This is a genomic window from Mesorhizobium sp. B4-1-3 (assembly GCF_006439355.1).
Lineage (GTDB): Bacteria > Pseudomonadota > Alphaproteobacteria > Rhizobiales > Rhizobiaceae > Mesorhizobium.
The window spans coordinates 57,306-171,964 of record NZ_VFTG01000007.1 but is presented as its reverse complement, the minus strand read 5'-3'; the positions used below and the strand labels follow the sequence as shown (position 1 = coordinate 171,964).

Sequence of the window (114,659 nt, the reverse complement as noted above, 5' to 3'; positions counted from 1 at the left end):
CTGGTTTCTCCCTGGCTTGGAGATTGGCATCTCGCGCACCGTCAGCTCTTCGATGCCGCCGAATTCCTCAAGCCGATAAGTCCGCATCGCTGCCCTCGAAATATGTAGACCGATTTACATATTATGTAGACCGATTGTCATATTTGGGGCAAGCCCTATAATGCGCACTCCTGACAGAGGTTGACATTGAGGTTGATGTGGCGACGGACACACGCACCCGTATGATTGAGGCGACGGCGCTGCTCATCCGTCAGCGTGGCTATCATGGCACGTCGCTGAACGACATTTTGAGCGCCAGTGGCGCACCGCGCGGCTCGCTCTATTTCCATTTCCCGGGTGGCAAAGACCAGTTGGTTGTCGAGGTGACGCGCGCCAGCGTCGCCGACGTGACGGAGCGGCTGGGCGCGGCGCTCTCGGAGGAAAGCGACCCTGCCGTTGCCGTTCACCACATCTACCAGTCGGTCGCGCGCATGCTGGAGGAGAACGAATTCTCGCTCGGCTGCCCGGTGGCGCCCGTCGTGCTCGACGCGCCGAACAACGTTCCGGAGCTGGCTGAAATCTGCAGCTCGGCCTTCGAGCAGTGGATCGGATTGCTACGCCAGGCTTTCGTCAGGGCAGGGGTGCCGGAGCGGCGCGCGCAGGCGCTGGCGCTGCTGGTCGAATCCTCGCTCGAAGGCTTAATGGTGATCGCCCGCGCCACCCGCGACCGAACGCCGGTCGGCGTTGTCGCCGATGAGGTGGCGGCACTTGTCGAGCAGGCCGTGCTCGCCGGCAGGGTGGCGCGGCAAGCGGAGAGCGCCGCGTAGCGCTGGTCCTCAATGCGAAACAAAAAGGGCGCCGATCGGCGCCCTTTCCATATGCCTTTGGCCAGGTTGGCTTGGATTAGAAGTCCATGCCGCCGCTCAAGCCCGCTTGCGGGCTTGAGCAATGTTAGTTGATGGGCGCGTTTTATGGACTTTTAGAAGTCCATGCCGCCCATGCCGCCCATGCCGCCGCCGCCCATGCCGCCAGGCATGCCGCCGCCAGCCGACTCCTTCTTCGGAGCTTCGGCGATCATGGCTTCGGTGGTGACGAGCAGGCCGGCGACCGAGGCCGCGTCCTGGAGAGCCGTGCGCACGACCTTGACCGGGTCGACGATGCCCATGGCGATCATGTCGCCATATTCGCCGGTCTGGGCATTGTAGCCGAAGGTCGCGCCCTTGTTGTCGAGGATCTTGCCAGCGACGATCGAGGCTTCCGCACCGGCGTTGGCCGCGATCTGGCGGGCCGGAGCCTGCAGCGCGCGACGCACGATGTTGATGCCGGCGGCCTGATCGGAGTTGGCGCCGGTGGCCTTGAGGTTGCCCGAAGCGCGCAGGAGCGCAACGCCGCCGCCGGCGACGATGCCTTCTTCCACGGCCGCGCGGGTCGCGTTCAGGGCGTCATCGACGCGGTCCTTCTTTTCCTTGACTTCCACCTCGGTCGCACCGCCGACGCGGATCACGGCAACGCCGCCGGCGAGCTTCGCCAGACGTTCCTGCAGCTTCTCCTTGTCGTAGTCCGAGGTGGTCTCCTCGATCTGCTGCTTGATCTGGGCGACGCGGCCCTGGATCTCGGCCTTCTTGCCGGCGCCGTCGACGATGGTGGTGTTCTCCTTGGAGATCGACACCTTCTTGGCGCGGCCGAGCATGTTGAGGCCGACATTCTCGAGCTTGATGCCGAGGTCTTCCGAGATGACCTGGCCACCGGTGAGGATGGCGATGTCTTCCAGCATGGCCTTGCGGCGGTCACCGAAGCCCGGCGCCTTGACGGCGGCGATCTTCAGGCCACCGCGCAGCTTGTTGACGACCAGCGTGGCCAGGGCCTCGCCTTCGACGTCTTCCGAGATGATGAGCAGCGGCTTCGAGGTCTGGACGACGGCTTCCAGGACCGGCAGCATGGCCTGCAGGTTGGACAGCTTCTTCTCGTGCAGCAGGATGTAGGCGTCCTCGAGATCGGCGACCATCTTGTCGGCGTTGGTGACGAAGTAGGGCGACAGGTAGCCGCGGTCGAACTGCATGCCTTCGACGACTTCCAGTTCGGTCTCGGCGGTCTTGGCCTCCTCGACGGTGATGACGCCTTCGTTGCCGACCTTCTGCATCGCTTCCGCGATCATCTTGCCGACCGACTCGTCGCCATTGGCCGAGATCGTGCCGACCTGGGCGACTTCCTCGGAAGTCTTGATCTTCTTGGCGGCCTTGCCGAGTGCCGTGACGACTTCGGTGACGGCGAGGTCGATGCCGCGCTTCAGGTCCATCGGGTTCATGCCGGCGGCGACCGCCTTATGGCCTTCCTGGACGATCGACTGCGCCAGAACCGTTGCGGTCGTGGTGCCGTCGCCGGCGATGTCGTTGGTCTTCGAAGCGACTTCGCGGACCATCTGCGCGCCCATGTTCTCGAACTTGTCCTCAAGCTCGATTTCCTTGGCGACAGTGACGCCGTCCTTGGTGATGCGCGGGGCGCCGAACGACTTGTCGATAACGACATTGCGGCCCTTGGGACCGAGGGTGACCTTCACCGCGTCGGCGAGGATGTTGACACCGCGCAGCATGCGCTCACGGGCATCGCGGGAGAATTTTACGTCTTTTGCAGCCATGTTTTAGCTCCTGGCAGGGGCTCGGGAAGAGCCCGAAGATGAAGATTCAAGTGAGGCCGATGATCAGCCGATGATGCCCATGATGTCGGATTCCTTCATGATCAGAAGGTCTTCGCCATTGAGCTTGACTTCAGTGCCCGACCACTTGCCGAACAGGATGCGGTCGCCGGCCTTGACGTCCAGCGGGACGAGCTTGCCGCTTTCGTCGCGGGCACCCGAGCCGACGGCGATGATCTCGCCTTCCTGCGGCTTCTCCTTCGCCGTGTCCGGGATGATGATCCCGCCGGCGGTCTTGGATTCGGATTCGACCCGGCGAACGACCACGCGGTCATGAAGCGGGCGGAACTTGGACTTTGCCATGTTGTCTTCCTCGATGAGAACGGTGAGAACTGTTCCTCCATCCGGCGGGAGCCGGATATCAGTTAGCACTCACTAGAGACGAGTGCTAACGTGGCGCTGAAATATGCTGGCGGGATGTGAGAGTCAAGGCGCGCGCGATGGGGCGGCGGCGCGAAATTTTTCTCGCATCATTTCCCGGTTGGGAATGCGCCGGTCGGGGTGGGGATCGGCGAGGCCCGTCACCCTTGGTTCCGTGGCGATTGCAGCACCAGCAGCGGGCATCGCTCGGCGAGCGGATAGGAGCCGCTCGGCACGACGCGCATCTCGCCGAACCAGCCTCTCGCCTCGTCGACCAGCATGGCCAGTGTGGCAAAGCAATAGGTCGTGTCGGAACCTGCATAGACATCGATTGTGTTGATGGAGGCCATGCTCCATCCGGTCGCCGCGGCAAGCGCTGCGCGATCCGGAAAGGTCTTGTCGAAAGTGTCGCGGATTGCCTGCACTTTAATGGCGCGATCGCGGTCGTTCGTCGCGCATGCCATCGCCATGCGCCATTTGAGCGCGTGGAAATTCCCGATCTCGCCTGCCAAGGCCTGGGCCTTGATGCCCGGCAAATCCTCGAAGCTTTCGGGGCCGGCGAAAACACGGATCGCCGCCTGTCCTCCCGGCTTCAGCACCCTGGCGAGCTCGCCGAGAAGGCCATGGCGGACGCGTGCGGAATCGACCACCGTCAAGCAGCCGTCGCCGATGACGGCGTCGACACTGGCGCGGCTGAGCGGAAGGTTCAGCCAATTCCCGACTATCGCTCGTCGGCGGGCGCTGTCGCCCGGCCATATGCCGCGAACCATCGCGGCGGAGCCATCAACCGCCAGCATGGTCCTGCCGAGATCGGCCAGCTCCGGAGTGACGCCCAGCAGGAGGACATCCGCTTCGGCCGGATCGAGCTCGCGCTCGAAAATGGACACTGTCTCAGGCGTCGGCCGCAGCGGCGCTTCCAGCAACTTCCAGTGGCGATGATAGTTATCCCAATGATTTGTCATGCACATTTATCGAAGGAAGGTCTGGCCGCGACCGCGCCAAGCAGCTTGACATCAGTGTGTCCTGATATGAGTGGGTAGTGTAAGTGGATAGGGAAGCCAAGGGGGATAAATTTGGCACGCGTGGTCGTCATTACGCACGAGTATGACCGGTTCCTCAGTAAGCGTGACCTCCTGTTGCGCAGGAAAAGTCCTTACCTGCTTTTCGATATCCTGGGAGAATTGAAAAGACGCGGCCATTCGATTCGAATTCAGCAGGGGCTGTCAATGAGTTATGACGCCGACATTGCGGTTCTGCATGTCGATGCGACGACCGCCTCCGCCGACTATATTGACTATGCGCGGAGCTTCCCGTTTTGCCTCAATATCGGGGCGGCTGACATTTCGAAACGGCGCGTCAGCGGCGCGCTGGTCACCAGCGGCGAGACTTGGGAGGGCCCCGTCATCGTCAAGAGCAATCTCAACAATCAAGGCATTCCGGAGGCGCTGCTGAACCGGCGGGCGATGCGGGCGGGCAAGCCGCCGCCTTTTCCGAACATGCCGATCCTGCAGGGTTATGACGTCTATGAATCCCTGGGGGAGGTCCCGGAACGGGTCTTCCAGCGCGACGACCTAGTCTTGGAAAAATTCGTTCCGGAAAGGGACCGCGATGGTTTCGCGGCGCGCTTCTGGGTGTTTTGCGGAGAGCGCGAGCGTTGCACCCGATACGTATCGCCAAACAGCTTGGTCAAGGCATCGGAAACCATCCGGCGCGAGCCTGTGCCTGTTCCTGACGAAATGCGCGAACGGCGACGCGAACTCGGCTTCGACTACGGCAAGTTCGATTTCGTCATGCATGAGGGCAGGGCAATCCTCCTCGATGCCAACAAGACGCCGGGACGCCCGAAAAACCTGGTGAGGATGTTCGCGGCCGGCGCCTCTCATCTGGCCGACGGCTTCGAGGACCTGATGCGACATGCGTTAGGGCGGTCCAGCTCTCGTTGAGCCGCCCTGACTGCCGGTTTCACGGGACCGAGGAAGCGCTGCGCGCTTCCTCGGTTGTCCACGCGGGGCTCAGATATTCATGCCGCCCGACACTTCGATCCGCTGGGCGTTGACCCAGCGATTGTCGTCGGAGAGCAGCGAGGCGATCATCGGCCCGATATCGTCGGCGACGCCGGCGCGGCCGAGCGCGGTGACGCCGGCCACCATGCGGTTGATCTCGGCATTGTCGCGCACATGGCCGCCGTTGAAGTCGGTGGCGATCGCGCCGGGCGCCACGGTGTTGGCGGTAATGCCGCGCTGCCCGAGCTCCTTGGCGAGGTAGCGCGTGAAGACTTCGATGCCGCCCTTCATCATTGCATAGGCCGACGAGCCGGGAGCGGCGAAGCGGGCGAGCCCGCTCGAGATGTTGATGATGCGGCCGCCATCGTTGATCAGCGGCAGCAGCGCCTGGGTAAGGAAGAACACGCCCTTCAGATGGATGTTCATCAGCGTGTCGAATTCCTCTTCCGTCGTCTCGGCGATCATCTTGCGCAGGCCGGTGCCAGCATTGTTGACGAGAAAGTCGAAGCGGTCGCGCTGCCAGGTCTCGCAAAGCGTCTTTTTCAGCGATTCAACGAAAGCCGGGAAGCTGGCGACGGCGCCGGCGTCGAGCTCAAGCGCCGCTGCTCGACCGCCGGCAGCCTCGATCTCGGCGATTGCGGTCTTCGCCTCGTCGGCGCGCGAGCGATAGGTGACGATGACGTCGACGCCCCTCCGGGCGAGGTGGACCGCGGTGTTGCGGCCGAGGCCGCGGCTGCCGCCGGTGATGAGAGCGATCGGACGAGTGGTCATGGCGAAATCTCCTTCTTTTGGATGGAGATGCATATACTCGCCTGCCTGGTCGATATAATCGGGCATGAATTGCCAACACTATTCAGTCCGTGCGAACAATCGGCCATGGACCGGTTCGACAGCATGCGGCTCTTCACTCGCGTTGTGGAACGGCGCAGCTTCACCGCGGCCGCCGCCGATCTCGGCCTGCCGCGCTCCAGCGCCACAGCGGCGATCAAGCAGCTCGAGGAGCGGCTCGGCGTGCAATTGCTCCGCCGCACAACGCGCCACGTCACCACGACGCTGGACGGCGAGGCCTATTACCAGCGCTGCATCGGCATCCTCGCCGACATCGAGGATGCCGAGGGCGGCTTCGGCGCGCATGAGGTGCGCGGACGCCTGAGCATCGACATCAACGGCAACATGGCCCGCACCTTCGTCATTCCGGAACTGCCGGCGCTGCTCGCCCGCTATCCCGGGCTTAGCGTGCATATCGGCGAGGGCGACCGCTTCGTCGACCTTGTGCGCGAAGGCGTTGATTGCGTGGTCCGCGCGGGCACGCTGCCCGACAGCGACATGATCGCGCGCCGCATCGGCATGGCGCGCGAGGCGACGGTTGCCAGCGTCGCCTATGTCGAGCGCCACGGCCTGCCGCGCACCCTGGACGAACTTGCCGGGCACGTCATGATCGGCTTCGTCTCGTCCCGCACCGGCCACGTGATGCCGCTGGAGTTCACCGTCGATGGCAAGATCCGCGAGATCGTCCTGCCGTCGCGCGTCACCGTCTCCAATTCCGACACCGCCGCCACGCTGGTGCGCCAGGGTTTTGGCCTCTACCAGGCGCCGCGCCGCCGCTTCGCCGCCGACATCGATGCCGGCCGGCTGGTCGAGGTGCTGCCCGGCAATCCTCCGACGCCGACGCCGATCTCGGTGCTCTATCCGCCGAGCCGCCAGCTTTCGCCAAGGGTGAGAGTGTTTGTGGATTGGCTGGTGGAGATTCTGGGGCCGAAGCTGGAAGCGGGCTGAGGCAGCCAGGCGCGGCGAGGGGGCGCGCCCCGAGGTATGGGGTCGGCTACAAAAACAGCCGCAACTGCGTGTGGATGATCGACCGATAATCCTCGATCGTCCTCCGTCCCTCCGCCTCGTCCTGTGTCAGCGCCAGCCGCACGACACCGCCGGCAAGCTGGAAGATCAGGAACACGACGCGCCCGAACGCCTCGCGCCGCCCCGCTTCAAGCATCGGCGCGACGTGATCGCAGAACATCTTGGCCTGCTGCCGCGTTTCTGCAATGTCGAGATGCTGCAGCGCCTTGTCGGCCTGGATGGCATTGTGTAGATCCTGGATGGCCGGGTCCGCCGCGACGCGGGCGTGATAGTCGTCGAGCAGGCGGTCGGCCGCCGCAGTAACGTCGTCCAGGCTCCCGATTCCGGCGATGATCGCGCCGAACCTTGCACGGCTTTCCTCTGAAAAACGCTCGTAGAGCATCGCCAGGATCGCCGATTTACTCGGGAAGTAGTGATAGACGGTGGCGATCGGCCCGCCGGCCAGCGCGCCGACTTCCTTCATCGTTACCGCGTCGATGCCTTTCTCACCGATCAGGCGCATGGTCGTGGCGAGGATCGCGTCGATGCGCTCGCGGCTGCGCTCCTGTTTGGGCCTGCGCCGCGGTTCGGTCGCTTTTCGCTTTATCTGCGTCATGCGCCAAATCTCTCACGAGAGTGCGAATTCGCGGTTGACAAGAAACATGATCAAGTATCAGTTTTGCTAAATGCTGACAACTTGTCAGTTTTTCGATCGAGCTGCAAGGGAGGGCGCCTCGTGACCGCATCGCAAGCCGTGCAGGCGGAAAATGGCGATTGGCTTGTCGGCAATCCGACCGGCCTGCAACTGGCCTCGGCGCTTTGGATCGGCTCGGTCGGCCTGCTCATCCTCGGATTGCAGCCGGTGTTGCTCGGCGCGCTTTACAGCGAAGGTCACGTCACCGGCGACGAGCTTGCGCTGGTCGCCACCGCCGAGATGATCGCGATTGCTATCGGTTCCGCGATCGTGGCCATGCTGCTGCCCGCCAGGAACATGCGCTGGAAGAGCGCGGCACTGCTCGTGCTTTTGGCGCTCGCCAATGCCTGGACCGCTTATGCCGGCAGTCCCAATGCGCTGATCGTCGCGCGCACGCTGGCGGGCCTCGCGGAGGGCGGGCTTGTCGCCATCGCGACGGAGCTGATTGCCCGCTCGCGCCGGGCCGAGCGCATCGGCGGCTATTTCGTCACGCTGCAGACTTTGGCGCAATGCGCGCTGGCGCTGATCCTTGCACTCTATGCGGTGCCGAAAGCCGGCTCGGCCGGCGGCTTCATCGCGCTCGGCATCGTGTGCCTGCTGTCGCTGGCCGTTGCCTGGACCGTGCCGGACGACTATGCCGACCTGCCCAAGGAAGAGCAGTTCGCCAACGTCGCGACTGTGCCCGCGATCACCGCGCTTTTGTCGATCTTCTGTTATTTCATGTTCTTCGGCGCAGTCTGGGCTTTCCTCGAGCCTATCGGCGCGCAGTTCGGTATCGACGGCCGCACCGTCGGCCTGCTGGTGTCGGCAAGCCTCGCCGCGCAGGTGATCGGCGCCATGACCGCGACGGTCTTCGAGGCGCACATCGACTACCGTTTTGCCATTACTGTCATCGGGATTGTCGCGGCGGTCAGCTCGGTGCTGCTGGCGTCCGGCCCGGGCCTTTCGGTGTTCTGGATGGTGGCGCTGGTGATGGGCTTCATCCTTCTCTTCATCGTGCCTTATCAGATCCGCATGGCAATCACCGCCGACGAGACGCGAACGGCAGTGCTCCTGGTGCCGGCCGCCCAGCTCCTCGGCCTCGCCATCGGCCCGATCGCCGCCTCGCTGCTGATCGATGGCGCGAACTTCCGGCCGGTGCCGGAATTCGCCGCCGCGACCGCTTTGGCGAGCGTGCTTTTGCTCGGCGTCTTCGTGCTGGTCGCGCGCCGCCTCGGCCAGGCCTGAGCCGGAGGATCAATATGCCAAACGCCTGGAGCAACTGGTCCGGCTTCGTCACGGCTTCCCCGAAGCAGATCGCGACACCGGCCGATGCCGGCGAACTCGCCGAGCTGGTGCGCGCGGTGCCAGGACCGCTGCGCGTTGCCGGCGCCGGCCATTCCTTCACGCCGCTGGTGCAGTCCGAAGGCACCATCGTCTCGCTGGAGAAGATCGAAGGGCTGGTCCTGCATCATGCCGCGAACAACCGGGCGCGGGTGAGGGCGGGAACTAGGCTCGGCGCCCTGATGCGTATCCTGCAGGACATCGGCCAGGGCCTGCCCAACATGGGCGACATCGACAAGCAGGCGATCGGCGGCGCGCTCGGCACGGCAACGCATGGCTCCGGCCCGACGCTCGGCGCCTATCACACGCAGATCGAGGCGGTGCAACTCGTCGATGGGCAGGGCAAGCTGCGCCAATACAGCCGGGCCGACGACCAGGATATGATCCACGCCACCGGCGTCGCGCTTGGCGCCTTCGGCATCCTCACCGAAGTGACGATGAATAACATCGCGACCTACCGGCTGCGCCGCCGCAAATGGGTGCTGCCGATCGGCGACATGCTTAAGGACTTCGAGACGATGATGGCCGCGCATCGCTCGGCCGAGTTCTACTACATCCCTTTCGCAGGCTATGCGCAGTTCATCGCCAGCGACCTGAGCGATGCGCAGCCGACGCAGCGGCCGACCGAGGACGACGAGGAAGGGCTGGCGACGCTGCGCAAGCTGCGCACGGCGCTGCGCTGGCTGCCGTCGCTGCGCCGCGCGCTGATCAAGGGCGCGGTGAAGAAAGTGCCTGCGGAAGACTATGTGCAGGACTGGCTCAACGTCTATGCCAGCGACCGTCGCACCAAATTCAACGAGATGGAGTATCACCTGCCTTACGAGGAAGGGCCGAAGGCGTTGGCCGAGATCATCGCGCTGACGGAGAAGCACTTTCCGGAAGTCTATTTCCCGATGGAAGTGCGTTCGGTGGCGCCCGACGAGTTCTGGCTTTCGCCTTTCTACAACAGGCTGACCTGCTCGATCGCCATCCACCACGATGCGGCGAACGATCCGCTGCCCTTCATGCGCGCCGCCGAACCGATCTTCTTGAAGTATGGCGGCAGGCCGCATTGGGGCAAGATGCACAGCCTGAAGGCGGCGGATTTCAAGAAGCTTTATCCGCGCTGGGACGACGCGCTTGCCGTGCGGCTCGACATCGATCCGGACAACCGTTTCGTGTCGCCCTATATGGCCGGCCTGTTCGGCATTCAGCGATGAGCGCCTATTTCGCTGCCCTTGCCGACGCGTTGAGGGCCGCCGAGATTTTCCGGCCCTGCCTTGTCCTGGATCGCGAGCGGTTGGACGGCAACATCGCGCTGGTGAAGGAGAGGCTGGCGCCGGGCCTTGCCGCACGGCTGGTCGACAAGTCGCTGGCTTGCATGCCGCTGCTCTCGCATATCGCGCGAGCGCTCGAAACCAACCGCTTCATGACCTTCCATCCGCCGGTGACGCAGGCTGTGCTCGACGCGTTTCCCGAGGGCGATCTGCTCTATGGCAAGCCGATGCCGGTGGACGCCGCCAGGGCCGCGCTGACCAGAGGCGGTGCCGGCTGGTGGTCGCGCGTCTGCTGGTTGATCGACACGCCGGAGCGGCTGGCCGACTATGGCGCCTTGGCCGCCGCGCTCGACACCGAATTGCGCTTCGTCTTCGAGGTCGATGTCGGCCTGCATCGCGGAGGCTTTCGTGACCCCGCCGAAATCAGGGCACTGACGATACCGGAACGCCTCCACTGCGAAGGCATCATGGCCTATGAGGCGCATGCGCCGGAGATCCCGGGCCTGTTCGGCGGCACGGCCAAGGCGCTGAAGCAGGCCTCCGCCAAGGCCGCGGAGTTCGCCGCCGCCGTCGATCCGGGCCGGCGCCGCATCCTCAACATCGGCGGCTCCAAGACGGCGCTGCTGCATGGCGGCGGCGTCGCCAACGAAGTGTCGATCGGCTCGGCCTTCGTGCTGCCCAAGGATTTCGACACGCCCGGCCTAGCGGGCTTCCAGCCGGCAGCCTTCATCGCAACCCCGATCCTCAAGGCGCTCGATCCGATGCTGCCCGGTCCGCCGGCGGTCTCGAAGGCGCTGCAGGCGCTTGGCCTTTTCCCGCGCAAAGGCTGCTATCTTTACGGCGGCAAGTGGATGGCCGAGCCGGTGTTTCCCGAAGGCATGAAGCCGAACGGCCTGATCGGGCTCTCTTCCAACCAGCAGTTCATGGGCCTGCCGGCGGGCGCGGATGTGAAGCCCCGCGACTATGCCTTTTTGCGGCCGACGCAGAGCGAGGCGGTGCTGCAGCATTTCGGTGCGATCGCGGTGTTCGCCGGCGGGCGCATCGTGGAGTTCTGGCCGGTGCTGCCGATGGGATAGGCGCCGACGACAGGGGGTCGTCATTCCGGGGTCTGCGCTTCGCGTCGCTCCTTGCTCAGCCCTGGAACGACGAAGCTGTGACAACCAATTTATTGACTCAGTCAACTAAATGATTGATCCTGTCCAGGACAGGAGGACTTCCCATGACCATCCACGACCACCCCGGCAAGGAGCGCATCGATGCGGTCCGCGCCTTCAACCGCTTCTACACTCGCCAGATCGGCCTCCTCGACGAGGGCCTCTTGAAGAGCCCGTTCTCGCTGACCGAGGCGCGGGTGCTGTACGAGCTTGCCCATCGCGACGGGCTCGTCGCCAGCGACCTGGTGCGCGATCTCGGCCTCGACCCCGGCTATGTCAGCCGGCTCTTGAAGAACTTCGAGAAGCGCGGCCTGGTCGAGCGCGAGGCAAGCGAGGCGGACGCGCGCCGCGCTTCGATCGCGCTGACGCCGGCCGGCAGGGAAGCCTTCGCGCCGCTCAACCAGGATTCGCACGACCAGGTGCGCGTATTGCTCGATCGCCTGGCGCCGGCCGACCAGGACCGACTGGTCAAGGCCATGCGCACGGTGCAGGACCTGCTCGGCGACAGGCCCGAACCCAAGGTATCCTATATCCTGCGGCCGCTGCAGGTTGGCGACATCGGCTGGATCACGCACCGCCAGGGCCTTATCTACGCGCAGGACTATGGCTGGGACGAAACGTACGAGGCGCTGGTCGCCGAGATTCTGGGTGAGTTCGTCAAGAATTTCGTCCCGCAATGGGAGCGCAGCTGGATCGCCGAGCGCGAAGGCGAGGTGGTCGGCTCGGTCCTCGTCATGCGCAAATCGCCCAAGGTCGCGAAGCTCAGGCTGCTCTATGTCGAACCGTCGGCGCGCGGCCTCGGCATCGGCCGGCGGCTGGTCGACGAATGCATCACCTTCACGCGCGCCAAGGGCTACAAGACGCTGACGCTGTGGACCAACGACATCCTTGGCGCGGCCCGCCGCATCTACCAGGAAGCGGGTTTCAAGCTGGTCGACGAGGAACGCCATCATTCCTTCGGCAAGGACTTGGTTGGGCAGACCTGGAATTTGGAGCTGTAGTTCTTTACCTTCTCGCACGGGAGAGAGCCGTCTCAGCCCTTCACCGGCACCCAGATCTCCAACCCGCCATTGCCGGTATATCCGTCGAATTCGGGCCCGTAGCGCTCGAATTCCGGCGCGTCGGCGATCTCATGGCCCGAACTCGGCAGCCAGCTGTTCCAGATCGTGTTGATGGTTCGGCGGATGGTCGAGATGTGCTCGCGATGCGAGAACACCGCATATTTCTGCGCCGGTACCCGCACGCGTTGGAAATCCTTCGGCAGGTCGGAGAAGTCCTTTTACCTCGACGCCGACGACATAGTCGAAATTGCCGGCATCGTCGCCATTCGTGCACACGCCGAAGAAGACGCCGGGCACTTCGCCCGGAATGTTGCCGATATAGGGGGCGAAGCGCTGCCACTGCATGGGAATGCCGGCGCTGGTTTCGCAGCTGTAGCGCTCGCCGAGGCCGGCGATGAGGAAGGGGCGGCTGGTCTCGAAGCGCGGCGGCTCGAGTGTGGTGAGAAGCGAACTATCCATCAGAATGGGCTCCACGAGGTCGAGGTTTCGGGTCGAGCCTTGCGCGCGCACCAGTTCCGGCGTGGTGCCGAATTGATCGCGAAAAGCCCGCGTGAATGCCTCGTGCGAGCCGTAGCCGGCATCGAGCGCGATCGAAAGGATGTCGGGCGCGCCGCCGGCCAGCTTGCGCGCCGCTTCGCTCAAGCGGCGCGCCCGCATGTAACCCATGACCGACCGTCCCGTAGCCGCGCCGAACGCCCGCGTCACATGGAAGCGCGACACGCCGCTCCTTTGCGCTATATCGTCGAGGCTGATGTCTTCGGGCAGGTGGCTTTCGACAAACCACAGCGCTTTCTCGGTCGGGTTCATGGCTCCTCGCATTTGGCGGGCCGACCCTAGCCGCCACGCCAACAGCCAGTTTGATCGAAATTGCGCTTCAGGCGAAGTCGAACGGCGTCGACAAGTCAACGCCGTACACATTGGACCGACAGCTTCATCGATCGCTAACCGTTCGAGGCGTTGCGTTGGCTCCCATGGCGATTTGCCGGCTTCTGGCGCAAAGCATCCTCTTGAATAGTAAGCACGCTTATTATATATATCGCTCATGGTTTCAGATGGTATCGATAGATTGGGGTTTTTGATCCACGACGTGCAGCGCCTGATGCGCAAGCGTTTCGAGGCGCGCGCCAGTGGATTGGGCCTTTCATCGGCGCAGTGGCGGCTGCTCGTCCGCGTTGCCAAGGAAGCGGGCGTCGCGCAGGCTCGGCTTGCCGAGCTCCTCGAAATCGAGCCGATCAGCGTCTCTCGCCTGGTCGACCGCATGGAGGAGGGCGGCTGGATCGAGCGTCGCCAGGATGCGACCGATCGGCGCGTGCGCATGATCTTCCCGACCGAGAAGGCGAACGCAGCCTATGCCGACGTCAAGAGCCTGGCCGGCGAGGTCTATGAGGAATCCTTGACTGGCGTGTCGGCGGAAGAGCGCCGCGTCCTGATCCGCGCACTGGACACCATCGTGCAGAATCTGACGGACGGCGAGACCTCGTCCCTGGAAAAGATCAAGAATAGAGAAGGCGCAGCAGCATGAACGCGGCAGCCAAGAGAGAAGACGACAACGTCACCAAGCTTACGCCGGCGCAGCCGGTCGGTAATGCGCCGGCGCAGCCGGTCGCAGAAGCCCCGGCAAAGCCGGCGACCGCTCCGGTCTCGGCCGCTCCTGAGCCGCGGCCCGGCCCGGTCGCGCCCAAGAAGAAGCGCCGCCTCGGCCGCTTCCTGTTGATGGTTGCGCTGCCGCTGGCACTGCTTGCCGGCGGCGCGTATGTTTGGGTGACGGGCGGCCGCTATCAGGAAACCGAGAACGCCAACCTGCAGCAGGCCAGGATTTCGGTCGCTTCCGACACGGCGGGCCGTATCGTCCAGGTCGGCATCGCCGACAACCAGCTGGTCAAGCAGGGCGACCTGCTCTTCGTCATCGATCCCGAGCCTTACAGGATCGCGCTCGCCCAGGCCGATGCGGCGGTCGCCGCCGCGCGCCTCAATGTCGAGCAGCTGCGCGCCGCCTACAGCCAGGCGATGGCGCAGGAGAGGTCCGCCTCGAGCGAGGTCGAATACGCGCAGTCGCAATATAACCGCGCCGCCGATCTTGCGCAGAAGGGCATCAACGCCAAGTCCTCGCTCGATCAGGCCCGCAACGACCTCGACAAGGCCAAGCAGCAACTGGCCGTCGCGGAGCAGGGCATCGTCAGCGCCAAGGCGGCGCTGGGCGGCAATCCGGACATCGAGACCGACAAGCATCCGACCGTGATGGCGGCGCTCGCCGCTCGCGACAAGGCCGCCTACGACCTGGCGCAAACCACTGTGAAGGCGCCGGCGGACGGCGTCATCTACCAGGCGGCCTCCTTCAAGGTCGGCCAGTATGTTTCGGTCGGCACGCCGCTCTTCGCGCTTGTCGAGACCGGCGACACCTGGATCGACGCCAATTTCAAGGAGACCCAGCTCACCAATATGAAGCCGGGTCAGAAGGCCGAGATCGTCGTCGACACCTATCCGGGCCGCACCTTCGAGGCGACCGTCAAGGCGATCGGCGCCGGCACGGGCGCGGAGTTCTCGCTGCTGCCCGCGCAAAACGCCACCGGCAACTGGGTCAAGGTCACGCAGCGCATTCCCGTGCGCCTGGAGTTGACCGATCCCGATGCCAAGATGGCGCTGCGCACCGGCATGAGCGCGACCGTCACCGTCGACACCGGCGTGGCGCGCGGCCTGCCGTCGATCTTCGGCCATGCCACGGCAGGAGAGCACGCGCAGTAACGACACGCCCCCGTGAATCGAGGGCGGAGCAGGGGATTGGTCTGATGGGAGGAGTGAGAAGGATAAGCGTTTGAGATCAGCCGCCTGGCGGCGCGATCAAAACCGAAACCTTCGACACGGACCCGTCGGTCCTCAGGTTTCCGGGCGGCAGGCATCCGCTCCAACAGAGGCTTTCGGTCGATGTAACCCCCACATCGACAGTCGCGTCCCACCGCGATGAGGGTCTCTCAACGGAAGGCTTGCCGCCCGGAAGCCAAGTGTACACGTTTTTGTTACCTGCTGGAAGTTCAGCATCATGAGCACGCCCGAACCCTTCAAGGAAGTGCCGCATCGCGGACTGATCACGGTCGCACTGATGCTGGCGACGATCATGCAGGCGCTCGACACCACGATCGCCAATGTCGCGCTGCCGACCATGACCGGCGACCTCGGCGCGTCGCCCGACAACATCAATTGGGTGCTGACCTCCTATATCGTGGCCGCAGCGATCATGACGCCGGTCACCGGCTGGCTTGCCGACCGGCTCGGCCGCAAGGAATTGTTCCTTGCTTCGGTCGTCGGTTTCACCATCTTCTCGATGCTCTGCGGCCTGGCCTGGAGCCTCGAGACGATGGTGCTGTTCCGCCTGTTGCAGGGGGTGTTCGGCGCCGCCATCGTGCCGCTGTCGCAGACTTTCCTGCTCGACATCAACCCGAAGGAGCGTCATGGCCAGGCGATGGCTATCTGGGGCGCCGGCATCATGCTGGGGCCGATCCTTGGCCCGACGCTCGGCGGCTGGCTGACCGAAAACTTCAACTGGCGCTGGGTATTCTTCATCAACCTGCCGGTCGGCATTCTGGCCTTCATCGGCATGGCCGCTTATCTTCCCGTTATCGCCAAGCGCATTCGCGGCTTCGACTTCTTTGGCTTCGCCATGCTGTCGCTCGGCGTCGGCGCGCTGCAGCTTCTGCTCGATCGCGGCGGCGAGGTCGATTGGTTCAACTCGGCCGAGATCTGGATCGAGCTCGGCTTGTCGATCACCGGCTTCTGGGTGTTCATCATTCATACGGTGACCGCAGAACATCCGTTCATCGACCCAAAGATATTCCTCGACCGCAATTTCGTGACCGGCCTGGGCTTCATCTTCGTCATGGGCGTGCTGATCCTGGCCTCGATGTCGCTGTTGCCGCCGATGCTGGCCAACATCTTCGGCTACCCGACAGTGACCATCGGGGTCGTGCTGGGGCCGCGCGGCATCGGCACGATGATCTCGATGCTGGTCGTGGGCCGCATCATGCACAAGATCGACGCCAGGATCCTCGTCGCCATCGGCTTCCTGCTTACTGCGCAGTCGCTCTACACCATGGCAAGCTTCACGCCGCAGATGGACAATTGGCTGATCCTCACCTCTGGCGTCATCCAGGGCCTCGGCATGGGCATGGTCTTCGTGCCGCTGTCGACGGTCGCCTTCGCCACGCTCGACGTCCGCTACCGCACCGATGCCACCTCGCTGTTCAGCTTGGTACGCAACCTGGGCTCGTCTATCGGCGTGTCAGTGGTCGCGGCGCTGATGGTGCGCAACACGCAGATCAACCACACCGAGCTTTCGGCCTTCATCAACCCGTACAATCCGAACCTGTGGGCGGCGTCTCCGGCCGCCGCCGCCGGCGACCCGGCGGCGCTTTCGCAGGTCGACCTGGCCGTCAACGCCCAGGCGATGATGATCTCCTACATCAACGACTTCAAAATCCTGATGGTGATGACGCTGGCCGCGATCCCGTTCGTCATCCTGCTGCGCAAGCCCAAGGCGGCGCCGGCGGGCGGGGCGCCCGCAGTCCATATGGACTAGGACCGCCACGCCGGTTGGTCCTAGATCATAGCCTGGACAGGCTGCATCGTTCCGGCATTGAGCGGTTGGATGAACTCGATGCAGACATTTCCCGTATTCGATCTCGGACAATTCGAGACCGCGAGCGCCGCGCGGAAGAAGGCGCTCGGCCGCGAGGTCGACCACATCTGTCGCAGCACCGGTTTCCTGGCGGTCAAGAACCACGGTGTTCCGCAAGCTGTGATCGACGCCGCCTGGTCGAAAGCGAAAGCGTTCTTCGACCTGCCGCCCGCGGAAAAGCAGCGCTCGAAGGCGCCCTACAAGGGTTACCCCTACGGATATCTCGGCCCCGAGCTTGAGGCGCTGGCAAAATCCCACAACGTCGACACGCCGCCGGACTTGAAGGAGAGCTTCAACGGCGGCCCCCTCCGCGTGCCGCCGGGCATCAAGGACCCGGAGGCCCTGGCCTTCTGCTACGCCGAGACGATCTGGCCCGCCGAGCCCGAGGGCTTCGTCGAAGCCTGGAAGGCCTATTACGCGGCTCTCGAGGACTTGGCGCTGCGCATCATGCGGGTCTTCGCCACCGCGCTTGATTTGCCGGAAACCTATTTCGACGCTTTCCTCGATGCGCCGATCAGCGCGCTGAGAGCGCTGAACTATCCCGAGCAACATGTTGCGCCGAAGCCCGGCCAGATCCGCGCCGGTGCCCATACCGACTATGGCAGCCTGACCATCCTCCTGCCGCAGCCAGGGTCGCGCGGGCTGCAGATCGTCACGCCGAGCGGCGAATGGGCCGAGGTGCCGCCGATCCCCGGCGCCTTCGTCATCAATATCGGCGACCTGATGGCGCGCTGGACCAACGATCGTTGGGTGTCCACCGTGCATCGCGTCGTCAACCCACCGGCGGAAGAGGGAGGCAAGGATCGCCGGCAATCCATGGCCTTCTTCCACCAGCCGAACTGGGACGCCGAGATCACGGTTCTGGGCGCATGCCTGAGGGAGGGCGAGACGCCGAAATACGAGCCGGTGCGCTCCGGCCCTTATCTGATGGGCAAGTTCAAGGCGACGACGAAATAGGGTGGGCCGACGCCTTATCGGCCCAGCACCAGCGCCCAGTAGCGCAAGGCGGGATCGCGGCCGTCGCGCATATAAGCCAGTCCGAAGCGGCTGAAGTCCGGGTCGAGCATGTTGCGGCGGTGGCCGTCCGAATGCATCCAGATGTCGAACAGTTTTTGCTGGTCGAAGCGGCCCTCGGCGATGTTCTCGGCCGCGGCACCCCGCACGCCATTGTCCTTCATGCGCGAAGCGAAATCCTTGCCCCAGCCGGTGGTGTGGCTCATGCGCTCACGCGAGGCCATGTAGCCGGCCTGCTGCAGCGCCGCCTGTTCGAGCTGCGGGTCCGGCGCCAGCGCCGGCAGCCCGGCCGAGGCACGGATACCGGCCAGCGTCGCTGTGGCGGAGGAAGAGACCCCGGCACCTTCGCCCGTCGGCACCGTGACGGTGCCGCAGGCGGCGATGCCGGCAAGCGCTGCGAGGCCGGCGGCCTTGAGTAGCGAACGGCGGTTGAGGTCGGGGAGGGCGGTGATCGAGATGCTCATCCGGCCCTCTGATACCGTTGATCGTGGCTTTTGCCGGGCAGGAGATGAAGGGCAAGGGATGAAAATCGCGTGAAGCGGCGACTTTTCTCGGAAGATCGGCTATCATGCGGCCGTTCTTGAAGTGGCAGCCACGGGCGGCCACCGCAGGCGGTGACCGACCCGCGTTGATCTGGCGCATGATTGCTTGACGAGAACCTTCTGGTTTTCGGGCTCATGCGCTGACAAACGGAGGACGGTTATGACCGGTTTTCATGTCATGGCGGACGCGTATGGGATGCATGTGCAGCCTACGGTGCGCCGCATCTCCACCTCGGATATCTGGGACGCGCTGAAGCTCGGCGCGGAGGATTTCTGGGCCAAGCCCTCGCACTACGTTTTCCTGTGCCTGATCTATCCGATCGTTGGCCTCATCCTGACACAATGGACATCCGGCTCGAACGCCATCCAACTGGTCTATCCGCTGATGTCGGGTTTCGCGCTGATCGGCCCGTTCGCGGCCATAGGCCTCTATGAAATCAGCCGCCGGCGCGAGCTCGGCATGAACAGCCATTGGCGGCATGCGCTCGATGTTCGCCATTCGCCGGCGCTGCCGTCGATCGCGGTCATCGGCATCCTGCTTTTCGCGCTGTTCCTTTTGTGGCTGTTCACCGCGCAATCGCTCTACACCAGCCTGTTCGGTGCCGAGCCGCCCGCTTCGGTCGGCGCTTTCGTGCGCGACGTGCTGACGACTGGCAAGGGCTGGACGCTGATCCTCGTCGGCAACGCCATCGGCTTCGTTTTCGCCGTCGTCGTTTTGGCCACCACCGTCATTGCCTTCCCGCTGTTGCTCGACCGCGACGTCGGCGCCGTCTCGGCGATCGAGACCTCGGCCCGCGCGGTGATGACCAATCCGCTGACGATGGCGCTCTGGGGCCTGACCGTCGCCGTGTTGCTGGTGATCGGCTCGATCCCGCTTTTTGCCGGGCTTGCCGTCGTCATGCCGATCCTCGGCCACGCGACCTGGCACCTCTATCGCAAGGTGGTCGAGCCGGAGCAGATGCGGCCGGTGCGCCGGCCCATGTAGCGGTCAACGTTGCGCTTCGGTTGCCATTTTCAAGGCGAGAGCCGTCAGCACCGTGCCCATCATCCAGCGCTGGACGACCAGCCAGAACGGCCGTCCGGCAAGGAAAGCCGCGATGGTGCCGGCGGTCACCGCGATGATGGCGTTGACGGTGAGGCTGATCGAGATCTGCGTCACGCCGAGCACCAGAAGCTGCGACAGGACATGGCCCTTGGCCGGATTGATGAATTGGGGCAAGAGCGACAGATAGAGCACGGCCACCTTCGGAGCGAGCGCGAGATCAGGTAGATCATGTTCGGGCCTGGCGTGAGCACCATGCCGAGGCAGATCAGCGCGAAGGTGAGATGGTTGGCGGCGTCGGGCATGGAATGGCTCCAGAAGGTGCCCGAGATGTGCGCCGCTTCGCGGGCACTCGCAAGGGCTTGGCGCTAATGCCCGTTACGCCAGCGCAAGGCGAGCTTACCCGACAACCCGCAAATTCGACAACTCGTTGGCAATCTCCTTGAAATTGTCCGAGAGCGTCGCGCCAGTGGCGTTCCAGAACAGCTTGGCCGGCTTGCTGGGATCGGTCGGATCCTTGCGGAAGCGGGAATCGGAAGAGCAGGCCTTCAGAGCGGCCATCGCCTTCTGGTCGCTTGAGCTGGTCGACGACATGTCGAGCGCGACCGTCATCACCATGATCTTGCCGGCCTTGGCGTTGTCGCACAGCTTCGCCATCTGCTCGTTCATCGCGGCGGTGTAGTTGCTCGACGAATAGTTGAATTGGCCGATGGCGCTCGACGTGCCACCGAACAGGCGGGTGACCGAAGTGCCGTTATAGCCGACGCCGGTATAGCCATAGGCGGCATAGGTCGACTTGTTGCCGGCCGGGTCGGGGTTGACCGTCGAATAAGTATTCTCGCCGTCGGTGAGCACGATGACGACCTTGTCGTTGCCGCGCTCGGTTTCCGGCCGGCCCTCGGTGAAGGGCGGGGCGCTGGAGACGGTGCGCCAGCCCCAGGCCATGCCTTCGGGCACGTTGGTGTTGCCGTTGGGCTGCATCAGATCGATCGCCGCCTTGATGGCGGCCAGCCCGTCTGTGTTTGTGACGTCGGTGAGCGGCGTGATCGGCGTGGTGGTGCAGCTGTAGTTCGGGCCGGCGCCCTTCGACAGTACCGGCGCATTGATCGGCCGGGGCATGAAATACTTGGCCATGTTCGACTGCCTGGCCTTGCCGGTGGTGCTCGACGGGTCGTCGTTCCACCAGCTGTTGGCCGCGCCGTAGGTTACCGGCCTCGGCTCATCCGGGTCCTGCGTCACGTACCAGTGGTTGCCGGGTTCGTCCGGAGCGAACATCGGCACGAACATCGTCGCGGGGTCTCCGACGCCAATGCCGGTGTTGTTAGGGCCGCCGGATGCCGGCGTGTCGTCGACATTGTAAGGATAAGGCCGGACCTCGACGCAGCCCTGCCAACTGGCGAACGGCCCGTAAGTGTCGACATAGTCATATTCGTCGTGGCTGTGCTTGCACGTGTGGTTGTCGCGATATTCGTCGCAGACGACGCGCTTGCTGCCAGCGATACGTTCGTGGCTGGTGACGACCTTCATGTCCCGATAGAGCTCGAAGCGGGTCAATATCTGGCCTTCCTCCGTGCCCCAGCCGGTACCCTTTTTATACCACATCCCGTTGGTTTTCTGGGCGTATTTGTCCGGCGCATTCAGCGTCGACCAGTCGAAATTCTCATTGGCGACCGGCGACAGCCCGTAGGTGTCCATCCACGCTGCGTTGTCGTTGTTCGGCCCGACATTAACCGAGGCCGCGAACGGCACGAGGCTGAACTGGACCGGCTTGTCGATCTGCTTGATCTGCGAGGCTTGCTGCGCCAGCGTGTCGACGAGCTGCTTGGCGGCCTGCTTGAGCAGGTCGATGCGCTTCTGTCCCGTGCCTGTGCCAGGCGTTGTCATCGAGCCCGAATTGTCGAGCACCATCGCCACTTCCAGCGTGTTCTTCAACCGCACCTGGGAACACATCTCGATCTGGATCGGCTTATGCGCGTCGACGTCGGATGCGCCATTGAGCAACGCTGCGGCAGGATAGAAATAGGGGTGATAGGTGAGCGTCGCGCAAAGCTTCATCAGGCCGCCGCCGGTCTGGCTGCTCGGCAGCGTGACATCGAGCGAAAGGTTGCCGGGGTCGATGCCATTGAGGTTGGAATTGAAGAAGCCGGCCGCGTAGATCCTGATCTGGTCGTCGGTCGCACCTTGCGAAAGCCGCGTCGCAGCGGCGAAGTTGGCGGCGTCGAGCGCATTCAGCACCATCTGCTTTTCGCGGTTGAGCTCGCCGAAGTCGACACCTACGGCAACTGCGCCCATCAATGGCACCATGGCGACTGCCGTCATGAGCGCATAGTTGCCGCGGCGGTCACGGCGAAATTGATGCCAGAATTTGCGCATTGCAGTTGAAGCGGCCCCCGCCGGCGGATTCTCTATGGGCCAGAGTTCCACAAAACGCTGAAGGACGGGTTTGGCAAACCGGTCGATTGCTTAACGGCGGCTTCACCAGTCGCTAACCAAGCCAGTTGCCATGGCATGCCCACGATGAAAACGCCCGCCTTGCGGGCGGGCGCCATTGATCATTTGTCCGAGCAGATCAACTGACGATGCGCAGGTTCGACAGCTCGTTGCCGATATCCTTGAAGTCCTTGGACAGCGTGTCGCCGGTCGAATTCCAGAACAGTTTCTTCGGTGTCTTGCCGGTCGGGTCGGCTGGATCCTTGGCGTAGCGCGAATCCGACGAGCAGGTCTTCAGGGTGGCCATCTGCGCCGCTTCGGCGGCGTTGCTGGAATCGAGGTCGAGCGCGATTGTCATGACGATGATGTTGGCGGCCTTGGCGTTGTTGCAGAGCGTTGCAAACTGCTGGCTCATTGCTGCGGTGTAGTTCGTTTCCGTGTAGGTCGTCTTGCTGACGCTTGCATCGGTGTTCATATACATCCGGGTGATGCCGGTGCCGTTGTAGTTGACGCCCGTATAGCCATAGGCGGAATAGCTTGACCTATTCAGGGGATAGTCGTTGGCGCGGAAGAAGCCGGGCGTGTAATAGGTGTTGGCGCCGTCGGTAAGCACGATCAAGACCTTGTCGTTGCCTTTTTCCGTTTCGGGTCGGCCACCTGTAAAGGGAGCTGTGCTGGAAAGGGTTCTCCAGCCCCAGGCCATGCCTTCGGGCACGTTAGTGGCGCCGACCGCCACCATGGCGTCGATGGCATTTTTGACAGTGGTCAAGCCCGTAGCGTTAGAGACGTCCGTGAGCGGGGTGATCGCTGTTGTGGTGCAGCTGTAGTTCGGTCCGCCGTCGATTGGCGCAGGCAAGGGAGCTTTGTTGAGCGGGGCCGGGACGAAGTACTTCGCCATGTTCTTCTGCCGGGCCAATTGTGTGGCTTGGCCGGTGGAGGTGGTCGCATCGTTGTCATCCCACCAGCTGTTGACCATGCCGAACGTTTTTACCGAACCGTTTGAAAGCGTCCATTTGTTGCCAGGCTCATCCGGTGCGAACATCGGCACGAACATCGTGGCCGGTGTTGCAGACGTGGCGGGGGCATCGTTGACGTTGTAAGGATAAGGTCGCGCCTCGACACAGCCTCCCCAACTCGCGACTTTGCCATAGACGGGTGTCGTGCAGTTCCCGCTCGAATCCCTTGAATTGCATACGGTTACGCGCGTCATTTGATCGAATACTGAAAAGCGCGTCAACGGTAGACCTTGCTGTGCGCCCCACTGCGAACCGCGCGCGTACCAAACGTTGCCGACCTGCTCCGCCCACCTGTTGGCATTGAGCTCCTTGGTCATGCTCGCCCAGTTGAAATTCTCATGCTGGATGGGTGAAATGCCAGACGGATCAAGCCATGCCGCGCCCTGGTTGGCGGGGCCGACATTGACCGAGGCGGCGAAAGGTACGACGCTGAATTGCACTGGATTGGAGACCTGCCTCATCATTTGCGCTTGGCCGGCGAGTTGGTCGACCAGTTGCTTGGCAGCAGCTTTCAGCAAGTCGAATCTTACCTTGTTTGTGTTTTTGCCGAGCTCGGTCATCGAACCGGAATTGTCTAGCACCAGCGCTACTTCCAGCGTGTTCTTGAGGCGGATTTCGGACCTGGCCGAGACGTTGACGGTGGTCTGGCCCGGAGTTCCGCCAAGCAAGGCGACCGCGGCCGGCAGGAAATACGGTTTGTATTTCAGCGCGGCCTCGAGAATGAGCGTGCCGCCGCCCGCATTGTTGTTCGGCAGCGTTACCGTCAGCGTGGTGTTCGCCGGAAGGACGTGCCTGAGATTGGCCTCGAAGAAGGTTTTGGCGTAGGCCTTGGCGTCGGTATCGCTGGCGCCGGCGACGATCTGCTGTGCCGTCGCAATGCCGGCGGCGTCAAGCGCGCTCAGCGTCTCCTGTCGCTCCCTCACCAATTCGGTATAATCGACCGCCAGCGCCACGCCGCCCATCAACGGGATCATCGTGACGGCCGTCATCAAGGCGTAGTTGCCACGCCTATCGCGAAAAAAATCGCGGATCATTGTGCTTACCCCCGCCAAAGATCCATACTGGGCTGCGACTATGGTCGTAGCCGATTCCGGTACCATGGTCGTAAATCGTTAAATTTCAGCTTGCGCGAAACAATCAACAACGGGTCGCTTTTTGACGACGCGTTAACCCTGTGCTTGCGGGCTGCGGGATCGCCTCGACAGGGAGCAACAGGGAAAGCTCGTGACAGGATGGAGCGCTTCGGTTATGCGGGACCTGCCGTGGCGGCCCCGAACCGAAGGGGCGGTAGCGGTCTTGCCAGGATCAAAATCAAGGACACGGCATGGCGGATTCGCCCGACATCATCGCTTCGCTCGACGATCTGGTAGGGCGCTACGCCGCCGTCCTGTGCGACGTGTGGGGCGTCGTGCACAATGGCGAATGGCATTTTCCGGCCGCCGTCGCCGCGCTTGCAAGGGCGCGCGCGGCCAAGATGCCTGTCGTGCTGATCACCAATTCGCCGCGTCGCAGCGCCGACGTCGTCGCCCAGATGAAGGTCATCGGTGTTCCCGCCGATGCCTGCGACCGGGTCGTCACGTCCGGCGACGTGACCCGCGACCTGATCGCCGAAGGGCCCAGGAAGATCTTTCACATAGGTCCCGAGCGCGATTTCACCCTTTACGACGGGCTCGACGTCGATCTCGTCGAGGAATTCGAGGCCTCCGGCATCGTCTGCACGGGCCTTTATGACGACGAGGTCGAGAAACCCGCCGACTATGCCGAATTGCTGCAGCGGTTGCGGGCCCGCAATCTGCCGTTCATTTGCGCCAATCCGGATATACTGGTGGAGCGAGGCGAGCGCACCATCTGGTGCGCCGGCGCGCTCGCGCGCGATTACGCGCAACTGGGCGGCCGCACGTTGATTGCCGGCAAGCCCTTCGCTCCGATCTACGATGTCGCCATGAAGGAGGTCGCCGGCCTTCTCGGCCGCGCCGTCGAGCGCCGCGAGGTCCTCGCCATCGGCGACGGCATGATGACCGATGTCAAGGGCGCGGCCGACAACGGCTTCGACGTGCTCTATGTCTCGGGCGGCATCCATGCTCGCGACTATGGCGATCCGCTGCGGCCCGATCCGGAAAGGCTGGCGGGCTTCCTTGAAAAGCACGGCTACCGGCCGGTCGCCGTCATTCCGCGTCTGCAATAGGTCTGGCCATGACGGGCGCCTCGACATGAAGCAAGCCTTCGAACATCTTTCGGCAGTCGCGCCGCTGCCGGCGCATCTGCGCGGCGGCATCGTGGCGATCGGTAATTTCGACGGTGTCCATCGCGGCCACCAGTCCGTCCTAGAGCTCGCGCTGAGCGAAGCCCGGGGCGACGGCGTGCCCGCTTTGGTGCTCACCTTCGAGCCGCATCCGCGCAAGGTGTTCCGGCCACAGGTACCGCTCTTCGTGCTGACGCCGCCGCCGATGAAGGCGCGGCTGCTCGCCAGCCTTGGCTTTGCCGCTTTGGTCGAGCAGCCGTTCACGCGCGATTTTGCCTCGCTCTCGCCCGAGGCTTTCGTGACCGATGTGTTGGAGAAGAACCTCGGCATCCGCCACGCCGTCACCGGTTTCGACTTTCACTTCGGCAAGGACCGCCAGGGCGGCCCGGCCTTTCTGATGGCGGCTGGAGAACGGCATGGTTTCGGCGTGACGCTGGTCGACGCCTTCCGCGACGAAGGCGCCGAGGTGGTCTCGTCGAGCCGCATCCGGGAACTGCTGGCCGAAGGAAAGGTGGAGGAGGCCGCTGGCCTGCTCGGCTACCGTTTCACCGTTGAGGCCGAGGTGATCGGCGGTCAGCAGCTTGGCCGCACCCTGGGCTTCCCGACCGCCAATATGCGGCTTTCGCCGGAAGCGGCCTTGAAGGAAGGGATTTATGCCGTCCGTTTCCGTCGCGCCGACGGCACGCTCCATGACGGCGTCGCAAGCTTCGGCCGGCGTCCCACCGTCGATGACAACGGCGCGCCGCTGCTCGAAACATACGTCTTCGATTTTTCCGGCGATCTCTATGGAGAGAACTGCCAGGTGTCGTTCTTCGGCTTCCTGCGGCCGGAGCTCAAATTCGACGGCCTCGACGCGCTGGTGGCGCAGATGAAAACGGACGAAGCAGAGGCGAGGGCGCTGCTGGCGGGCGTGCGCCCGCTCTCGCAATTGGACGCCGAAATAGCGTTCTAGCTATCTCGTCTGGTGCTTTTACCGCTTCAGCGCCAGCCCTATGGCGATGAAGCTCCAGCCTTGGAACACCAGGTCGATCGCCACGAAGATGCCCAGCACCCAGAGGCTGTTCACCGGCCAGCCCATGGCGATCATCAGGCCGAGCAGAATGGTGATGATGCCGGCCGCGAGCAGCCATCCCCAGCCCTGCTGCGGCCGGTGACTGAAGGCCACCCAGGACCGCAGAAGCCCCGAGGCGACAAGCGCGATGGCCAACAGCAGCGTCAGCACCGCCGAGGCGAGCAACGGGTTGTCGAAGGCGAAAAAGCCGGCGACGGCATAGAGCAGGCCGCTCAGCAGCCAATAGAAGAAACGTCCCCAGGTCTTGACCCCGAAGGCATGGATGATCTCGATGATGCCCGCCATCAGCATCAGCCAGCCGACGACATAGACGGACGCGACGGTGGCGATGAACAGATTGCCGAAAGCGATGCCGCCGAAGATCAGCAGCAACACGCCGAGCGCCACGAACCATCCCCATTTGTCCCGCGTCTGGCCGATCGCGTCCTTGAAAGCGTCGCTTGGCAGGGTCATGGTTTCATCTCCCTCGAAATTCACCACCGGTCGTGCGGCGAAAGGAAGCTAAACTGAATGGCACTGGCCGTCCAGCAACGCGGGACCGGACCGCCGGCGGCCGAACGCCCGACCGTGAAGGCGGTCATCCTTCTGGCGGCCGGGCTTCGTCCGCGAATGGCGCGAGCGCCGCCTCCAGCGTCTCCCGGCCGGCCTGCTCCCAGCTCCGCGCCACGAATGCCGCGGCCTTCGCCTCGTACGGAGCACGGGCCGCGGGCGAGGTGATCCAGTCGCGCATGGCGCTTTCCCATCCTTCGGCGTCGAGCGGATCAAGGCAGAGCCCCGACGAACCCACGACCTCGGCGATGGCTCCGCCCGTCGAGGCGATCAGCGCCTTTCCGTAGGCCAGCGCCTCGACGGGTGGCAGCCCATATCCCTCATAGAGCGACGGGTACACGCAGAACGCGCTGTTGCGGTAAAGAATGGACAAGGTTGCATCATCGACGTTGTCAAGATGGACAAGGGTCTTGCCGTAGTCGGGATGGCCGTGAAGCTTCGCCAGGAGCCCGGCGACCATCCAGCCGCTGCGGCCGACGAAAACCAGCTTCATGCCGCTATGCCCGACCGTTCCGTCGAGGACGAGGCGGCGCCAGACATCCATGAGCAGCGAATGGTTCTTGCGCGGCTCGATGGTGGAAACGAAGAGGATGTAGCGATCCGTCTCGAGCCCGTCCGGCAAGCGGCCGTCCGCCTTCGATTCGCGAGCGCTGTCGCAGCCGAGAGGGACATGCCTCAGATCCGGCAGGTGGACGCCCAACGTGGCGGCATAGTCCTCGACATCGGTGGTGACGCGCCTCGAAGTCAGGATGAAGCGGTCTGCCAGCCCGATCACCAGGTTTACATAGCCCGTAAATCTCTTGACATCATACGGCTTGTACCATTCCGGAAACTGGATCGGGATGATGTCGTTCAAGAGCACGATCAGCTTCGCGTCGGCGGAGCGCGCCTCGTGCGAGATGACCGCGACATCGGTATGCGCCCAGTCGCTGTTCATCAGGAGCAGATGGTCGCCGGGCGCAAGATTGTATTTGTCGCCCGCCACGGTCCGGAGCGGGACGATCCGGACGCGCGAGCCGTCCTCGCGAGCGACTTGCCGCCGCTCGTTTTCCTTCATCAGCCGGGTTTCGATCCGCTCAAGGAAACATAGAAAAGGGCTGCCGGGATTGCGCCGGCCGAACGCGCCGATTTCCGTTATCAGGATACGGCGCGGCCTTAAGATCGCCATCAGCAACCGCCGGGCCCAGGCCGGCCAGCGATCGTAAAACCGCATCTTGATACGCGCAGGATCCGGATGGAAACTCATGTCGCATGAGATATCGCCGGCGATGATTTCTGCCGCCACCTGCGGTGAAACCTGCCTGAGGATCCGCCCGACCGGGTCGAACACCGTGAACGCCACCTGGGACGCCTCGAAGGCGGCGGCCGCCGCGCTGTAATGCCGCTGCACGCGCACCAGGCCGACCGGAGGGCCGAGCCAACGCGCCATGCTCGAGAGATCGACGACAAGCCGCATCAGTTCGGCCGCATCTTTGCAGGGCGCGCGATCATCCTGCGCCAGGCCAGTCGAGGTCCGAGCGCGAGCGTCCTGAAAGAGGGAGTGCCGACGGCCGCGAGAAACAGCAGCTTGCACGTAACGGCCAAGGGTATGCCTGCGGTTCGCAGCAGCAACTCGATGTCGCGTCTCTCCAGGCTGGAGACGCCGGCCCCCGTGGCGGCGCGCAATGCCAGAAAACGTGCGATGGCCTGCGCCGGTTGGCCGTTCGCGTCAAACGGCTCGGCGCGATAGCGGCGCAACAGCGCCGACTGCCTGGCCAATGCCGCGGCCGCCTTTTGCTGGTCTTGCTTTACGCGCGATACTTGTCCCGGATGCGATCTCAGCTTCACGAGCGGCACTTCCATGTTGGCCAGTTTACCCGTCTCGGAAAGCCGCAGCCATAGATCGTAGTCTTCGGCATAGGTGAACGCGCGACGGTAGCCTCCCGCGCGCCGGACGGCCTCGGTCCGGAACATCACCGTCGGATGAAGCATGGGATTATACTTGGCGAGCGCGTCCCGCAATGGGTCATTGCCGGCTGGAACCTCGATCGGCCTCAACAGCTTTCCGTCCCGGTCGATCTGCAATCCCGCGGTGCCGAGCAACTGCAACTCGGGATCCGCCTCGAAACGCGCCACCTGCAGGCACAACCTGTCGGGCAGCGAGACGTCGTCGCAATCCATGCGCGCCACAAGAGGGGCCCGCGCGAGCGAAATCCCCATGTTCAGCGCGTCGACGATCCCCTTGCCACTGTTGGCGACGACTTTGACGCGGCTGTCACGGCCGCTAATCGACGTCGCGATCGCGACGCTGTCGTCGCAAGACCCATCGTCGATGACGATGACTTCGATATCCGCCAGATCCTGGTCCTGGATGCTTCGCAGGGCCTCGCCGACATATTGCGCGCCGTCTCTCACTGGCATGATCACGCTTACTGTCGGCAATAGAATGGTCCTTGCGATGACCGGCCGGAATCGAATGGCCGCTGAATTGCCGGATGTCGGCAGCCTGGTCCTACGATTTCAATTCCAAAGTTCCGCCGATCTGTCGACTGTCAATTTCCTTGTCCCCGCGATCCGAGCGAAACCTCGAGGGCGGGGGCGAGTAGCCGCATGACCGCTTCGCGCTTTTTCGCCTTCAACGACGGGTCGCCGTCGAGGCCGACTTCGTGAAGCCAGCTTCCCCGCCATTCGCAATAGGCCTGTCTGAGTTCAACCCCCGGCAAGGCGGCGAATGCGGTTATCGGCCGTTGCGGTACCGTGTTCGGGTCCACGTCCTGGTAGAGCACCTCCCAATTGGCTCCGCCCGTGTCGAGGCCGGCGAACCAGTCGAGCCCGAAATCGAGAGGCTCGCGGCTGACGGCGTCGAATCGAAAGAAACAATAGCCGGCCCACAAATACCATCGCGCGCCCGCCCGGCGCAGATCGCCGTAAAAAGCCGTGGCTTCAAGAGGTTCGAAGGGGTCGCATGGCCGCGTCGGGAAAAGATCCTGGTCCAGGAATCCGAACGCGGCCGGTGCGGCAGGCTTGAGCACATTGTGCCACATCCAGTTGAGCGCCGCGCCGTGTGACCGGCTCGGGTTTTTCACAGTCCATGGATTGGCCGGCAGCCTGACATACGGCGCGCCATGGTCCGCGCAAACCCGTCTGTTCTCGTCTGCGGAAACATCGCTGACGCTGTTGTCGGCCACGATGTGGACATCGTGGCGAACAAGACCTCCCGTCAGCCGCAGTTGCAGATCGAGGCACTGGGCATCGCCGAAGGCCACCGTCAGCAGGACATGGCGGCCCCGGGCGGCGGCACGAATATCCTGGATGTTGCCATGCGTGACCGGTTGACGCAGAAAGCTTCGGTCGGTTCTGCGATAACGGGCAGTCTTGATGGCATGCAACGGCGGCTGCAGCCTCAGCCATTGCCGCCAGTCATATTCGCGCAGGGCCTTTGGCACGGTTACCGCGGCGTTCGGTTGGAACCGGCCCGGCAGCCACGATCGACCCGTCGAACTTTCATGAGCGCGCTCCGGCTTTTGGGGAAAAAAGCTTGAACGCGAAAGCATCCAAGTCTCTTGATAACCGGCTATATACAGCATATTCGTGGTTTCAACACGACCAACATTTGAGCGCCCGCGGTGTTTGTTTGAATGGGGAAGTCTGGGGCGCACCCGGAATCTCTCTCCGTCGATCCTGGAGGGTGGAGCGGCGCTCCGGAAAATGTGATGAGAATCTGCTGTGCAATCTCTGCCCTGTTTATGAACGGGGGTCTTCAGAGGGATTGTCTGAATATCAGCGACCGACTCATCGCGCGCGGTCATACCGTGACGATCCTGACGACACGCCAGGTCGGTCATGTCGAGAGTTTGGCGACGATAAAAGTCCATCCGGCACGGGTTCTCTCCAATCCAGGCACCGAATATGCGCTGGGAAGGGCCGTGCTGGCGGCCAGACGCGATTTCGACTGCGTGGTCGGTTTCAACAAGATGGCCGGCCTGGATATCTACTATGCCGGCGACCCGCCTTATTTTGCGTCGAAGCTCGGATGGTGGCGGCCGTTTTCCCCCCGCTTCATGCGCCAGCAGAACCTCGAATCGATGATCTTTGCCCCCGGCAACGCCGCTCAGATCATCGCGCTCAGCGAACAGCAGGCAGCGCTTTACCGCGGCTTCTGGCGAACCGAGGAATCGCGCGTTCACGTCATTGGGCCGACGCTCGATCCGAGACGCCGTAGACCGGACCTGCAGGCCGGCGACCGCAATGAGATCCGCGATCGCTTTGGGCTTCCTCGCGAAGCGGTCATTGCCTTGAGCATCGCCAACAAATTGAAGGTGAAAGGCCTCGATCGGGCGGCAAAGGCTCTTCAGCCGTTTCCGCAGATACATTGGCTGATCGCCGGTTTTCGAAAGGGCAGCGAGGAAGAAATCCGGCTTCGCGGTCTGATCGCCAAATCCGGGATGTCGGATCGGGTCACGCTGCTGGGCATCCAGGAAGACATCCCGGCGATCGTGGTTGCGAGCGATTTCTTGCTGCATGCGGCGCGCCTCGAAAATACCGGCACCGTCATCCTCGAGGCGCTCGCGAATGGCCTGCCGGTCATCGCCTCCGACGCCTGCGGATATGCAAAATATGTCGAAGCGAGCGGAGCGGGACTGGTCGTGGCCAATCGCGACGATCCCGAAATCTGGCGGCAGGCGATCCAGAAGGCCGGCGACCCGGCGGTCCGCGCGCGATGGCGCCAGGCGGCCCTTGCCTACGGAGCGTCAAACCCGCTTACCGGCGGACTGGAAGCGGCCTGCGATCTGATAGACAGCTTGCGCCGCGACCGGCGTGTTGGCTAGTTTGCCCGTCGGTCCGATGTTCCGATTTTTAAGTCTAATTTTACCGAACGCGCGCCATGGCTTGAGCGTCGGCAGGTGGTGTTGCCGGCGCGTTTCGCGTAAGGGGTGACGATGCGTACTGTCGGGAAGATTCCTCTGGCCATCGCCATGAGCCTGGTCGCCGCGCCTGTCGCCCAGGCAGGCGAAGGCAGCTGGATATCCGGTGACTGGTATCTCACTCTCGGCGCCACGGCTCTCGTCGCGCCGAATTTCGAGGGCGGCAAGAAATACATGCTCAGCGCCCAGCCGATCATTTCGCTCGGCAAGGTCGGCCCCGAGGCGCGCTTCACCTCGCGCAACGACAACATCTCGCTGGCGTTGATCGACGATGGTTCCGTTCGCGCCGGCCTGACCGGCAAGTTCATATTCTCGCGCGAGAGCAAGGACGAGCTGAAAGGCCTCGATCCGGTGCGCTGGGGCGGCGAGGCGGGCGGCTTCTTCGAATTCTATCCGCTGGATTGGGTAAGGGCGCGGGCGGAGCTCAGGCCCGGCATTCGAGCCCATAACGGTTTTGTCGCGGACATTGCCGCTGACGCCTTCTACGACATCACGCCGACGGTCCGCATTTCCGGCGGACCGCGCGTCTCCTTCGCCTCGTCCGACTATTTCGACGCTTATTACGGCGTGAACGCCAAGGAAGCGGCGGCTTCGGGCTTGAGCGAGTACCATCCGGGCGGCGGCGTGAGGTCAACAGGCCTCGGCGGCGCGATCACCTGGAAGGTGACCGAGCCGATGACGGCAAGCGTCTTCACCGAATATTCGCGCCTGATGGGGCCAGCGGCCGATTCCAGCCTGGTCAAGGAACGGGGCGACCGCAACCAGTGGACCTTCGGTGTCTCGACCACTTACCGCTTCAATTTCACGATGTAGCTCGCGAAAGCGGCTTCACGCCTTGAATCCGCGCTTTATTCCTGTCGCGCCATCCGCTAAAAGCCACGCCATGACGAGCTTTTCGCGCCTTTTCGCGATCGCGATACGAATTACGGGCCCGGTGTTCCGGGCGGCCTGAGCGCCGCTGGAGCCGCCGGGATTTTTCGCGCGCGCGCCCCTCGCGTTTTTTCATGAACATCAACGCATATCGCCCGAAGGTGGCTTCGGTTTTGGGAAAACGATATGCGTCGAAGCAAGACTTGAACGCCCGGCTTTTTCGTCGGGTACCTGAGATGGCAGATCAATGACCGACACCGTTGAGACGATCGACTATTCCAAAACGCTTTATTTGCCGCAGACGGATTTCCCGATGCGCGCTGGCTTGCCCGAGAAGGAGCCCGGCCTCGTCAAGCGCTGGCAGGACATGGACCTTTACAAAAAGCTGCGCGAGGAGGCTGCCGGCCGCGAGAAATTCGTGCTGCATGACGGCCCGCCCTACGCCAACGGCAACATCCATATCGGCCATGCGCTGAACAAGATCCTCAAGGACGTCATCAACCGCTCCTTCCAGATGCGCGGTTACGACGCCAACTACGTGCCGGGTTGGGACTGCCACGGCCTGCCGATCGAATGGAAGATCGAGGAGCAGTATCGCGCCAAGGGCAAGAACAAGGACGAGGTGCCGGTCAACGAGTTCCGCAGGGAATGCCGCGACTTCGCCGCTAACTGGATCAAGGTGCAGGGCTCGGAGTTCCAACGCCTCGGCGTCATCGGCGATTTCGACAATCCCTACACGACCATGGCTTACCATGCCGAGTCGCGCATCGCCGGCGAGCTGCTGAAATTCGCGATGTCCGGCCAGCTCTACCGCGGCTCGAAGCCGGTGATGTGGAGCGTGGTCGAGCGCACCGCGCTCGCCGAGGCCGAGGTCGAGTATCAGGATTACGAAAGCGACACGATCTGGGTGAAGTTCCCGGTCGCAAGCCTCGCCCAGCCGGTCGCCGGCACCGCGCCGGCGCTGGATGGAGCCGCGCTCGATCTGGTCGAGGCGCATGTCGTCATCTGGACGACCACGCCCTGGACCATCCCCGGTAACCGCGCCGTGAGCTATTCGCCGCGCATCGCCTATGGCCTCTATGAGGTGACGGCGGCCGAGAACGCCTTCGGCCCGCAGCCGGGCGAGAAGCTGATCTTCGCCGACGCGCTCGCCGAGGAATGCGCCGCCAAGGCCAAGGTCACCTTGAACAGGCTTCATAGCGTATCGGCCGAACAGCTTGGGAAGCTTACGCTTTCGCATCCTTTTAAGGGCCTCGGCGGCGGCTATGAGTTCCCGGTGCCGATGGTTGCCGGCGAGCATGTCACCGACGATGCCGGCACCGGCTTCGTGCACACCGCGCCCGGCCATGGCCGCGAGGACTTCGATGCCTGGATGGAAGCGGCCGCTGACCTTCGGGCACGCGGCGTCGACACCACGATTCCCTTCACCGTCGACGATGCCGGCTTCTTCACCAAGGATGCGCCGGGCTTCGGCCCGGGACGCGAGGGTGGGCCGGCGCGCGTCATCGACGACAACGGCAAGAAGGGCAACGCCAACCAAGCGGTCATCGACGAACTGATCAAGCGCAACGCGCTCTTCGCGCGCGGCCGGCTGAAGCACAGCTACCCGCACTCTTGGCGTTCGAAGAAGCCGGTAATCTTTCGCAACACGCCACAATGGTTCGTCTATATGGACAAGGACCTCGGCGACGGCACGACGCTGCGCACCCGGGCGCTGAAGGCGATCGACGACACCCGTTTCGTGCCGGCGGCCGGTCAGAACCGCATCCGCGCCATGATCGAGGAGCGCCCCGACTGGGTGCTGTCGCGCCAGCGCGCCTGGGGCGTGCCGATCGCTGTCTTCGCCGACGAGGACGGCAACGTTCTGAAGGACGAGGCCGTCAACAAGCGCATCATGGACGCTTTCGAGAAGGAGGGGGCGGACGCCTGGTTCGCCGAGGGCGCGAAGGAACGCTTCCTCGGCAACCATGATGCCTCGAAATGGCGCCAGGTAATGGACATTCTCGACGTCTGGTTCGATTCCGGCTCGACGCATGTCTTCACGCTGGAAGACCGTCCGGACCTCAAATGGCCGGCGGACGTCTATCTCGAAGGCTCGGACCAGCATCGCGGCTGGTTCCATTCCTCGCTGCTCGAAAGCTGCGGCACCAGGGGCAGGGCGCCTTACGACACGGTCATCACCCATGGCTTCACCATGGACGAGGAAGGCCGCAAGATGTCGAAGTCGCTCGGCAACACCGTCGTGCCGCAGGACGTCATCAAGCAGTCCGGCGCCGACATCCTGCGGCTCTGGGTGGTGACGACCGATTATTGGGAAGACCAGCGGCTCGGCAAGAACGTGCTGCAGACCAATATCGACGCCTACCGCAAGCTCAGGAACACGATCCGCTGGATGCTGGGCACGCTTGCCCATGACGACGGCCAGGATGTGCCGGTCGAGGTCATGCCGGAACTGGAGCGGCTGATGCTGCACCGGCTGTCGGAGTTGGACGAAGTGGTGCGCCAGGGCTACGACGCGTTCGAGTTCAAGCGCATCACCCGTGCGCTGCTCGACTTCATGGTCGTGGAGCTTTCGGCCTTCTATTTCGACATCCGCAAGGACGCGCTTTACTGCGACGGGCCGTCGAGCCTGCGCCGCAGGGCCGCCGTGCAGGTGGTGCGCCACCTCTTCGAATGCCTGGTGAAGTGGCTTGCGCCGATGCTGCCCTTCACCACCGAGGAAGCCTGGCTCGACCGCCATCCGGGAGCCGTCTCGGTACATCTCGACCAGTTCCCGGCGATCCCGCGGAACTGGCGCGACGAGGCGCTGGCCGAGAAATGGCGCAAGGTGAGGCAGGTGCGCCGCGTCGTCACCGGCGCGCTGGAGATCGCGCGCGCCGAGAAGCTGATCGGCTCCTCGCTCGAAGCCGTGCCGGTGGTCACCATCGACGACCCCGCGCTTGAGGCGGCGATTGCCGATGTCGACATGGCCGAAATGGCGATCACCAGCGACCTCGTCATCAGCCGCGGCAAGACGCCAGAAGGCGCCTTCACGCTCGACGAGGTCAAGGGCGTGGCGGTGGTGGTGGAGAAGGCCGAGGATCGCGGCCTGGCCAAATGCGCGCGTTCCTGGCGCTACACCGCCGACGTCGGGCAGGACGCGGAATTCCCGGATGTCTCGGCCCGCGACGCCGCCGTGTTGCATGAGCTGAAGGCCCTTGGGCGGCTGTAGTCCTGGTGATAAGCCGGTGCACAAATGCCACGCCGGGCGGCCTGAAGCCGCCCGCGCGTTGCCCTTAACAAGTGGTTGAGATAAACACGCGACACTCCGGCAGACAAATTGTCGCCGGATTTCCATCGCAAGTGCGAGGAAGAAGGGGACCGTGCCCTTGGCCGGTGGCGACTGAAAGGCTGTTAGAGTGGGACTTTTTGGCATGACCGACAGAACGTTCGCGCGCGCCGCGCTGGTGGCGCCGCTTGTGGTATCGGCCATCGCACTGTCGGGCTGCATGAGCTCGCCCACCTACGGAACCGACAAGACGGCAGCCGCGCAGCTCTTCGACGATGTCTCCGCAGCGGCCTCGATCACGCCAAAGCGTAAAGATCCGATCGACTACAAGCCGCGTCCTGATCTGGTGAAGCCCGCTCCCGGGCAAAAGGAAAGCCTGCCGCCGCCGCAGCAGAGCATCGAGACTGCGAGCGCCGACTGGCCCGAATCGCCGGAGGCGCGCCGCGCCCGCATCCGCGCCGACGCCACCGCGCACCAGAACGATCCCCACTACCAGCCGGAAGCCGTCGAGGATATCCAGACCGATCCCGAGGCGGTGAAGAAGGCATTGGCCGAATCAGGCTCCAGTCATCCGCCGCGCTGGTCGCCGGATGACAACTCGGCCGCCCGCCGTGCGCAGATTCAGCGCAGCCTTGCCGAACAGAAGCAGGGCGATCCGACCGTTCGCAAATATCTGAGCGAGCCGCCGCTCGCCTATCGTCAGGCTGCCGCGACGGCACCGCAGAACGAGCTTGGTGAGGACGAGTACAAGAAGGAGCGCCGCCTCAAGGCGCAGGCGGAAGGCAAGAAGGGCGGCTGGTTCGACTGGCTCGGCCTGTGAATAAGTGAATAGCGACCTGCTGCCTCACTGCTCGTTACTAACCACTCACTTCACCATTCACCGCCATTCCGTTTCTCGCGGAAGAAATCTTTGAGGATGAGGGCGGCGTCGCTCTCGCCTATTCCCGGATAGATGTCCGGCGTGTGGTGGCAGGTGGGTGAAGCGAAGAAGCGCACGCCGTTGATCACCGCGCCGCCTTTCTCGTCGGCGGCACCGAAATAGAGCCGCCGCAGCCGCGCGAAGGAGATCGCGCCGGCGCACATGGCGCAGGGCTCCAGCGTCACATAGAGATCGTAACCCGTCAGCCGCTCGCTGGCGATTTTCCGGCAGGCCTCCCGGATCGCCAGCATCTCGGCATGCGCGGTCGGGTCCGAGAGTTCACGCGTGCGGTTGCCGGCTTTCGCGACCACGGTGCTGCCATTGGCGACGACCGCGCCGACCGGCACTTCGCCGCGGCCGGCGGCCGCCTCGGCTTCTTCAAGCGCCAGGGCCATGAAATCCGGTCGTTTCAAGCGGTTTCCATTCCGATTACTTCTCGCCACCCGAGAGTGATCCTGTTATCTAGCGCGAGACCCGGAAAACCGGAATCGGTTTTTGTCGCGCGGCTGAATGCGCAAAATCAAGAATGACACTGCCGGCGTTGGGCGTCCGCAAGGGCGCGCGGCGTCGTAGCAGGCGAAGACGAGCAAAGTAATGGACGACGACAAGAAATCTCCACGCGGGCCGCGCAAGGTCGGCTCGAAGCCAGCCGGCCCGCGCGGCGGCAAGCCGGGCTTTGGCGCCAAGAAGCCGTTCGCCAAGCGTGAGCGGCCGATGGTTGCCGAAGGCGGACGCGACTTCAAGCCCTACAAGCCGCGTGAGACGGGCGAGGGAGCGGAGCGAGGGGAAAGACCTTTCCGCAAAGGTCCGCGCCCGGAAGGCAAGCCGTTCGAGAAACGCGAGGGCCGCAAGCCCTTCGCACCGCGCGGCGACCGGCCGGCGGCTGCCGAGGGCGAGCGCCGCGATTTCAAGCGCAGCTACAAGCCGCGTGAACTGAGCGAAGGCGGGGAGCGCGGCGAACGACCTTTCCGCAAAGGCCCTCCGGGCGACGGCAAGCCTTTCGAGAAACGTGAGGGCCGCAAGCCTTACGCGCCGCGTGGTGACCGGCCGGTGGCCGCCGACGGCGAGCGGGGAGAACGACGCTTCGACCGTGCCAAGCGCGAGTTCGACGATCGCCCCAAACGTGATTTCGCCGACCGGCCGAAGCGAGATTTCGGCGACCGTTCACACGGAGTTGGCGGAAAACCCGAAAGCGGCTTCAAGCCGCGGCCGCGCCCCTCGGAAGCCGCGCCGGAAAGCGGCGAGCGCATCGCCAAGCGGCTGGCGCGCGCCGGCATCGCGTCGCGCCGCGACGCCGAAGAGCTGATCGCCGCCGGCCGCGTCAAGGTCAACGGTAAGGTGCTGGACTCGCCGGCCTTCAATGTCGGCGCCAACGACATCATCCATCTCGACGGCACCGAGATTCCGCCGATCGAGCGCACGCGTCTGTTCCTGTTCCACAAGCCGGCGGGCGTCGTCACCACCAACCGCGATCCGGAAGGCCGCAAGACCGTCTTCGACGTGCTGCCGTCCGACCTGCCGCGGCTGATGACGATCGGCCGGCTCGACATCAACACCGAGGGCCTTTTGCTGCTCACCAATGACGGCGGGCTGTCGCGCGTGCTCGAATTGCCGGCCACCGGCTGGCTGCGGCGCTATCGCGCGCGCGTCCATGGCAAGGTCGAGGAGAGCGCGCTCGCCGGCCTGCGCGAAGGCATCGCCGTCGACGGCGTCTTTTACGGTTCCATCGAGGCCTCGCTCGACCGCGAGCAGGGCACCAATGCTTGGCTGACGCTGGGTTTGCGCGAGGGCAAGAACCGCGAGGTGAAGAACATCCTCGGCGCGCTTGGCCTCGAGGTGACGCGGCTGATCCGCATCTCCTACGGGCCGTTCCAGCTCGAGGATCTTCCGGAGGGCCATGTGCTGGAGATCAAGGGTCGCGTGCTGCGTGAACAGCTCGGCGAGCGGCTGATCGAGGAATCCGGCGCCAATTTCGATGCCGAGATCCAAAAGCCGTTTTCCAACAAGCCGGTGCGCGGCGGTGGTTCGCGCCACGAAGAGGCCGACCGGCCGAAATTCACGCGCGACGGCGACCGCCGGCCGATCGGCGAGGGCGGTTTGATCAAGGCACGCAAGCGCCGCGAAGGCAGCCGCGACGAGGCGCTGAGCAAGCTCTCGACAAAACCGGACCGGGCGTTCGGCGAGCGGGGTGCGAAGTCCGACCGCCGCAGCTTCGGCGACAAACCTCGCGGTGGGTTCGGCGACAAGGCCCGCTTCGGCGGCAAAAAATCCGAACGCGAGCAGCGGCCGATCGAACCGCCGGGCCAGCGCAAGGCCAATGTCTGGATGGCGCCGGGCGCCAGGCCGATCGGCAAGGGAAGGGCGGAGGCCGATGCCGCCAAGGCCGCCGAGGCCAAGGCGCGCAAGGCATCGTTCAAAACGGGCGGAAAGGGCAAGCCGGGCGCAAAACCGTTCGGCAAGCCGCGCGGCGAGCGCCCTGAAGGCGATGGCGGCGATAGGCCGCGCGGTCCGAAGAGGGGCGGCGATGCGGATCGTCGGCGGTGAGTTCCGCGGGCGTCCGCTGGCGACGCCGAAAAGCAATGCCATCCGCCCGACCACCGACCGCACCCGCGAGGCGGTGTTCAATGTCTTGGCGCATCGCTACCCGGAAAAGCTCGAAAGCGGCCGCGTGCTCGACCTCTTCGCCGGCACGGGCGCGCTCGGGCTTGAGGCGCTGTCGCGCGGCGCATCCTACTGCGTCTTCATCGAGGAATCGACGGAGGGGCGAGGCCTGATCCGCGAGAATGTCGAGGCCTACGGCCTCACCGGTCGCACCAAGATCTTTCGCCGCGACGCCACGCATCTGGGCGAAGCCGGCACCATCTCGCCCTTTGGGCTGATCTTTGCCGATCCGCCCTATGGCAAAGGGCTCGGCGAGCGCGCGCTGCGCTCGGCCAAGTCCGGCGGCTGGCTCCTGCCTGGCGCGCTCTGCGTCGTCGAAGAGGCAGCATCCGTACCCTTCGAACCCGGCGCCGGTTTTTCGGTGATGGATGAGCGTAACTACGGCGAAACGGTTATTCGGTTCATCGTCGTTGGCTGAGCCTGACGCTTGCTTTCTTCCGCAGGGGAAGAAGGAAATGGCGCAAGCGCCTCGAAAATGCCGAACAATTCACTTTGCTTCACCGGCGAACCTTGCCTATCGTCGCGCAACCGGAACCGGAGACCTTGATGACACCAACGGGGATTGGGCTGCGGGCGACGCTTCTTGTCGGCACGCTGGCGCTCGCCGCGGTTCCGGCCCGTGCGACCGACGACGGCGCGGTCAAGGATTTCCTGCTCGACAACGGCATGGAAGTGGTCGTCATCCCGGACCATCGCGCCCCGATCGTCACGCACATGGTCTGGTACAAGATCGGCAGCGCCGACGAGCCGCCCGGCAAGTCCGGCATCGCGCATTTCTTCGAGCACCTGATGTTCAAGGCCACGACCAACCACGCCGCCGGCGAGTTCGACCGCGCCGTGGCTGAGATCGGCGGCTCCAACAATGCCTTCACCTCCTATGATTACACCGCCTTCCACGAGACGGTGCCGCCTTCCGCCCTCGAAGAGATGATGGGTTTCGAGGCCGATCGCATGCGCAACCTCATCTTGACCGACGATGTCATCAAGACCGAGCGCGACGTGATCCTGGAGGAACGCCGGTCGCGCATCGATAGCAATCCACAGGCGGTGCTCGACGAGGAGGTCGACGCGACGCTCTGGCAGAATCAGCCATACCGTATTCCGGTGATCGGCTGGATGCAGGAAATGGAGCAGTTGAACCGCCCGGACGCGAAAGCCTTCTACGACGCCTACTATCGGCCGAACAATGCCGTGCTGGTGGTGGCGGGCGACGTCGATCCCGACGCGGTGAAGGCGATGGCTGAAAGGACCTACGGCAAGGTCGCCCGCGGCCCGGACCTGCGGCCGCGCATCCGCCCCGTAGAGCCCGAGCAGAACACGAAGCGGACGGTGACGCTGACCGACGCGCGCGTTTCGGTGCCGAACTTTTCGACGCAATGGGTCGTGCCGTCCTATCACACGGCCAGGCCCGGCGAAGCCGAGGCGCTCGATCTGCTTGCCGAGATCCTCGGCGGCGACAATCGCAGCAGGTTGTACCAAGAGCTCGTCGTCAAGCAGGGTATCGCTTCCGAGGCCGGCGCCTTCTTCCAGGGCACCATGCTCGACGCCACCAACTTCACCGTCTATGGCGCGCCGCGCGGCGACACCAAGCTTGCCGATGTTGAAGCGGCGGTCGATGCCGAGATCGCCCGCATCGTCAAGGACGGCGTGAGCGACGATGAGCTGGAGCGGGCCAAGACCCGCTATGTGCGCTCCATGATCTTTGCGCGCGACAAGCAGGACGACATGGCCAACATGTATGGCTCGACGCTTGCCACCGGCGGCAATGTCAAGGACGTCCAGGAATGGCCGGACCGCATCCGCAAGGTGACCGCCGATGAGGTCAAGGCGGTCGCCGCCCGCTATCTGGTGCTCGATCGCTCCACCACCGGCTATCTCTTGCCGCAGCAGCAGGCGGGGAATTGATGATGAGCATGGTTCTTGGCCTTACGAGCACCTTTTCTTCTTCCACGAGGGGGGAGGGAGGGCGCATCCACCGCGCCTGCGCCACCCTTTGCTTCGCCCTGTTCTTCCTTTTGTTGCCTGCGCTGGCGCATGCCGAGATGAACATCCAGGAGGTGAAGTCGAAGAAGGGCGTCACCGCCTGGCTGGTGGAAGACCATTCGATCCCGCTGATTGCGATCCGTTTCGCCTTCAACGGCGGCACGGCGCAGGACCCCGCCGGCAAGGAAGGCCTGGTCAACCTGATGACCGGACTGTTCGACGAGGGCGCCGGCGACCTCGACAGCGAGGCATTCCAGCTGAAGCTCGACGATGCCGGCGCCGAGATGAGCTTTCAGGCGGCGCGCGATGGAACCTATGGCTCGATGCGCATGCTGTCGGACCAGAAGGACGAGGCTTTTGGCCTGCTGAAGCTGGCGGTCAACAGCCCGCGCTTCGATCAGGCCCCGATCGACCGTATCCGCGCCCAGATACTGTCCGGCATCCTCGCCAATGAGCGGGATCCCAACACGATCGGCCAGCAGCGCTGGCTGCGCGCGATTTACGGCCAGCACCCCTATGCGCGGCCGGACCAGGGCAACAAAGACAGCCTCGCCACCATCACCGCCGATGACCTCAGGGCCTTTCACAAGGCGAATTTCGCCCGGGGCGGCCTGCATGTGACGGTGGTGGGCGATATCGACGCCGCCACGTTGAGCGGCAGGCTTGACGAGGTGTTCGGCGACCTGCCGGACAAGCAGGCGCTGGCGCCGGTTGCCGACATCAAGCCCAAGCTCGGCCAGCAGCTCGAAGTGAATTACGACTTGCCGCAGACCTCCCTGCAGCTTGCCTGGCCGGGCGTGAAGCGCAGTGATCCCGATTTCTATGCTGCAGTGCTGATGAACGAGATTCTCGGCGGCTCGACGTTCACGTCCCGGCTTTACGAGCAGGTGCGCGAGAAGCGCGGCCTTGCCTATAGCGTCAGCTCCGATCTCGTCGATCACGAGCATTCCAACGCGCTGCTGGTGACGACGGCGACGCGTTCCGACCGCGCAGCCCAAACGCTTTCGATCGTGCGCCAGGTGGTGAAGGATATGGCCGAGAACGGCCCCACCGAGGAGGAGCTCGCGGCGACCAAGAAATACATGATCGGCGCCTACGCCATCAACAATCTGGATTCCTCCAGCTCCATTGCCGCGACGTTGGTGGAGCTGCAGATCGATGATCTCGGCATCGATTACATCAAGCGCCGCGCTGCTCTCATCAACGCAGTGACGCTGGCCGACGTCAAGGCGGCAGCGAGAAAGCTCCTGTCGACCGACCCCGCGGTGATGGTCATCGGCCCGCCGCTGGCGCTGGTTGCGGGAGGCGGCAAGGGATGAGCCCGACCTTCGGGGTGGCCTTCGGCGGCGGCGGCGCGCGCGGTCTCGCGCATATCCATATCATCGAGGCTCTCGACGAGCTTGGCATCACGCCGGCGGCGATTGCCGGCTCGTCGATCGGCGCCATCATCGGCGCCGGCATGGCGTCGGGCATGAAGGGCGCCGAGATTCACGATTATGCCCGCTCGATCCTCGGCAGCCGGGCCGAGGTGGCGGCGCGCATGTGGCGCTCGCGGCCTGGCACGATCGCCGAGGCCATGCAGGGCGGCATCCGCGTCAGCCAGTTCAATGTCGAGCGCATTCTGAAGGCTTTCCTGCCGGAAGCGATCCCGCAGACGTTCGAGGCGCTGAAGATCCCGCTCAAGGTGACGGCGACCGATTATTTCGGCCACAGTCTTGCGGTGTTCACTGAAGGCGACCTGCATTCGGCGCTTGCCGCTTCGGCGGCCATACCGGCGGTCTTCCGTCCGGTGACGCGCGAGGGCCGCGTGCTGATCGATGGCGGCATATACAATCCCGTGCCTTTCGACCTCATCGAGAAGGACGCCGACATCATCATCGCCGTCGATGTCGTCGGCGCGCCGAGCGAGGCCGAGCGCAGGCATCCGACCACCGTCGACCTGATGTATGGCGCCACGCAACTGATGATGCAGTCGATCATCGCCAATAAGCTCAGGCAGCACCCGCCGGACATTCTGATTCGGCCGAATGTCTCGAAATACCGCGTGCTCGAGTTCCTCAAGATCGAGACGCTGATGGCCGAGACGGTCGAGATCAAGGACGAATTGAAGCGTGCCATCGAGAAGGCCATGGAAGCGCATGGCGGCAGGCGGGGCAAGAAGGTGGTCTGAGAGCCTCGGCGACCGCGCCGTTTTACCGAGTGGGATCGACCGAAGCCGGGCTCCCGAGGTCTGGCAATGACGACGCAAAGGTCCCTGGTAAAATAAGACCTAAGAATAGGACCAAGTATTCTTTACGCTGATTGGCCGTGTTTTGCGCGTAAGTTTGCCCTTTGTCATTAACTCTTCATCGAATTGCCCGTTGACGCACGCTGCAGTAGAGTTAATAATGTGCTAATATAGAGTAGCGTGAAAAATCTTCCGACCGGCAACAACGGGTACCGCGCTACTGGGGTAGGGGAAACACAGCGCGGCATCTGTGCCGCTTTGGCCGTCATAATCGGATCGCCAGCCGTCGTGAGCCGCTATCTGCTGCTCGCTGGCCGGAGCCGTGCGCGCGGCCTGCCGGACGCCAAGCTGATCCTCCTCACTGAATTCAGGCACCGATCTCGGTGCCTTTGGCATGGGGTAGCTCGCCGCTATCGGCGGCCAATAAGGCGCGCTTTGGCGCTGCGGAGGATGACATGAGTCTCGATATAGGTTTCGGCGTTCTTCTTGACGCAACCACCATGGGCTCGGGCACGGGCAACTATGATTCCTTCCTGCGCCTGCAGGCGACAGGTGTCGAGGAAGGATTCAATACCGACCAGAACGGGAACGTTCTCGACGACAAGTCGTCGTTCACCCACAGCCTGCAATATGGCGACATTCAGTCGATCAATGTCGGTGGAACCAATTACGTCGAGTTTCGGCTCGACCTTAACGAAAGCAACAACGCCACTAACGGCGAAATCACGCTGACTGACCTGAGGGTCTATATCTCAGGCGCCGATGCCACGCTTGCCGACTACAATGCGGGCTTCGCCGGTTTCACGTCGATCTTCAACCTCGACGATTCCAATCCGCAATTGTTGATCGATTCCAATCACGGATCGGGAACTGACGACTACCGGATCCTGATCCCGGTCAGCCTCTTCCAAGCGGCCGGCGCGACTGCCGATTCCTATGTGACGCTCTATTCAAGCTTCTCGGGCTCGAACGGCGGCTTCGAGGAATGGCGCACGATCACGACGAGCGGCGTTACCGAAGACAATCCGGCAATTGCCATCGATAAGGTGACGGTGGATGGAGCGGTATCGGGAGATGGCTTAACCATATTGGCCAATGAGGACATTTCCTGGCAATACACGGTTACCAACACCGGCAACGTAGCCTTGTCGAATGTGCTGGTGACAGACGATCAAGGTGTGTCCGTCACCGGGGTTCCTGGAGCCGACAACGTTCACAACATCGGCGATATCAACAATAACAACCTGCTCGACGTCGGCGAGGTCTGGACCTTCACCGGGTCCGGCACCTCCATCAAGGACGGCTACTCTAATATCGGCAGCGTCTCCGCTTCAGCCAATGGCACCACCGTGACCGACACCGATGGTTCCAGCTATTTCGGCGCCGATCCCGAGATCGCCATCAACAAGGTGACGGTGGACGACGGGACAAAGGGCGACGGCCTCAACATTCTGTCGGGCGAAGCAATCTCTTGGGAGTACACCGTCACCAATGTTGGCAATGTCGCCCTGTCGGGCGTGACGGTGACCGACAGCGATGCTGGTGTGGCACCGGTAGCTGTGCTTGGGACCGACAATGTCCATAACATTGGCGACACCAACGATGACGGCAAGCTCGATCTCGGCGAGGCTTGGATCTACACGGCCAGTGGTGTCGCGGGCAAGGGCTCCTATAGCAACATCGGGTCGGCCTCGGGTTCATTCACCGACGACGCCGGCCACACCAGGACCGACACCGAGACTGACGCTTCCAGTTACTTCGGCGCAGATCCTCACATCACCCTCGACAAGAAGACCAACGGCGTCGATCACGGCCTCAACATCTTTCAAGGTCAGGCGGTCACCTGGACCTACGACGTCACTAACGACGGTAACGTCGCGCTCGCCAACGTGGTCGTCAAGGACGACAACGGTACTCCCGGCAACACCGCCGACGATTTCAATGCGACGGCGATCACCAGCGGCGGCCTCAACACCGGCGACACCAATTTCAATGGGCTATTCGATCCCGGCGAGACCTGGCACTATCAGGCAACCGGCACGACGCAACTGGGCAGCTACACTAACATTGCGACAGCCACGACGGACCCATACACCGACACAGCCGGCCATCCGCGCAAGCCGAGCGCCACGGACAGCAGCGACTATGAGGGCTTCTCGAACAAAGCGCTGACGCAGGGCTTCTGGGGAAGTCACTCCGACGCCTGGGACAATGTCGCTAACAACGAAGGCAATCCGACCAAAAGCGCCGTCGCAAGCGGCGTTCTGTCGAATCTCGACATTAATCCGCGCACGGATGGCTATCTGCTCTTGGGCGACAGCAACCACAACGGCATCGCGGATGATGACCACGATCTACTGATCTCGATCAGCTTGGCAAAATCGATCGAATCCGCGTCGACCAGCGGCGATGCCCGCCTGATCATGCTACAGCAGGCAATCGCCGCGCAGCTCAACATCGACAACGGCGTTGCCCAACCCAATAACCTCATCGACGAAGCGGTGATGTGGCTGAAGGGGCAGGGCGCTTGGGCCGGTCTCGGCGTCAATGTCGATGCCAACAGCGACGGCATAGTCGACCAGAACGGCTCAGCGCTAGCCGGCAGTTCTGTAAAGACCAGCACCAATGCTTGGGCCAAATATGTCGACGTTACCGACGCCAGCACAGGCATCACGGACTGGAACGGGGGCAAGGAAGCCGACGGCGAAGGCCTGAAGAACGCCCTGATGTGGTTCAATCAGGGCCAGTTGGTGACCTCCGGCCCGAGCGGCCACGTCGCCTGGTTCAACGGCAGCAACATTGTCGACGAGCATCCCAATACGCTCGACCAGTTCTGGGCGACCCTCCATGAGGTGGGCGGGCTGACGGGCATCAGCTGAGCGGTGTGATCTAATCGGGCCTAGTGAAAAACCGCCATGGCAACAAACGGCGTGCTCGGCACAGGGCAGGCGAGGACGAGGCTGGCAGGCCTCCTCCTTCTCATCCTTGGCGTGGTGATTGTTGCGCGCGGATCGCTCTCAGGGGGCACGGTGTTGGGCGCAACAGCGGTCACCGCCTTCGGCGGTCTGGTTCTGTTTCGCGCGCGCCCTAACTACGTCAGTGGGCGCCAAGCCGCTGCCAACGTCGGCGCCAGCGCTCGCCCGGCCGCAAAACCCGCCAGGCGCCCGCAGCGCTCGGAACTTGCCGAAGCGCTTCGCGCTTGCTGCTCCGCTTTCGTTGCGGTCGGACTGTTCAGCGGCATACTCAACGTTCTGATGCTCGCCGGCTCGCTCTATATGCTCGAGGTCTACGACCGCGTGCTGCCGAGCCGCAGCGTGCCGACACTTGTAGGCCTCTCCATCCTGCTCCTTGTTCTTTATAGCGGGCAAGGTGTGCTCGAATTCGTGCGCGGACGTGTGCTGGTCCGCATCGGCGGCGCGCTCGACGAAGCGCTCGGCGGCCGCGTCTATCAATCAATTCTGCGCCTGCCTCTCAAGACGGGCCGCAACGGCGATAGCTTGCAGCCGATGCGCGATCTGGACAGCATCCGCGTCTTCCTGTCGGGCAGTGGGCCGACGGCGCTTTTCGACCTGCCCTGGCTACCGCTCTACCTCTTCATCATCTTCATGTTCCACTGGCTGCTCGGCGTGACGGCGCTGGTCGGCGCGATCGTGCTGGTCGCGCTCACGATCATGGCCGAACGGCTGACGCGAAAGCCGGTTTCGTCGGGAACGTGGAGCGGCATTCGTCGCAACGGCCTTGTCAGCGCCGCCAATCGCAACGCCGAGGTCGTTGCCGCCATGGGGATGGCCGGCGGTCTTACCGCGCGGTGGGAAGATGCCAACCTCGATTACATCGCCGAGCAGCGCAAGGTGAGCGATGTGGCGGGCGGCTTCGGCGCGATATCGAGGGTCCTGCGTATGCTGCTGCAGTCGTCAATGCTCGGTCTCGGCGCCTGGCTGGTCATCGAGGGGCAGGCAACGGCGGGCATCATCATCACCGCCTCCATACTTAGCGGCCGCGCGCTGGCGCCGGTCGATCTTGCGATTGCCAATTGGAAGGGCTTTGTCACCGCGCGCCAGGGCTGGCAGCGGCTGAACAGGGTGCTCGCGGCGCTGCCGGCTGAAGCCGAGCCGATGTTGCTGCCGCCACCGAGCGCGAATGTCAGCATGCACAATGTCGGGGTCGCCGCACCGGGCACCCAGCGGTTGCTGGTCCAGGATGTGGGCTTTGCCTTGGAGGCTGGTCATGGCGTCGGGATCATTGGACCAAGCGGGTCGGGGAAGTCCACGCTGGTCCGCGCGCTTGTCGGCGCCTGGCTTCCGGCCATCGGCAGAGTAAAGCTGGACGGCGCCGACCTCGATCAATGGTCGCAGGCCGAGCGCGGCCGCCACATCGGATACTTGCCACAGGATGTGGAGCTTTTTGCTGGGACGGTAGCGGAGAACATCGCCCGCTTTGAGCCCGACGCCGATGCGGGCGCCATCATCGCCGCGGCGAAAGCGGCTGGCGCGCACGAGCTCATCGTCGGTTTCCGCGAAGGCTACGAGACTGAGATCGGCGAACATGGCGAGGCGCTCTCGGCCGGTCAGCGCCAGCGCATCGCGCTGGCGCGCGCGCTCTATCGCGATCCTTTCCTCGTGGTCCTGGACGAGCCGAATTCCAACCTCGACATGGATGGCGAGCAGGCGCTGATCAAAGCGATGCTGGCTGTGCGCGAACGGGGCGGGGTTGTGGTGATCGTCGCGCACCGGCCGAACGTACTGGCGGCTGTCGATTTCGTGCTGGCCATGAATCAGGGACGCGTCCATGCTTTCGGGCCGAAGGACGAGGTTTTCGCCAAGATGTTTCCGACCTTGCGGCCCGTGCCATCCGGCGCCCCGCAACTGAGAGTGGCTTCCGAAGGTCCTCATCTTGCTGTGGCCGACGGAACCGAGGCAGCGCGCTGACATGGCCACGCCTGGTGCCTCCCATTTATCCATCCGCTTCTACACGCGGCTCGGCGTCGGCATGGTGATCTTGCTTGCCGGTGGCATTGGTGGCTGGGCGACGGTCACTGAGATCGCCGGCGCGGTCATCGCCCCCGGCACCCTGGTTGTCGATTCCCATGTCAAGGACGTACAGCATTCCACCGGCGGCATAGTTGCGGAGATCGATGCCCGGGACGGCGATCATGTGAAAGCCGGCGACCTTTTGCTTAGTCTCGACCGCACCGTGCCGGCAGCCAATCTTGGCGTGGTGAGCAAGGCGCTCGACCAGCTTGCCGCACGCAAGGCGCGCCTCGATTCGGAGCGCCGCGGCAGCGACGCCATCATATTCCCGAACGATCTTCTGGACCGCGTTACTGATCCTGACGTCGCCGAGGCGGTGGCCGGCGAAAAGCAGCATTTCGAGACGCGGCGCACATCCCGCGCCGGCCAGAAGAGCCAGTTGGAGGAACGCATCGCTCAGCTGGAAAAGGAGATCGCCGGCGACACGGCGCAGGCGGAGGCAAAGAGCAAGGAGATAGAGCTGGTGCAGAAGGAGCTCGCTTCGGTGCGAACGCTTTGGGCCAAGAAGCTCATCTCGATCGACCGGCTGACCCAGACCGAGCGAGAGGCCACGCGCCTCGACGGTGAGCACGGCCAGCTTATTGCGGCCCAGGCTCAGGCGCAGGGGCGGATCGCCGAGATCAAGCTGCAGATCATCCAGATAGATCTCGACCTCAGCACAGAAGTGAACAAGGATCTGCGCGATGTCGATGGCCAGATGGGCGAGCTTTTGGAGCGCAAGGTCGCCGCCGAGGACCAACTGAAGCGGGTCGACATCCGCGCGCCGCAGGACGGTGTCGTGCAGCAGTCGATCGCCTATACGATTGGCGGCGTGGTGAAACCGGGTGAGACGATCATGCAGGTCGTGCCTGACAATGACAGCCTTGCGGTGGAAGCCAAGATCGCGCCGAGCGACATCGACCAGCTGTGGGTCGGCCAGCCCGCTTCGCTGCGCTTTTCGGCCTTGAACCAGCGCACCACACCGCAAATCGACGGTGTGGTCGAACGGACCTCTCCCGACATCACCACCGACCAACGCACGGGCGTCAGCTACTACACTGTGCGCATCACCACCACTGCTGCGGAGGTCGCGCGCCTCGGCGAGGTCAAGCTGGTGCCCGGCATGCCGGTGGAATCCTTCATCAGAACCGAGGACCGCTCGGTGATGTCTTATCTGGTCAAGCCGCTACAGGATCAGATCAGCCGGGCGTTCCGGCAGTAGCGGCCGCAATTATCGAGCGGCAAGAAAAAGCCCGCCGAAGCGGGCTTTTGAGATACTGGCTGGAGGCCTTTGCTTAGTTGAACTTGTACTTGGCGTCGATGCGCACGGTGTGGAAGGACGGAGTCGCCGTCGCGGTACCGCTCGGGATCGGGAATGCGTCCGAGAAGTCTTCCTTCTCGAACTGCGAGTAACGGTATTCGATGCCGACGGTCATCTTATCCGACAGGGCCGTTTCCAAGCCCGCGCCGACCGAGAAGCCGCTGGAGCCCCAATCGACGTCGAGCGGTGCCGGAGCATCGAGCTTGAAGTGCTGCCAGCTATAGCCTGCGAGGGCATAAGCCAGGGTCGCCTCGTTGACCTTCATGCCGATACGGCCGAGCACGTCGAAACCATAGTCGGCGTTGAGGCTGATCGAGTCGACACCGCCCAGGATGCCACCCAGATCAAGCTTCGACTTGATGCCGGAGAGACGCGCGTCAACCAAGCCGCCGATCACCCAGCTGCCCATGTCCTGGTCGTAGCCGACGCTGGCTTCGCCGAACACGCCTTCGCCGCCGAGGCCGTTGAACTTGGCGCCGCCCAGCGGCGGAATCTCGATCTGGTGGACAACCGCACCGGCGCCGAGCCCGCCGCCGACATAGAAGCCGGTCCAGTTGTAGGAAGGCGTCTCGAAGCTGGCGCCGCCGCCATCATTGGCATTGAAGCGGTAGCTGGCGGCAACCTCGAAGGTATGGCGCGAGGTATCGAGATTGAGCGTGCCGTCCGGTGCCCCGAACTGGGAAAGCAGGTCGTCCTTCGTGCTGAAGCGTGTGTAGCGATACTCGCCCTTGAGGGTCCAGTTGCTGTTGATCGCCGTTTCGACACCGGCGCCGACGAAATAGCCGCCCTGATCCCAATCCATGCCGAAGCCGGCATTGGTGTCGAGCTTGTACTTCTGCCAGGCGTAGCCGCCAAGAACATAGCCCAGCGTGCTCGGCGTCAGCAGGTAACCGGCGCGCACGCCGACGTCGAAGCCATAGGTTTCCTTGATGTCCGCGCTCAGGCCAGCGAGGTCAAGCGAAGTCTTGATCGTGCCGACATGCGCGTCAATCAGGCCGCCGAGCAGGAAGCGTGGCGAGACCATATAGTCGTAGCCGACAGTCGCCTGGCCGTAGACGCCTTCGCCACCGATGCCGTTGAGCGAAACGCCGGGAGCGAAATCGCTGCTGAGCTTGTGAACATTGGCGCCGGCGCCGACGCCGAAGCCGACATAGACGCCGCTCCAGTTGAAGCCGGGAGCCGCGTGCTCCTGGACGACGTCGGCGGCCTGCGCGGCCGATATCAAAGCGACGGCCGAGACGGCGCCCAGCAGAACGGATTTCGCGGAAAGACGAAGAAACATAGCCGATAACCCCAAGTTAAAACCCGGCGATGTTCTAGCAGGGGTTGTCGAAATTTGTGGTGGCAGAAATGCCACACCCATGAGCAAACTCCCGTAACGGCAGGTGTAAATCCCGTGCGCACCCAGAAAAGGTCGGTTTGGCTGCGGATCGACGCCTTCTGGTCCGACCACTTGTCCGGCGCTGGACTAGGCGCGAGAAATGACCCTTGCGCGATGTCGGCCTCAAGGCTACTCTCCCTTTGAGAAAACCTTTTCCCAAGCCGCTGTTTCGACATCCGCCCCCCGGTCCGAATGCAGCAGGTTCCTGTGAGAAAAGGTTTTCTCAGCTTGGGAGGTCCCGCGCCGAAAAATGGTTTCAGACGCCGAATCAGCGCCTGTCTTTGCCAAGCCGCCGGTCACGCTGCGCGAGGTGGCGGCAGCGGCCGGCGTCAGCGTGGCGACGGCGTCCAAGGCGCTGAACGGGCAGGGGCGCATGACGGCGGAGACGCGCGAGCGCATCCGCGAGACGGCCAGGCATCTCGGCTTCCGGCCGAACAGTCTGGCGCAGAGCCTGTTGCGCAAGCGCTCCTTCACCGTCGGCCTGCTCACCAACGACACATACGGTCGCTTCTCGCTGCCGCTGATGGCCGGCGTTTCGGATGCGCTGGTCGACAAGGGCGTCTCGGTGTTCCTGTGCAATGTCGAGGACGATCAGCGACTCGGCCAGTTGCATGTCGAGGCCATGCTCGACAAGCGCGTCGACGGCATCATCGCGACCGGAAAACGCATCGACCGCCATCTGCCGGTCGATCTCTCCGACCTGCGCATTCCGGTTGTCTATGCCTTCACCCAGCCCGATCCCGGCGCGGTCGGCCTGGTCTCCGACGACGCCGGCGGCGCGCGGCTGGCGGTCGAGCATTTCTTGCGGCTCGGGCGCCGGCGCATCGCCCATGTCACCGGCCCGGCGAGCTTCGCGGTGGTGCACGCGCGGGCGGAGGCCTGGCGCGACGTCCTGAAGGAGAACGGCTTGGCCGTCGGCGAGCCGCTGCTCGGCGCGTGGTCGGAGGGCTGGGGACACGAGGCGGTCGAAAAAGTGTTCGGCCAGGCGGGCAGGGAAGGGTGGCCGGATGCCGTCTTCTGCGGCAACGACCAGATCGCGCGCGGCGTCATCGACGCGTTGCGCGAGCGCGGCATCCGCGTGCCCGACGATGTCGGCGTCATCGGCTTCGACAATTGGGAGATCGTGGCCGAGGCGACGCGCCCGCCGCTCACCTCCGTCGACATGAATTTGGCGAGCCTCGGCCGCGAGGCCGGGCTTGCCTTGCTTTCGCTCGTCGATGGCCAGCCGGCCGCGCCGGGCATCAGGAAACTGCCGTGCCGGCTGGTGGTGCGTCAGTCATGCGGCAGTCCGCCGGGATGAAGCAACAAGGCCGTGCGTCCGCATCCGCCGGGCGGCGTGGCCAAAACAGGGAGGAGAACCATGAGGAGGAGTAACGTGAAGACCATGCTTGCCAAGCTGATGTTTGCCGCGGCCGTCATCGGCGGCGGCCTGCAGGCGGCGTCCGCCGAGACCGCCAACATCTGGGTGCGCGCCGACGGCTCGAACTTCATGCCGCGCATCGTCGACGCCTTCAACAAGGCGCATAAGGACCAGATCAAGCTCGACATCATCCCCAATGCCGAGATCATCCCGAAATACGGCGCCGCCGCCGCCGGCGGGACCGCGCCCGACGCGCTCTCGCTCGACCTGATCTACACGCCGTCCTTCGCCGCCGCCGGCCAGCTGGAGGACATCACCGACTGGGCGAAATCCTTGCCCTGTTTTTCGAGCCTTTCGCCGGCGCATGTGAAGACCGGCACCTATAAGGACCGCATCTACGGCCTGCCTTTCTCGGCCGACGCCTCGGTGCTGATCTGGAACAAGAAGCTGTTCAAGCAGGCGGGGCTGGATCCGGAGAAGGGGCCCACCAACTGGGCCGAGATTGAAGCCGACGCCGAAAAGGTCAACGCGCTCGGCGGCGACATCAAGGGTTTCTACTTCTCCGGCAATTGCGGCGGCTGCAACATCTTCACCTTCACGCCGCTGATCTGGGCCTCGGGCGGCGACATCCTGTCGGAGGACGGCTCGAAGGCGACGCTCGACAGTCCGCAGCTGCGCGGCGCCATCGACCTCTACCGCTCGATGGTCAAGAAGGGCCTGGTGCCCGAGGGCGCGCAGACCGACACCGGCGCCAACTTCTTCGCCGCCTTCGCCGGCGGCAAGATCGGCATCTCGCCCTCCGGCGCCTTCGCCATCGGTGCGCTCAACACGCAATATCCGGACGTCGACTACGGCATCACCTTCCTGCCGGGCAAGGATGGCGGCTGGTCATCCTTCGCCGGCGGCGACAATTTCGTCGTCACCAAGGGCACCAAGAAGATCGCCGTGGTGAAGGAGTTCCTGGACTTCGCCTATTCGCTGGAGGGCCAGATCATCCTCGCCAAATATGGCAGCCTGCCGGTGCGAAACGACATCGCCAAGGACGCGCTAAAGGATCTCGACCCGCGCTACCAGGTGGCGGCCGAGGCGATGGCCAAGGGCAAGACTCCTTATTCGGTGGTGTTCAACGACCTGATCAACTCCGCCAACGGCCCGTGGACGCAGATGATCAACGAGGTGTTCTTCGGCGACGATGTCGACGGCGCCATCGCCAATGCGCAGGAGACGATGCAGTCGATCATCGACCAGGCGCCGAACAAGTAGACACCTGGGCCTATAGCCGGCGAGGATCGCGCAACGCCCCGCCGCCAAGGCTCCGGCCGGCCGCCCGCCCCGTCTCCCTGGCCGGGCGGCCGGGATGATGCATCGCTGAACGGCAGGGACTGACGCGTTGAGAAAGCTCACTCACCAATTTGAGGCGCCGCGAGGTTCGCTCCTCCTTCTCCCCCTGTGGGAGAAGGTGGATCGGCGCGCAGCGCCGAGACGGATGAGGGGTGCTCCAGGGAACGCCGGCGTCTCACTCCGCTGGAACACCCCTCATCCGGCCGCTTCGCAGCCACCTTCCCCTACAAGGGGGGAAGGGGAGGCTCGACCATGACCGCCATCGCCGTCACCTCCGCTCCCGCCCGTTCACGCGCCACCAGCCTGCGGCAGTGGGTGGGGCTGCTCTATGTGCTGCCGGCCGTCGCTTTCGTCACTGTCTTCTTCGTCATCCCGCTCGGCATGACGGCGTGGATGTCGCTCCACAACTGGCCGCTGATGGGCGAGCATTCCTTCATCGGCTTCGACAATTATTTCGCCATCCTGCGCGATACGCGGTTCTGGAACGCGCTCAAATTCACCTTCTACTACACGGTGATCGTCACCATCGCGATCTTCGCCGTCGCCTTCCCGCTGGCGATCTTCATCGAAAAACCGCGCCCGCTGACCAACCTTTACCGCACTGCCTTTTTCATGCCGGCGGTGGTGGGTTTCGCCTCGGCAAGCCTGCTCTGGTCCTGGCTGCTCAACGTCGATTCCGGCCTGTTCAGCCCGGCCGTCTTCGATCTCGGCCTGACCGGCAAGAAGATCAATCTTCTCGCCACGTTCCAGCCGGCCTTCTGGTCGATCATCGCCATGGTGGTCTGGAAGGTGGCCGGCTTCACCATGATCATCCTGATGACCGGGCTGCAGTCGATCCCGCAGGATCTGCAGGAGGCCGCCGTCATCGACGGGGCAGGGCCGTTTGCAAGATTCCGGGCGATCACCTTGCCCTTGATGCGCCGCACGCTGGCGCTGGCGCTGATCCTGTCGGTCGCCGGCTCGATCCTCGCCTTCGACCAGTTCTACATCATCCTGCGCGGCGGTCCCCGCAACCAGACGCTGACGGCGGTCTACTGGATCTTCAACCAGTCCTTCGTCTCGTTCAAGCTCGGCTACGGCGCGGCGCTTTCGATGGTGCTGCTGGTCATCCTGGTGGCGCTCAGCCTCATCCAGCTCTGGCTGCTGCGCAAACCCGAGGGGCTCGACTGATGGCCGAGGCGATGTCGCAGACCCGCAAAGTCGGCTTCAGCCTGGCCAGGCATTCCACCGGCATCATCGCATCGGTGCTGTTCCTGGCGCCGATCGTGTGGACCGTGCTGTCGACCTTCAAGCCGGCGCAGGAGGCGCGCCAGCCGCCGCTGCCGCCGTGGCCGACCACCGGCTTCTCGGTAGAGAACTACGAGACGCTGAACTCCTTCGGCGACGGGCTCTGGGCCTCGGCGCAGAACAGCATCTATGTCTCGGTGATGACGGTGCTGCTCTCGGTGCTGGTCAGCGTGCTCGCCGGCTACGGCTTCTCGCGCTTCCGCTTTCCGTTCCGGGACTTCTTCTTCGTCCTCATCCTGTCGACGATCATGATCCCGTTCCAGTCGATCCTGACGCCGATCTTCCTGGTGCTGACGAGGCTGGGTCTCCATAACACGCTGACCGGGCTGGTCTGCGTCTATGTCACGCTGCAGCTTCCCTTCTCGATCTTCATGATGCGCAACGCCTTCGACGCCGTGCCGCGCGAGATCGAGGAGGCGGCGCGCATGGATGGCGCCAACAATGTCACCATGCTGATCAAAGTCATGCTGCCGCTGGTCTGGCCGGGCGTCGTCACCATCGCGCTGTTCGCCTTCCTCGGCGCCTGGAACGAGTTCCTGGCGGCGCTCGTGCTGATGACCGACCAGTCCAAATTCACGCTGCCGGTGATGATGACCGCGCTTCAGTCCGGCCGCTTCGGCGCCATCGACTGGGGCGCAGTGCAGGCGGGCGTCACGGTGATGATGGTGCCTTGCCTGATCCTGTTCCTTGCGCTGCAGCGCTTCTACATCCGCGGCCTCATGGCCGGGGCCGTCAAGTAATTCGAATGGAGTGAAATCATGACCGTATCCCAGCCCGCCACAGCGACCGGCGCCTCCGCCAGGCCGAATCTTGCCTTCCGGCCGTTGCCGGTGCCGCAGGTCGATGTCCGCGGCTTCTGGGGCGACCGTGTCGATGCGGTTGCCGCCAGGACCGCCGGCATCCTCTATGACCGCTGTGTCGAGGCGCGCATGCTGGAGCAGATCGATCCGGACGTGCCGTCGCCGGGCGTCGTCATTCCTTTCCATGTCAGCGACGGCTTCACCGCGCGCACGGTGACGACGCAGATGTTCTGGGATTCCGATTGGGGCAAGACGATCGAGACCGCCGCCTATTCGCTCTACCGCCGCCGCAATGCCGATCTCGAAAAGAAGATCGACGCCGTCATCGACATGTACGGCAAGCTGCAGCAGCAGGACGGCTATCTGTCGAGCTGGTACCAGCGCATCCAGCCCGGCCTGCGCTGGACGAACCTGCGCGACTGCCACGAACTCTACTGCGCCGGCCATCTGATCGAGGGCGCCGTCGCCTACTACCAGGCGACCGGCAAGCGCAAGCTGCTCGACATCATGTGCCGCTATGCCGACCACATCGCCGACACCTTTGGTCCGGAGCCCGGCAAGCGGAAGGGCTATTGCGGCCACGAGGAGATCGAGCTTGCGCTGGTCCGGTTGGCGCGCGCCACTGGCAACGATAGATATATGAAGCTGGCTAAGTACTTCATCGACCAGCGCGGCCAGCAGCCACACTACTTCGACGAGGAGGCGCTGGCGCGCGGCGCCGACCCCAAGGACTTCCACTTCAAGACCTACGAATACAACCAGTCGCACAAGCCGGTGCGCGAGCAGGACAAGGTCGTCGGACATGCGGTGAGGGCGATGTATCTCTATTCGGGTATGGCCGACATCGCCACCGAATATGGCGACGACACCCTCAAGGTCGCGCTTGAGCGGCTCTGGGACGATCTCACCACCAAAAGCCTTTACGTCACCGGCGGGCTCGGCCCGTCGAAAGACAATGAGGGCTTCACCAACGACTACGATTTGCCCAACGAAACCGCCTATGCCGAGACCTGCGCGTCGGTCGGCCTGGTGTTCTGGGCAAGCCGCATGCTGGGTATGGGCCCAAACGCCCGCTACGCCGACATGATGGAGCGCGCGCTCTACAACGGCTCGATCTCAGGATTGTCGCTCGACGGCTCGCTGTTCTTCTACGAGAACCCGCTGGAGAGCCGCGGCGGCCATCATCGCTGGAAGTGGCACCGCTGCCCGTGCTGCCCGCCCAATATCGGCCGCATGGTGGCATCCATCGGCTCCTATTTCTACGGCCTCGCCGACGACGCGCTGGCGGTCCATCTTTATGGCGATTCGACCGCCCGTTTCGAAATAGCCGGCCGGCAAGTTACGCTGGTTCAGACCAGCAACTATCCGTGGCACGGCGCGGTCGCGATCGAGGTCGGGCCAGAGGCGCCGGTTGCGTTCACGCTTCACCTGCGCGTGCCTGCCTGGTGCCGCAAGGCGGCACTGCGGGTCAACGGCAAGCTCGTCGGTCTCGAAGCCGCGACGGTCGACGGCTATGCCGCGATCCGCCGCGAATGGCGCCAGGGCGACAAGGTCGAGCTCGACCTCGAAATGTCGATGGCGCGCCTCTTTGCCAACCCGCAGGTGCGCCAGGACATCGGCCGCGTGGCGCTGGCGCGCGGCCCGTTGATCTACTGCGTCGAGGAGACCGACAATGGCGGCGGGCTGCACCGCATCGCCCTGCCGCGCACGGCCAGGCTCGAGGCGCATCCCGAGCCGAACCTGCTCGGCGGCGTCGTCACCCTTTCGGCCAGCGGCAACCGGGCCGAGACGGAGAACTGGGGCGCCGATCTCTACCGCCCCGAGCCGCCGGCGATGCAGGAGATCACGCTCAAGGCGGTTCCCTATTTCGCCTGGGACAATCGCGACCCCGGCGAGATGCTGGTCTGGCTGAGGGAAGGGTAGGGCGGACCGCCGCTACAGATGCACGTAAGCCGTCAGCGGCAGGTGATCGGAGGCAACGCGCGACAGCGGCGTGTCATGCGCCTCGACGCCTGAAACCAAATCGTGCCGGTTGCCCATGATGCGGTCGAGCGCCAGCACCGGCAGGCCCGATGGGAAAGTCGGCACCGCCGGCGGCGTCGGCCCGAAGGTCGTGTGCAGCGTGTTCAGCGCCGAGCGGTTGCCGAGCCGCCATTCGTTGAGGTCGCCGAGCAGGAGCGTCGGCCTTTCGTCGGCGCTGCTCATGATGTCGAGCACGACGCGGGCCTGCTCGGAGCGCGAGCGGCGCAATAGGCCGAGATGGGCGGCAATCACGCGCAGCGACCGTTTCTCGTCGATATCGATTTCGGCGACCAGCGCGCCGCGCGGCTCCAGTCCCGGCAGCTTGAGCTGGTGGACGTCGCGCACGGTGCCGCGCTTGAACAGAAGCACGTTGCCGCGCCAGCCGTGTCCCTTGCCGTTTCCGGTGACCGGCACCGGCACCAGCCCCGTTTCCAGTTCCAGCCGGGCAAGGTCGAGCAGCCCGGCCCGGTCGCCGAACCGGTTGTCGGCTTCCTGCAGGGCGATCACGTCGGGACTGATCTCGCGGATGACGCGCGCCGTCCTGGCGGGGTCGAACCTGCGATCCGTGCCGATGCATTTGTGGACGTTGTAGGAGGCGACGACGATTTCGGTGTCGTTGACCCGCTTGCGCGGCGTCGCCTTCGCCTTGCGCGCATTTCTGGCGCGGATCGACAACAGCACGGTCTCCGGCAAGCTGCGTCCTTTGATGTCGTCTATCTCCATGATCCTGCTGCTCGATTTCCTGCTCTAAAGATAGGGCGATCCCAGCCACAGCAAACGGTCGAAGACGCGGATTACGAATGGTCTTGCCTTCAGCGTCTGCAATGTCACCGGCTGCGCGGTGGAGATGGCGGCGCCGATGCGGGCGTCGATCTCGGCGGCGAAGTTTTGATCCAGGACTTCCATGTCGATCTCGAAATTCAGCCTCAGCGAACGGGCGTCCAGATTGGAGGAGCCGACATAGGCCCACACGCCGTCGATCGCCATCAGCTTCGAATGGTCGAACGCGCCTTCATGGCGCCAGACGCGGCAATAATGCTTCAAAACCTGGTCGAACTGCGCCGTCATCGCATGGTCGACGAGGAAAAGGTTGTTCACCGCCGGCACGACGATGTCGATTTCGACGCCGCGCCGGCCGGCCGTGGTCAATGCGCTGATGAATTCCCGGTCCGGCAAAAAATAGGGCGACATGATCCGGATCGATTTGCGGGCGACCGAAAATGCACCCATCAAAAGCTTGAGATTGGTTTCGTTGGACGCGTCCGGCCCGGTCGCGACCGCGCGCACCAGCATCGGCTGCCCCGGCGGCGGTGCGACGCGCTCGACCTGCCAGGGTCCGTCCTTTAAGGCCTCGTTGCCGGCAAAGCGCCAGTCCTCGGCGGCAACCGAGAACAGGTCGGCCACAACCGGCCCGGTGACCTCGAAATGGGTGTCGCGCGAACTGTCTGAGCCGGCGAATTCGGCCGAGAATCCCTTGCGGATGTTCATGCCTCCCGTGAACGCCACCGTGCCGTCGACGACCAGGATCTTCCTGTGGGTCCTGAGATTCGCATAGGGAAGTCTCAGGCCCATGACGATGTTGCCGTTGAAGAGATCGACTGGCACATCGGCTTCCCTGAGCTGTTTCAGGATGCTGGGCACCGAGTAGCGTACGCCGACCGCGTCGATCAGCACGCGCACGGCGATGCCGCGCTTGACGGCATTGCCGAGCGACTGAACGAACAGCGCCCCGACCGCGTCATTGTCGAAAATATAGGTTTCCAGAAGGACGCTTCTTTGCGCGGCGTCAATTGCCCGGCACATCGCGGTGTAGGCTTCGTCGCCGGTCTTGAGCACCGCGATGGTGTTTCCGGAGGTCAGCGGACGCCGCGCCACTCTGTCGCCAAGCGTCTTCAGCCCGGTGAAGCGCTGGCCGTATTCGGCGTTGATCAGGGCTTCCAGCGCGATGTCGCGGTCATGCCTGGCGGCGGCGGCCTCGGGCGAGCCCGGCCGCATGGCGCTGATCGTCGCGCGGCGGATGCGGTTAATGCCGGCGATGGCGTAGATGATCGCGCCGAGGAAAGGCGACAAGAGCATCACGCCGACCCAGCCGGTGGCGGCGCGCACGTCTTCCTTCGTCATGATGGCATGGACGATGCCCACCGCCGCCATCGCCAGCGAGAGGACCAGGATAAGCGTCGACCAGTGACTCGCAATCGTCTCGAACATCGGCTCGACTATTGTGCGACCCGGCGCGGAAGGCAATGCGGGCGGGTCATTCCGCGCTCATTCGGTCGCCCGAAATCTGGCGGCAAGAACCGCGGTCATTCGATCTGCCAGATCCGCAATCGGCCCCGCCTTTTCCCAGGCATAGATCGAGACCGCCATCGATGGCTCGGCGCCGAACGCCGCATAGGGCTGGACATGACGCCCGGCCACCGTGCTTTTTGGCAGCAGCGACAGGCCGAGCCCGGCTTCCACGCCCACCAGTACATTGCGCAGGCTGCTGCCGGAGAACGCTATGTACCAGCGGCGTTGCTCGCGCTCGATCCGCTCGAACATGGCCTCGCGATAGAGCCCGCCGGGCGGGAAGGCGACGAGCGGGATGGGATCGGCCCAATCGGACTGCCGGTCAGCGCTTTCGAACCACGCCATGGGTTCGGGAAAACTCGCCCGGCAGTCGAGTTCGGCGGTCGCCTCCTTGACCACCACGATGTCGAACTCGCCGGCGCGATAGCGCCGCGTAAGATCGCGGCTCAAGCCGGCGGTGACGTCCAGCCGCGCCGCGCGGTTGCCCCTGGCGAAACCGCCGAACACGTCCGCCATCTGTGAATTGACGATATCCTCAGGCACGCCGATCCGCACCGGCGCAGTGCCGGCTGGATCGCCAAGCGCCGTTTCCGCCTCGTGCTGCAAGGCAAGGATGCGCCGCGCATAGCCGAGCAGGCGTTCGCCCGCGGCCGTCGGCTGGATCGGCCTCGTGTCGCGGTCGATCAGGCTTTGGTCAACCGCGTCCTCCAGCCTGGCAAGCTGCTGGCTGATCGTCGACTGCGTCATATTGAGCCGCTCCGCCGCCTGCGTGAAGCTGCCGGCGTCGGCAATCGCGATGAAGGAACGCAGAAGGCGCGGATCGAGCATCGTTCCAATTTCCTCCGTGCGGCCATTTAAAATCATAATGGGATGGATGCATACATTTAATTTCTAAATGCAGCTGCCAGACCCTATCTGGACGTGCGGGCAGGCCATGCATTGGCCGCGGGAGCCAGGAATGCGTCGTCTCTTTTTGGCCTTTGCCTTGTTTGCGTTCGCGTCCGTTCCGGCGATCGCATCAGGAGAAACCATGCGCACCACCCCTTTGCATGCCGCGGCGGCTGCCGGCGACGTTGACGCCATAGGCAGGCTTTTGTCGCAAGGCGCCGCGATCGACGCGCGCGACGGCACCGGCGCCACGCCGCTGCTCGTTGCCACGCACGACAACAGAGTTGCCGCGGCAGGAGCGCTGATCGCGGCCGGCGCGGATGTCAACGCCAAGGACAATATCGAGGACAGCCCATTCCTCTACGCCGGCGCGCGTGGGCATCTGGAGATCCTCAAGCTGACGCTCGGGCATGCCGCCGACCTCAAGAGCATCAACCGCTATGGCGGCACCGCACTCATCCCGGCTTCCGAGCGCCATGTCGAGACCGTGCGCACGCTGATCCAGGCCGGCGTCGATGTCGACCATGTCAACAAGCTCGGTTGGACCGCGCTGCTCGAGGCGATCATCCTCGGCGACGGCGGCGAGCGCCACCAGCAGATCGTCGAATTGCTGGTCAAGGCCGGAGCCGACGTCGATCTGGCCGACGGCGATGGCGTGACGCCGCTGCGGCACGCGCGCGACCGCGGCTTCAGGGAGATCGAGAAGCTCCTCCTGGCTGCCGGCGCGGGCTGAGAGAAGTGGCCAGCGCCATGAGCGGACAGAAAGGTAGCGAGGCGGCTTCCAGCCGTTTCCTCATGCTTGCCGTTGTGGCCCTGGTCGGGCTCAATCTCAGGCCATTCATCACCGGCATCGGCCCGCTGGCCGCGGCGGTGCGGGCCGAGACGGGCCTTGGCGCACAGGGCATCGCGCTGCTGACGCTGGTGCCGATGCTGCTGATGGGGATTTTCGCCTTTGCCGGCCCGTCCTTGCAGGCACGCATCGGCGCAAGCCGGGCGGTCATAGCGGCGCTCGCCATCCTCGCGCTTGCATCTGTCCTGCGCCTTTTCGTGTCGACGGGCTTGGAGATGGTGGGCACCGCCGCACTGCTCGGGCTTGGTGCGGCTGTTGTGCAGGCCGTGTTTCCAGGCATCGTCAAGCGCCAATTCCCCCGTCATGTGAGCCTCGTGATGGGGCTTTATTCATCGATGCTGATGGGCGGCGGCGCCCTCGGCGCGCAACTTGCGCCGCTCATCGCCACGGCCTCGGGCGACTGGCATTTCGGCCTCGCCTGGATGGCGCTGCCGGCATTGGTGGCGGTGGCGCTCGCCGCAGCCTGCCGGCCGCGCGACATCGCCCACCCGCAAGGCGGGAGCGCGGTGACGAGCTTGCTCAAGCGGCCCCGCACCTGGCTGCTGATGGCCAGCTTCGGCCTCGTCAATGGCGGCTACTCGACCTCGGTGGCATGGCTCGCACCCTACTATCAGGAGCAGGGCTGGACCAGCGCTTCCAGCGGGGGCCTGCTGGCGGTCATGGCTGTGGGGCAGGCACTCTCGGCCCTGCTCCTGCCGGCCCTTGCCGGCAAACGCCCGGACCGCAGGCCATGGCTCTGGCTGACCTTGGCCATGCAGGCGGCCGGTTTCGCAGGGCTGCTCCTGCAGCCCGAAACCGTGCCCTTCGTCCTCGCGCTCCTGCTGGGGGCGGGGCTTGGCGGCTCCTTCTCGCTCACCATGATCGTCGCGCTAGAACATCTGCCGGACCCGGCGGAGGCCGGCGCGCTCTCGGCCATGATGCAAGGCGGCGGCTTTCTCATTGCCGCGATCCCGCCCTGGATCGTCGCGGTGCTGCACGACATGACCGGCGGTTTCCACGCCGGCTGGCTGCTGCATCTCGCCTGCATCGCCGTCGTGACGGTGCTGACCTTCCGTCTCGCGCCCGACAGCTACGGGCAGGCCATGAGGCTGCCTGCCGTCAACGCTGGCGTAGCTTCGCCCACGGTGTGACCCAACCGTCCACCCGCGGCTTTGGCGTTTGTGGTTATGCTGTCAGCCATCGGTCGAGATGGTTACGGCCCTCCAGGCTTCGATCTCTTGCTGCAGGCGCTGGATACGCTCGGACACGAGCCTGAGGGCGTCGCTGCCAAGCAGGAGTTGCGGCGGCGGGGCTTCGGATTCCACCAAAGCCAATACGGCCTTCGCAAGCTTGTCGGAATCGCCAAGCTGTTTGCCGTTTTTCGCCTGCCGGGCCTCCCGGATCGGATCGAACAGCGCATCGTAATCCGAGATGGACCTTTCGGTCCGGGACCATGGAGCGCCCGGCCCAGTCCGTCCGAAAGGAGCCGGGGCATACCGCCGTAACGCGAACGCCGAACGGGGCCATTTCCGAACGCATCACCTCCGATATGCCCTGGAGCGCGAACTTGCTGCCGCAGTAGTAAGCAATGCCCGGCATCGTGATCATGCCGCCCATCGACGTGACATTGACGATGAAGCCCCGGCGCCGCTCGCGAAACCTGGGAAGAAACGCCTTGGCGACCGCGACGGCACCGAAGACGTTCACGTCGAACTGACGCCGCATCTCTTCTAGCGGCGACTCTTCAAGCACGCCCTCATGGCCGTAGCCGGCATTGTTGATCAGGACGTCGACAGGCCCGTGCTCTTCCTCTGCCTGCGCGACGACGTCCGGCACGCGATCGAACTCCGTGACATCGCAGATGACGGTCCGGATCGCGGAGAGGGATCTTCGAAGTGCCGCGCGCGACGTCTCGGACCGGACGGTGCCAACGACCGTATGGCCCGCCTGGATGGCGGCGGAAGCGATGGCGAGGCCAAAGCCGGAATTGGCGCCGGTGATGAAAAAGGTCTTTTTAGCCATGGTCTGCGGTCCTTCATTGATGGAGTGCGCCTTGGCAAATAGTATGCGGCGATGGCATCATCGATTGCGATTCATATGAATGACTTGCCAAATCCTATTGGAACGGACGCCGGGCGAAGGCGGGACCTTGTCGATCTCGCCGGAACTCTCGCCGAACGCATTGGATACAACGCGACCGCGATCGAGAGCGTGCGGGTGCTCCGGACGGAGGCCGTGTTCCATGACGTCCCCGTGCTTTATGAGCCGGGCGCGGTGTTCGTCCTGCAGGGGAGCAAGCGAGGCATGCTCGAGCGGGAGGTCTACCTGTACGATGAAGAGCATTATCTGGCGGTGTCGGTGCCTGTGCCGTTTCGAATGGAGTCGACGGCCAGCCCCGATCGCCCGCTGCTTGCGGTCTATGTCGAATTCGACATGCGGCTGGCGGCGGACATCGCCGCGCGGCTGGAGACGCGTTCCATTGTGGGAAGCGACAGGCCGCGAAGTCTCGTATCGAGCAAGATCGGGCCCGACATCGAGGATGTCCTGCTGCGCCTGCTGAAGGCCCTTCGCGACCCTGTCGAGACCGCCATTCTTGGATCAAGCCTTCTGCGCGAGCTGCATTACCGGGTCCTGATTGGCCCGCAAGGCGGCGCGATGACCGCGGCCTTGCTGCAAAGGGGCAGGTCGGGAAGGATCGTGCGGAGCCTCGCATGGCTGCGGGAAAACTACAGCTCCGAAATCTCGGTCGCCGATCTGGCGGGAGAAGCAGGCATGAGCGTGCCTTCCTATCACGTTCATTTCAAGGAGATGACCGGAAGCAGCCCGATGCAGTATGTGAAGGCGATGCGGCTCCACGAGGCAAGACTGATGATGGCGCGCAAGGGCACGATCGCTCAGGCCGCGGCTTCCGTCGGCTATCAGAGCGCGGCTCAGTTCAGCCGCGACTTCAAGCGGCATTTCGGACGCACGGCTTCTGAAGAAATGAACTGGGTCCGTCGCCACCTGGGCGATCTTGCCTGGGTGGAATAGTCTGCCATTGGCGCTCGACCGGGGGCCTAAGTCCTCCTGAAGAAACCCGACAGAATGTTCGGGCCCGCTTCTCCGGGCCGCAGCCTGATCCCGTCTTCGAAACAGTTCAGCGTCACGCATTCGAAGCCGCTATGCACCAGCCGCGCCACCAGCGAGTCACGGTCGAAGTGGTGCAGGTGCTCGTCGGGCAGACGCATGCGCCACTTGGCGAACCATGCGTCGCCGTCGGCGCGCCCCCGGAATCCCTTACATCGTCAATGACATGCAGCTACGGTCCTGAGCGCTTCGGCGCGGGAAGGCGCGGGCAGATTCCCGATCCGTCGAACAGAAGCGTAGAACCTCGGATAGTCGCCTGAGCACAAGTCGAACAAGCGAAGGAACGCTGGAACCTCTTCGCCGTAGACGGCGGTCGCTGCCAACTTCGCGTTGTTGATCGGACTATCGAACCAGGCGTCGTATCCGCGATATCCACCCCAGCGCTTGTCGCGCATCTGCCGGTAGCGCATCCGCAGCCTGTCGATCGTGGCGGCTTTGGCGGCAGCCATCTGCTCCGGGCCACGCGGACTTCCATAGACCTGCCTCAGCTCGTCCCGGGTTTTCGCTATCAATCCGAGAAAATCTGCCTTGCGCTTGCGATCGATTTCGTAGCTGCGCAATCCGGCGCGATTGCCGGTGGCGGCGAGCCATTTCTTCGTGCCGGTGGTTTCGACGGTAACCGCGAAAGCCTCGTTGAACGCGGAGTCGCCATTCACATAGATCTTCTGATGCGCCAACTCATGGAAGATGAGGCTTGCGAGATAGGTGTCGTTCTGGCGCAGCATGGTGCTGAGCAGCGGGTCGCTGAACCAGCCCAGCGTGGAATAGGCTGTGATGCCCGTCACATAGACGTCCAGCCCCTGTCGCTGCAGCGCAGCGGCATTTTCGAGCGCGTCCTTGCGAGAAAAATAACCCTTGTAGGGAACGCAGCCGAACACCGGAAAGCACCATGTTACCGGCGCGAGCGAGAATTGCGGCGCGGCAAAGACCGCCAAGGTCACATCGTTGCGACCGACGTCGACATAGCTGCGGTAGCTGCTGTTGTCGGGCAGCGCCAGCTCTTCCGTGGCAAAGCGACGGATGGCGCTGGCCGACGTCAGCTTGGCGCGCAACGCCTTGGGCGTAGAGGGATCGCGGATCAGCTTCGCGACATTCTTGCGCGCGGCCATGATCTCGACATGGCCTTCCAACGATTGCGCATAATAGGAGATGCTGGTGCACCCGGTCACACCGAACACCAAGATCGCCGCGGCAAGCAATCGAAAAACGCGCTTCAAAGCCTGCTCACCGCCGTTCATCTCCCATGGAGCGAATGTCTCCATTTGCTCCATGTCTCAAACAGGCGGACCTGCTTCGTCAAGACCAGGGAACGCTGCAACCTAACTTTCGATCCGACGTTCGGGGTCCGACCATTTGCCATGCGGTGCTGACGAATGTTCCGCCGCCCAACGCAATGGAACCGAAGCACGGCTCGCGCGTTGTGCCTCCCGCGGTAGTGTACCGCGAGGGGCAGTTTTTATTCACGACAGTCGTCATCGTTATCCACCAGGGCTGTGAGGGGGCGCTGTGAGTACGCTGAAATCCAAGTCGCAGTTGGACCGTCGCCAGATTTTGAATGCGCTCAAGGCCTTCCGACGAGGCGACTTCTCTGTGCGCATCGACAATATATATGAGGGGCTCGATTCCGACATCGCAGACACCTTCAACCAGATCGTGGAGATCAACGATCAGGTCACGCGCGAGTTCGAGCGGCTGAGCAGGGTGGTCGGCAAGGACGGGCGGATTGGCGAGCGCGGCCATGTGCGCAATGCCACAGGAAGTTGGGAAACAAGCGTCCGCTCCGTCAACGATCTGATCGAGGACATGGTTCAGCCGACGACGGAAGTAGCCCGCGTCATTGGTGCGGTTGCCAAAGGCGACCTGTCGCAAACCATGATGGTGGAGATCGACGGCCGGCCCCTGCGGGGCGAGTTTCTCCGTATCGGCAAGGTCGTCAACACGATGGTCGGGCAATTGGGGTCCTTCGCTTCGGAGGTGACACGCGTCGCCCGCGAGGTGGGCACCGAAGGCAAGCTCGGCGGCCAGGCGCGCGTGAAGGGCGTGGCCGGCACCTGGAAAGACCTGACCGACAACGTCAATGCCATGGCGACCAATCTCACTGGGCAGGTCCGCAACATCGCCGAAGTTACCACTGCCGTCGCCTCGGGCGACCTGTCGAAGAAAATTACCGTCGACGTGAAAGGCGAGATCCTGGAGCTGAAGAACACCATCAACACTATGGTGGACCAGCTCAATTCCTTCGCCTCGGAAGTGACCCGTGTGGCGCGCGAGGTCGGCACCGAAGGCAAGCTCGGCGGTCAGGCACGCGTCGAGGGGGTCGGCGGCACCTGGAAAGACCTTACCGACAACGTGAACTCGATGGCCGAGAACCTGACGGGTCAGGTCCGCAACATCGCCGAGGTCACGACGGCCGTTGCGCTCGGCGACCTTTCGAAAAAGATCACCGTCGATGTGAAGGGCGAAATTCTCGAACTGAAGAACACCATCAACACGATGGTGGACCAGCTCAATTCCTTCGCCTCGGAAGTCACTCGCGTGGCGCGCGAGGTCGGTTCCGAGGGCAAGCTGGGCGGTCAGGCCCAGGTGCGTGGTGTCGCCGGCACATGGAAGGATCTGACGGACAATGTGAACTCGATGGCGGAAAACCTGACCGGACAGGTTCGCAACATCGCCGAAGTGACGACGGCGGTCGCGTCGGGCGATCTGTCGAAGAAAATCACGGTGGCCGTTCAGGGCGAGATCCTGGAGCTCAAGGACACCATCAACACCATGGTGGACCAGCTCAATTCCTTTGCGTCCGAGGTGACGCGCGTTGCCCGCGAGGTGGGCACCGAAGGCAAGCTTGGCGGCCAAGCCGACGTGAAGGGCGTCGGCGGTACCTGGAAGGACCTGACCGACAGCGTCAACCTGATGGCTGCCAACCTTACGGGCCAGGTGCGCAACATCGCCGAGGTGACCACAGCCGTCGCGCGCGGCGACCTGTCGAAGAAGATCACGGTCGACGTCAAGGGCGAAATTCTGGAACTGAAGGACACCGTCAACACGATGGTGGATCAGCTCAATTCCTTCGCCTCGGAAGTGACGCGCGTGGCGCGCGAAGTCGGCTCGGAGGGTAAGCTCGGCGGCCAAGCGCATGTCGAAGGCGTCGGCGGCACCTGGAAGGATTTGACCGACAATGTGAATGCCATGGCCGGCAATCTCACGGTGCAGTTGCGTGACGTCTCCAAGGTCGCGACCGCGATCGCCACCGGCGACTTGACGCAAAAGATCACGGTCGACGCTCTGGGCGAGATCCTGCAGATCAAGGACGTCATCAATACGATGGTGGATCAGCTCAACTCGTTTGCGTCGGAAGTGACGCGCGTTGCGCGCGAGGTCGGCTCGGACGGCAAGCTGGGTGGGCAGGCGCAGGTGCGTGGTGTGGCCGGTACGTGGAAGGACCTGACCGACAATGTGAATGCCATGGCCGCGAATTTGACCGGCCAGGTGCGCAACATCGCCGAAGTGACCACTGCCGTCGCGCTTGGCGATCTTTCCAAGAAGATCACGGTCGACGTCAAAGGCGAAATTCTGGAGTTGAAGTCGACGATCAACACCATGGTCGACCAGTTGAACTCATTCGCCGGAGAGGTGACCCGCGTCGCCCGCGAGGTCGGCACCGAGGGCAAATTGGGTGGCCAGGCCCAGGTCCGCGGCGTCGCCGGCACCTGGAAAGACCTCACCGATAACGTGAATTCCATGGCCGAAAATCTCACCGGCCAGGTGCGTAATATCGCCGAGGTGACCACCGCCGTCGCACGCGGCGATCTGTCGAAAAAGATCACGGTGGACGTCAAGGGCGAGATCCTGGAGCTGAAGTCGACGATCAACACCATGGTCGATCAGCTGAACTCTTTCGCCGGGGAGGTGACGCGCGTGGCGCGCGAGGTCGGCACCGAGGGCAAGCTCGGCGGCCAGGCTCGCGTCGAGGGCGTTGCCGGCACCTGGAAGGACTTGACCGACAACGTCAACCTGATGGCCACCAACCTTACCAACCAGGTGCGCGGCATCGCCGATGTCGTGACCGCAGTGGCGCAGGGAAATCTGCGCCGCAAGCTTACCGTCGATGCCAAGGGCGAAATCGCCTCGCTGGCCGATACCATCAACGGCATGATCGAGACGCTCGCCACCTTTGCCGACCAGGTGACCAACGTCGCGCGTGAGGTCGGTATCGAAGGCAAGCTTGGCGGCCAGGCTCGTGTGCCGGGCGCGGCCGGGCTCTGGCGCGACCTGACGGACAATGTCAATCAGCTCGCAGCCAATCTCACGACCCAGGTGCGTGCCATCGCGGAAGTCTCGACCGCGGTGACCAAGGGTGATCTGACGCGCTCGATCAGCGTCCAGGCGTCAGGCGAGGTGGCGGCGCTCAAGGACAACATCAACGAGATGATCCGCAACCTCAAGGATCAGACGCTCAAGAATGCCGAACAGGATTGGCTGAAGACCAATCTGGCGCGTTTCTCACGCATGCTGCAGGGCGAGCGCGATCTGGCTACGGTGTCGCGTCTGATCATGTCGGAGCTGGCGCCGCTGGTGAACGCGCAATACGGCGTATTTTATGTAACCAATCGGGAAGAAGACGAGTCCTATCTCGAGCTCGCGGCATCCTATGGCGCCGAAAGCAAGGGCTCGATGAAACAGCGGCTTGACCTGCGCGAGGGCCTTATCGGCCAAAGCGCTGCCGACAAGCGTGCGATCGTCCTCGACAATGTGCCGCCGGACTTCCTGCGCATTACAACCGGCCTCGGCAGCGCCGCGCCGGCCAATGTCATCATCCTGCCCGCGCTCTTCGAAGACGAGGTCAAGGCGGTGATCGAGCTTGCCTCCTTCAGTGAATTTCGCGACACGCACCAGTCCTTCCTCAATCAGCTGATGGAATCCGTCGGCATCGTGCTCAACACCATCGCGGCCACGATGCGCACCGAAGGTCTGCTCAAACAGTCGCAGCTTCTGACCTCCGAACTGCAGGCGCGGCAGACGGAACTGACGAAGAAGCAGGAGGAACTGCACGCCACCAATGAAGAGCTGCAGGAAAAGGCGCAACTGCTCGAAAACGAAAAGAAGCAGGTGGAGAACAAGAATCTCGAAATCGAAATGGCTCGGCGGGCGCTCGAGGAGAAGGCCGAACAGCTCGCGCTGACCTCCAAGTACAAATCCGAATTTCTGGCCAATATGAGCCACGAGCTGCGCACACCGCTCAACTCGCTGCTCATCCTGTCGAATCTGCTGGCCAGCAACCAGCAGGGCAATCTCAACGACAAGCAAGTCGAGTTTGCCCGAACCATCAATTCGGCCGGGACCGACCTGCTCAGCCTTATCAACGACATTCTCGATCTGTCCAAGATCGAGTCAGGCACCGTTTCCGTCGAGATCAACGACATGCCGCTGGCGCATCTTCGCCAGCACATGGAACGCACGTTTCGTCAGTTGGCTGCCGATAAGGGGCTGGGCTTCACCATCGAACTTGATCCCGGACTTCCTGAGACCGTCCGCACCGACGAAAAGCGGCTACAGCAAATCGTGCTCAATCTGTTGTCGAACGCGTTCAAATTCACGTCGACCGGTAAGGTCAGCCTCACCTTCAGGCCCGAGAAGATCACGCGGCGCAATGGTGTCCAGGCGCCCAAGGCGGTGGCCATCGCGGTCACGGATACCGGCATCGGCATTCCCGAGGACAAGCAGAAGCTGATTTTCGAGGCTTTCCAACAGGCCGACGGCACCACCAGCCGAAAATATGGCGGTACCGGGCTCGGCCTTTCCATCAGCCGTGAGATCGCGCGGCTGCTGGGAGGCGAACTGAGAGTGGAGAGCACGCCCGGCAAGGGTTCCACATTCACGCTCATCATCCCCATCGAAGGTCCGCGGGCGGTTTCGCAGCCCGTCATCGTCGAACAGGACGTGATGGCCCCCGCGGCCGGTGCTTCGGTTCCCGAACTGATCGACGATCGGGATGCGCTCTCTCCCGAAGACCGGGTCGTGCTGATCATTGAGGATGACCCCACCTTTGCCGGGCTGCTGCTGGGCATGGCTCGCTCCGCGGGCCTCAAGGGCGTCCTGTCCACGGCGGGTTCCGGGACGGTGGCGCTGGCAAGAAAATTGGTCCCGGATGCGATCACCCTGGATCTCGGCCTTTCGGATATAGATGGCTGGGTGCTGTTCGACCTTCTGCGGCACGACCCCAAGACCGCGGGCATCCCGATACATGTCATATCGGGTGCGGAAGACACGGCAGGCCTGTTGCGCAATGGCGCCGCCAGCGTCTCGACAAAGCCCGTATCGTCGGACGACCTCGTGAAGGTGTTCGAGGACATTCATTCGAGCAAGTTGCGCCTGCAGCGCAATGTCCTGATCGTGGATGCCGATCCCGAGCGGCGGCTCGCCTTGGTCGAAGCGATTCGCGATGGCGTCACTTCCGTCGCGCCTGTCGGTCGGATCGCCGCAAACGGGCGGAGGATGGAGTTCGATGCGTATGACGCGATCGTGCTAGGCTTCGGAAGGTCGGGCAAGGACAATGCCAAGATGATCGAGGATATGGCGGGCTCTCTGGAGAAGCTGTCATCCAAGCTTGTGTTCTTCGCACCTTATCCGGAGGCGCTGGAGCAACTGATCGGGCTGAGACCGGAGTTGGCGGACGTTGCCCGTGCCGAGAATGTTGGCCAGCTGGCGCTGCTGATGTCGGCAACCCTGCCACGGGATAGTCGTACGAACGGGGCTGCGGCCGCTCAACGATCGGATGGGTCCGATCTTGCCGGCGCCAAAGTTCTCATCGTCGACGACGACATTCGCAACATCTATTCGCTGACCAGTGTGCTCGAAACATATGGCATTGAGGTTCTGCATGCCGAGCGTGGTCGCGACGGCATCGCGCTGCTCGAGCAAAATCCAGACATGGACGTCGCGCTCATCGACATCATGATGCCTGAGATGGACGGTTATGAGACCATGCGGCAGATACGTGGCATGCCGCCAATCGCGCATGTCCCCCTGATCTCGGTGACTGCCAAGGCGATGAAGGGCGACCGGCAAAAGTGCCTTGATGCTGGCGCCTCGGACTACATAGCAAAGCCTGTGGATCTTGACCTTTTGCTCGCGCTGCTCCGGGTCTGGATCGGTCGATCGAGACAGCACGCCCACCCGTCAGAGAAGCTCGTGGCGGTCATGTGACGGGTCGGCAATGCAAAGGATGCTGAAGACCAAAACCGAGCATCGTGCAGCCCTGTCGGAGGTGGCGCAAGGCGCGCGCATCCTCGCCGTTGATGATGACGATCGCAATCTCCTGGCGATCAGCGAAGTCCTGGCTGGAGTGGGCGAGGTTGTCTGCGCACAATCCGGCGAGGAGGCATTGCGGTTTCTTCTGAAGGAAGAGTTCGCCGTTATCCTTCTGGACGTGCTGATGCCGGGATTGGATGGATACGAGACCGCCTCATTGATCCGCCGACGGGAGCAGTCGAGGCGTACTCCGATCATCTTCCTGACTGCGATCAACAAGGAAGAAGCGCATATGCTGCGCGGCTACGATGCCGGTGCGGTTGATTTCGTCTTCAAGCCCTTCGATTCAGCCATGCTGCGTTCGAAGGTGGCCGTGTTCGTCGAACTGCACGAGAAGACCCTTGAAATCCGGCGCAAGGCGATCGTGGAGCAGACGCTGCTGGAGCAGGCCCTCGAATCTCACAAGTCAAGACTCGAAGCGGAGCGAGCCTTGCGTGTCGCCGAGCAGCGTCAGGAAGCGATCCTGCAGTCAGTTCCGATTTGCTTTCATGCCCGATCGCCGGAGCCGCCGTTCGACGCTCGCTTCGTCACCAACGGTATCGAGCGGTTGACGGGATTTTCGGCCGAGCGGCTGACGTCCGAACCAGGTTTTGGCCTCAGCCGTGTGCATCCTGACGACTTGCCGGATGTCGAGGCCGCTCTCCTCGGCGCCAAGGCGGCTGGCTCGTACAGTTGCGAATTCCGTTGGCAATGCGCCGATGGCAAATATCGGACCTTTCTGGATCAGGGGATCTTTTCGCATGATCCCCTGGAAGGTTCCGACGAGATCGTCGGCACCTTGCTCGACATAACCGAGCGGCGCGAGCTTGAAGACAGGCTGCTCAAGGCGCAGCGCCTTGACGCCATCGGCAAGCTTACAGGCGGACTTGCCCATGATTTCAACAACCTGCTTGCGGCAATCCTCAGCGGGCTCGGGCTACTCGAGCGCAGCACCGCGCTCGACGAGCAGGGAAAAAAAGTGCTCGACCTTACAAGGCGCTCAGCCAAACAAGGCGCCGATCTGATCAATCGCATGCTCGCCTTCTCGCGGCGGCAGCACCTGAAGCCCGCACCTTTGCAACTTGCCGGCCTGGGCGAGACCCTGACCGGGCTTGTCGCGCCGGTGCTCGGCGGTCTGGTTCGTTTCGAGTGGCAAATAGATGACTCAGTCTGGCCGGTGCTCGTGGACGCAAGCCAACTCGAACTCGCCCTCATGAACCTGGTTTTCAACGCGCGCGACGCAATGCCCACGGGTGGTTCGATCACCATACGCGCCGAAAATCATACGGCCGACGGTCGCTCCGACGAACTCGGCCAAGGCGACTATGTCGTCGTCTCGGTCATCGACACTGGTTCAGGCATTCCGGCCGATATCGTGTCGAAAGTCATAGAGCCCTTCTTCACGACGAAACCCGTCGGCAAGGGCACCGGCCTTGGCTTGAGTACCGTCTACGGCTTTGCGAAGCAGTCGGGCGGCACGCTTCGGATCGAGAGCATTGTCGGGCGAGGCACGGCGATGCACCTGTGGCTGCCACGATCATTGAAGCAGCCGGCTCGATCGGTCGAGCAGCGCCAGGTCAGCCAACCTCGCATTGACGGCAACGGCGCCCAGCCGTCTATACTGTTGGTCGACGACAGTGATGCGCTGCGCGAGTTGACGGCTGCGTCATTGAGGCAAAGCGGCTTCGATGTGACATGCGCCGCCGGCGGGGCCGAGGCACTGGCCAGGATCGAGAAGGCGCCGCAGGATTTCGACGTAATCGTCACTGATTTCGCCATGCCGCTCGTGTCAGGCTTGGACGTGATTCGATTTGCGCGCAGCCTGAAGGCGGATTGGCCTGCGATCATCATTACCGGTTATGCCGACACCAAGGAAATCGGCGATCTGCCGGCGGATGTTGCTTTGCTCGCGAAGCCCTACAAAGACCAGGAGCTTGTCGAGTCCATACTGATGGCGAGACGGAGGCATAGCCGCCCCTGAGGCGGAGCCGGGCGATCGTCAATTTCACTCCCGCCTCGCCACCAGCCGCAGCCATGGCGCAAGATGGAACGCCGCCATCAACAGATACATCGGCGCCATGCCGCCGAGCAGCGAGGCGCCCGACATGCACATCATGTCGTGGCCGCCATAGGCGGCTGTCAGCAGGGCCATTGCCGCGAAGGTCGGCGCCGCGGCGAGGCAAAGCCAGTCGGCGAGGCCGAAGCCGCTCAGACTGGTCGGGCGAGGGGAGTCGATGCTCATGATATCCACCTTCTGAAGCGGTCGGGTTTTGCAAGCGCCGGAGAGAGGGAAAGGCGTGGCGAGATCGGCTCCGGCGGCTCGCGGCCGCCGGAGTCGCTTCAGGCTCAGGCGTTCTTGTTGCGAAACGCCGCTTCGCCGGCATCCGACACCTCGACCCACCTCTGGTCGGGCGCGGCGCCTTCCTCGTAGTTGTCGTGCCAGTTCCACCATTTGTAGGTCTGGGTCTGCGGATAGCCCTCGGGCGAATCCTCCCACACCTCTTGCCGGCCGAGCGCGGTGACGTCGAGATAGCTCCAGACGGTGCCGAACGCTTCGTCGCCGCGGTTGTTGACGAAATAGGTGCGGAAGATGCGCTTGCCGTCATGGATGAAGACGTTGTGGCCGTGCCATTCGTCGACGCCGAAATCCTTATCCCAGCTGTCGGTGATGGTGTACCAGGGCATCTTCCAGTCCATGCGGTTCTTCAGCCGCTGGATGTCGGCTTGCGGCGCGCGCGAGGCATAGGCAAGCGTGGTGTCGCGCGCGTTGAGATGGGCGAGGTTGCCGACCATGTCGGCGCCGAGCGAGCAGCCGCGGCAGGCATGTTCGGGCCAGCCATAGACGCCCGGCTCGAAGAAGGCTCGGTAGATGACGAGCTGGCGGCGGCCTTCGAACAGGTCGAGCAGGCTCGCCTTGCCGTTCGGGCCTTCGAAGACATAGTCCTTCTTGACTTCCATCCACGGCATACGGCGGCGCTCGGCGGCCAAAGCGTCGCGGGCGCGGGTGAGCGCCTTTTCCTTCACCAGCATCTCTTCATAGGCGCCTTCCCACGCTTCCTGCGAAACGACCGGCGGTGTCTTCATGTGTTGGGTCATTGCTCTTGTCCCGTTCTTGGGTTTGGTTGGGGGTGACGAGGACAGACATAGGCCGCATGGTTCGATGGTGAGAGTTACAAGTGTGACGCGATTTGATCCGGCGCACCCTGGGGCGACGGCATGGATTCGCTGATCAACGCCGCCGGCCGCGCGCTTGCCGCGGGCGATCCGCTCGGCGCCTTGAAGCGTGTCGCGCTGCGCGACGATGCGCCGGCGCTGGCGCTGCGCGGCATCGCGATGGCGCAGCTCGGCGATTTCGCCAAGGCCAAGGCGCTGCTGAAGGACGCGGCGAGGGCCTTCAGTTCGAGGGAGACCGTCGCCCGCGCCCGCTGTGTCGTCGCCGAGGCCGAGATCGCGCTGGTCTCGCGCGACCTTGGCTGGCCGGAGCGGGCCTTGCGATCCGCCCGCGCAACGCTTGCGGCACATGGTGATCGGCTGAACGCCGCCTATGCCGGCAGCCTCGAGGCGCGCCGCCTCATCCTGATCGGTCGGCTCGACGAGGCCGAGCGCCTGCTTTCGGACTTCGATCCGGCGCCGTTGCCGCCGGTCGCGCGCGTCGCCCATGAACTGGCGGCGGCCGGCATCGCGGTGCGACGCCTCAGGACGAAGGCGGCGCGCTCGGCATTCGGCCGGGCATCGCTCGCCGCTTACGAAGCCAACATCCCGGCATTGAAGGCCGAAGTCGAAGCGGCATCCCTGGTTCTGAACACGCCAGTCGGCCGGCTGGTCGCGCGCGGGACGGAGAAAGAGCTCCTGCTCGACGAAGTCGAGGCGTTGCTGACCTCGGGCGCGCTCGTCGTCGATGCCTGCCGCAACGTCGTGCGCGAGGCAGATGCGGTGGTTTCGCTCGCGACCCGGCCGGTGCTGTTCGCGCTGGCGCGCACGCTTGCCGAGGCGTGGCCGGCTGACGCATCGCGCGAGAGGCTGCTTAAGCGCGCCTTCCGGGCGAAGCATGCCGATGAATCGCATCGCGCGCGGCTCAGGGTCGAGATGGGGCGGCTGCGTGCCGAGCTCGCTGAGCTTGCCGAGATCAATGCGACCGCCGGCGGCTTTGCGTTGACGCCGCTCAACGCCTCCGGGGTCGTCGTGCTGGCGCCGCCGGTCGAAGACGAGCATGGCGCGGTGCTCGCCTTTCTGACCGATGGCGAAGCATGGTCGAGCTCCGCGCTGGCGATCGCGCTTGGCGCCAGCGCGCGCACCGTGCAGCGGGCGCTGGAAGAGCTGTCGGCACAGAACAAGGTGCAGGCGGTCGGCCGGGGCCGGGCGCGACGCTGGATGATGCCGCCGGTGACCGGATTCCCGACTGTGTTGTTACTCCCCGGTCCGCTGCCGACCGACTAGTCTGCGGCCATTGTTCGAATGGAGATTGAAAATGAAACGAGCCGCAGCCGAGATCCTGCGTGAATATGGACCGTTCCCCGGCGTCGAGCGCGTCAATGGAGTCACCTATGACGGCGAAAATGTCTGGTTCGCCAGTGGCGACAAGTTGAACGCGCTCGATCCCGACAGCGGCAAGATCGTGCGTACGATCGATGTCGCATCGCATGCCGGGACTGCCTTCGACGGTGAGTATCTCTACCAGATTGCCGAGGATCGCATCCACAAGGTCGACCCCAAGATCGGCAAGGTCATCGCAACCATTCCTGCTCCCGGCAACGGGGGCGATTCAGGCATGGCCTGGGCCGAGGGTTCGCTCTGGGTCGGCGAATACCGGGCACATAAGATCCATCAGATCGATCCCGAAACGGGCAAGGTGATCCGCACGATCGAATCGAAGCGCGTCGTTACCGGCGTCACCTGGGTCGATGGCGAGCTCTGGCACGCCACTTGGGAGAGTGAGGAGGGCGATCTGGTGCGCGTCGATCCCGACACGGGCGGCGTGCTGCAGGAGCTGGCGATGCCTTCCGGCGTGTCGGGGCTGGAATCGGACGGCGGCGGCTGCTTCTTCTGCGGTGGCGGGAGCAGCGGCAAGATCAAGGCCGCAAAGCGTCCGGGACACGGCGGCAAGTAACGGACCGGCGGAAGGGGCGGCCGGGTCAGGCTGCCTCGCGCGCCGGCCGCGTCATGGGCTTGTTCGAAGCCTTCGCGGCGTTCGGCCGGTCGACATGCGCCCAGGCTGGCCGCTCGAACAGGAAGGTGCCGAAGCCGATGCGCTTGACGATGAAATAGAGCACCACCGGGCTGATGACCGAGACGAGCAGCACTGCCAGGCTCAGCATGCCGGTGTCGGTCAGAAGGCCGCTTGCGAGCATGACGCCCCGGAAGATCGACATCGGGATGGTGAAAGCGACATAGACGACCAGTGAATGCTCGCCGAGCCAGCGTAGCCACTCCATCGAGGCGAATTTCGACAGGAAACCGCCGGCCACGCACAGTGCCACCGCGCCGGCGACGGCGAGCGTAAGATGCAGCGGCGGCCATGCCGCCAGGCCCATCTGCATGCCGACCGGCTGCATGGCATAGCCCGGCGAATAGACGAGCAGGCCGTTGACCAACGCCCAGGCGAGCAGGCCGGCAACGGCGATCACCGGACGAGCCTGCGTCCATTCGACCAGCCGGAAGATCAGCGGCGCCAGCACGAAGCCGAGATAGAAGAACACGAAATAGGCCGCGAACTGCTCGAGTGCGTAGCTGTCCGGCTTCGGCGCCCACATCTGCAGCGCGGCGGCAGCCAAGATGACGATCCAGTGCGGCACGCGAAGCTCGCGCAGCACGCGGATGGCGATGCCGAAAACCGCAAGCATGTAGATGAACCACAACACGCCATAGGGCTGGACGACCGCCATTGCGAGGTCGTGCAACATGCCGGCGGGATCGCCACTGAAGATGCCGATCTTCAGCCCGATCGAGATGACCGCCCAAAGCACGTAGAAATAGAGGTAGTGGACGACGCGCCGGTCGACATAGCGCCGCCACGGCCGGTCTATCACCTGCGACAGGAACAGGCCCGAGATCAAAAAGAATTCCGGCATGCGGAAGGGCGTCGCGAAGCCGATGACATAATGCAGGAAACCGACGCCGCCGGTATATTCGCCGGTGTTGTAGGCCGAGTACATCATCACCACCAGGATGATGGAAAGGCCTTTTGCCGTGTCTACCCACGGCATACGGTTCGGGTTGGTCATGAACGATCTCGAGGAAATTTACCTGTCCAGACTGTAGCGGACCGGCACGTCCCGCGCAGCATCAAGCTTCCATTAACGTAAACGCGGCCCTCGTTCCGGAGGCGGCCTCAACGATCGGCCGATGTCGGAGCCACGGCGGCAGAACGCGGCTCGCGCATCGTCACCGCGACGATCGCGCCCGACAGGAAGGTCAATGCGGCAATGGCCAAGATCGCCGCGGCGAAGCCGAAGAAATCCGCGATCAGGCCGGCGGACAGCGCACCGATCGCGTAGCCGAGGTCGCGCCAGAAGCGATAGACGCTGAGCGCGCGTGCCCGCCAGGAGGGATGCGAGGCGTCCGACACCGCGGCGATCAGGCTCGGATAGACCATGGCGGTGCCGAGGCCGAGCAAAAGGCTCGCCAGCAGCCACCAGCCGAAATCGCGCGTCATGGCGGTCAAGAGGAGCCCGGCTGCCTGCGCCCACATGCCGGCGACGATCAGCCCCTTGCGGCCCCAGCGGTCGCTCAACGGCCCGGTGGCGACCTGAAGGATGCCCCACACCGCCGGATAGACCGCCTTGAGGATGCCGATGCGCTCGACGCCGAGCCCATTGGCGACGAAGAAGAGCGGGAACAGCCCCCAGCTCATGCCGTCATTCAGGTTGTTGACCAGGCCGGCCTGCGAGGCTGCGAACAGATTGCGATCGCCGAACGAGGTCAGCATGAAGATCTCGCGGAAGCTGAGCGGCGAAGCCTGTTTTGGATGATTGGCCAGCTCCAGCCGCACATGCTCGCGCGTGTCGCGCACGAGCAGGATCGACAGCGCCGCACCCAGAACCGCATAGCCGACGCCGAGATAGATCGGCACCGGGCGCAGCCCGTAACGGCTCGCCAGATAGCCGGTGAGGAATGCCGTGACGCCGACGGCGAGGTAGCCGGCGAACTCGTTGAGGCCGACGGCGAGCCCGCGCGATTTCGGTCCGACCAGGTCGACCTTCATGATCACTGTCATCGACCAGGCGAAGCCCTGGTTGATGCCGAGCAGCGCGTTGGCGGCGACGATCCAGCCCCAGCTCGGCGCCCAGATGATGATGAACGGCACCGGCAGGCCGAACAGCCAGCCGAGGGTCAGCACGCGCTTGCGGCCCCATCTGTCGGCAAGCTGGCCGGAGACGAGGTTGGCGCAGGCCTTGACCACGCCGAAGCTGACGATAAAGGACACGACCAATGTGGTCGACGCGACGCCGAATTCCTCCGCGCCAATCAGCGGCACGACGGTCCGTTCGATGCCGACCATGCCGCCGACAAAGGCGTTGATCAGCACCAGGAGCGAAAATTGCTTCCAGTTGGCCTTGAGGCCGAGCGCGACGGCGGACGCCGCTGTGCTCAAGGTTTCGCTCCGGCGTTGAGCGCCCGGGTCCGGGCAGCCTCCGGCGGCGGGGGAGGAATGTCGGCGGTCATGGCGGCGACGAACTCACCCTCGTCCTCGATCCGGAAGACCTTGTTGAAGCGCCGCTCGAAGCCGATGGTCGATGTCGGCTTGCCGCTCAGCGAACGACCACAGACCGAGCCCGAATAGGCGCCGGGCAGCACCTCGATGTGATCCGCCAGTTCTTTTAGCCGCCGCACGCTGGCATAGAGCGCACGCGCCCCGTCCTCCACGCTTGAAGCAAGCTCGGTGCGACCGAGATCGCCGACCATCAGCGTGTGCCCGGTGAACACGAACCAGGGTTCGCTCGATCGCGTCCGGTCGGTGACCAGAAGGCTCAGATGCTCCGGCGTGTGGCCAGGCGTGTGCATCACCGTCGCCGTCACGTTGCCGAGCTCCAGCACCTCGCCGTCCTTGACGCGCCGGAACGGGAAGTCGGCTGCAGCACCTTCGAACAGCACGTATTCGGCGCCGGTCGCTTCGGCCAGCGCGCGTCCCGCCGAGATATGGTCGGCATGGATGTGCGTGTCGACGACATAGAGGATGCGCATGCCTGTCGCGCGCGCCGCCTCGATATAGGGCGCGATGTCGCCGATCGGATCGACGACTGCCGCGCACGCCTTGCCGCCGCAGCCGAACAGATAGGATACGGCAACCGGGTCGGTGTGCAGGAATTGCCTGAGTATCATCGCTTTCCCTCCGAACGAGCAGCTGCGCCGCTGGCAAGCCGCTTCGCTTGACAGCAATGGTCGAAACCGTCATTCAATTACTCCATTGAATGACGGCAGAAAGGTCGATGTCAATCCGCAATCCGAAACAGGCGCTCTACGAACAGTTCGCGATCGTTGCCAGGGCGCTCGGCCACCCGCTGCGCTTGGAGTTGATCGAGCACATCGCGCAAGGGGCGCGCAGCGTCGAGGCGCTCGCCGCGAAGCTTGGCCAGCCGGTCGCCAACATCTCCCAACATCTGCAGGCGCTGCGCCGCGCCGGCATCGTCTCGGCCGAGCGCGATGGAAAATTCGTGCGCTATTCGCTCGCCGATGCGAGCGTGCTTTCCGCCTTCGCCGCCGTGCGCGGCGTCGCCGAGCGGCAGCTTGCGGAGGTCGACCGCATTGTGCGCGGCTATTTCGACGCGCGCGACGATATGCGACCGGTCACGCGCCATGAGCTTCAGAGGCTGATGCGCGATGGCCTTGTGACGGTGATCGACGTCCGCCCGGCGGACGAGTTCGCGCTCGGCCATGTGTCCGGCGCCATCAATGTGCCGCTGGGAGAAATCAAGGCCTGGTCGGCCGATGCCGCTGTCGGCCGTGAAATCGTCGCCTATTGCCGCGGCCCGTGGTGCGTGATGTCCTTCGAGGCGGTCGCGACGCTGCGCTCGCTCGGGCATTCCGCGCGCCGGCTGGAGGACGGCATGCCGGAATGGAAAGCCGCCGGCCTGCCGGTGGAAGTGGTTGGCCGATATTGCGGCTAAGTAGGCGGGCAGAATGCTTCCCAGCGCAAAGGCCACTAAGCGCCAATTGCACCGTCTCGGATACCGCCGCCGAGATTGACGGCAACGCGGACGAAGAGCCCGCCGGAACCCGCGTTGCCAACAAACGTTTTCTTCGACGTGGCCTAAAACGGCCGTAAGGAGGATGCGAAAATGAAACTCAAGCTACTTGCACTGAACGCGATGGCCTTCACAATGCTGACTGGGGCCGCGATAGCGGGCTCGACATCTGGTACCTCGGCGCTCGACGATCCGGCCAAGATGGCGCCGTTTTTCACCGACGCTGGGATGAAAACTCTCAGAAGTGACGCCGACTTTAAAACGGCATGGATGTCGATGAAACCTGACGAACGCACCGCGGTATTGAAGGACTGCGGCGATACGACTCTTAACAAATCGCACGCCGAATTTTGCGCTATGGCAAAGAAGATGGGCGGCTAAGCAGCCTGCCTGACATCAGGCGTGCATCGACCGACCCGGCAGGCCTGCCGGGTCGCAGGTGAGCTGCGTTCTGCCCCAAATCTCAGTCCTTGGCGCGCTCGACATACGAGCCGTCGGCGGTCATCACCACGATGCGCGTGCCGGCGGAGATGTGCGGCGGCACGGCGGTGCGCACGCCGTTGGAGAGCACGGCGGGTTTATAGGAGGAAGACGCCGTCTGGCCCTTGGTGACCGGTTCGGTTTCCACCACCTCGAAGACGGCGCGCTGCGGCAGCGTCAGCGAAATTGGCACACCGTTGAACTGCGCGAGTTGCACGGCCATGCCTTCCTGCAGATAGGGCGCCATATCGCCGACCACGGCTTCGGAAGCCACGACCTGGTCGTAGCTTTCCGGGTTCATGAAATGAAAACCTTCGCCATCGGAATAGAGGAAGGTGTGCTCGCGTTCCTCGACATAGGCGCGCTCGACCATTTCGGTCGTGCGGTAGCGCTCCGAGATTTTCACTCCGTCGCCGATGCGGCGCATGTCGAGCTGGGTCACCGGCGTGCCCTTGCCAGGGTGGATGTTTTCGGCAAAGAGGATGACATAGAGCTTGCCGTCCTTATCGACGACGTTGCCTTTGCGTAAGGAACTGGCGATGACCTTGACCACGATATTCGATCCCGTTCGAGTTTTTCGGCCTGCAAGCGTCGATTTCCGCGAAGCGGCGACGGCGGCCATCGCGTGCGCCCTAGCGCATCTTGCGCCGAACCGCCAGCCTTCGCAGCGATTTTCCTGCCCGTGACAGCCGCTTCGCCCTGGTGGACGCCTGATATACACGCCGATCGCCGGCCGCGGCTGATGGCGCGCAATGCCATTGCCGCAGCACTTCGCGGCTGGTTCGCGGAGTGCGATTTTATCGAGGTGACGACCTCGGCGCTGCAGGTCTCGCCGGGCAACGAGGCGCATCTCGCCGCCTTCGCCACTGAGGCGATCGGGCCGGACGCATCGCGCCGGCCGCTCTATCTCCACACCTCGCCGGAATTCGCCTGCAAGAAGCTGCTTGCCGCCGGCGAGGAGCGAATCTTCAGCCTAGGTCCGGTCTGGCGCAACCGCGAGCACGGACCGCTGCATCACCCCGAGTTCACCATGCTCGAATGGTATCGCGTCGGCGAAACTTACGAGCGCCTGATGGACGACTGCGCCGAATTCCTGGCGCTCGCCGCGGAAAAGGCCGGCGCCAGGAGTTTCCGTTTTCGCGGCCGCGAGGCTGATCCGTTTGCCGAGCCGGAGCGGCTGAGCGTGGCGGATGCTTTCACGCGCCATGCCGGTATCGACCTGCTCGCGACCGTTTCAGTCGACGGCAGCACCGACCGCGACGCGCTTCACGGAGCGCTGGCCGGAGCCGGCCTGCGCACCGCGCCCGACGACAATTGGGCCGACCTGTTCAGCCGGGTGATGGTGGAAAAGATCGAGCCGGCACTGGGGCAGGGGCGCGCCACCATCCTTTACGGCTATCCGATCTCGGAGGCGGCGCTCGCCCAGCCGAGCGCCGAGGACCCGCGCGTCGCCGAGCGCTTCGAGCTCTATTGCTGCGGCGTCGAGCTCGCCAACGCCTTCGGCGAGCTTACCGATGCGGCCGAGCAGCGCCGCCGCTTCATCGCAGAGATGGACGAGAAGGAGCGCGTCTATGGCGAACGCTATCCGCTCGACGAGGATTTCCTCGCCGCTTTGGCCGTCATGCCGCAGGCCAGCGGCTCGGCCCTCGGCTTCGACCGGCTCGTGATGCTGGCGACGGGGGCAACGAAGATCGATGACGTAATCTGGGCGCCGGTGGCCGGCTGACGCTCTTCATGACGCTGCGGCAAAGCATCCCGCGTGAACCACAGCGATTGCCTTGAGATTGCCGCATCCGCCATTGCACAAGCGTCGGTGGAACAATAGATGGTGCGAATGCATCTGCATCCATGATGGTGCCCCATTGGCTTCTATGGATGGTGCCTAAGCATCCAAAGCCGGCGAGGTTCGCCTGACGGACTGCTTGAACAAACAGGAACAACCCTATGACCGATAAGCTCGACGCCGCGAAATTGACCGACCGCGTCGCGGCGCTCGTCGAGGCGGCCAAGCGCGCCGGCGCCGACGCCGCCGACGCGGTGGCGGTGCGCGGCCGCTCGACCGGCGTCTCGGTCCGGCTGGGCAAGGTCGAAGGCACCGAATCCTCGGAGAGCGAGGATGTCTCGCTGCGCGTCTTCGTTGGTCAGCGTGTGGCGAGCGTCTCGGCGACCGCCGCCTCCGATCCGAAGGCGCTCGCCGAACGCGCGGTGGCGATGGCAAAGGTCTCGCCGGAGGACCCATTCCAGGGCCTCGCCGACCCCGCGCTGCTTGCCCGCAATTTGCGCGATCTCGATCTTTTCGACCCGACCGAGGTGTCGGCAGATCAGTTGAAGGAAGCAGCCCTTGCCGCCGAAGCGGCGGCATTGGCCGTCAAAGGCGTCACCAATTCCTCGGGCAGCAGCGCCGGCGCCGGTTTGGGCGGTATGGTTCTGGCCACCTCGCATGGCTTTGTCGGCCAGTATGTCGCCTCGCGCTTCTCGCGTTCGACCAGCGTCATTGCGGGTGAGGGAACCGCGATGGAGCGTGACTACGAGTTTTCGTCGCGCCAGCATTTCGCCGACCTCGACGCGCCGGAAGACATCGGCCGCAAGGCCGGCGAACGCGCGGTGCGTCGTCTCGGCGCCCGCAAGGCCGCAACCGGCCCGGTCGACGTGGTGTTCGATCCGCGCGTGGCGCGCGGCATAGCCGGCCATCTCGCCGGCGCCATCAACGGCGCGGCGGTCGCCCGCAAGACCAGCTTCCTGCGCGACATGATGGGCAGAGAGGTGGCTTCGGCCGCGATCACCGTCACCGACGAGCCTTTGCGACGGCGCGGCCAAGCCTCGCGCCCCTTCGACGGCGAAGGGGTCGAAGGCGAGAAACTGCTGATGGTCGACAAGGGCGTCTTGAACCACTGGTTCCTGTCGACCTCGGCCGCGCGCGAGCTCGGCCTCGTCACCAATGGGCGCGGCTCGCGCAGCGGCTCGTCGGTCTCGCCGTCCTCGACCAACCTTGCCATCGAGCCCGGCGAGCGTTCGCCGGAAGACCTCATCGCGTCGCTGAAACGCGGCTTCTATGTCACCGAGGTCTTCGGCCAGGGCGTCGACATGGTGACCGGTGAATACAGCCGCGGCGCCTCCGGCTACTGGATCGAGAACGGCGCGCTGGCCTATCCGGTGGCCGAGGTGACGATCGCCTCGAACCTGAAGACCATGTTCCTCAACATGGTGCCGGCGAACGACCTCGACCGCAATTTCGGCACGGCGGCGCCGACCCTCCTGATCGAAGGGATGACCCTTGCCGGCGCTTGACCAATTGACATCGAGCGCCGCCGGCGACGATCTCGCTTTGCTGCGCGAGGCCGCCCGCGAGGCGGGCGCCATCGCTATGCGCTATTTCGGCAACAATCCGCAGGTGTGGATGAAGGGAGGCACCTCGCCGGTCAGCGAGGCCGATCATGCGGCGGACGCCTATCTGCGCGAGACCTTGCTCAGGGCGCGTCCCGACTACGGCTGGCTGTCGGAAGAGACCGCCGACGACCATGCGAGGCTGTCAGCGCGCCGCACCTTCGTCGTCGACCCGATCGACGGCACGCGCGGCTTTCTCGATGGCCTGCATTCCTGGTGCGTCAGCGTCGCCGTGGTCGAGGACGGGCGCTCGCTCGCCGGCGTGCTCGAATGCCCGGCCAAGGGCGAGACTTATTGGGCGCTGCCGGGCGAGGGCGCCTATCTCAACGACAAGCGCATCCATGTGCGTCCGCTGGGCGAAAGCGTCGATATCGGCGGACCCAAGCCGCTGGTCGATCTGATGCCGCAAGCCTGGCGGGACAGGCTGCGGCGGACCGCCTACATTCCCTCGCTTGCCTACCGGCTGGCGATGATCGCCGCCGGCAAGCTCGACGCGACCTTCGTCAAGCCGAACGCGCATGACTGGGACATCGCCGCCGCCGATCTGATCCTCACCGAGGCTGGCGGCGCACTGCTTGATCGCACCGGCAAGCCGCCGCGCTACGCCGGCGAGGTAATCAACCACGGCGCGCTCGCCGCAGGCAGCGGCGAACTGCTTGGCGTGCTCGCCGGCCTCATTGCCAGTATTGACCAGGGGTGAGTCGGCCCGCAGTTCCAAAATCGGCCGCTTTGGGCTAAACGTTTCACAAAACTCATGAATCTGCGAAGGATCGGCATGGCCGTGGAAGACGGAAAGAAACAGCTTTTGCACCTCGTGTTTGGCGGTGAGCTGAAAAAGCTGGGTGGAACCGAGTTTCGTGACCTGGACGCGCTCGACATCGTCGGAATCTATCCCGACTATCAATCGGCGCACGCCGCTTGGAAGGCGAAGGCGCAGGCCAGTGTCGACAATGCCCACATGCGTTATTTCGTTGTTCATCTGCACCGTTTGCTCGATCCAGAATCAAAGGCCGGCGGTTGACGTCGATGGAGCATGAAGCGGTGAACGGGGCGACCGGGCGGCGCGCCGCCAGGCGCGGCGGAACGCGCACGTTATGGCGGCGCATCCGCGAGCCTTTGGCGCAGTCGAGTTTCGTCAAGAACTTCATCGCCAGCCTGTTCGCCTGGTTCCTGCGCCTGATTCGGCTTACCAGCCCGCTGGTCGATGGCTCGACCCAGGTTGCCGGCGGCGCCTATGCGCATCTCGAGCCCGGCATCATCGCGCTCTGGCACGGTCAGCATCTTCTCACCCCTGCCTATTATCCCAAGGGCCGGAAGCTGGTCGCCATGGTCTCGCGCAGCGCCGATGCCGAGCTTCAGGCGCAGATGCTCGAGAAGTTCGGCATCGAGGCGGTGCGCGGCTCCGGCGGCCGCGACAGTTCGAGGCATCTCGACAAAGGCGGCGCCAAAGCCTTGATCGCACTAAAGAAATCCCTCGTGATCGGCAAGAACGTCGCCATGATCGCCGACATTCCGAACGGCACGCCGCGCGATGCCGGGCTCGGCATCGTCCTTCTGGCAAAGCTTTCCGGCCGGCCGATCCTGCCCTCGGCCATCGCCACCAGCCGCCGCAAGGTGCTGGAGAAGAGCTGGGACAAGACCACCATCAACCTTCCTTTCGGCCGCTCGGCGGTCATCGTGGGCCCGCCTGTCTTCGTGCCGGCCGATGCCGACGAAGCCGAGATGGAGCGCAAGCGCCAGGAGGTAACCGTCTCGCTGAACGCCGCGACGGCCGAGGCCTATCGCCTCGTGGATGGCGGCAAATGAGCGAGCGTTGGGCACGCGTGGCCCTGACGGCCTACCGCTATGCGGGGGCGGTCGCCTATCCGCTGATCGGACCCTATGTCGCCTGGCGCGCCTCGCGCGGCAAGGAGGATCGCGCCCGCCGGCGCGAGCGCTACGGCGTTGCCGGCCGTCCGCGGCCGGAAGGGCCGGTGATCTGGATCCATGCGGCGAGCGTCGGCGAGACGATCGCGGTGGTGCCGCTGGTCGAGAGCATCCTCGACTATGGCGTCAACATCGTTCTGACCACCGGCACGGTGACATCGGCCAAGGTCGCCGAAGAGCGCCTCGGCAGCCGCATCATCCACCAATATGTGCCGCTCGATCTCAAGCCGGCGGTAAGTCGTTTCCTCGACCACTGGCGGCCGGAACTGGCGATCATCGCCGAATCGGAGATCTGGCCGATGACCATCCTGGAACTTGGCGCGCGCAACGTGCCGCAGGTTCTGGTCAACGGCCGGCTGTCGGACCGTTCCTTCATGTCTTGGAAGAAGCGCGCCAGTGTTGCCGAGGCGCTGTTCGAAAACCTTGCCCATGTCATCGCCCAATCGGATGTCGACGGCGAGCGGTTCCGCGCGCTCGGCGCCCGGCCGGTCACCGTATCCGGCAACCTCAAGGTCGACACCAACCCGCCGCCGGCCGACGAGCGGGCCTTGGCCACCTTGCAGCGCCAGGTCGGAGAGCGCCCGACCTGGGCGGCGATCTCGACCCATGATGGCGAGGAGGTCGTCGCCGCCGAGGTCCATGCCAGCCTGCACAGGCGCCATCATGGGCTCTTGACCATCGTCGTGCCGCGCCACCCCGACCGCGCCGACGCGCTTGCCGCGCAGATTTCCGGCATGGGCCTTTCGGTGGCAAGGCGCAGCAAGGGCGACCGCATCTCGCCCGATACCGATATCCTTCTGGGCGACACGATCGGCGAAATGGGTCTTTACCTGAGGCTAACCGAGATCGCTTTCGTCGGCCGCTCGCTGACTTCGGAAGGCGGCCAGAACCCGCTCGAGCCGGCAATGCTCGAAACCGCCGTGCTGGCCGGCCGCAACGTGCAGAATTTCCGCGAGGCCTATCAGCGCCTGCTCGACAGCGGCGGCGCCAAGCTGGTTCGCGACCGCGACATGCTGACCGGCGCCGTCAACTTCCTTTTGACCAACGAGGCGGCGCGCCACGAAATGATGGCGGCGGGTGCTGCCACCGTCGACGAAATGCGCGGCGCGCTCGCCCGCACGCTGAAATCGCTGGAGCCCTATATCCAGCCCCTGGTCGTCAAGGCGCGCCTGAAAGGCGCTAACGGGCGCTAGCGCATGACGCTAAAAATCGTGGGACAGCTGCGATGACCAGCGAAGCGCCGCCCTTCTGGTGGGAAAAGCCGGACTGGCGCGTGCTTGCGCTGTCGCCGGCATCGGCGGTCTATGGACTGGTCGCCGGCCGGCGCATGCGCCATGCTCCGCGCGAGAAGGTCGCGGCACCCGTGCTGTGCGTCGGCAATCTCACCGTCGGCGGCAGCGGCAAGACGCCGGCCGCCATCGCCTTGGCCAAGCAGGCCAAGCGCATGCAGCTCACGCCAGGCTTCCTGTCGCGCGGCCATGGCGGCTCGTTCGCCAAGCCGCATGTCGTCGACGCGCATCACGACGCCGCCAAGCATGTCGGCGACGAGCCGCTGCTTCTGGCCGAACATGCCCCGGTTGCGGTGGCGGCGAACCGTGCTGCCGGCGCGAAGCTGCTCATCGAGCAACATGGCTGCGACTTTCTGATCATGGATGACGGGTTCCAGTCGGCGCGCATCCATATCGACTATGCGCTGGTGGTGGTCGACGCCCGCTTCGGCATCGGCAATGGCCGCGTCATCCCGGGCGGGCCGCTCCGCGCCAAGGTCGTCGACCAGCTCGTGTTCACCAGCGGCTTGCTGAAGATGGGCGAGGGGGCCGCCGCCGACGGCGTCGTGCGCCAGGCGGCGCGCGCCGGACGGCCGATCTTCTTGGCGCATGTCGAGCCGGCGGATCCGTCGCGCTTCGCCGGCGGCCGCTTCCTTGCCTTCGCTGGCATCGGCCATCCGGAGAAATTCTTCGACACGGTGCGCGACACGGGCGGCGAGGTGGTTCAGTCCCGCGCCTTTCCGGACCACCATTTCTACGCCCAGGACGAGCTAGCCGATCTCTTGACGCTTGCCCGGCAGGAGGGGCTGCGGCTCGTCACCACGGCCAAGGACGCAGCACGGCTGCGCCATGGCGAGACGCCCGCCGGTTTCCTCGATCAACTGGACGTGCTCGATATCGAGGCCGTGTTCGAGCTCGATCATGTGCCCGAACGCATCATAGACGAGACGCTCGACGCCTGGCGCCAGCGCAAGATGCGGGGCTGAGCTTCGGGACCCGGTCGGCGCTGACGGGCGAAGGCGTGTCACGGAAGCCGATGCAACGGTTTTCCGCGAACCGAAATTATCCCCGCTTGCGCAATTCCGGGTGTATCTCGATCTCGCGGGCAAGCGAGACCGCAGCGTTCACATAGGGCTCCTGCCGCGCGACGCTCCAATATTTGAGTTCGTCGAGGGGAATGTTCTCGCCCGTCACCGCGCAGCGCACGAAAGAGCCGGGACTGGTGACCTGAAAGTCGCCGTCGAGATAGCGGATCCGGGCTTCCCTGCCGCCCGGGCCTTCGAAACGGTTCATCATGAAAGGACGCTTGCGTTCATCGGGGTTTCAATCGCCACAAATCGCAAGCAACGTCAAGCTTGACGCAATGCTCATCCGGTATGGCTGAACTGCAAAATGGTTTCCGGAAGCCGGCATGGACATCACCTCGACCCGTTTGAACGCGCTGATCGGTGAAGCGCTCGCCCCGCAGCCGGTGCCGTCGCCCAAGGCCGATCCTGCGGTGGCGGCTTTGATCAAGACGCTGGTCCAGCCGCAGGCGCCCTCGACGGGGCAGGCGGCGCAAATCGCGGCCCAGTCGCTGCAAAGCACGCAGCCGCGCCCCGCCGTCCAGGCGTCGCAACGCCTGTCGTCCGCAGAGGTCGAGGATGCTTACCGCGCCGTCATGGAGCCGGATGCCGCCACCGACGATGCGCCGGCAAGGTCCGCGACGGGCAGGGCGGCGACGGATACCGATCAGGCTCCGCGCGGCTTCGCCTCACCGCAGGCAGCGATTGCCGACAATACGCCCAGGGCGTCGGTTGCGCCGGCATTGTCCACATTTTCGCCGCCCGCCGCTTCCGCCGCAGTGCTGGTCGCGGCGAACGCCAATGCGCCGCAGCCTCGCGGTGCCGCGGTCCGTCCGGCTGGTCATGCGCCGCGCTCGGATGCTGCTGCGGTATCGCTCTGGACGATATCGGCCGTCACGGCCATCGTCTCGGCGGTGACCGCGACGATCATGGTGCTGTTGCTTCGCTAGACGTCGTCCTGCAGGAAAGCTTCGAGCTTTTCCGGAGCAAGCCCTGCCTGCTCGGCAATGCGCCTGGCAAGGTCAGCCGCGGCCGCGCGCGGCCGGCCGACCGGACGGTCCATCCAATAGGATACCGGATTGAGCACAACGCGCCCATCGACGCCAACGATACGGCCGGATTGAAGCTGGTCCGCCGTCAGCGGCGGCCGCGCCAGCGCGATGCCCAGCCCGTGCGCCGCCGCGTCCAGCACCAGATTATAGTCCTCGAAACGCCTGTCCTGCGGACGGGGACGGTAATCGACGTCTTGCGCGGCAAACCATGCGCGCCATGCGGACGCGTCGGAATCGTTGATCAGCGGGAATTTGAGCAGCCGCGCAGGATCGCCTCGCCCTATCTCCTTCGCCAACTCGGGCGAGGCGATCGGGAAAATATACTCCTCGAACAGCTGCACCGAGACCCGGCCGGGGATGCGGCCGCGCCCGCAGCGCACCGAAAGGTCTATGCCTTCGTCGGCAAGGTCGGCCTGGCGGTTGTCGACGTCGAGCACGATGCGCAGCTTGGTCGGATGGTTCTCGAGCGCCGCCATGCGCGGCATCAGCCAAAGCCCGCTGACCGACGGGATGGAGGCCAGCCGCACCACCGCGGTGCCGCGCGGCTCGACCCAGCGGTCGGAGTTGAACGAGATCAGCGCAAAGGCCTCGGCGGTCCGCAAATGCAGGCGGTTGCCCTCGATCGTCAACGTAACGCCGCGGGCATTGCGTTCGAACACCTTCAAGCCCAGCCAGTCCTCCAGCTTGGCGATCTGGCGGCTCACCGCGCCATGGGTGACGTTGAGTTTTTCGGCCGCCGCGGAAAAGCTCCCAGTCCGCGCCGCGGCGTCAAAAGCGCGCAACGTCTCAAGCGGCAGTATCTGGTCTGAGCTGTGATCCATGCTCACAGCTGACCCTTGAATTGGTCGTTTGTCAATTGGCCGGCAATGGCGTTTTCTGGATTCATGACACAGAAAGACGAGGTTACGGCAATGAGCGCTTACACCGGCACGTTGAATGAGACACAGCGCATGGACACGACCGCTGCGGTAGCGGTGACGTTGACGGTCATCGGCCGGGCCTCGGCCTTCCCGGCGATCCGCGCCGGCCTCGCCGCCTTCCAGCCGCTGGAACTCGGCGCGCTGCGCTTTGCCATCGCGGCGGTTCCGGCCGCCATATTTCTCGCGGTGAAGCGTCCGGCGCTGCCCAGGATCGACGAGCTGTGGCGCTTTGCCTTCGGCGGCGCCATCTTCGTCGCGCTCTACACCGCCATGCTCAATTTCGGCGAGCTTACCGTCTCGGCGGGTGCGGCTGGCTTCATCATCAATGTCAGCCCGATCTTCACGGCCATCATGGCCATGGCCCTGCTCGGCGAGCACTTCTCGGGGCTTGCCTGGCTGGGCACGGTCATTTCCTTCGCCGGCATCGGCATCATCGCGGTCGCCGACGGGCACGGCCTGCATTTCAACGTCGGCGCGCTGCTGGTGCTGGGCTCAGCACTTTGTTCCGCCGTCAACACCATCGTCCAGAAGCCGCTCTTTGCCCGCCATCATCCGCTGACGATCTCCGCTTCCAATATGGTGCTCGGCGCGCTCTGCCTGTCGCCCTTCCTGCCTGAAGCGTTTTCGCAGGCGGCGGTCGCCGACGCTGCCGGCCTTGGCGCCGTCGTCTATCTCGGCATCGTGCCTTCGCTGATCGCCTATGCCGCCTGGGCGACCGCGCTGTCGCGCTTGCCCGCCGCGCGCGCCTCGAACTTCCTCTACCTTGTCTCGCCGACATCCGCGCTGATCGGCTTCTTCTGGCTGGGCGAAGTGCCCTCGCTGCTCGGCATGCTCGGCGGCGCGCTGGCGTTGGGTGGCGTCATAGTGGTGAATTTGAAGCGGTAAATCGGATGGTTGAAGTCGTTTCCTGACTCAAGAAAAGAGCCGCTTCGAGCGGCTCTTTTCTTGCCCCCTCATCCGGCCGCTACGCGGCCACCTTCTCCCGGACGGGGAGAAGAGATTGGCGCCGACGCTGAAGGTCTCCTCTCCCCACCGGGGAGAGGTCAGCCGAGCGAAGCGGAGGCTGGGTGAGGGGCTTTGGGGCTTACCGCCGCCCGAACAGCCTTTCAATGTCGGCGAGTTTCAGCTCGATATAGGTCGGCCGGCCATGGTTGCAGGTGCCGGAACCGGGCGTCGCCTCCATCTGGCGCAGCAGCGCGTTCATCTCCTCGGCCTTGAGCAACCGGCCCGAGCGGACGGAACCGTGACAGGCCATGGTCGCGGCGATCTTGTCGAGCCGCTCCTTCAGCGTCTCGACGGTGTCGTTGTCGGCGATCTCGTCGGCGAGGTCGCGCACCAGTTGCTGCACATTGGTTTCGCCAAGCATCGACGGCGTTTCGCGCACCGCCACCGCGCCGGGGCCGAAGCGTTCGAGGCCGAGGCCGAATTTGGCGAGCGTGTCGGAATGCATGGCCAGCCGCTCCGCGTCCTCTTCCGGCAGGTCGACGATCTCAGGCAGAAGCAGCATCTGCGACGGCACGGCGCGCGAATGCAGCGCATTTTTCAACGCCTCATAGACCAGCCGCTCATGCGCGGCATGCTGGTCGACGATGACGAGCGAGTCCCTGGTCTGGGCGACGATATAGTTCTCATGCACCTGCGCGCGCGCCGCGCCAAGCACCATGCCGAGCAGCGCCTCGGCCGGCTCGGCCGTGCCGGCCCGCGCGTCGGCGCTGGCGAGCGGGCCGGTGTCGAAGGCGGCCTGTTCGTTCTCAGCAAAGCCGCTGCGTTGATGCTTCGCCCCGCCATAGCCCATATCGAGCGGCCGCTGCGCCGAACGCAACGGATCGAAGCCGACGGAGCCGGAAGCGTGATAGGCGGCTTCGTAGCTGCGGTGGCCGTTGGTCGGCCCGGGATGCGAATAAGGTGCGACGCCCGGCCTGAACGCCGCCATCATGCCGGTGGCGCCTGTCGTTGCCGCGCGGATGCCCGCTCCGGCCAGCGCCTCGCGGATGGCGCCGACGATCAAGCCGCGCACCAGGCCCGGATCGCGGAAGCGCACATCGGCCTTGGCGGGGTGGACGTTGACGTCGACGGTCGCAGGATCGAGCGACAGGAAGAGCACCGTCACCGCGTGGCGGTCGCGCGGCAGCACATCGGCGAAGGCGCCGCGGATCGCGCCGGCGATCAACTTGTCGCGCACCGGCCGTCCATTGACATAGGCATATTGCTGAAGCGCATTGGCGCGCGTGTAGGACGGGATCGAGACATGGCCGGCAAGTTGGACGCCGTCGCGCATGGCATCGATGGCGATGGCATTGTCGGGAAAATCCTTGCCCATCACCTGCGCGACGCGGGCAAGCCGGCCCTCGGGGGTGTTGCTGGTTGCCGGCAGTTCCAGCGTCGAGCGGTCGGCGCCAGCAAGCGTGAAACGGACAGTGGGAAAGGCGATGGCGATGCGTTTCACCACGTCGCTGGTGGCCGAGTTCTCGGCCCGCTCGCCCTTCATGAATTTGAGCCTGGCCGGCGTGGCGAAAAAGAGGTCGCGCACCTCGACCGTGGTGCCTCGATTCGCCGCCGCCGGCTTCACCGCCGAGACCCGGCCGCCATCGATGCCGATCTCCGCCGCGCTGTCGCCGCCTGCCGTGCGCGAGCGGATCGAGAGCCGCGCGACGGAACCGATCGAGGGCAGTGCCTCGCCGCGGAAGCCGAGCGAGCGGATATCGTGGATGTCGTCGGAGAGCTTGGAGGTGCAATGCCGCGCGACCGCCAGCGCCAGTTCTCGTTCGGGAATGCCCGAACCGTCATCGGTGACGCGGATGAGGTTCAGCCCGCCGCCGGCGGTGACGATCTCCACGCGCGAAGCGCCGGCGTCGAGCGCATTCTCGACCAACTCCTTCACCACGCTCGCCGGACGCTCGATGACTTCGCCCGCGGCGATCTGGTTGATCATCGTTTCGGAAAGCTGGCGGATGGGCATGCGGCGATTATAGGCGGATTCGAACGGCGTGGGGGAGGGGCAGGATGAGGTTGGCAACAGTTAACGCCGCGATCCTTCGCGCCCCCGCTGCCCCGCCAGCGTTGCCTGCATCGCGGAACGAGTGAAACCTAGAGCAATTCCAGGAAGTGTGAGCGGTTTTCCGTCCGGAATTGCGTCAATCAAAGAATAGGGCGTTTCGCCTTTCAAAGAATAGGGCGTTTCGCCTTTCCGTGAAACGGTGAAACGCACTAGGCCTGCGCCACCAGCCAGTCCCTCACCCTGCGCGCGTTGTCGCTGAGGTCGCGGTTCTTCGGCCAGATGACGTGGAAGCCGATGCCGGTCCGCATGACATGATCGGTCACCGGCACCAGCAGGCCCGATGCCACCAGACGCTCCACCAGATGCCGCCATCCGAGCGAGATGCCTTGTCCCTCCATCACCGCCTGGATCACCAGTGCATAGTCGTTGATGCGCAGGCCGCGCTCCGCATTGCGCAGACTGGTTCCGGCCGACGCGAACCATTCGTCCCAGTTCGGCGCCTCGCGATAGGGCTCCTCCAGATGGATCAGCCGATGCGTCGCCAATTCCTCGACTGTCCTCGGCATGCCGAATTTGGCGAGATAGCTTGGCCCCGCGACCGGGAAGATCTCTTCCTCGGAGAGCGACAGCGAGTGATAGTCCGGCCAGTCGCGCGGCACGCCGCCACGCACACCGAGCGGAATCCCCTCGGCGATGATGTCGAGGTCGCGATCGGCGGTCTGGATGCGCAGGTCGACGCCCGGCAGTTCGTCGCGGAACTGCTGCAGGCGCGGCATCATCCAGAACGAGCCGAAAGCGGTCGAGGCGGCCAAGGTCACATGCCCTCCCGTGGCCTGCAGGCGAAGGTCCTCCGCCGATTTGCGGATATGCGACAGGCCGAGCGAGACGTCGGCATGGAAGCGCTCGCCGGCCTCCGTCAGAAGCACCTGCCGGTGGCGCCGCTGGAACAGCTTGGCGCCGAGCTGTTCCTCCAGGCCGCGCACGGCATAGGAAACGGCGGCCTGCGTCATGCCGAGCTCGCGCCCGGCGGCGGTGAAGCTCGACAGCCGGCCGGCGGCTTCGAAAACGATGAGGCTGCCGGCGGAGGGCAGGAGATGGCGCAGGCTTCGCATAAGGTGAGCTTATACAAGAGATCAGGATTTTCCAGCGTCACATCCATATTTCGTATCGCTAACTTGGTTGGGCGGGAAGAAGGAGCCTCCATGAACGCACCGGCCGTTGAATTGACCGAACCGACCCACCGCCGCGGCGGCGGCCGCCTTGGCCGCAAGGCGCTGAGAAGCGCGCCGGTCGCGTCCTTCCCGACCCTGGTGCGCAACATTCCCGCCTACGAGATCGTGCCGGACGAGGCGGTGGAGCTGATCCACGAGGAATCGCTCAAGATCCTCGAGGAAGTGGGTTGCGAATTCCGCGACGACGGGGCGATCGAGCTCTGGAAGGCCGCGGGCGCCGATGTCCGGCAAACGCGTGTCCGCATCGACCGCGCGCTGTTGATGGAGCTGGTCTCGAAGGTTCCGGCCGAGTTCACGCTCCATGCGCGCAATCCCGAGCGCACCGTGCGCGTCGGCGGCAAGAACTCCATCTTCGTGCCGATGTATGGCGCGCCCTATGTCCGCGATCTCGACAACAGGCGCCGCTACGGCACGCTGGCCGACCTCAACAATTTCCACAAGATGGCCTACATGGCGCCGGCGCTGCATTCCTCGAGCTCGGTCATTTGCGAGCCGATGGAAATCGCGGTGCCGAAGCGGCATCTCCACATCATCCACTCGGCGCTGAAGCATTCCGACAAGCCGTTCATGGGCATCGTGACGTCCAAGGAGCGGGCCGAGGACACGATGGCGATGGCCGCAATCGTCTTTGGCGAGGCGTTCGTGCGCGACAACCCGGTGCTGGTTGCGATCACCAACTGCAATTCGCCGCTGGTGTGGGATGCCACGATGATCGACGCCATGCGGGTCTATGCCAGCCACAACCAACCGCTGATCCTGGCGCCTTTCGCGCTGTGCGGCGCCTCGACCTCGGCCTCCGCCGTCGGTGCGGTGGCGCAGGTCAACGCCGAGGCGCTTGCCGGCGTGGCTTTGACCCAGCTCATCCGGCCCGGCTCGCCGCAGCTCTACGGCCAGTTCATGGTGACCGTCGACATGAAGACCGGCGCGCCGATGGGCGGCACGCCGGAAGCGGCGCAGATGATGTATCTGATGGGCGCGCTGGCCAGGAAATATAAGCTGCCGTGGCGCACCTCCGGCTTCCATGTCGGCTCAAAGCTCAACGACGCGCAGGCCGGCTATGAGGCGAACATGCTGATGCATGCCGCGATCCTGTCCGGCGCCAACTACATCTGGCATTCCGCCGGCTGGCTGGAGGCGGGGCTGACTTGCGGCTATTCGAAATTCGCCACCGACTGCGAGCAACTGGTGGGCTGGTACAAATATGCCGGCGGCGTGTCCTTCGACGATTTCAAGGACGCGATGGCGGCGATCCGCGAGGTCGGCCCGCAAGGGCATTTCCTCGGCACGCAGCATACGCTCGAGCATTTCGAGAGCGCCTTCTTCATGCCCAACATCATGGATTTCAATTCCTTCGAGCAGTGGAGCGCCGAAGGCGCGAAGGACCACGACACGCGCGGCCTCGAAAAGGCGCGCAACATGCTCGCCGACTACCAGGAGCCGAAGCTCGACGAAGGCATCGCCGAAGGTCTCAAGGATTTGATCGCGCGGCGTGAGGAAAAGCTGCCGGACAGCATTAGTTGATGGATTGCCGCGTCGGAGCATGATCCCGAAAAGTGGGAACCGGTTTTCGGAAAAGATCATCCTCTAGCAAGAGTTAGACCAACCGGGCGAAGACCCGAAGAAACCAATGGGAGAAAGAGAATGACACTGTTCAGAAGCAATGGCGACCGGGTCCCGGCCGCTATCGAAGCGATGGCCGAGGAGGCGCGCGCAGGGCGCGTCGACCGGCGCGAATTCCTGGCGCTGGCAAGCGCCTTCGGCGCGTCGACCGCCTTCGCCTACGGCATGCTCGGCCTTGCCGCGCCGACCAAGGCGCTCGCCGACGAGCCCAAGAAGGGCGGAACGCTGCATGTCGCAATGTCGGTCAAGGCGCAGAAGGACCCGCGCACCTATGACTGGACGGAGATGGCGAATGTGACCCGCACCTGGCTGGAGCCGCTGGTGCGCTACACGCACCAGTTCACCTTCGAGCCGGTGCTGCTCGAAAGCTGGGACGTCAATGACGACGCCACCGAATACACGTTGCATCTGCGCAAGGGCGTCACCTGGAACAATGGCGATGCCTTCAACGCCGATGACGTGGTCGCTAACCTGAACCGCTGGTGCGAGAAGGGGGCTTCCGGCAACTCGATGGCCGCTCGCGTCGGCGCGCTGATCGACACCAAGACAGGCAAGGCCAAGGACGGCGCGATCACCAAGGTCGATGACCACACGGTCAAGCTGAAGCTCAATGAACCCGACATCGCCATCATCCCGGGCTTCACCGACTATCCGGCGCTGGTCGTGCATCGCGACTTCGACAAGGACGGCGCCGATCCGATCAAGAAGCCGATCGGAACGGGGGCCTTCGAGCTGGTGTCCTACGCGGTGGGTCAGAAGGCGGTCGTCAAGCGCCGCGAGAACGGCAAATGGTGGGGCGGCGAGGCGCCGCTCGACGGCGTCGAGTTCATCGACTACGGCACGGACTTCAACGCCACGCTGAATGCCTTCGATTCCGGCGAGATCGACCTCGATTTCGAAACGCCGGCCGACTTCATCGATCCGCTCGACAAGATGGGTCTGGTGAAATCGGAGGTCGCGACCGCTACCACGCTCGTTGCCCGCACGAACGTCACCCATAAGCCCTATGACGACAAGCGGGTGCGCAACGCGCTGCAGATGGCGGTCGACAACAACCAGGTGATGCAGCTCGGCTATAATGGCCGCGGCACGGTCGGCGAGAACCATCACGTCGCCCCGATCCATCCCGAATACTATCCGCTGCCCAAGAAGGAGCGCGATGCCGCCGGCGCCAAGAAGCTGATGGCGGAGGCCGGCCAGACCGACTTCGAACATGAGCTGATCACGGTCGAGGACGAATGGCAGAAGAATACCGGCGACGCCATCGCCGGCCAGTTGCGCGATGCCGGCATCAAGGTGAAGCGCACGGTGCTGCCTGGCTCGACCTTCTGGAACGATTGGACGAAATATCCCTATTCCATGACCATCTGGTACATGCGCCCGCTGGGCGTCCAGGTGCTGGCGCTTGGCTACCGCACCGGCGAGGCCTGGAATGAGACCGCTTACTCCAACCCGGAGTTCGACGCCAAGCTCAGGGAGGCGCTGTCGCAGATCGACGTCGCCAAGCGCAAGGAGGTGATGAAGGACGTCGAGGCGATCCTGCAGGACTCCGGCGTCATCATCCAGCCCTTCTGGCAGAAGCTCTACTGCCACATGAACAAGAAGGTGAAGAATTACTCGATGCACCAGACCTACGAGATGGACTTCCAGAACGTCTGGCTGGATGCCTGAGCGCGGCTGGACTTCATGAGCCGCAAAAAAGGCGATATGCAGGATGCGTGGCGGCGGGCTTGCCGCCACGCACCGAACTCCGGAGATCCTGCATGAAGCCGATAGTGCTTGCCGCTGTTTTCTCGATTGCCTTGCCCGGCGCCGCGTTTGCCGGGCCGGCGTCCAACGCCGTGAAGTTCTTCTATGTGCCGGCGGTGAAGTTCGAGGCGGACGCCAAATACCGTGACCGTTTCACCGAGCCGGTCACCAAGCTGTTCGAGGCCAACGACAAGGCGCAGAAGGAGAAACCCGACGAGGTGTCCTGCATCGACTTCGACCCGGGCCTCGACGCCCAGGATTTCGACCAGAAGACCTTGTCGAAGACGCTGAAGCTGACCGAGGCCGTCACTGGCGACACCGCCGAGGTGACGGCAAGCTTCAATCTTTTCCCGGAAGGCGATGACTCCAAACGCGAAATGGTGTGGTCGCTGAAGAAAGTGGACGGCAAGTGGAAGATCGCCGACATCACCTCCAAGACCAGCGACTGGAAGCTCAGCGCGCTGGGATGCGGCGCCTCGACGGAGTGATGCCGTGCTTCGCCGTTCTGTCCTCGCGCTGGCGAGCTTGTCTATGCTGGCCCCGGGGCTGAGTGGCGGCGCCTTTGCGCAGGGGCTCTTCGGCGCGCCGCCGCCAAAAGCCTCGTCCGGCGACAATAGCGCGCCGCCTGCGGTCGACACGCCGCCGCCTGCCGCCACTGCCCCGGAAAGCAAGCCGGCCGAACCGGCGCCTGTCGCCCCTGTTCTGCCCGGGTCGCCTACGGCGGTGGTGAAGCCCTTCTACGAGCATCTTGGGCTGGAGCTCGATCCCGCTCAGCGCAAGAACTTCGTCGATCCGGCGAAGACCGTTCTCGACAAGAGCGATGCGCTACGCGCCTCGGGGCAGGGCGAATGCCTCGACCCCCACATGGCCCTCGACAATGCCGACTATGACAAGCTCGCCATCGACCGGAGTCTGCGCACCATCGAGGCGGTTAATGGCGACGAGGCCAAGGTAGTCGTCGCCTTCGTCGTCGAGGGCCACCAGCACCGGCTCGAATGGAAGCTGAAGAAGGTCGGCGACGACTGGAAGGTGTCCGACCTCCTGTCGGTCACCGGCGAATGGGCGCTCAGCCAATATCAGTGCGAATGAAAGTGACTAAAGATCAGCGTCGGCGATCCTTCGCGCCCCCCTCTGGCCTGCCGGCCATCTCCCCCACTTGGGGGGAGATCAAATGTCACGCCGGCTTTCGCCAATCTTCGACGTTGCAGGATAAACGGGCCGCCGAAGCTGCCAATCTCCCCTCTTGTGGGGGAGATGTCCGGCAAGACAGATGGGGGCGCTGTCCCGCCGGCCTTTCGCAACAAATTTCAACCGCGTCCGCGATAGGGTGCAACGCCGGTGTCGGGCAGCCAGGCGTCCTTTGGCGGCGCGCCGGTCTGCCAGAAGACGTCGATCGGGATGCCGCCGCGCGGGAACCAGTAGCCGCCGACACGCAGCCAGAGCGGTTTCGTGGCCTCCACGATGCGGCGGCCTATCATCACCGTGCATTCCTCATGGAAGCCGCCGTGGTTGCGAAACGATGTCATGAACAGTTTCAGCGACTTCGATTCCACCAGCGTCATGTCGGGCGCGTAGTCGATGACGATGTGGGCGAAGTCCGGCTGGCCGGTGACCGGGCACAGCGAGGTGAATTCGGGGCAGGTGAAGCGCACGATCGCCGGCGGGCCGTCGCCGCGCTGGAACGGCACGGTCTCCAGGACCGCCTGTTCGGGGCTCTGTGGCGTCTCGACGTGCTTGCCGAGCTGGGTGAGGTTCTTGGCGTCGGTCATGGGCGGCTCCTTGCTCCCAGCCGCTGGAAGCGCAGTTCAACGGCGGCGGGCGCGAAAACGAAGGTTGAAAGAGGCGTTGAGGTCCTCTCGGACGCAGCGCGTTTGACCGCTCATTAGCATCGGACCGAAAAGTGCGCAGCGGTTTTCGGATGAATCCGATGCGTGAAATGGAAGCGGGAGCGCTCGCTCCCGCACAATTTGAAACGGCAGGAAGACAATGACCAGCAACGACCCGCTTCTCCAACCTTACCAGCTCAAGCACCTGACGCTGAAGAACCGGGTGATGTCGACCAGCCATGAACCGGCCTATTCCGAGGACGGCATGCCGAAGGAGCGCTACCGGCTCTACCATGCCGAGAAGGCCAAGGGCGGCATGGCGCTGACCATGACCGCGGGTTCGGCCATCGTCTCGCGCGACAGCCCGGCCGCCTTCGGCAATCTACACCTCTATGACGACCGCATCGTGCCGTGGCTCGCCGAACTGGCGGATTCTTGCCACGAGCACGACTGCAAGGTGATGATCCAGATCACCCATCTCGGCCGTCGCACCGGCTGGAACAAGGCCGACTGGCTGCCGGTGCTTTCGGCCTCGCCGGTGCGTGAGCCGGCGCATCGCGCCTTTCCGAAAACCATCGAGGACTGGGACATCGAGCGCATCGTCGCCGACTATGCCGCGGCCGCCCAGCGCTGCCAGGCGGCTGGTCTCGACGGCATCGAGTTCGAATCCTATGGACATCTGATGGACGGCTTCTGGTCGCCGCTCACCAACCATCGCGACGACGAGTTCGGCGGCTCGCTCGACAACCGGCTGCGCTTCACCGACATGGTGCTGGACGCCGTGCGCGCCGCCATAGGCGATGAATTTATCGTCGGCATCCGCATGGTCGCCGACGAGGATGTGGAAAACGGCATCTCGAAGGAAATGGGCGTCGAGATCGCCAGGCGCTTGGCCTCGTCCGGCAAGGTCGATTTCTTGAACATCATCCGCGGCACGATCGAGACCGATGCGTCGCTGACCAAGGTCATCCCGGTGACCGGCATGCGCTCCTCGCCGCATCTCGATTTCGCCGGCGAGGTGCGGGCCGCGACGAAGTTTCCGACCTTCCATGCGGCGCGCATCTCCGATGTCGCCACAGCGCGCCACGCCATCGCCACCGGCAAGCTCGACATGGTCGGCATGACGCGCGCCCATATCGCCGACCCGCATATCGTCAAGAAGGTGATGGAAGGCCGCGAGCACGAGATCCGCCCTTGCGTGGGCGCAACCTATTGCCTCGACCGCATCTATGAAGGCGGAGAGGCGCTGTGCGTCCACAACGCCGCGACCGGTCGCGAAGCGACGATTCCGCACATCATTGCCAAGAGCGAAGGACCGAAGAAGAAAGTCGTGGTGGTGGGCGCGGGGGCCGGCGGCCTGGAAGCGGCGCGCGTCGCGGCCGAACGCGGGCACCAGGTGACCGTGCTCGAAGCCTCCAGCCAGGCAGGCGGTCAGGTGAGGCTCGCCACTCAGAACCCGCGCCGCAAGGAACTGATCGGCATCATAGACTGGCGGCTGGCCGAGCTCGATCGCCTCGGCGTCGAGATCCGCTACGACACCTGGGCCGAGAAGGACAACGTGCTGGCGCTGGCGCCGGACGTGGTTATCGTGGCGACGGGCGGCATGCCGCAGAACCCGCCGCTGACGGCCGGTGACAATCTTGTGACCTCGAGCTGGGACATCATGGCCGGCAGCGTCAAGCCGGCCGAGAACGTGCTGCTCTATGACGACAATGGCGGCCATCAGGGCATGGGCGCCGCCGAACTCATCGCCAACAGCGGCTCGAAGCTGGAGCTGGTCTCGCCGGAGCGCTTCTTCGCGCCGGAAATGGGCGGCATGAACCACGTGCCGTATATGCGTGCCTTCCACGAGAAAGGCGTCACCGTCACCATCAACACCCGCCTGCGTTCGGTGCGGCGTGAGGGCAACCAGCTCGTCGCCGAGCTGGCCTCGGACTTCGCCGATGGCTGGCGCGGCGAGCGGCGCGTCGACCAGGTGGTGGTCGAGCATGGCACGGCGCCGCTCGATGACCTCTACCTTGCTCTCAAACCTCTGTCGAAGAATGGCGGCGCGGTCGACTATGAGCGCCTGGTGAACGGCGGCGACATTTTCCCCGCGCGCAATGCCGAAGGTGGCTTTGTGTTATTTCGCATCGGCGACGCGGTCGCCTCGCGCAACATCCACGCCGCCATCTATGACGGCATCCGGTTCGGGATCAGGATCTGACCGACAGGCCGCGGCTCGAAATCGCGCCGACAGGAAAAACGCCGTACAGGGTTGCGGTATCGGTTGCGGCCAGCGCGTTCCCCGCGGTCGGCTGTTCACTGCGACACCCAAAGTCATTTGTATATGCTTGTATATATAATCAAGTATCGGTTAATCTCGCCGGCGAGGGCAGGCCGGCAAGGCCAAGGAGGATCGACATGCGCAATGCTTCCCTCTTCGACTTGTCGGGCAGGAAGGCGCTCGTCACCGGCGCCAGCCGCGGCATTGGGCGCGACATCGCCGAGGCGCTGAGCGCGGCCGGCGCCGCTGTCGCCGTCACGGCGCGCAGCCTTGCTTCGCTGCAGGAGACGACGGCGGCGATCCGGGCCGCCGGCGGGGTTGCGCATGCCATTGCCCTGGACGTCACCGACGTCGCCCGCTGCCGTGCCGCGACCACCGAGGCCGCTGACCTGCTAGGCGGCCTTGATATACTGGTCAACAATGCCGGCATGGAAGAGGTCAGGCCTTCGCTCGATGTCGATGAAGCGCTCTGGGACCGGATCGTCGACACCAATCTCAAGGGCGCCTTCTTCTGCGCCCAGGCCGCCGCCCGCCACATGCGCGACGCCGGTCGGCCCGGCGCCATCATCAACCTGTGCTCGCTGACCTCCGAAGTCGGCATACCCACGGCCGTGCCTTACGGCTCGTCGAAGTCGGGCCTGCTCGGCATGACGCGGGCGCTGGCGGCGGAATGGGCGGGTCTCGGGATCAGGGTGAACGCCATTGCGCCCGGCTATTTCAGGACGGCGATGACGGAAGTGTTCTACGCCGACGAGGCGTGGCAGCAATCGATGCTCGCCAAGATACCGCAGCATCGTTTCGGCGACCTTTCGGATCTGCACGGAATCGCGGTGTTCCTGGCCTCGGACGCCTCTGCCTACATCACCGGTCAGTCCTTTCCGGTGGACGGGGGCTTTCTTGCCTCGATCTGACGCGGCCTGCGATGGCCAGCCTGGCGGCCGGGCACGGAAAAATGCTGGCGACCATTATACATACATGTATATACTTTTCCCGCGTTTCTGAGGAGCAGCCATGTCCGACGTCAGCTTCCACGACCTCTCATCCGCCAGCGCCGAACAGCGGGCGAGCCTGCTGAAGCGGGCCGAAGCCGATCTCTCGGTCTTCGTCGAAAAGGTCCGCCCGATCCTCGAGGCGGTCAGGACGGAAGGCGACGCGGCCTTGCTCCGCTTCGTCAGGGATCTGGACAAGGCCGATGTGGCCGCGGGCAGTCTGAAGGTTTCGGAAGCGGAGTTCGATGCTGCCTTCGGCAAGGTCGACAAGGATGTCATCGACAGCATCCGGTACGGCATCGCAAACATCAGGCATTTCCATGAGGAGCAGCGTCCTGAGACGATGTGGCTCAAGGAGGTCCGTCCCGGCGCCTATGCCGGCGACCGCTACACGCCGATCGCCTCGGTCGCGCTCTACGTTCCGCGCGGCAAGGGCGCTTTCCCGTCGGTGACGATGATGACCTCGGTTCCGGCCGTCATCGCCGGCGTGCCGCGGATCGCCATCGTGACGCCGCCGACCGCGGACGGTTCCGTCGATGCCGCGACCCTGGTCGCCGCCCGGCTCGCCGGGGTCGAGACTGTCTACAAATGCGGCGGCGCGCATGCCGTTGCGGCCGTTGCCTACGGCACCGAGACGGTGAAGCCCGCGCTCAAGATCGTCGGGCCGGGCAGCCCCTGGGTCGTGGCTGCAAAGAGCCTGCTCTCCTCGATCATCGACACCGGCCTTCCAGCCGGTCCGTCGGAAGCGATCATCTTTGCCGACGACAGCGTCGACGGCGGTCTCGCCGCGCTCGACCTTCTGATCGAGGCCGAGCACGGACCGGATTCCTCCGCCTATCTCGTCACGCACAGCCGCAAGGTCGCCGACGCGGCCCTGGCGGCACTTCCCGAGCACTGGTCCCGTATGAGCGAGCAGCGGGTCGAGTTTTCGCGCGCGGTGCTGACCGGCAAGCGCGGCGGCATCGTGCTGACCGCATCGCTGGAGGACAGCTACCGCTTCATCAACGACTATGCGCCCGAACACCTCGAGATCCTGTCCAGGGAGCCGTTCGCGCATCTCGGCCACATCACCGAGGCGGCCGAGATCCTCATGGGCCCGCACACGCCGGTGACGCTCGCCAACTTCGTCCTCGGGCCGAATGCGGTGCTGCCAACCAGCCGCTGGGCGCGCACCTACGGGCCGCTTTCGGTGACGGATTTCCTCAAGCGCTCGTCGGTCGGCTATGTGACCTCGGCCGCGTATCCGGAGCTTGCCGGCCATGCCCGCAGGCTCGCGCGCTATGAGGGGTTCAGCTCGCATGAGAACGCGGTCTCGGAAATCCGCGACCGCTATCTCGACGCCTGACGGACCGGCACGATGAAGGCCGTCAGACTCCATGGCCCCGGGGACCTGCGCGTCGAGGACATCGCCGCGCCAGGGGCCCCTGAGCCGGGCTGGGTGAAGCTACGTGTCGATGCGGCCGGTATTTGCGGTTCCGACCTCCACAATTTCCGCACCGGCCAGTGGATAAGCCGCGCGCCGTCGACGGCCGGCCATGAACTGACCGGCACGGTGCTGGCCGCGGGCGAGGGCGTCGGCACCGTCGTCGTGGGCGACCGCGTGGTCGCCGATTCGCGTTTCTGGTGCGGGGAATGCGAGCAATGCCGCGCGGGCCGGCGGCATCTGTGCGCCGCGCTGGGCTTTGTCGGCGAAATATGCGACGGCGGCTTCGCCGAAGAGGCGCTTCTGCCTGCGCGCCTGCTGCATGTCACCGACGCCGCGCTCGACGAAAGGGTGGCGGCGATGGCCGAGCCGCTCGCCGTGGCGCTCCATGCCGTGCGGCGCCTGCCGAAGACGGCGGGTTGCGTGCTTGTCGTCGGCTGCGGCACCATCGGCGGCCTGGCGGCGCTGCTCTTGTCGCGGACGTTCCCAGGCAAGGTGCTGATCGCCGATCGCAACGGGGCGCGCTGCGAGCGCGTCGCCCGGGTGACCGGCGCCACCATCGTCGATCTCGACCGCGACGCCATAGCCGCCGCGACCGCCGATGCGCCTCTGCTTGCGGCCGTCGAGGCCACCGGCAGCATCGCAGCGCTCAACCAGTTGCTGGATGTTCTGGGCTCCGGCGCCACCGTGGCGCTGGTCGGCATTTTCCACGGCCGCCTCGACATCGACCCCAACATGCTGGTCGAACGCGAGATCGGCCTGCTGGGATGCCACGCCTTTGCCGACGAACTGCCCGACGCGATCGGTATGCTGGCGGAGCTATCCGGGTCGCTGATCAGCCTAATCGATCGCGAGATCGGCCTGGACGATATTCCCGCCGCCTATGAGCGTCTTTTGGCGGGGCAGGGCGACGGCTTGAAAACCATTGTCCGGATACGACAGCCTACAGGCACGTGATTTCCGACAGCTTGCCGGAAGGACTTTTGAAGCATGAATACTTTGCCCGATACGGCCAGCCCCCTCTACGAGAAGGTCAAGGACTATATCCTGACCAATATCGGAACCGGCAAGTGGAGCAAGGACAGCAAGCTGCCGTCCGAGAATGAATTCGTCGCGGCGCTCGGCGTATCGCGCATGACCGTCCACCGCGCCTTGCGGGAATTGACCTCGGCCGGCTTCCTGATCCGGTTGCAGGGCGTGGGGACATTCATCGCGCCGCCGCGCCCGCAGTCGACGCTGATCGAGATCAACAACATCGCGGCCGAAATCGTCGCGCGCGGCAACAGGCATCGCTCCGAGGTTCTCGTCCTCGAAAGGATCATGCCGACCAAGGAGCTCTCGTTGTCCTTCGAATTCGCCAAGCGCGCGGCGATCTATCATTCGGTGGTCGTCAACTTCGAGAACGACGTGCCCGTGCAACTGGAAGAGCGCTTCGTCAATCCGAGCCTAATACCCGACTACGACAAGCAGGATTTCTCGAAGACGGCGACCTACGATTACCTGATGCAGAAGACGCCGGTGACCGAGGTCGAGCACATCATTTCCGCTGTCTCGGCCGATGCCGAGACGGCGCGGCACCTCGGCATCGACATCGGCAGTTGCTGCCTCCTGCTGCATCGCCGGACCTGGACAGGCGCGGTCGTCGCCACGATCAGCAAGCTGACCTATGTCGGCAGCCGCTACTCGCTCGGCAGCCGCTATTCTCCGTCGCGCAAGCCCTGAGGCCGCCGGGACTATTCCTCTTGGCCAGCTTGGTTGGAGCCCGCCCAAATGCTGCCAAGAGCGCAGAAATCAGCCTCTCCAGCTTGTATATGCATGTATGTATTTTAGCTTGACATCCATCGTCGCCGACGTTGAATATCGTTTCACTTCCGTCGACGCGGCAGGTAAGACGCCGAGGCACAGTGCCGCAAGAAGCAGAAGCCGCATTCTCACCAGACAGGAAGTTTGGTTCAAAAAGGCGCTCTGAATCATCAAGGGGAACAAAGATGATGCGTAACCTCACAGGACAATTCCGTGCGCTCGTGGTGGCGGCCATCGTTGGCTTCGCCCCGCTGGCCCACGCGGCCGATACGGCCATTCCCGCGACGCCCGAGGCTGGATCGTTCAAGATCGGCATTGAGCCGTGGCTGGGCTACGGCCAGTGGCATGTCGCCGAAACCAAGGGCCTGTTCAAGGCGAGCGGTCTGTCGGACGTCCAGATCGTCAACTTCACCGAGGACAAGGATATCAACGCCGCCCTGGCGAGCGGCCAGCTCGACGCGGCGAACATCGCCACCCACACCGCCATGGGCATGGTTGCGGCCGGCCTGCCGGTCAAGATCGTGTTGCTGCTCGACGTCTCGATGACCGCTGACGCCATGATCGCCGGCAAGGATGTCAACTCGATCGCCGATCTCAAGGGCAAGCAGGTCGCCTTCGAGGAAGGCACGACCAGCGACATCCTGCTGAAATACGCTCTCGCCAAGAACGGCATGTCGATCGCCGACGTCCAGCCGGTGCCGATGCCGGCCGCGGATGCCGGCAGCGCGCTGATCGCCGGCCGCGTCCCGGTCGCGGTCACTTATGAGCCCTATCTCACCGCGGCCAAGGCGCAGAACAAGGACGTCAAGTTTCTATTCACCGCCGGCGAGGACCCCGGCCTGATCAGCGATGTGCTGGTGGTGCGCGACGAGGTTATCAAGTCGCGGCCCGGCCAGGTGCTTGCCATGATCAAGGCCTGGGATGCCGCGCTCAAGGACTACAATGCCGACACGCCCGGCGGTCGCGCCATAATCTCCAAGGCGGTCGGCTCGAGCGTCGAGGACCTGAACACCGCCTTCGATGGCGTGCGCTACTATTCGCTTGCCGAGAACAAGGACGCCCTGACGGGCGATTTTTCCACCAAGACATTCGCCGACGTCGAGGCCGCCGCCAAGAATGCCGGGCTTCTCCAGTCCGACGTGACGCCGGAGCAGATGATCGATCCGGCCTTCGTCAAGGCCGCTCAGTAGACCGGCCGTGGCGGTCGCCGAGATGCCCGACGAGCCTGCCGGCAAGGCAAACCCGTCCGGTCCGCCAGCGGGACCTGCCGCCAGGCAGGCGATGCGGCGCCGCAGATCCTCCGGGATCGGCGCTCCCATCGCGCGCTCCCGTTTCCTGATCATCGCCGTGGCGGTCTTTGCTGGCCTCGGCCTGGCATGGTGGGCGGCGACGGGTCTCGGCCTGGTCAAGCCGATCTTCCTGCCGTCGCCCGCCAGCGTGGCGACACAGCTCGGCAAGCTCTGGGCCGACGGCACGCTGCTCATCGACCTCAGGGCCTCGATATACCGTATTTCGGTTGGCTTTCTCATCGCCTCGGTGCTTGCCATTCCGATCGGCGTGCTGATCGGCAGCTTCCGGACCTGGGAAGCGGCGATCGAGCCGCTGGTCGATTTCATCCGCTACATGCCGGTGGTCGCCTTCGTGCCCCTCTCCATCCTGTGGGCGGGGACGAGCGACGCCCAGAAATTCCTGATCATCTTCATCGGCACTTTCTTCCAGCAGGTGCTGATGATCATGGACAACGTCAAGCGCGTGCCGGCCGACTTCGTCGGTCTCGGCAGGACGCTCGGCCTGCCGGATCGCAAGATCCTGACGCGTATCGTGGTGCCCAGCGCCTTGCCGGGCATCTGGGACACGCTGCGCATCAGCCTGGGCTGGGCCTGGACCTGGCTCGTGCTGGCCGAACTCGTCGCCGCGACGTCCGGGCTCGGCTATCGCATCACCGTCTCGCAGCGCTATTTCCAGACCAACACCATTATCGGCTACATCCTTCTGCTCGGCATTCTTGGCCTGATCACCGATCAGGTCATGAAGGCGCTGGGCAAGGTGCTGTTCCGTCAGGATAGCCGTTCATGATGAGGCAAGGCCGATGAATTCCCCCAAGCTGCGGATCAAAGGTCTCCACAAGAGCTTCGGCACCGGCGCGCGGCGCACCGAAGTGCTGCGCGACATCAATCTCGACCTCGCCGACAACGAGTTCGTGTCGCTGGTCGGCACGTCGGGCTGCGGCAAGAGCACGCTGCTGTCGATCGTCGCCGGACTGCAGGATTTCGACTCCGGCGATCTCGATATCGATGGGTCGCCGATCCTGAAGCCAGGTCTCGATCGCGGCGTCGTTTTCCAGTCTTATACGCTGCTGCCCTGGCTGACGGCGCAGCAGAACATCGAGTTCGCCCTCAAGGCCGCCGGCCACGACCGTGCCACCTGCCGCAGGATCGCGCTTGAGCATCTCGAGCTGGTCAAGCTCCCACACTCGGCCAATCTCTATCCATCCGAACTTTCGGGCGGCATGAAGCAGCGCGTCGCCATCGCGCGCGCGCTTTCCTACCGCCCCAAGATGCTGCTGATGGACGAGCCCTTCGGTGCTCTCGATGCTCTGACCAGGCACCAGATGCAGGAACTGCTCACCCAGATCTGGGAGGAGCACAGGCTGACCGTGCTCTTCGTCACCCACGATGTCGAGGAGGCCGTTTACCTGTCGGACCGCATTGTCGTGATGGGTATCGGCCCGGGGCGCATCATGCGGACTTTTGACGTCGACATTGAGCGCCCGCGCCGCGAAGAGGTCATGGAGAGCGCCGCTTTCATGGACCTGCAGCGCAATGTCCACAAGGCCATTCGCGAGGCATCCAGGCGCCCCGAAATGGCTTAGGCGGTTCCTCTCTCAAGTCCACCGGCTTGTGGCGCGCAACGGATCTTTGCAAGGAGAGCCATCTGCCGCTTCGGTCCGTTGCGCGCCGCGCCCGGTCGGTTTCGCCGGCCGTGCGATGTCAAAACAACTTGGCGGTCGCCATGCAAAACACGGTAATGACCAGCAACCCGCCCGCGATGCGTTCGCCCCTGTTCATTTTTGCCCGCAGCTTGGTTTGCGTCGCTTGGTCGGCGCCGGCCAATTGTCTGCTGGAGGAGGCGACAAGGGCGCCCTGTACGCCGGCGGCGATCAGCGCCGTCAAAATGCCCAGCGCCAGCACCTTCTCCATCGGGCCAAACGCGCCTTCATGGAAGAAATACCAGAGCAGCAAACCGGTCAGAAACACCACGCCGGAGGCGCCGAGTTGCGGCCGGATGAAGCGTTCCGCCTTGATCTCCGGATCGCGGGCCACCGCAATGGTCGTGCCGGCCCAGAACACACCGGCCATCACATGCAGACCGATGGTGATGATGTAGACATATTGCATGACTGCATTCCTCTTTGCCGCCCGCCGCGTCGCAACCATGATAGCGACGCCATCAATAAGACAAAGTTAGATGTCTAACGATTAGATGTCAATGCATGGAACCAAATTCCAACTTGCCATTGCATGCTCTACTGTCACACCATGACACCGTTTGACCGCCCGCCCGTCGGCATGAATCTCGCCCGCACCTCGAAAGTGGTGGCGCAGGCTTTCGACGCCGCCATGGCAGAGGCCGGCGGCACGCTGCCGGTCTGGCTGACCTTGCTGTCGGTCAAGTCGAAGGAACTGGCCAACCAGCGCGAGCTTGCCGGCATGATCGGCATCCAGGGCGCGACGCTTACCCACCACCTCAATGCCATGGAAATGCAAGGGTTGCTGACACGCCGCCGTGATCCAGAAAACCGCAGGGTCCACCAGGTGGCGCTCACCGAGGCCGGCGAAGCGCTGTTCGAGAAGTTGCGCCTCGCGGCGGTCGCCTTCGACAAGCGGCTGCGGGCCGGTATCCCCGATGACAGGCTGGCCGAATTCGCTGAGACGCTTGCGATGCTGAGGGCGAACGCCGAGGTGCCTCAGTCGTAACCCGCCATCGCGCCGAAGGCGTATTGGCGCAGCCTCAGCGCCGCGATCAACGCCGTCAGTTTCGCCTTGCCGTCGAAGGCGTCCTGGAACATCTCGTCATGCATGAGCAGGATCAACTTGTTCGGCCTGGCGAAATGGCCGTAGCCGAACAGATGGTCGATCTCGCTCACCAGATGGTCGACGCTCTGCACGGGCTTGCCGCTGTCCTCGTGCACCCACTCATGATCCCAGCCGTATAGCCAGAAGCCCGACGCCGCCACGAATTCGTAGTCCGGGTCCTCGCGTCCGGCCTCCGCCAGCCCGAGCGAATTGTCGTTCTTGGAGTAATTGGGCAGCCGGAACACGTCGCGTCCCGGCAGCCGCGCAAGCACCGCCGGCTTGAGGCCGAGCACCACATTGGCCCTCACCATGTCGGCGACCACGCCTTCGGTATCGCCGTAGAAATGCCGGTAGTGATTATAGGCATGGCAGTAGCTGTGGTTGCCGATCGTCACCAGCGGCATCGATTTCGCCCGCTGCAGCAGCGCGCGGTTGGCGGCGTTCGCCTCGGCATGCATGCCGACCATGAACAAAGTCGCCGGCACCTGCTCGGCCTGCAGTACGTCGAGAATGTTGCTGGTCCCGTTCAGCGGACCGTCGTCGAAGGTCAGATATATGGTGCGATCGGCGGCCAAGGCCGGCGATGCGACAAGCAGCAGGAGCGGCAGGAGATAACGAAGCGGCATTCGCAAAACCCGGTTGCGATCACGATAGGCCGCCATGCCGCCCGGTTGTGTCAAGCTTGTCGACGGACCTGCTAGGCGAGGCTGCCCTGCAGCACTTTCAGCTTCGCCCTCTTCGGACTGCGCGCCGTCAGCCATTCGCGCGCCTTGTCCTGCGGCATCGGGAAAGCGATCGAATAGCCCTGCACCTGGTCGCAGCCGATCGCCATCAGCGAGTCGAGCTCGGCCTCGGTTTCGGCGCCCTCGGCGACGATCGAGATGCCCAAGCCCCGGGCAAGCTCGGTGATGGCGCGCACGATCTTGGAGTTGTCGCCATTCTCGTTGATGTTCTGAACGAAGCGGCGGTCGATCTTCAGCCGGTCGATCTCGTTCGGGTTGACGTGGCTGAGCGAGGCATAGCCGGTGCCGAAATCGTCGAGCTCGAGATGCACGCCCGCGGCGCGGATGTGGCGGAGCTTCGCGGCGATCCCGGTCTTCTCGTCGTCGAGGATGACGGATTCGACGATCTCCAGCGCCAGCTTCTGCGGCGGCAGCCCCGCACTCTCCAGCGTGCCGAACAGGAAGGTGTCGAAATCCGCCTCGCGCAGCTCGGTGCCCGAGACATTGACGGCGATGCGTCCGAAATCGATGCCGGCGCGGTCCCATTCGGCGGCCTCGTTGATAGCCTTGCTGATGACGATGCGGCCGATATCCGGCATGAAGCCGCATTTCTCGGCGACCGGAATGAACTCGCCGGGCGCGATCATGCCACGCGTCTCGTGCTTCCAGCGCACCAATGCCTCTATGCCGCTGATCTTGCCGCTGGTCAGTGACACCTGCGGTTGGAAATAGACCTCGAAGCTCCGCTCGGCGATCGCCGTGCGAATGTCCTGTTCGAGCTGCTTGCGATAATCGAGCTCGCGCCGCAGCTCCTCGGAGAAGAAGGAGAAGTTGCCGCCGCCCAGCTTCTTGGCTGAATAGAGCGCGAGGTCGGCATGGACGAGCAGGTCCTGCGCGTTGTCCGCGTCGACCGGATAGACCGCGATGCCGGCGCTGGCTCCGGGCATGATGGTCGTGCCCTGGAAGGTGATCGGCTCGTTGATTTCGCCGAGGATGCGCTTGGCAAGCGCATGGATGTCCTCGGTGGTGCCGGCGCCGTTGAGGACCATGACGAACTCGTCGCCGCCGAGCCGCGCGCAAAGATCCGACGCCCGGCAGGAATCGCGCATGCGCTGCGCCGTCACCACCAGCACATAGTCACCGGCGGCATGGCCAAGCGTGTCGTTGATCTGCTTGAAACGATCGAGGTCGAACTGGATCACCGCTAGGCGTTCGCGGCGGCGGTGCGCTCCCTTGATCAGCGTGTCGAAATGGTCGGTGAGGAAGGTGCGGTTGTGCAGCCCCGTCAAGCCGTCATGCACGGCGATGAAAGCCATCGAGTTGCGCGCGTCGACCAGCTCGCGCGTCTTGCGCAGGATGGCGTTGGACATCGGCCGGAAGATGAACAGCGCCACCAGCACGATGACGCCGAGCGTGGCGAAGAACAGTGTGCGGTGCAGGTCGAGGATATTGCTGGACTTCTCGTTGGCGAAGGCGCTGATGCGCTGGCCGAGCGCGGCATAGCCGGACATGGTGGCGTTGGCGACGGAAGCGTCGAGGCCGACGCGGTCTCCGTCGCCCTTGTAGCCGTCGCTTTGCATGCCGAGCTGCGAGGCGAAGGACGAGACCAGCCTGTCGCCGTTGGCGACGAGGCCGACGGAGAAATAATCGAGGTGGAACGGCTTACTGAACAGCACGTATTCGATCGACTTCGGATCGTTGCGCGCCGGCGACAGCGGATCGGCGCCGGTCTCCTTGAGCAGCCGGTCGTAATTGGTCTCGAACTCGCCGGTCGCCTGCTTGAGCGCGGTGACCAGCGCCGGCTGCTTGTCGCGCGAGGCGGCACCCGTCGCGCTGGCCAGAAAGACGATGCGCTGCGACAGCGCCTTCTGCGTCGAGACGATGTCGAGCAGCGCATGGTTGTGCTGCTGCTGCGCCATCAATTGCTGCAGGAGGATGAAGGAGGCGATCACCATGGCGGCAATGATCGTCAGCGC

Annotated in this window: 96 protein-coding genes and 3 pseudogenes (2 of these 99 cut by a window edge); 62 read left to right on the top strand and 37 right to left on the bottom strand. The window is 64.1% G+C overall.

Translation table 11 applies throughout. The annotated features are described in order from the left end of the window. Positions 1-87, bottom strand: the 5' portion of a protein-coding gene (locus FJW06_RS12175) for an NAD(P)-dependent alcohol dehydrogenase (protein WP_140751912.1). It extends 924 nt beyond the left edge of the window; only the first 87 of its 1,011 coding nucleotides appear in the window; the start codon lies at positions 85-87; its stop codon lies off the left edge, out of view. A 110-nt stretch (positions 88-197) separates the two neighbouring features. On the opposite strand from FJW06_RS12175, the gene FJW06_RS12170 reads away from it, so the two are divergent. After that, positions 198-806 carry a TetR/AcrR family transcriptional regulator gene (locus FJW06_RS12170; RefSeq protein ID WP_140751910.1) on the top strand — a complete coding sequence of 203 codons (609 nt, stop codon included), beginning with the start codon at positions 198-200 and terminating at the stop codon, positions 804-806. Between the two features lie 152 nt (positions 807-958). On the opposite strand, the gene groL is transcribed toward FJW06_RS12170, so the two are convergent. The 3 genes from groL to FJW06_RS12155 all read right to left on the bottom strand — a co-directional run bounded on the left by groL (position 959) and on the right by FJW06_RS12155 (position 3,993). Beyond that, a complete protein-coding gene (gene groL, locus FJW06_RS12165; RefSeq protein WP_095768453.1) occupies positions 959-2,614 on the bottom strand; it encodes a chaperonin GroEL in 1,656 nt (551 codons plus the stop codon). A gap of 63 nt (positions 2,615-2,677) precedes the next feature. After that, the gene (groES, locus tag FJW06_RS12160) at positions 2,678-2,974 is read right to left on the bottom strand and encodes a co-chaperone GroES (RefSeq protein ID WP_010915433.1); all 297 of its coding nucleotides are present in this window, start codon (positions 2,972-2,974) and stop codon (positions 2,678-2,680) included. 218 nt (positions 2,975-3,192) lie between these two features. Next, the gene (locus FJW06_RS12155) at positions 3,193-3,993 is read right to left on the bottom strand and encodes a class I SAM-dependent methyltransferase (protein WP_140751908.1); all 801 of its coding nucleotides are present in this window, start codon (positions 3,991-3,993) and stop codon (positions 3,193-3,195) included. A 120-nt stretch (positions 3,994-4,113) separates the two neighbouring features. On the opposite strand from FJW06_RS12155, the gene FJW06_RS12150 reads away from it, so the two are divergent. Beyond that, on the top strand, positions 4,114-4,974 hold the full coding sequence (locus FJW06_RS12150; protein WP_246674598.1) for a hypothetical protein: 861 nt from the start codon (positions 4,114-4,116) through the stop codon (positions 4,972-4,974). Positions 4,975-5,043: 69 nt separating this feature from the next. Here FJW06_RS12150 and FJW06_RS12145 read toward each other — a convergent pair whose 3' ends face one another. Beyond that, a complete protein-coding gene (locus FJW06_RS12145; RefSeq protein ID WP_140751904.1) occupies positions 5,044-5,805 on the bottom strand; it encodes an SDR family oxidoreductase in 762 nt (253 codons plus the stop codon). Between the two features lie 105 nt (positions 5,806-5,910). Here FJW06_RS12145 and FJW06_RS12140 point away from each other — a divergent pair, with 105 nt between their 5' ends. Beyond that, positions 5,911-6,810, top strand: coding sequence for a LysR family transcriptional regulator (locus FJW06_RS12140; RefSeq protein WP_140751902.1), 900 nt, complete (start codon positions 5,911-5,913; stop codon positions 6,808-6,810). Between the two features lie 46 nt (positions 6,811-6,856). Here FJW06_RS12140 and FJW06_RS12135 read toward each other — a convergent pair whose 3' ends face one another. After that, positions 6,857-7,483 carry a TetR/AcrR family transcriptional regulator gene (locus FJW06_RS12135; RefSeq protein WP_140751900.1) on the bottom strand — a complete coding sequence of 209 codons (627 nt, stop codon included), beginning with the start codon at positions 7,481-7,483 and terminating at the stop codon, positions 6,857-6,859. A gap of 120 nt (positions 7,484-7,603) precedes the next feature. On the opposite strand from FJW06_RS12135, the gene FJW06_RS12130 reads away from it, so the two are divergent. The 4 genes from FJW06_RS12130 (at position 7,604) to FJW06_RS12115 (ending at position 12,295) form a co-directional block, all read left to right on the top strand. Then, positions 7,604-8,788: an MFS transporter gene (locus tag FJW06_RS12130; protein ID WP_140751898.1), complete on the top strand. Its 1,185-nt coding sequence runs from the start codon at positions 7,604-7,606 to the stop codon at positions 8,786-8,788. A 14-nt stretch (positions 8,789-8,802) separates the two neighbouring features. Further along, positions 8,803-10,083, top strand: a complete 1,281-nt coding sequence (locus FJW06_RS12125) for a D-arabinono-1,4-lactone oxidase (protein ID WP_140751896.1) — start codon at positions 8,803-8,805, stop codon at positions 10,081-10,083. Then, the gene (locus FJW06_RS12120; RefSeq protein ID WP_140751894.1) at positions 10,080-11,216 is read left to right on the top strand and encodes an alanine racemase; all 1,137 of its coding nucleotides are present in this window, start codon (positions 10,080-10,082) and stop codon (positions 11,214-11,216) included. Before FJW06_RS12125 ends, FJW06_RS12120 begins: the two co-directional genes overlap by 4 nt. 143 nt (positions 11,217-11,359) lie before the next feature. After that, positions 11,360-12,295 (top strand): helix-turn-helix domain-containing GNAT family N-acetyltransferase, encoded by a 936-nt coding sequence (locus FJW06_RS12115; RefSeq protein ID WP_140751892.1) that lies wholly within the window; start codon positions 11,360-11,362, stop codon positions 12,293-12,295. 32 nt (positions 12,296-12,327) lie between these two features. Here FJW06_RS12115 and FJW06_RS12110 read toward each other — a convergent pair. Then, a pseudogene (locus tag FJW06_RS12110) lies at positions 12,328-13,162 on the bottom strand (AraC family transcriptional regulator). 235 nt (positions 13,163-13,397) lie between these two features. Here FJW06_RS12110 and FJW06_RS12105 point away from each other — a divergent pair. From FJW06_RS12105 to FJW06_RS12090, 4 genes are all read left to right on the top strand, one after another. After that, positions 13,398-13,877, top strand: coding sequence for a MarR family transcriptional regulator (locus FJW06_RS12105; RefSeq protein WP_140751890.1), 480 nt, complete (start codon positions 13,398-13,400; stop codon positions 13,875-13,877). After that, the gene (locus FJW06_RS12100) at positions 13,874-15,097 is read left to right on the top strand and encodes an HlyD family secretion protein (protein ID WP_140751888.1); all 1,224 of its coding nucleotides are present in this window, start codon (positions 13,874-13,876) and stop codon (positions 15,095-15,097) included. The genes FJW06_RS12105 and FJW06_RS12100 overlap by 4 nt, the downstream gene beginning before the upstream one ends. Positions 15,098-15,392: 295 nt before the next feature. Further along, complete coding sequence (locus FJW06_RS12095) at positions 15,393-16,925, top strand: DHA2 family efflux MFS transporter permease subunit (RefSeq protein WP_140751886.1); 1,533 nt, start codon at positions 15,393-15,395, stop codon at positions 16,923-16,925. A gap of 78 nt (positions 16,926-17,003) precedes the next feature. Beyond that, positions 17,004-17,981, top strand: coding sequence for a 2OG-Fe(II) oxygenase family protein (locus FJW06_RS12090; protein WP_246674588.1), 978 nt, complete (start codon positions 17,004-17,006; stop codon positions 17,979-17,981). A 14-nt stretch (positions 17,982-17,995) separates the two neighbouring features. Here FJW06_RS12090 and FJW06_RS12085 read toward each other — a convergent pair whose 3' ends face one another. After that, the gene (locus tag FJW06_RS12085) at positions 17,996-18,502 is read right to left on the bottom strand and encodes a CAP domain-containing protein (RefSeq protein ID WP_140751852.1); all 507 of its coding nucleotides are present in this window, start codon (positions 18,500-18,502) and stop codon (positions 17,996-17,998) included. A 238-nt stretch (positions 18,503-18,740) separates the two neighbouring features. Between FJW06_RS12085 and FJW06_RS12080 the strand changes: the two genes are divergently transcribed. Beyond that, positions 18,741-19,565: a DUF2189 domain-containing protein gene (locus FJW06_RS12080; RefSeq protein WP_140751850.1), complete on the top strand. Its 825-nt coding sequence runs from the start codon at positions 18,741-18,743 to the stop codon at positions 19,563-19,565. Positions 19,566-19,568: 3 nt separating this feature from the next. On the opposite strand, the pseudogene FJW06_RS12075 reads toward FJW06_RS12080, so the two are convergent. From FJW06_RS12075 to FJW06_RS12065, 3 genes and pseudogenes are all read right to left on the bottom strand, one after another. Further along, positions 19,569-19,927: pseudogene (locus tag FJW06_RS12075) on the bottom strand (LysE family transporter). A 94-nt stretch (positions 19,928-20,021) separates the two neighbouring features. Further along, positions 20,022-21,995 carry a pilus assembly protein gene (locus FJW06_RS12070; RefSeq protein WP_181178251.1) on the bottom strand — a complete coding sequence of 658 codons (1,974 nt, stop codon included), beginning with the start codon at positions 21,993-21,995 and terminating at the stop codon, positions 20,022-20,024. Between the two features lie 196 nt (positions 21,996-22,191). Further along, positions 22,192-24,102 (bottom strand): TadE/TadG family type IV pilus assembly protein, encoded by a 1,911-nt coding sequence (locus FJW06_RS12065; RefSeq protein ID WP_140751846.1) that lies wholly within the window; start codon positions 24,100-24,102, stop codon positions 22,192-22,194. Between the two features lie 290 nt (positions 24,103-24,392). Here FJW06_RS12065 and FJW06_RS12060 point away from each other — a divergent pair, with 290 nt between their 5' ends. Continuing rightward, positions 24,393-25,253, top strand: a complete 861-nt coding sequence (locus tag FJW06_RS12060) for a TIGR01459 family HAD-type hydrolase (protein ID WP_140751844.1) — start codon at positions 24,393-24,395, stop codon at positions 25,251-25,253. 25 nt (positions 25,254-25,278) lie between these two features. Beyond that, the gene (locus FJW06_RS12055) at positions 25,279-26,262 is read left to right on the top strand and encodes a bifunctional riboflavin kinase/FAD synthetase (protein ID WP_140751842.1); all 984 of its coding nucleotides are present in this window, start codon (positions 25,279-25,281) and stop codon (positions 26,260-26,262) included. An 18-nt stretch (positions 26,263-26,280) separates the two neighbouring features. Here FJW06_RS12055 and FJW06_RS12050 read toward each other — a convergent pair whose 3' ends face one another. The 4 genes from FJW06_RS12050 to FJW06_RS12035 all read right to left on the bottom strand — a co-directional run bounded on the left by FJW06_RS12050 (position 26,281) and on the right by FJW06_RS12035 (position 30,464). Beyond that, on the bottom strand, positions 26,281-26,835 hold the full coding sequence (locus FJW06_RS12050) for an HdeD family acid-resistance protein (RefSeq protein WP_140751840.1): 555 nt from the start codon (positions 26,833-26,835) through the stop codon (positions 26,281-26,283). A 124-nt stretch (positions 26,836-26,959) separates the two neighbouring features. Further along, positions 26,960-28,387, bottom strand: a complete 1,428-nt coding sequence (locus tag FJW06_RS12045) for a glycosyltransferase family 1 protein (protein ID WP_140751838.1) — start codon at positions 28,385-28,387, stop codon at positions 26,960-26,962. After that, positions 28,387-29,337 carry a glycosyltransferase gene (locus FJW06_RS12040; RefSeq protein WP_140751836.1) on the bottom strand — a complete coding sequence of 317 codons (951 nt, stop codon included), beginning with the start codon at positions 29,335-29,337 and terminating at the stop codon, positions 28,387-28,389. The genes FJW06_RS12045 and FJW06_RS12040 overlap by 1 nt, the downstream gene beginning before the upstream one ends. Positions 29,338-29,462: 125 nt before the next feature. Beyond that, entirely contained in the window at positions 29,463-30,464 is a 1,002-nt protein-coding gene (locus tag FJW06_RS12035; protein ID WP_140751834.1) for a hypothetical protein, read from the bottom strand. Positions 30,465-30,548: 84 nt separating this feature from the next. On the opposite strand from FJW06_RS12035, the gene FJW06_RS12030 reads away from it, so the two are divergent. The 4 genes from FJW06_RS12030 (at position 30,549) to FJW06_RS12015 (ending at position 36,793) form a co-directional block, all read left to right on the top strand. Next, positions 30,549-31,739: a glycosyltransferase family 4 protein gene (locus FJW06_RS12030; RefSeq protein WP_140751832.1), complete on the top strand. Its 1,191-nt coding sequence runs from the start codon at positions 30,549-30,551 to the stop codon at positions 31,737-31,739. 111 nt (positions 31,740-31,850) lie between these two features. Beyond that, entirely contained in the window at positions 31,851-32,648 is a 798-nt protein-coding gene (locus FJW06_RS12025) for a MipA/OmpV family protein (RefSeq protein WP_140751830.1), read from the top strand. A gap of 304 nt (positions 32,649-32,952) precedes the next feature. Continuing rightward, complete coding sequence (ileS, locus tag FJW06_RS12020; protein WP_140751828.1) at positions 32,953-35,916, top strand: isoleucine--tRNA ligase; 2,964 nt, start codon at positions 32,953-32,955, stop codon at positions 35,914-35,916. A 202-nt stretch (positions 35,917-36,118) separates the two neighbouring features. Then, entirely contained in the window at positions 36,119-36,793 is a 675-nt protein-coding gene (locus tag FJW06_RS12015; protein WP_140751826.1) for a hypothetical protein, read from the top strand. 50 nt (positions 36,794-36,843) lie between these two features. Here FJW06_RS12015 and FJW06_RS12010 read toward each other — a convergent pair whose 3' ends face one another. Then, the gene (locus FJW06_RS12010; RefSeq protein WP_140751824.1) at positions 36,844-37,305 is read right to left on the bottom strand and encodes a nucleoside deaminase; all 462 of its coding nucleotides are present in this window, start codon (positions 37,303-37,305) and stop codon (positions 36,844-36,846) included. Positions 37,306-37,486: 181 nt separating this feature from the next. On the opposite strand from FJW06_RS12010, the gene FJW06_RS12005 reads away from it, so the two are divergent. The 8 genes from FJW06_RS12005 (at position 37,487) to FJW06_RS11970 (ending at position 49,994) form a co-directional block, all read left to right on the top strand. Next, a complete protein-coding gene (locus FJW06_RS12005) occupies positions 37,487-39,436 on the top strand; it encodes a pseudouridine synthase (protein WP_140751822.1) in 1,950 nt (649 codons plus the stop codon). Then, positions 39,417-39,971, top strand: coding sequence for a 16S rRNA (guanine(966)-N(2))-methyltransferase RsmD (gene rsmD, locus FJW06_RS12000; protein ID WP_140751820.1), 555 nt, complete (start codon positions 39,417-39,419; stop codon positions 39,969-39,971). The genes FJW06_RS12005 and rsmD overlap by 20 nt, the downstream gene beginning before the upstream one ends. 128 nt (positions 39,972-40,099) lie before the next feature. Further along, entirely contained in the window at positions 40,100-41,458 is a 1,359-nt protein-coding gene (locus FJW06_RS11995) for a pitrilysin family protein (protein ID WP_140751818.1), read from the top strand. A 2-nt stretch (positions 41,459-41,460) separates the two neighbouring features. Beyond that, entirely contained in the window at positions 41,461-42,855 is a 1,395-nt protein-coding gene (locus FJW06_RS11990; RefSeq protein WP_246674586.1) for a pitrilysin family protein, read from the top strand. Further along, positions 42,852-43,706 carry a patatin-like phospholipase family protein gene (locus FJW06_RS11985; RefSeq protein WP_140751816.1) on the top strand — a complete coding sequence of 285 codons (855 nt, stop codon included), beginning with the start codon at positions 42,852-42,854 and terminating at the stop codon, positions 43,704-43,706. The genes FJW06_RS11990 and FJW06_RS11985 overlap by 4 nt, the downstream gene beginning before the upstream one ends. Positions 43,707-44,146: 440 nt before the next feature. Beyond that, positions 44,147-46,642, top strand: coding sequence for a hypothetical protein (locus tag FJW06_RS11980; RefSeq protein WP_140751814.1), 2,496 nt, complete (start codon positions 44,147-44,149; stop codon positions 46,640-46,642). Positions 46,643-46,678: 36 nt separating this feature from the next. Then, complete coding sequence (locus FJW06_RS11975) at positions 46,679-48,691, top strand: type I secretion system permease/ATPase (protein ID WP_140751812.1); 2,013 nt, start codon at positions 46,679-46,681, stop codon at positions 48,689-48,691. A 1-nt stretch (position 48,692) separates the two neighbouring features. Continuing rightward, entirely contained in the window at positions 48,693-49,994 is a 1,302-nt protein-coding gene (locus FJW06_RS11970) for an HlyD family type I secretion periplasmic adaptor subunit (RefSeq protein WP_140751810.1), read from the top strand. Between the two features lie 73 nt (positions 49,995-50,067). On the opposite strand, the gene FJW06_RS11965 is transcribed toward FJW06_RS11970, so the two are convergent. Continuing rightward, positions 50,068-51,375, bottom strand: a complete 1,308-nt coding sequence (locus FJW06_RS11965) for an outer membrane beta-barrel protein (protein ID WP_140751808.1) — start codon at positions 51,373-51,375, stop codon at positions 50,068-50,070. A 349-nt stretch (positions 51,376-51,724) separates the two neighbouring features. Here FJW06_RS11965 and FJW06_RS11960 point away from each other — a divergent pair, with 349 nt between their 5' ends. The 5 genes from FJW06_RS11960 (at position 51,725) to FJW06_RS11940 (ending at position 58,185) form a co-directional block, all read left to right on the top strand. Then, positions 51,725-52,774, top strand: coding sequence for a LacI family DNA-binding transcriptional regulator (locus FJW06_RS11960; protein WP_140751806.1), 1,050 nt, complete (start codon positions 51,725-51,727; stop codon positions 52,772-52,774). Positions 52,775-52,858: 84 nt separating this feature from the next. Further along, positions 52,859-54,097 carry a sugar ABC transporter substrate-binding protein gene (locus FJW06_RS11955; RefSeq protein ID WP_181178267.1) on the top strand — a complete coding sequence of 413 codons (1,239 nt, stop codon included), beginning with the start codon at positions 52,859-52,861 and terminating at the stop codon, positions 54,095-54,097. Positions 54,098-54,427: 330 nt separating this feature from the next. Beyond that, positions 54,428-55,345 (top strand): sugar ABC transporter permease, encoded by a 918-nt coding sequence (locus FJW06_RS11950; protein ID WP_140751802.1) that lies wholly within the window; start codon positions 54,428-54,430, stop codon positions 55,343-55,345. After that, positions 55,345-56,202 (top strand): carbohydrate ABC transporter permease, encoded by an 858-nt coding sequence (locus FJW06_RS11945; protein ID WP_140751800.1) that lies wholly within the window; start codon positions 55,345-55,347, stop codon positions 56,200-56,202. The genes FJW06_RS11950 and FJW06_RS11945 overlap by 1 nt, the downstream gene beginning before the upstream one ends. 18 nt (positions 56,203-56,220) lie before the next feature. Next, complete coding sequence (locus FJW06_RS11940) at positions 56,221-58,185, top strand: glycoside hydrolase family 127 protein (RefSeq protein ID WP_140751798.1); 1,965 nt, start codon at positions 56,221-56,223, stop codon at positions 58,183-58,185. A gap of 12 nt (positions 58,186-58,197) precedes the next feature. Here FJW06_RS11940 and FJW06_RS11935 read toward each other — a convergent pair whose 3' ends face one another. The 3 genes from FJW06_RS11935 to FJW06_RS11925 are packed head-to-tail and all read right to left on the bottom strand — an operon-like array spanning position 58,198 to position 61,401. Continuing rightward, positions 58,198-59,007, bottom strand: coding sequence for an endonuclease/exonuclease/phosphatase family protein (locus FJW06_RS11935; RefSeq protein ID WP_181178247.1), 810 nt, complete (start codon positions 59,005-59,007; stop codon positions 58,198-58,200). Positions 59,008-59,031: 24 nt separating this feature from the next. After that, complete coding sequence (locus tag FJW06_RS11930) at positions 59,032-60,492, bottom strand: phospholipase D-like domain-containing protein (protein ID WP_140751796.1); 1,461 nt, start codon at positions 60,490-60,492, stop codon at positions 59,032-59,034. A gap of 57 nt (positions 60,493-60,549) precedes the next feature. Continuing rightward, on the bottom strand, positions 60,550-61,401 hold the full coding sequence (locus FJW06_RS11925) for a LysR family transcriptional regulator (protein ID WP_140751794.1): 852 nt from the start codon (positions 61,399-61,401) through the stop codon (positions 60,550-60,552). A gap of 202 nt (positions 61,402-61,603) precedes the next feature. Between FJW06_RS11925 and FJW06_RS11920 the strand changes: the two genes are divergently transcribed. After that, positions 61,604-62,194, top strand: coding sequence for an ankyrin repeat domain-containing protein (locus FJW06_RS11920; protein ID WP_246674585.1), 591 nt, complete (start codon positions 61,604-61,606; stop codon positions 62,192-62,194). A gap of 17 nt (positions 62,195-62,211) precedes the next feature. Then, a complete protein-coding gene (locus FJW06_RS11915) occupies positions 62,212-63,441 on the top strand; it encodes a cyanate transporter (protein ID WP_140751790.1) in 1,230 nt (409 codons plus the stop codon). Positions 63,442-63,483: 42 nt separating this feature from the next. Here FJW06_RS11915 and FJW06_RS11910 read toward each other — a convergent pair. Continuing rightward, positions 63,484-64,312, bottom strand: a pseudogene (locus FJW06_RS11910) (oxidoreductase). 51 nt (positions 64,313-64,363) lie between these two features. On the opposite strand from FJW06_RS11910, the gene FJW06_RS11905 reads away from it, so the two are divergent. After that, positions 64,364-65,320 carry an AraC family transcriptional regulator gene (locus FJW06_RS11905; RefSeq protein ID WP_246674584.1) on the top strand — a complete coding sequence of 319 codons (957 nt, stop codon included), beginning with the start codon at positions 64,364-64,366 and terminating at the stop codon, positions 65,318-65,320. 26 nt (positions 65,321-65,346) lie between these two features. On the opposite strand, the gene FJW06_RS11900 is transcribed toward FJW06_RS11905, so the two are convergent. Together FJW06_RS11900 and FJW06_RS11895 are read right to left on the bottom strand one after the other, a co-directional pair. Continuing rightward, positions 65,347-65,517 (bottom strand): hypothetical protein, encoded by a 171-nt coding sequence (locus FJW06_RS11900; protein WP_246674583.1) that lies wholly within the window; start codon positions 65,515-65,517, stop codon positions 65,347-65,349. A gap of 57 nt (positions 65,518-65,574) precedes the next feature. After that, positions 65,575-66,654 carry an aminopeptidase gene (locus tag FJW06_RS11895; RefSeq protein WP_140752084.1) on the bottom strand — a complete coding sequence of 360 codons (1,080 nt, stop codon included), beginning with the start codon at positions 66,652-66,654 and terminating at the stop codon, positions 65,575-65,577. Between the two features lie 268 nt (positions 66,655-66,922). Here FJW06_RS11895 and FJW06_RS11890 point away from each other — a divergent pair, with 268 nt between their 5' ends. Both FJW06_RS11890 and FJW06_RS11885 read left to right on the top strand, forming a co-directional pair. Next, positions 66,923-72,619 (top strand): HAMP domain-containing protein, encoded by a 5,697-nt coding sequence (locus FJW06_RS11890; protein ID WP_246674582.1) that lies wholly within the window; start codon positions 66,923-66,925, stop codon positions 72,617-72,619. A 19-nt stretch (positions 72,620-72,638) separates the two neighbouring features. Beyond that, positions 72,639-74,684 carry a response regulator gene (locus FJW06_RS11885; protein WP_246674581.1) on the top strand — a complete coding sequence of 682 codons (2,046 nt, stop codon included), beginning with the start codon at positions 72,639-72,641 and terminating at the stop codon, positions 74,682-74,684. A gap of 24 nt (positions 74,685-74,708) precedes the next feature. On the opposite strand, the gene FJW06_RS11880 is transcribed toward FJW06_RS11885, so the two are convergent. Both FJW06_RS11880 and FJW06_RS11875 read right to left on the bottom strand, forming a co-directional pair. Then, the gene (locus FJW06_RS11880) at positions 74,709-74,945 is read right to left on the bottom strand and encodes a hypothetical protein (protein ID WP_140751786.1); all 237 of its coding nucleotides are present in this window, start codon (positions 74,943-74,945) and stop codon (positions 74,709-74,711) included. A gap of 104 nt (positions 74,946-75,049) precedes the next feature. Then, the gene (locus FJW06_RS11875) at positions 75,050-75,799 is read right to left on the bottom strand and encodes a DUF899 family protein (protein WP_140751784.1); all 750 of its coding nucleotides are present in this window, start codon (positions 75,797-75,799) and stop codon (positions 75,050-75,052) included. Positions 75,800-75,919: 120 nt separating this feature from the next. Here FJW06_RS11875 and FJW06_RS11870 point away from each other — a divergent pair, with 120 nt between their 5' ends. Beyond that, positions 75,920-77,140: a helix-turn-helix domain-containing protein gene (locus FJW06_RS11870; RefSeq protein WP_140751782.1), complete on the top strand. Its 1,221-nt coding sequence runs from the start codon at positions 75,920-75,922 to the stop codon at positions 77,138-77,140. 31 nt (positions 77,141-77,171) lie between these two features. Beyond that, positions 77,172-77,810 (top strand): DUF5074 domain-containing protein, encoded by a 639-nt coding sequence (locus tag FJW06_RS11865; RefSeq protein WP_140751780.1) that lies wholly within the window; start codon positions 77,172-77,174, stop codon positions 77,808-77,810. 25 nt (positions 77,811-77,835) lie between these two features. On the opposite strand, the gene FJW06_RS11860 is transcribed toward FJW06_RS11865, so the two are convergent. From FJW06_RS11860 to FJW06_RS11850, 3 genes are all read right to left on the bottom strand, one after another. Continuing rightward, on the bottom strand, positions 77,836-78,924 hold the full coding sequence (locus tag FJW06_RS11860) for an acyltransferase family protein (protein ID WP_140751778.1): 1,089 nt from the start codon (positions 78,922-78,924) through the stop codon (positions 77,836-77,838). A gap of 107 nt (positions 78,925-79,031) precedes the next feature. Beyond that, on the bottom strand, positions 79,032-80,294 hold the full coding sequence (locus FJW06_RS11855) for an MFS transporter (protein ID WP_140751776.1): 1,263 nt from the start codon (positions 80,292-80,294) through the stop codon (positions 79,032-79,034). Next, a complete protein-coding gene (locus tag FJW06_RS11850) occupies positions 80,291-81,022 on the bottom strand; it encodes an MBL fold metallo-hydrolase (RefSeq protein WP_140751774.1) in 732 nt (243 codons plus the stop codon). The genes FJW06_RS11855 and FJW06_RS11850 overlap by 4 nt, the downstream gene beginning before the upstream one ends. A 107-nt stretch (positions 81,023-81,129) precedes the next feature. Here FJW06_RS11850 and FJW06_RS11845 point away from each other — a divergent pair, with 107 nt between their 5' ends. Then, the gene (locus FJW06_RS11845) at positions 81,130-81,807 is read left to right on the top strand and encodes a metalloregulator ArsR/SmtB family transcription factor (RefSeq protein ID WP_140751772.1); all 678 of its coding nucleotides are present in this window, start codon (positions 81,130-81,132) and stop codon (positions 81,805-81,807) included. A gap of 171 nt (positions 81,808-81,978) precedes the next feature. Then, positions 81,979-82,266, top strand: a complete 288-nt coding sequence (locus tag FJW06_RS11840; protein ID WP_140751770.1) for a hypothetical protein — start codon at positions 81,979-81,981, stop codon at positions 82,264-82,266. 82 nt (positions 82,267-82,348) lie between these two features. On the opposite strand, the gene efp is transcribed toward FJW06_RS11840, so the two are convergent. Continuing rightward, the gene (gene efp, locus FJW06_RS11835) at positions 82,349-82,918 is read right to left on the bottom strand and encodes an elongation factor P (protein ID WP_140751768.1); all 570 of its coding nucleotides are present in this window, start codon (positions 82,916-82,918) and stop codon (positions 82,349-82,351) included. Between the two features lie 129 nt (positions 82,919-83,047). Here efp and epmA point away from each other — a divergent pair, with 129 nt between their 5' ends. The 7 genes from epmA (at position 83,048) to lpxK (ending at position 89,929) form a co-directional block, all read left to right on the top strand. Next, the gene (gene epmA, locus FJW06_RS11830) at positions 83,048-84,091 is read left to right on the top strand and encodes an EF-P lysine aminoacylase EpmA (protein ID WP_140751766.1); all 1,044 of its coding nucleotides are present in this window, start codon (positions 83,048-83,050) and stop codon (positions 84,089-84,091) included. 218 nt (positions 84,092-84,309) lie between these two features. Further along, the gene (locus tag FJW06_RS11825) at positions 84,310-85,653 is read left to right on the top strand and encodes a TldD/PmbA family protein (protein ID WP_140751764.1); all 1,344 of its coding nucleotides are present in this window, start codon (positions 84,310-84,312) and stop codon (positions 85,651-85,653) included. Then, positions 85,640-86,449, top strand: coding sequence for a 3'(2'),5'-bisphosphate nucleotidase CysQ (locus FJW06_RS11820; RefSeq protein ID WP_140751762.1), 810 nt, complete (start codon positions 85,640-85,642; stop codon positions 86,447-86,449). The genes FJW06_RS11825 and FJW06_RS11820 overlap by 14 nt, the downstream gene beginning before the upstream one ends. Before the next feature lie 75 nt (positions 86,450-86,524). Further along, positions 86,525-86,770, top strand: a complete 246-nt coding sequence (locus tag FJW06_RS11815; protein ID WP_040986697.1) for a DUF4170 domain-containing protein — start codon at positions 86,525-86,527, stop codon at positions 86,768-86,770. A 5-nt stretch (positions 86,771-86,775) separates the two neighbouring features. Next, positions 86,776-87,555 carry a lysophospholipid acyltransferase family protein gene (locus FJW06_RS11810; RefSeq protein ID WP_140751760.1) on the top strand — a complete coding sequence of 260 codons (780 nt, stop codon included), beginning with the start codon at positions 86,776-86,778 and terminating at the stop codon, positions 87,553-87,555. Next, on the top strand, positions 87,552-88,868 hold the full coding sequence (gene waaA, locus FJW06_RS11805) for a lipid IV(A) 3-deoxy-D-manno-octulosonic acid transferase (RefSeq protein WP_140751758.1): 1,317 nt from the start codon (positions 87,552-87,554) through the stop codon (positions 88,866-88,868). Before FJW06_RS11810 ends, waaA begins: the two co-directional genes overlap by 4 nt. A 32-nt stretch (positions 88,869-88,900) precedes the next feature. Then, positions 88,901-89,929 carry a tetraacyldisaccharide 4'-kinase gene (lpxK, locus tag FJW06_RS11800; RefSeq protein WP_140751756.1) on the top strand — a complete coding sequence of 343 codons (1,029 nt, stop codon included), beginning with the start codon at positions 88,901-88,903 and terminating at the stop codon, positions 89,927-89,929. 76 nt (positions 89,930-90,005) lie between these two features. Here lpxK and FJW06_RS11795 read toward each other — a convergent pair whose 3' ends face one another. After that, positions 90,006-90,239, bottom strand: a complete 234-nt coding sequence (locus tag FJW06_RS11795) for a DUF2093 domain-containing protein (protein WP_140751754.1) — start codon at positions 90,237-90,239, stop codon at positions 90,006-90,008. Between the two features lie 115 nt (positions 90,240-90,354). Here FJW06_RS11795 and FJW06_RS11790 point away from each other — a divergent pair, with 115 nt between their 5' ends. Beyond that, the gene (locus FJW06_RS11790) at positions 90,355-90,957 is read left to right on the top strand and encodes a hypothetical protein (protein ID WP_140751752.1); all 603 of its coding nucleotides are present in this window, start codon (positions 90,355-90,357) and stop codon (positions 90,955-90,957) included. Here the strand turns inward: FJW06_RS11790 and FJW06_RS11785 are convergent. Beyond that, positions 90,954-91,880: a LysR family transcriptional regulator gene (locus FJW06_RS11785; protein ID WP_140751750.1), complete on the bottom strand. Its 927-nt coding sequence runs from the start codon at positions 91,878-91,880 to the stop codon at positions 90,954-90,956. The genes FJW06_RS11790 and FJW06_RS11785 overlap by 4 nt on opposite strands. 90 nt (positions 91,881-91,970) lie before the next feature. Between FJW06_RS11785 and FJW06_RS11780 the strand changes: the two genes are divergently transcribed. Next, the gene (locus FJW06_RS11780; protein WP_140751748.1) at positions 91,971-92,864 is read left to right on the top strand and encodes a DMT family transporter; all 894 of its coding nucleotides are present in this window, start codon (positions 91,971-91,973) and stop codon (positions 92,862-92,864) included. 199 nt (positions 92,865-93,063) lie between these two features. On the opposite strand, the gene mutL is transcribed toward FJW06_RS11780, so the two are convergent. Then, a complete protein-coding gene (gene mutL, locus FJW06_RS11775) occupies positions 93,064-94,938 on the bottom strand; it encodes a DNA mismatch repair endonuclease MutL (protein WP_140751746.1) in 1,875 nt (624 codons plus the stop codon). A 248-nt stretch (positions 94,939-95,186) separates the two neighbouring features. Beyond that, entirely contained in the window at positions 95,187-96,089 is a 903-nt protein-coding gene (locus FJW06_RS11770; RefSeq protein WP_140751744.1) for a LysR substrate-binding domain-containing protein, read from the bottom strand. 90 nt (positions 96,090-96,179) lie between these two features. Here FJW06_RS11770 and FJW06_RS11765 point away from each other — a divergent pair, with 90 nt between their 5' ends. From FJW06_RS11765 to FJW06_RS11750, 4 genes are all read left to right on the top strand, one after another. Beyond that, positions 96,180-97,730: a trimethylamine methyltransferase family protein gene (locus FJW06_RS11765; protein ID WP_140751742.1), complete on the top strand. Its 1,551-nt coding sequence runs from the start codon at positions 96,180-96,182 to the stop codon at positions 97,728-97,730. Positions 97,731-97,850: 120 nt separating this feature from the next. Continuing rightward, entirely contained in the window at positions 97,851-99,500 is a 1,650-nt protein-coding gene (locus FJW06_RS11760; RefSeq protein ID WP_140751740.1) for an ABC transporter substrate-binding protein, read from the top strand. Between the two features lie 92 nt (positions 99,501-99,592). After that, positions 99,593-100,066: a DUF3828 domain-containing protein gene (locus FJW06_RS11755; RefSeq protein ID WP_140751738.1), complete on the top strand. Its 474-nt coding sequence runs from the start codon at positions 99,593-99,595 to the stop codon at positions 100,064-100,066. A gap of 4 nt (positions 100,067-100,070) precedes the next feature. Next, on the top strand, positions 100,071-100,667 hold the full coding sequence (locus FJW06_RS11750) for a hypothetical protein (protein ID WP_140751736.1): 597 nt from the start codon (positions 100,071-100,073) through the stop codon (positions 100,665-100,667). Positions 100,668-100,885: 218 nt separating this feature from the next. Here the strand turns inward: FJW06_RS11750 and queF are convergent, their stop codons facing one another. Beyond that, the gene (gene queF, locus FJW06_RS11740; RefSeq protein ID WP_140751734.1) at positions 100,886-101,347 is read right to left on the bottom strand and encodes a preQ(1) synthase; all 462 of its coding nucleotides are present in this window, start codon (positions 101,345-101,347) and stop codon (positions 100,886-100,888) included. 217 nt (positions 101,348-101,564) lie between these two features. Between queF and FJW06_RS11735 the strand changes: the two genes are divergently transcribed. The 8 genes from FJW06_RS11735 to FJW06_RS11700 all read left to right on the top strand — a co-directional run bounded on the left by FJW06_RS11735 (position 101,565) and on the right by FJW06_RS11700 (position 110,757). Continuing rightward, positions 101,565-103,610, top strand: coding sequence for an NADH:flavin oxidoreductase (locus FJW06_RS11735; protein ID WP_140751732.1), 2,046 nt, complete (start codon positions 101,565-101,567; stop codon positions 103,608-103,610). Positions 103,611-103,807: 197 nt separating this feature from the next. Continuing rightward, positions 103,808-104,581 (top strand): glucose 1-dehydrogenase, encoded by a 774-nt coding sequence (locus FJW06_RS11730; RefSeq protein WP_140751730.1) that lies wholly within the window; start codon positions 103,808-103,810, stop codon positions 104,579-104,581. Positions 104,582-104,681: 100 nt separating this feature from the next. Then, positions 104,682-106,004, top strand: coding sequence for a histidinol dehydrogenase (gene hisD / locus FJW06_RS11725; RefSeq protein ID WP_140751728.1), 1,323 nt, complete (start codon positions 104,682-104,684; stop codon positions 106,002-106,004). A gap of 12 nt (positions 106,005-106,016) precedes the next feature. Continuing rightward, a complete protein-coding gene (locus tag FJW06_RS11720; RefSeq protein WP_140751726.1) occupies positions 106,017-107,039 on the top strand; it encodes an alcohol dehydrogenase catalytic domain-containing protein in 1,023 nt (340 codons plus the stop codon). A gap of 33 nt (positions 107,040-107,072) precedes the next feature. Then, positions 107,073-107,804: a histidine utilization repressor gene (gene hutC, locus FJW06_RS11715; protein WP_140751724.1), complete on the top strand. Its 732-nt coding sequence runs from the start codon at positions 107,073-107,075 to the stop codon at positions 107,802-107,804. Between the two features lie 269 nt (positions 107,805-108,073). After that, complete coding sequence (locus tag FJW06_RS11710; protein ID WP_140752078.1) at positions 108,074-109,075, top strand: ABC transporter substrate-binding protein; 1,002 nt, start codon at positions 108,074-108,076, stop codon at positions 109,073-109,075. Between the two features lie 91 nt (positions 109,076-109,166). Next, complete coding sequence (locus tag FJW06_RS11705; RefSeq protein WP_246674596.1) at positions 109,167-109,961, top strand: ABC transporter permease; 795 nt, start codon at positions 109,167-109,169, stop codon at positions 109,959-109,961. A gap of 13 nt (positions 109,962-109,974) precedes the next feature. Beyond that, positions 109,975-110,757, top strand: a complete 783-nt coding sequence (locus FJW06_RS11700; protein ID WP_140751720.1) for an ABC transporter ATP-binding protein — start codon at positions 109,975-109,977, stop codon at positions 110,755-110,757. 118 nt (positions 110,758-110,875) lie between these two features. On the opposite strand, the gene FJW06_RS11695 is transcribed toward FJW06_RS11700, so the two are convergent. Next, positions 110,876-111,283 carry a hypothetical protein gene (locus tag FJW06_RS11695; protein WP_140751718.1) on the bottom strand — a complete coding sequence of 136 codons (408 nt, stop codon included), beginning with the start codon at positions 111,281-111,283 and terminating at the stop codon, positions 110,876-110,878. Between the two features lie 141 nt (positions 111,284-111,424). Between FJW06_RS11695 and FJW06_RS11690 the strand changes: the two genes are divergently transcribed. Beyond that, on the top strand, positions 111,425-111,862 hold the full coding sequence (locus FJW06_RS11690; protein WP_140751716.1) for a MarR family winged helix-turn-helix transcriptional regulator: 438 nt from the start codon (positions 111,425-111,427) through the stop codon (positions 111,860-111,862). Here the strand turns inward: FJW06_RS11690 and FJW06_RS11685 are convergent. Then, positions 111,853-112,587, bottom strand: coding sequence for a polysaccharide deacetylase family protein (locus FJW06_RS11685; RefSeq protein WP_140751714.1), 735 nt, complete (start codon positions 112,585-112,587; stop codon positions 111,853-111,855). The genes FJW06_RS11690 and FJW06_RS11685 overlap by 10 nt on opposite strands. Before the next feature lie 71 nt (positions 112,588-112,658). Next, positions 112,659-114,659, bottom strand: partial view of an EAL domain-containing protein gene (locus FJW06_RS11680; protein ID WP_140751712.1) — the 3' portion only. It continues 69 nt past the right edge of the window; 2,001 of the gene's 2,070 nt are visible here — the last part of the coding sequence; its start codon lies off the right edge, out of view; its stop codon occupies positions 112,659-112,661.

Bases quoted from the DNA above. Each gene is read 5' to 3' on its own strand.
- groL (WP_095768453.1), bottom strand. From the start codon at position 2,614: ATGGCTGCAAAAGACGTAAAATTCTCCCGCGATGCCCGTGAGCGCATG.
- groES (WP_010915433.1), bottom strand. From the start codon at position 2,974: ATGGCAAAGTCCAAGTTCCGCCCGCTTCATGACCGCGTGGTCGTTCGC.
- FJW06_RS12155 (WP_140751908.1), bottom strand. From the start codon at position 3,993: ATGACAAATCATTGGGATAACTATCATCGCCACTGGAAGTTGCTGGAA.
- FJW06_RS12145 (WP_140751904.1), bottom strand. From the start codon at position 5,805: ATGACCACTCGTCCGATCGCTCTCATCACCGGCGGCAGCCGCGGCCTC.
- FJW06_RS12140 (WP_140751902.1), top strand. From the start codon at position 5,911: ATGGACCGGTTCGACAGCATGCGGCTCTTCACTCGCGTTGTGGAACGG.
- FJW06_RS12135 (WP_140751900.1), bottom strand. From the start codon at position 7,483: ATGACGCAGATAAAGCGAAAAGCGACCGAACCGCGGCGCAGGCCCAAA.
- FJW06_RS12125 (WP_140751896.1), top strand. From the start codon at position 8,803: ATGCCAAACGCCTGGAGCAACTGGTCCGGCTTCGTCACGGCTTCCCCG.
- FJW06_RS12120 (WP_140751894.1), top strand. From the start codon at position 10,080: ATGAGCGCCTATTTCGCTGCCCTTGCCGACGCGTTGAGGGCCGCCGAG.
- FJW06_RS12115 (WP_140751892.1), top strand. From the start codon at position 11,360: ATGACCATCCACGACCACCCCGGCAAGGAGCGCATCGATGCGGTCCGC.
- FJW06_RS12105 (WP_140751890.1), top strand. From the start codon at position 13,398: ATGGTTTCAGATGGTATCGATAGATTGGGGTTTTTGATCCACGACGTG.
- FJW06_RS12100 (WP_140751888.1), top strand. From the start codon at position 13,874: ATGAACGCGGCAGCCAAGAGAGAAGACGACAACGTCACCAAGCTTACG.
- FJW06_RS12095 (WP_140751886.1), top strand. From the start codon at position 15,393: ATGAGCACGCCCGAACCCTTCAAGGAAGTGCCGCATCGCGGACTGATC.
- FJW06_RS12090 (WP_246674588.1), top strand. From the start codon at position 17,004: ATGCAGACATTTCCCGTATTCGATCTCGGACAATTCGAGACCGCGAGC.
- FJW06_RS12085 (WP_140751852.1), bottom strand. From the start codon at position 18,502: ATGAGCATCTCGATCACCGCCCTCCCCGACCTCAACCGCCGTTCGCTA.
- FJW06_RS12080 (WP_140751850.1), top strand. From the start codon at position 18,741: ATGACCGGTTTTCATGTCATGGCGGACGCGTATGGGATGCATGTGCAG.
- FJW06_RS12070 (WP_181178251.1), bottom strand. From the start codon at position 21,995: ATGCGCAAATTCTGGCATCAATTTCGCCGTGACCGCCGCGGCAACTAT.
- FJW06_RS12065 (WP_140751846.1), bottom strand. From the start codon at position 24,102: ATGATCCGCGATTTTTTTCGCGATAGGCGTGGCAACTACGCCTTGATG.
- FJW06_RS12060 (WP_140751844.1), top strand. From the start codon at position 24,393: ATGGCGGATTCGCCCGACATCATCGCTTCGCTCGACGATCTGGTAGGG.
- FJW06_RS12055 (WP_140751842.1), top strand. From the start codon at position 25,279: ATGAAGCAAGCCTTCGAACATCTTTCGGCAGTCGCGCCGCTGCCGGCG.
- FJW06_RS12050 (WP_140751840.1), bottom strand. From the start codon at position 26,835: ATGACCCTGCCAAGCGACGCTTTCAAGGACGCGATCGGCCAGACGCGG.
- FJW06_RS12045 (WP_140751838.1), bottom strand. From the start codon at position 28,387: ATGCGGCTTGTCGTCGATCTCTCGAGCATGGCGCGTTGGCTCGGCCCT.
- FJW06_RS12035 (WP_140751834.1), bottom strand. From the start codon at position 30,464: ATGCTTTCGCGTTCAAGCTTTTTTCCCCAAAAGCCGGAGCGCGCTCAT.
- FJW06_RS12030 (WP_140751832.1), top strand. From the start codon at position 30,549: ATGGGGAAGTCTGGGGCGCACCCGGAATCTCTCTCCGTCGATCCTGGA.
- FJW06_RS12025 (WP_140751830.1), top strand. From the start codon at position 31,851: ATGCGTACTGTCGGGAAGATTCCTCTGGCCATCGCCATGAGCCTGGTC.
- ileS (WP_140751828.1), top strand. From the start codon at position 32,953: ATGACCGACACCGTTGAGACGATCGACTATTCCAAAACGCTTTATTTG.
- FJW06_RS12015 (WP_140751826.1), top strand. From the start codon at position 36,119: ATGACCGACAGAACGTTCGCGCGCGCCGCGCTGGTGGCGCCGCTTGTG.
- FJW06_RS12005 (WP_140751822.1), top strand. From the start codon at position 37,487: ATGGACGACGACAAGAAATCTCCACGCGGGCCGCGCAAGGTCGGCTCG.
- rsmD (WP_140751820.1), top strand. From the start codon at position 39,417: ATGCGGATCGTCGGCGGTGAGTTCCGCGGGCGTCCGCTGGCGACGCCG.
- FJW06_RS11995 (WP_140751818.1), top strand. From the start codon at position 40,100: ATGACACCAACGGGGATTGGGCTGCGGGCGACGCTTCTTGTCGGCACG.
- FJW06_RS11990 (WP_246674586.1), top strand. From the start codon at position 41,461: ATGAGCATGGTTCTTGGCCTTACGAGCACCTTTTCTTCTTCCACGAGG.
- FJW06_RS11985 (WP_140751816.1), top strand. From the start codon at position 42,852: ATGAGCCCGACCTTCGGGGTGGCCTTCGGCGGCGGCGGCGCGCGCGGT.
- FJW06_RS11975 (WP_140751812.1), top strand. From the start codon at position 46,679: ATGGCAACAAACGGCGTGCTCGGCACAGGGCAGGCGAGGACGAGGCTG.
- FJW06_RS11970 (WP_140751810.1), top strand. From the start codon at position 48,693: ATGGCCACGCCTGGTGCCTCCCATTTATCCATCCGCTTCTACACGCGG.
- FJW06_RS11965 (WP_140751808.1), bottom strand. From the start codon at position 51,375: ATGTTTCTTCGTCTTTCCGCGAAATCCGTTCTGCTGGGCGCCGTCTCG.
- FJW06_RS11960 (WP_140751806.1), top strand. From the start codon at position 51,725: ATGGTTTCAGACGCCGAATCAGCGCCTGTCTTTGCCAAGCCGCCGGTC.
- FJW06_RS11955 (WP_181178267.1), top strand. From the start codon at position 52,859: ATGCTTGCCAAGCTGATGTTTGCCGCGGCCGTCATCGGCGGCGGCCTG.
- FJW06_RS11950 (WP_140751802.1), top strand. From the start codon at position 54,428: ATGACCGCCATCGCCGTCACCTCCGCTCCCGCCCGTTCACGCGCCACC.
- FJW06_RS11945 (WP_140751800.1), top strand. From the start codon at position 55,345: ATGGCCGAGGCGATGTCGCAGACCCGCAAAGTCGGCTTCAGCCTGGCC.
- FJW06_RS11940 (WP_140751798.1), top strand. From the start codon at position 56,221: ATGACCGTATCCCAGCCCGCCACAGCGACCGGCGCCTCCGCCAGGCCG.
- FJW06_RS11935 (WP_181178247.1), bottom strand. From the start codon at position 59,007: ATGGAGATAGACGACATCAAAGGACGCAGCTTGCCGGAGACCGTGCTG.
- FJW06_RS11930 (WP_140751796.1), bottom strand. From the start codon at position 60,492: ATGTTCGAGACGATTGCGAGTCACTGGTCGACGCTTATCCTGGTCCTC.
- FJW06_RS11925 (WP_140751794.1), bottom strand. From the start codon at position 61,401: ATGCTCGATCCGCGCCTTCTGCGTTCCTTCATCGCGATTGCCGACGCC.
- FJW06_RS11920 (WP_246674585.1), top strand. From the start codon at position 61,604: ATGCGCACCACCCCTTTGCATGCCGCGGCGGCTGCCGGCGACGTTGAC.
- FJW06_RS11915 (WP_140751790.1), top strand. From the start codon at position 62,212: ATGAGCGGACAGAAAGGTAGCGAGGCGGCTTCCAGCCGTTTCCTCATG.
- FJW06_RS11905 (WP_246674584.1), top strand. From the start codon at position 64,364: ATGGCATCATCGATTGCGATTCATATGAATGACTTGCCAAATCCTATT.
- FJW06_RS11900 (WP_246674583.1), bottom strand. From the start codon at position 65,517: ATGCGTCTGCCCGACGAGCACCTGCACCACTTCGACCGTGACTCGCTG.
- FJW06_RS11895 (WP_140752084.1), bottom strand. From the start codon at position 66,654: ATGAACGGCGGTGAGCAGGCTTTGAAGCGCGTTTTTCGATTGCTTGCC.
- FJW06_RS11885 (WP_246674581.1), top strand. From the start codon at position 72,639: ATGCTGAAGACCAAAACCGAGCATCGTGCAGCCCTGTCGGAGGTGGCG.
- FJW06_RS11880 (WP_140751786.1), bottom strand. From the start codon at position 74,945: ATGAGCATCGACTCCCCTCGCCCGACCAGTCTGAGCGGCTTCGGCCTC.
- FJW06_RS11875 (WP_140751784.1), bottom strand. From the start codon at position 75,799: ATGACCCAACACATGAAGACACCGCCGGTCGTTTCGCAGGAAGCGTGG.
- FJW06_RS11870 (WP_140751782.1), top strand. From the start codon at position 75,920: ATGGATTCGCTGATCAACGCCGCCGGCCGCGCGCTTGCCGCGGGCGAT.
- FJW06_RS11865 (WP_140751780.1), top strand. From the start codon at position 77,172: ATGAAACGAGCCGCAGCCGAGATCCTGCGTGAATATGGACCGTTCCCC.
- FJW06_RS11860 (WP_140751778.1), bottom strand. From the start codon at position 78,924: ATGACCAACCCGAACCGTATGCCGTGGGTAGACACGGCAAAAGGCCTT.
- FJW06_RS11850 (WP_140751774.1), bottom strand. From the start codon at position 81,022: ATGATACTCAGGCAATTCCTGCACACCGACCCGGTTGCCGTATCCTAT.
- FJW06_RS11845 (WP_140751772.1), top strand. From the start codon at position 81,130: ATGTCAATCCGCAATCCGAAACAGGCGCTCTACGAACAGTTCGCGATC.
- FJW06_RS11840 (WP_140751770.1), top strand. From the start codon at position 81,979: ATGAAACTCAAGCTACTTGCACTGAACGCGATGGCCTTCACAATGCTG.
- FJW06_RS11825 (WP_140751764.1), top strand. From the start codon at position 84,310: ATGACCGATAAGCTCGACGCCGCGAAATTGACCGACCGCGTCGCGGCG.
- FJW06_RS11815 (WP_040986697.1), top strand. From the start codon at position 86,525: ATGGCCGTGGAAGACGGAAAGAAACAGCTTTTGCACCTCGTGTTTGGC.
- FJW06_RS11810 (WP_140751760.1), top strand. From the start codon at position 86,776: ATGGAGCATGAAGCGGTGAACGGGGCGACCGGGCGGCGCGCCGCCAGG.
- waaA (WP_140751758.1), top strand. From the start codon at position 87,552: ATGAGCGAGCGTTGGGCACGCGTGGCCCTGACGGCCTACCGCTATGCG.
- lpxK (WP_140751756.1), top strand. From the start codon at position 88,901: ATGACCAGCGAAGCGCCGCCCTTCTGGTGGGAAAAGCCGGACTGGCGC.
- FJW06_RS11795 (WP_140751754.1), bottom strand. From the start codon at position 90,239: ATGATGAACCGTTTCGAAGGCCCGGGCGGCAGGGAAGCCCGGATCCGC.
- FJW06_RS11790 (WP_140751752.1), top strand. From the start codon at position 90,355: ATGGACATCACCTCGACCCGTTTGAACGCGCTGATCGGTGAAGCGCTC.
- FJW06_RS11785 (WP_140751750.1), bottom strand. From the start codon at position 91,880: ATGGATCACAGCTCAGACCAGATACTGCCGCTTGAGACGTTGCGCGCT.
- FJW06_RS11780 (WP_140751748.1), top strand. From the start codon at position 91,971: ATGAGCGCTTACACCGGCACGTTGAATGAGACACAGCGCATGGACACG.
- mutL (WP_140751746.1), bottom strand. From the start codon at position 94,938: ATGCCCATCCGCCAGCTTTCCGAAACGATGATCAACCAGATCGCCGCG.
- FJW06_RS11770 (WP_140751744.1), bottom strand. From the start codon at position 96,089: ATGCGAAGCCTGCGCCATCTCCTGCCCTCCGCCGGCAGCCTCATCGTT.
- FJW06_RS11765 (WP_140751742.1), top strand. From the start codon at position 96,180: ATGAACGCACCGGCCGTTGAATTGACCGAACCGACCCACCGCCGCGGC.
- FJW06_RS11760 (WP_140751740.1), top strand. From the start codon at position 97,851: ATGACACTGTTCAGAAGCAATGGCGACCGGGTCCCGGCCGCTATCGAA.
- FJW06_RS11755 (WP_140751738.1), top strand. From the start codon at position 99,593: ATGAAGCCGATAGTGCTTGCCGCTGTTTTCTCGATTGCCTTGCCCGGC.
- queF (WP_140751734.1), bottom strand. From the start codon at position 101,347: ATGACCGACGCCAAGAACCTCACCCAGCTCGGCAAGCACGTCGAGACG.
- FJW06_RS11735 (WP_140751732.1), top strand. From the start codon at position 101,565: ATGACCAGCAACGACCCGCTTCTCCAACCTTACCAGCTCAAGCACCTG.
- FJW06_RS11730 (WP_140751730.1), top strand. From the start codon at position 103,808: ATGCGCAATGCTTCCCTCTTCGACTTGTCGGGCAGGAAGGCGCTCGTC.
- hisD (WP_140751728.1), top strand. From the start codon at position 104,682: ATGTCCGACGTCAGCTTCCACGACCTCTCATCCGCCAGCGCCGAACAG.
- FJW06_RS11720 (WP_140751726.1), top strand. From the start codon at position 106,017: ATGAAGGCCGTCAGACTCCATGGCCCCGGGGACCTGCGCGTCGAGGAC.
- hutC (WP_140751724.1), top strand. From the start codon at position 107,073: ATGAATACTTTGCCCGATACGGCCAGCCCCCTCTACGAGAAGGTCAAG.
- FJW06_RS11710 (WP_140752078.1), top strand. From the start codon at position 108,074: ATGCGTAACCTCACAGGACAATTCCGTGCGCTCGTGGTGGCGGCCATC.
- FJW06_RS11705 (WP_246674596.1), top strand. From the start codon at position 109,167: ATGCGGCGCCGCAGATCCTCCGGGATCGGCGCTCCCATCGCGCGCTCC.
- FJW06_RS11700 (WP_140751720.1), top strand. From the start codon at position 109,975: ATGAATTCCCCCAAGCTGCGGATCAAAGGTCTCCACAAGAGCTTCGGC.
- FJW06_RS11695 (WP_140751718.1), bottom strand. From the start codon at position 111,283: ATGCAATATGTCTACATCATCACCATCGGTCTGCATGTGATGGCCGGT.
- FJW06_RS11690 (WP_140751716.1), top strand. From the start codon at position 111,425: ATGACACCGTTTGACCGCCCGCCCGTCGGCATGAATCTCGCCCGCACC.
- FJW06_RS11685 (WP_140751714.1), bottom strand. From the start codon at position 112,587: ATGCCGCTTCGTTATCTCCTGCCGCTCCTGCTGCTTGTCGCATCGCCG.